The organism is Leucobacter aridicollis, from assembly GCF_024399335.1.
Taxonomy (GTDB): Bacteria; Actinomycetota; Actinomycetes; order Actinomycetales; family Microbacteriaceae; genus Leucobacter; species Leucobacter aridicollis_A.
In genome coordinates, this window is the sequence record NZ_CP075339.1 from 1,199,544 (window position 1) to 1,314,886 (window position 115,343).

The 115,343-nt window shown below is 65.6% G+C and carries 92 protein-coding genes and 1 pseudogene (2 of these 93 cut by a window edge); 42 read left to right on the forward strand and 51 right to left on the reverse strand.

What is annotated here, in order from left to right; translation table 11 throughout:
- The 3 genes from KI794_RS05425 to KI794_RS05435 all read right to left on the reverse strand — a co-directional run.
- Positions 1–663 carry the 5' end (the start) of an aldehyde dehydrogenase (NADP(+)) gene (locus KI794_RS05425; protein ID WP_255809396.1) on the reverse strand. It extends 861 nt beyond the left edge of the window, so the window shows 663 of its 1,524 coding nt (coding positions 1–663); it begins with the start codon at positions 661–663; its stop codon lies off the left edge, out of view.
- A gap of 105 nt (positions 664–768) precedes the next feature.
- Entirely contained in the window at positions 769–1,791 is a 1,023-nt protein-coding gene (locus KI794_RS05430) for an agmatine deiminase family protein (RefSeq protein ID WP_255809397.1), read from the reverse strand.
- Between the two features lie 34 nt (positions 1,792–1,825).
- Positions 1,826–5,467 (reverse strand): multifunctional oxoglutarate decarboxylase/oxoglutarate dehydrogenase thiamine pyrophosphate-binding subunit/dihydrolipoyllysine-residue succinyltransferase subunit, encoded by a 3,642-nt coding sequence (locus KI794_RS05435; RefSeq protein WP_370647877.1) that lies wholly within the window; start codon positions 5,465–5,467, stop codon positions 1,826–1,828.
- Between the two features lie 319 nt (positions 5,468–5,786).
- Between KI794_RS05435 and KI794_RS05440 the strand changes: the two genes are divergently transcribed.
- Genes KI794_RS05440 through KI794_RS05450 form a run of 3 tightly spaced genes read left to right on the forward strand, consistent with a single transcriptional unit; the run spans position 5,787 to position 8,618 of the window.
- Positions 5,787–7,130 (forward strand): hemolysin family protein, encoded by a 1,344-nt coding sequence (locus tag KI794_RS05440; protein ID WP_119281450.1) that lies wholly within the window; start codon positions 5,787–5,789, stop codon positions 7,128–7,130.
- A complete protein-coding gene (locus tag KI794_RS05445; protein WP_119281449.1) occupies positions 7,127–8,176 on the forward strand; it encodes a hemolysin family protein in 1,050 nt (349 codons plus the stop codon). The genes KI794_RS05440 and KI794_RS05445 overlap by 4 nt, the downstream gene beginning before the upstream one ends.
- 37 nt (positions 8,177–8,213) lie before the next feature.
- Positions 8,214–8,618: a hypothetical protein gene (locus KI794_RS05450; RefSeq protein ID WP_255809398.1), complete on the forward strand. Its 405-nt coding sequence runs from the start codon at positions 8,214–8,216 to the stop codon at positions 8,616–8,618.
- Positions 8,619–8,635: 17 nt separating this feature from the next.
- Here the strand turns inward: KI794_RS05450 and KI794_RS05455 are convergent, their stop codons facing one another.
- From KI794_RS05455 to KI794_RS05480, 6 genes are all read right to left on the reverse strand, one after another.
- On the reverse strand, positions 8,636–10,042 hold the full coding sequence (locus KI794_RS05455) for an ABC transporter permease (protein WP_119281447.1): 1,407 nt from the start codon (positions 10,040–10,042) through the stop codon (positions 8,636–8,638).
- Positions 10,039–10,764 (reverse strand): ABC transporter ATP-binding protein, encoded by a 726-nt coding sequence (locus KI794_RS05460; protein ID WP_370647879.1) that lies wholly within the window; start codon positions 10,762–10,764, stop codon positions 10,039–10,041. The genes KI794_RS05455 and KI794_RS05460 overlap by 4 nt, the downstream gene beginning before the upstream one ends.
- Positions 10,765–10,877: 113 nt before the next feature.
- Complete coding sequence (locus KI794_RS05465) at positions 10,878–12,572, reverse strand: hypothetical protein (protein WP_255809399.1); 1,695 nt, start codon at positions 12,570–12,572, stop codon at positions 10,878–10,880.
- A 3-nt stretch (positions 12,573–12,575) separates the two neighbouring features.
- Entirely contained in the window at positions 12,576–13,613 is a 1,038-nt protein-coding gene (locus KI794_RS05470; protein WP_119281446.1) for a hypothetical protein, read from the reverse strand.
- A 169-nt stretch (positions 13,614–13,782) separates the two neighbouring features.
- Positions 13,783–14,988: a homoserine O-acetyltransferase MetX gene (gene metX, locus KI794_RS05475; protein WP_255809400.1), complete on the reverse strand. Its 1,206-nt coding sequence runs from the start codon at positions 14,986–14,988 to the stop codon at positions 13,783–13,785.
- A gap of 132 nt (positions 14,989–15,120) precedes the next feature.
- Entirely contained in the window at positions 15,121–16,443 is a 1,323-nt protein-coding gene (locus tag KI794_RS05480; protein WP_119281444.1) for a bifunctional o-acetylhomoserine/o-acetylserine sulfhydrylase, read from the reverse strand.
- Between the two features lie 166 nt (positions 16,444–16,609).
- Here KI794_RS05480 and KI794_RS05485 point away from each other — a divergent pair, with 166 nt between their 5' ends.
- Together KI794_RS05485 and KI794_RS05490 are read left to right on the forward strand one after the other, a co-directional pair.
- Positions 16,610–17,422, forward strand: coding sequence for an SDR family NAD(P)-dependent oxidoreductase (locus tag KI794_RS05485; RefSeq protein ID WP_255809401.1), 813 nt, complete (start codon positions 16,610–16,612; stop codon positions 17,420–17,422).
- Between the two features lie 8 nt (positions 17,423–17,430).
- Complete coding sequence (locus tag KI794_RS05490) at positions 17,431–18,252, forward strand: uracil-DNA glycosylase (RefSeq protein ID WP_370647880.1); 822 nt, start codon at positions 17,431–17,433, stop codon at positions 18,250–18,252.
- A 72-nt stretch (positions 18,253–18,324) separates the two neighbouring features.
- Here KI794_RS05490 and KI794_RS05495 read toward each other — a convergent pair whose 3' ends face one another.
- Positions 18,325–19,773 carry an amino acid permease gene (locus KI794_RS05495; RefSeq protein ID WP_119281441.1) on the reverse strand — a complete coding sequence of 483 codons (1,449 nt, stop codon included), beginning with the start codon at positions 19,771–19,773 and terminating at the stop codon, positions 18,325–18,327.
- Positions 19,770–20,747, reverse strand: coding sequence for an agmatinase family protein (locus tag KI794_RS05500; RefSeq protein ID WP_255809404.1), 978 nt, complete (start codon positions 20,745–20,747; stop codon positions 19,770–19,772). Before KI794_RS05500 ends, KI794_RS05495 begins: the two co-directional genes overlap by 4 nt.
- A 124-nt stretch (positions 20,748–20,871) precedes the next feature.
- On the opposite strand from KI794_RS05500, the gene hutH reads away from it, so the two are divergent.
- A complete protein-coding gene (hutH, locus tag KI794_RS05505; protein ID WP_370647863.1) occupies positions 20,872–22,455 on the forward strand; it encodes a histidine ammonia-lyase in 1,584 nt (527 codons plus the stop codon).
- A gap of 38 nt (positions 22,456–22,493) precedes the next feature.
- Positions 22,494–23,282: an IclR family transcriptional regulator gene (locus KI794_RS05510; protein ID WP_119281439.1), complete on the forward strand. Its 789-nt coding sequence runs from the start codon at positions 22,494–22,496 to the stop codon at positions 23,280–23,282.
- 236 nt (positions 23,283–23,518) lie between these two features.
- Here KI794_RS05510 and KI794_RS05515 read toward each other — a convergent pair whose 3' ends face one another.
- The 4 genes from KI794_RS05515 to KI794_RS05530 form a co-directional block, all read right to left on the reverse strand.
- The gene (locus KI794_RS05515) at positions 23,519–24,886 is read right to left on the reverse strand and encodes a hypothetical protein (RefSeq protein WP_255809405.1); all 1,368 of its coding nucleotides are present in this window, start codon (positions 24,884–24,886) and stop codon (positions 23,519–23,521) included.
- A gap of 361 nt (positions 24,887–25,247) precedes the next feature.
- Complete coding sequence (hutI, locus tag KI794_RS05520) at positions 25,248–26,477, reverse strand: imidazolonepropionase (RefSeq protein ID WP_255809406.1); 1,230 nt, start codon at positions 26,475–26,477, stop codon at positions 25,248–25,250.
- A 58-nt stretch (positions 26,478–26,535) separates the two neighbouring features.
- Positions 26,536–28,263, reverse strand: a complete 1,728-nt coding sequence (gene hutU, locus KI794_RS05525) for a urocanate hydratase (protein ID WP_255809407.1) — start codon at positions 28,261–28,263, stop codon at positions 26,536–26,538.
- 151 nt (positions 28,264–28,414) lie between these two features.
- The gene (locus tag KI794_RS05530) at positions 28,415–29,953 is read right to left on the reverse strand and encodes an APC family permease (protein ID WP_255809408.1); all 1,539 of its coding nucleotides are present in this window, start codon (positions 29,951–29,953) and stop codon (positions 28,415–28,417) included.
- A gap of 255 nt (positions 29,954–30,208) precedes the next feature.
- On the opposite strand from KI794_RS05530, the gene KI794_RS05535 reads away from it, so the two are divergent.
- Complete coding sequence (locus tag KI794_RS05535; protein WP_119281435.1) at positions 30,209–30,877, forward strand: hypothetical protein; 669 nt, start codon at positions 30,209–30,211, stop codon at positions 30,875–30,877.
- A 191-nt stretch (positions 30,878–31,068) separates the two neighbouring features.
- Here the strand turns inward: KI794_RS05535 and hpaD are convergent, their stop codons facing one another.
- From hpaD to KI794_RS05565, 6 genes are all read right to left on the reverse strand, one after another.
- Entirely contained in the window at positions 31,069–32,211 is a 1,143-nt protein-coding gene (gene hpaD, locus KI794_RS05540; protein ID WP_119281434.1) for a 3,4-dihydroxyphenylacetate 2,3-dioxygenase, read from the reverse strand.
- A gap of 68 nt (positions 32,212–32,279) precedes the next feature.
- Positions 32,280–33,776, reverse strand: coding sequence for a 5-carboxymethyl-2-hydroxymuconate semialdehyde dehydrogenase (gene hpaE / locus KI794_RS05545; protein ID WP_255809410.1), 1,497 nt, complete (start codon positions 33,774–33,776; stop codon positions 32,280–32,282).
- Between the two features lie 50 nt (positions 33,777–33,826).
- Positions 33,827–34,498 (reverse strand): GntR family transcriptional regulator, encoded by a 672-nt coding sequence (locus KI794_RS05550; RefSeq protein ID WP_255809411.1) that lies wholly within the window; start codon positions 34,496–34,498, stop codon positions 33,827–33,829.
- 3 nt (positions 34,499–34,501) lie between these two features.
- Entirely contained in the window at positions 34,502–36,025 is a 1,524-nt protein-coding gene (locus KI794_RS05555; protein WP_255809738.1) for a fumarylacetoacetate hydrolase family protein, read from the reverse strand.
- A gap of 397 nt (positions 36,026–36,422) precedes the next feature.
- On the reverse strand, positions 36,423–37,256 hold the full coding sequence (locus KI794_RS05560; RefSeq protein WP_255809413.1) for an HpcH/HpaI aldolase family protein: 834 nt from the start codon (positions 37,254–37,256) through the stop codon (positions 36,423–36,425).
- The gene (locus tag KI794_RS05565; RefSeq protein WP_255809415.1) at positions 37,241–38,026 is read right to left on the reverse strand and encodes a fumarylacetoacetate hydrolase family protein; all 786 of its coding nucleotides are present in this window, start codon (positions 38,024–38,026) and stop codon (positions 37,241–37,243) included. The genes KI794_RS05560 and KI794_RS05565 overlap by 16 nt, the downstream gene beginning before the upstream one ends.
- A 174-nt stretch (positions 38,027–38,200) precedes the next feature.
- On the opposite strand from KI794_RS05565, the gene KI794_RS05570 reads away from it, so the two are divergent.
- Positions 38,201–40,516, forward strand: coding sequence for a DEAD/DEAH box helicase (locus KI794_RS05570; RefSeq protein WP_370647864.1), 2,316 nt, complete (start codon positions 38,201–38,203; stop codon positions 40,514–40,516).
- Between the two features lie 92 nt (positions 40,517–40,608).
- On the opposite strand, the gene KI794_RS05575 is transcribed toward KI794_RS05570, so the two are convergent.
- From KI794_RS05575 to KI794_RS05595, 5 genes are all read right to left on the reverse strand, one after another.
- The gene (locus tag KI794_RS05575; protein ID WP_255809416.1) at positions 40,609–42,021 is read right to left on the reverse strand and encodes an aldehyde dehydrogenase family protein; all 1,413 of its coding nucleotides are present in this window, start codon (positions 42,019–42,021) and stop codon (positions 40,609–40,611) included.
- A 61-nt stretch (positions 42,022–42,082) separates the two neighbouring features.
- Positions 42,083–44,191 carry a primary-amine oxidase gene (locus tag KI794_RS05580; RefSeq protein WP_119281427.1) on the reverse strand — a complete coding sequence of 703 codons (2,109 nt, stop codon included), beginning with the start codon at positions 44,189–44,191 and terminating at the stop codon, positions 42,083–42,085.
- 121 nt (positions 44,192–44,312) lie between these two features.
- The gene (locus tag KI794_RS05585; RefSeq protein ID WP_119281426.1) at positions 44,313–45,248 is read right to left on the reverse strand and encodes a helix-turn-helix domain-containing protein; all 936 of its coding nucleotides are present in this window, start codon (positions 45,246–45,248) and stop codon (positions 44,313–44,315) included.
- Between the two features lie 79 nt (positions 45,249–45,327).
- Positions 45,328–46,704: an FAD-binding oxidoreductase gene (locus KI794_RS05590; RefSeq protein ID WP_119281425.1), complete on the reverse strand. Its 1,377-nt coding sequence runs from the start codon at positions 46,702–46,704 to the stop codon at positions 45,328–45,330.
- Between the two features lie 100 nt (positions 46,705–46,804).
- A complete protein-coding gene (locus KI794_RS05595) occupies positions 46,805–47,596 on the reverse strand; it encodes an IclR family transcriptional regulator (RefSeq protein WP_255809418.1) in 792 nt (263 codons plus the stop codon).
- A 104-nt stretch (positions 47,597–47,700) separates the two neighbouring features.
- Between KI794_RS05595 and KI794_RS05600 the strand changes: the two genes are divergently transcribed.
- Together KI794_RS05600 and KI794_RS05605 are read left to right on the forward strand one after the other, a co-directional pair.
- Positions 47,701–49,884 carry a malate synthase G gene (locus KI794_RS05600; protein WP_119281423.1) on the forward strand — a complete coding sequence of 728 codons (2,184 nt, stop codon included), beginning with the start codon at positions 47,701–47,703 and terminating at the stop codon, positions 49,882–49,884.
- A 312-nt stretch (positions 49,885–50,196) separates the two neighbouring features.
- Entirely contained in the window at positions 50,197–51,576 is a 1,380-nt protein-coding gene (locus KI794_RS05605; RefSeq protein WP_255809421.1) for an MFS transporter, read from the forward strand.
- Between the two features lie 209 nt (positions 51,577–51,785).
- Here the strand turns inward: KI794_RS05605 and KI794_RS05610 are convergent, their stop codons facing one another.
- The 3 genes from KI794_RS05610 to KI794_RS05620 form a co-directional block, all read right to left on the reverse strand.
- Positions 51,786–52,472, reverse strand: coding sequence for a hypothetical protein (locus KI794_RS05610; RefSeq protein WP_119281421.1), 687 nt, complete (start codon positions 52,470–52,472; stop codon positions 51,786–51,788).
- 991 nt (positions 52,473–53,463) lie between these two features.
- Positions 53,464–55,356 (reverse strand): thiamine pyrophosphate-binding protein, encoded by a 1,893-nt coding sequence (locus KI794_RS05615; RefSeq protein WP_255809422.1) that lies wholly within the window; start codon positions 55,354–55,356, stop codon positions 53,464–53,466.
- A gap of 142 nt (positions 55,357–55,498) precedes the next feature.
- Entirely contained in the window at positions 55,499–56,224 is a 726-nt protein-coding gene (locus KI794_RS05620; protein WP_255809423.1) for an IclR family transcriptional regulator, read from the reverse strand.
- Between the two features lie 136 nt (positions 56,225–56,360).
- Between KI794_RS05620 and KI794_RS05625 the strand changes: the two genes are divergently transcribed.
- The gene (locus tag KI794_RS05625) at positions 56,361–58,268 is read left to right on the forward strand and encodes an FAD-dependent monooxygenase (RefSeq protein ID WP_255809424.1); all 1,908 of its coding nucleotides are present in this window, start codon (positions 56,361–56,363) and stop codon (positions 58,266–58,268) included.
- A gap of 50 nt (positions 58,269–58,318) precedes the next feature.
- On the opposite strand, the gene KI794_RS05630 is transcribed toward KI794_RS05625, so the two are convergent.
- The gene (locus KI794_RS05630) at positions 58,319–58,771 is read right to left on the reverse strand and encodes an Lrp/AsnC family transcriptional regulator (protein WP_119282882.1); all 453 of its coding nucleotides are present in this window, start codon (positions 58,769–58,771) and stop codon (positions 58,319–58,321) included.
- Between the two features lie 103 nt (positions 58,772–58,874).
- On the opposite strand from KI794_RS05630, the gene KI794_RS05635 reads away from it, so the two are divergent.
- Together KI794_RS05635 and KI794_RS05640 are read left to right on the forward strand one after the other, a co-directional pair.
- Complete coding sequence (locus KI794_RS05635; protein WP_255809426.1) at positions 58,875–59,957, forward strand: Glu/Leu/Phe/Val dehydrogenase dimerization domain-containing protein; 1,083 nt, start codon at positions 58,875–58,877, stop codon at positions 59,955–59,957.
- Between the two features lie 140 nt (positions 59,958–60,097).
- Positions 60,098–61,000 carry a serine hydrolase gene (locus KI794_RS05640; protein ID WP_255809427.1) on the forward strand — a complete coding sequence of 301 codons (903 nt, stop codon included), beginning with the start codon at positions 60,098–60,100 and terminating at the stop codon, positions 60,998–61,000.
- A gap of 88 nt (positions 61,001–61,088) precedes the next feature.
- Here KI794_RS05640 and KI794_RS05645 read toward each other — a convergent pair whose 3' ends face one another.
- Positions 61,089–61,931 (reverse strand): M55 family metallopeptidase, encoded by an 843-nt coding sequence (locus KI794_RS05645; RefSeq protein WP_255809428.1) that lies wholly within the window; start codon positions 61,929–61,931, stop codon positions 61,089–61,091.
- A 212-nt stretch (positions 61,932–62,143) separates the two neighbouring features.
- On the opposite strand from KI794_RS05645, the gene KI794_RS05650 reads away from it, so the two are divergent.
- The 10 genes from KI794_RS05650 (at position 62,144) to KI794_RS05695 (ending at position 75,417) form a co-directional block, all read left to right on the forward strand.
- On the forward strand, positions 62,144–63,166 hold the full coding sequence (locus tag KI794_RS05650; RefSeq protein WP_255809429.1) for an ABC transporter permease: 1,023 nt from the start codon (positions 62,144–62,146) through the stop codon (positions 63,164–63,166).
- Complete coding sequence (locus KI794_RS05655) at positions 63,163–65,034, forward strand: dipeptide/oligopeptide/nickel ABC transporter permease/ATP-binding protein (protein WP_255809431.1); 1,872 nt, start codon at positions 63,163–63,165, stop codon at positions 65,032–65,034. Before KI794_RS05650 ends, KI794_RS05655 begins: the two co-directional genes overlap by 4 nt.
- Positions 65,031–65,810 (forward strand): ABC transporter ATP-binding protein, encoded by a 780-nt coding sequence (locus KI794_RS05660; protein ID WP_255809432.1) that lies wholly within the window; start codon positions 65,031–65,033, stop codon positions 65,808–65,810. Before KI794_RS05655 ends, KI794_RS05660 begins: the two co-directional genes overlap by 4 nt.
- 139 nt (positions 65,811–65,949) lie before the next feature.
- The gene (locus KI794_RS05665; RefSeq protein WP_255809433.1) at positions 65,950–67,545 is read left to right on the forward strand and encodes an ABC transporter substrate-binding protein; all 1,596 of its coding nucleotides are present in this window, start codon (positions 65,950–65,952) and stop codon (positions 67,543–67,545) included.
- Between the two features lie 101 nt (positions 67,546–67,646).
- A complete protein-coding gene (locus KI794_RS05670) occupies positions 67,647–69,071 on the forward strand; it encodes a serine hydrolase domain-containing protein (RefSeq protein WP_255809434.1) in 1,425 nt (474 codons plus the stop codon).
- A complete protein-coding gene (locus tag KI794_RS05675) occupies positions 69,071–70,546 on the forward strand; it encodes an amidohydrolase family protein (RefSeq protein WP_255809435.1) in 1,476 nt (491 codons plus the stop codon). Before KI794_RS05670 ends, KI794_RS05675 begins: the two co-directional genes overlap by 1 nt.
- Before the next feature lie 70 nt (positions 70,547–70,616).
- The gene (locus tag KI794_RS05680; RefSeq protein ID WP_255809436.1) at positions 70,617–71,738 is read left to right on the forward strand and encodes a M20 family metallopeptidase; all 1,122 of its coding nucleotides are present in this window, start codon (positions 70,617–70,619) and stop codon (positions 71,736–71,738) included.
- Positions 71,735–72,550: a GNAT family N-acetyltransferase gene (locus KI794_RS05685; RefSeq protein ID WP_255809437.1), complete on the forward strand. Its 816-nt coding sequence runs from the start codon at positions 71,735–71,737 to the stop codon at positions 72,548–72,550. The genes KI794_RS05680 and KI794_RS05685 overlap by 4 nt, the downstream gene beginning before the upstream one ends.
- Complete coding sequence (gene menC, locus KI794_RS05690; protein WP_119282893.1) at positions 72,550–73,650, forward strand: o-succinylbenzoate synthase; 1,101 nt, start codon at positions 72,550–72,552, stop codon at positions 73,648–73,650. The genes KI794_RS05685 and menC overlap by 1 nt, the downstream gene beginning before the upstream one ends.
- Positions 73,651–73,704: 54 nt before the next feature.
- Complete coding sequence (locus KI794_RS05695; RefSeq protein WP_255809438.1) at positions 73,705–75,417, forward strand: PucR family transcriptional regulator; 1,713 nt, start codon at positions 73,705–73,707, stop codon at positions 75,415–75,417.
- A gap of 83 nt (positions 75,418–75,500) precedes the next feature.
- On the opposite strand, the gene KI794_RS05700 is transcribed toward KI794_RS05695, so the two are convergent.
- From KI794_RS05700 to KI794_RS05710, 3 genes are all read right to left on the reverse strand, one after another.
- Positions 75,501–76,856 (reverse strand): NAD-dependent succinate-semialdehyde dehydrogenase, encoded by a 1,356-nt coding sequence (locus KI794_RS05700; protein WP_255809439.1) that lies wholly within the window; start codon positions 76,854–76,856, stop codon positions 75,501–75,503.
- Positions 76,857–76,985: 129 nt separating this feature from the next.
- On the reverse strand, positions 76,986–77,921 hold the full coding sequence (locus tag KI794_RS05705; RefSeq protein WP_255809440.1) for a DUF4349 domain-containing protein: 936 nt from the start codon (positions 77,919–77,921) through the stop codon (positions 76,986–76,988).
- Between the two features lie 54 nt (positions 77,922–77,975).
- Positions 77,976–79,202, reverse strand: coding sequence for an MFS transporter (locus tag KI794_RS05710; protein ID WP_255809441.1), 1,227 nt, complete (start codon positions 79,200–79,202; stop codon positions 77,976–77,978).
- Positions 79,203–79,349: 147 nt separating this feature from the next.
- On the opposite strand from KI794_RS05710, the gene KI794_RS05715 reads away from it, so the two are divergent.
- Positions 79,350–79,811, forward strand: a complete 462-nt coding sequence (locus KI794_RS05715) for a hypothetical protein (protein WP_119282897.1) — start codon at positions 79,350–79,352, stop codon at positions 79,809–79,811.
- Positions 79,812–79,826: 15 nt separating this feature from the next.
- Here KI794_RS05715 and hrpA read toward each other — a convergent pair whose 3' ends face one another.
- Positions 79,827–83,777 (reverse strand): ATP-dependent RNA helicase HrpA, encoded by a 3,951-nt coding sequence (hrpA, locus tag KI794_RS05720; protein WP_255809442.1) that lies wholly within the window; start codon positions 83,775–83,777, stop codon positions 79,827–79,829.
- A 60-nt stretch (positions 83,778–83,837) separates the two neighbouring features.
- Here hrpA and KI794_RS05725 point away from each other — a divergent pair, with 60 nt between their 5' ends.
- The 3 genes from KI794_RS05725 (at position 83,838) to KI794_RS05735 (ending at position 86,724) form a co-directional block, all read left to right on the forward strand.
- Positions 83,838–84,674: an aldo/keto reductase gene (locus tag KI794_RS05725; protein ID WP_119282899.1), complete on the forward strand. Its 837-nt coding sequence runs from the start codon at positions 83,838–83,840 to the stop codon at positions 84,672–84,674.
- Positions 84,675–84,775: 101 nt separating this feature from the next.
- Positions 84,776–85,600, forward strand: coding sequence for a serine hydrolase domain-containing protein (locus tag KI794_RS05730; protein WP_255809443.1), 825 nt, complete (start codon positions 84,776–84,778; stop codon positions 85,598–85,600).
- A gap of 83 nt (positions 85,601–85,683) precedes the next feature.
- On the forward strand, positions 85,684–86,724 hold the full coding sequence (locus tag KI794_RS05735) for a malate dehydrogenase (RefSeq protein ID WP_255809444.1): 1,041 nt from the start codon (positions 85,684–85,686) through the stop codon (positions 86,722–86,724).
- A gap of 24 nt (positions 86,725–86,748) precedes the next feature.
- Here KI794_RS05735 and KI794_RS05740 read toward each other — a convergent pair whose 3' ends face one another.
- Positions 86,749–87,366 carry a TetR family transcriptional regulator gene (locus KI794_RS05740; protein ID WP_162921153.1) on the reverse strand — a complete coding sequence of 206 codons (618 nt, stop codon included), beginning with the start codon at positions 87,364–87,366 and terminating at the stop codon, positions 86,749–86,751.
- A 130-nt stretch (positions 87,367–87,496) separates the two neighbouring features.
- On the opposite strand from KI794_RS05740, the gene KI794_RS05745 reads away from it, so the two are divergent.
- Both KI794_RS05745 and argG read left to right on the forward strand, forming a co-directional pair.
- The gene (locus KI794_RS05745) at positions 87,497–89,338 is read left to right on the forward strand and encodes a hypothetical protein (protein WP_255809445.1); all 1,842 of its coding nucleotides are present in this window, start codon (positions 87,497–87,499) and stop codon (positions 89,336–89,338) included.
- 9 nt (positions 89,339–89,347) lie between these two features.
- On the forward strand, positions 89,348–90,769 hold the full coding sequence (argG, locus tag KI794_RS05750; RefSeq protein WP_255809446.1) for an argininosuccinate synthase: 1,422 nt from the start codon (positions 89,348–89,350) through the stop codon (positions 90,767–90,769).
- A gap of 569 nt (positions 90,770–91,338) precedes the next feature.
- Here the strand turns inward: argG and KI794_RS05755 are convergent.
- Positions 91,339–91,587 (reverse strand): WhiB family transcriptional regulator, encoded by a 249-nt coding sequence (locus tag KI794_RS05755; RefSeq protein WP_042543325.1) that lies wholly within the window; start codon positions 91,585–91,587, stop codon positions 91,339–91,341.
- A gap of 226 nt (positions 91,588–91,813) precedes the next feature.
- Between KI794_RS05755 and KI794_RS05760 the strand changes: the two genes are divergently transcribed.
- Positions 91,814–92,212 carry a hypothetical protein gene (locus KI794_RS05760; protein WP_162921154.1) on the forward strand — a complete coding sequence of 133 codons (399 nt, stop codon included), beginning with the start codon at positions 91,814–91,816 and terminating at the stop codon, positions 92,210–92,212.
- A 204-nt stretch (positions 92,213–92,416) separates the two neighbouring features.
- Here KI794_RS05760 and bcp read toward each other — a convergent pair whose 3' ends face one another.
- The 4 genes from bcp to aroA are packed head-to-tail and all read right to left on the reverse strand — an operon-like array spanning position 92,417 to position 96,332.
- Complete coding sequence (gene bcp, locus KI794_RS05765) at positions 92,417–92,890, reverse strand: thioredoxin-dependent thiol peroxidase (protein ID WP_119282905.1); 474 nt, start codon at positions 92,888–92,890, stop codon at positions 92,417–92,419.
- Positions 92,891–92,929: 39 nt separating this feature from the next.
- Positions 92,930–93,661, reverse strand: a complete 732-nt coding sequence (locus tag KI794_RS05770) for a hypothetical protein (protein WP_255809447.1) — start codon at positions 93,659–93,661, stop codon at positions 92,930–92,932.
- Positions 93,662–93,694: 33 nt separating this feature from the next.
- Complete coding sequence (gene rsgA, locus KI794_RS05775; RefSeq protein WP_255809448.1) at positions 93,695–94,786, reverse strand: ribosome small subunit-dependent GTPase A; 1,092 nt, start codon at positions 94,784–94,786, stop codon at positions 93,695–93,697.
- A gap of 4 nt (positions 94,787–94,790) precedes the next feature.
- Positions 94,791–96,332 carry a 3-phosphoshikimate 1-carboxyvinyltransferase gene (aroA, locus tag KI794_RS05780; RefSeq protein ID WP_255809449.1) on the reverse strand — a complete coding sequence of 514 codons (1,542 nt, stop codon included), beginning with the start codon at positions 96,330–96,332 and terminating at the stop codon, positions 94,791–94,793.
- A gap of 273 nt (positions 96,333–96,605) precedes the next feature.
- Here aroA and KI794_RS05785 point away from each other — a divergent pair, with 273 nt between their 5' ends.
- The 6 genes and pseudogenes from KI794_RS05785 to KI794_RS16280 all read left to right on the forward strand — a co-directional run.
- Positions 96,606–97,934 carry a GntP family permease gene (locus tag KI794_RS05785; RefSeq protein ID WP_119282909.1) on the forward strand — a complete coding sequence of 443 codons (1,329 nt, stop codon included), beginning with the start codon at positions 96,606–96,608 and terminating at the stop codon, positions 97,932–97,934.
- Between the two features lie 46 nt (positions 97,935–97,980).
- A complete protein-coding gene (locus tag KI794_RS05790; RefSeq protein WP_255809450.1) occupies positions 97,981–99,297 on the forward strand; it encodes a four-carbon acid sugar kinase family protein in 1,317 nt (438 codons plus the stop codon).
- A 54-nt stretch (positions 99,298–99,351) separates the two neighbouring features.
- Positions 99,352–100,377, forward strand: coding sequence for a 4-hydroxythreonine-4-phosphate dehydrogenase PdxA (pdxA, locus tag KI794_RS05795; protein ID WP_255809451.1), 1,026 nt, complete (start codon positions 99,352–99,354; stop codon positions 100,375–100,377).
- A gap of 97 nt (positions 100,378–100,474) precedes the next feature.
- On the forward strand, positions 100,475–101,272 hold the full coding sequence (locus KI794_RS05800) for a DeoR/GlpR family DNA-binding transcription regulator (protein WP_119282912.1): 798 nt from the start codon (positions 100,475–100,477) through the stop codon (positions 101,270–101,272).
- Between the two features lie 79 nt (positions 101,273–101,351).
- Positions 101,352–101,984, forward strand: a complete 633-nt coding sequence (locus tag KI794_RS05805; protein WP_255809452.1) for a sigma-70 family RNA polymerase sigma factor — start codon at positions 101,352–101,354, stop codon at positions 101,982–101,984.
- A pseudogene (locus KI794_RS16280) lies at positions 101,981–102,088 on the forward strand (zf-HC2 domain-containing protein); the annotation flags it as partial. The gene KI794_RS05805 and the pseudogene KI794_RS16280, both read left to right, overlap by 4 nt.
- A gap of 173 nt (positions 102,089–102,261) precedes the next feature.
- Here the strand turns inward: KI794_RS16280 and KI794_RS05815 are convergent.
- The 9 genes from KI794_RS05815 to KI794_RS05855 form a co-directional block, all read right to left on the reverse strand.
- A complete protein-coding gene (locus KI794_RS05815; RefSeq protein WP_119282915.1) occupies positions 102,262–102,750 on the reverse strand; it encodes a YbaK/EbsC family protein in 489 nt (162 codons plus the stop codon).
- Positions 102,751–102,780: 30 nt separating this feature from the next.
- Positions 102,781–103,677: an ABC transporter ATP-binding protein gene (locus KI794_RS05820; RefSeq protein ID WP_119282916.1), complete on the reverse strand. Its 897-nt coding sequence runs from the start codon at positions 103,675–103,677 to the stop codon at positions 102,781–102,783.
- Positions 103,674–104,480, reverse strand: a complete 807-nt coding sequence (locus tag KI794_RS05825; protein ID WP_119282917.1) for an ATP-binding cassette domain-containing protein — start codon at positions 104,478–104,480, stop codon at positions 103,674–103,676. The genes KI794_RS05820 and KI794_RS05825 overlap by 4 nt, the downstream gene beginning before the upstream one ends.
- Complete coding sequence (locus KI794_RS05830; protein WP_119282918.1) at positions 104,477–105,325, reverse strand: ABC transporter permease; 849 nt, start codon at positions 105,323–105,325, stop codon at positions 104,477–104,479. The genes KI794_RS05825 and KI794_RS05830 overlap by 4 nt, the downstream gene beginning before the upstream one ends.
- Entirely contained in the window at positions 105,322–106,278 is a 957-nt protein-coding gene (locus tag KI794_RS05835) for an ABC transporter permease (RefSeq protein ID WP_119282919.1), read from the reverse strand. Before KI794_RS05835 ends, KI794_RS05830 begins: the two co-directional genes overlap by 4 nt.
- Positions 106,279–106,386: 108 nt before the next feature.
- Complete coding sequence (locus tag KI794_RS05840) at positions 106,387–107,922, reverse strand: ABC transporter substrate-binding protein (protein ID WP_119282920.1); 1,536 nt, start codon at positions 107,920–107,922, stop codon at positions 106,387–106,389.
- A gap of 231 nt (positions 107,923–108,153) precedes the next feature.
- Positions 108,154–108,525, reverse strand: a complete 372-nt coding sequence (locus KI794_RS05845; RefSeq protein ID WP_255809453.1) for a Fe-S oxidoreductase — start codon at positions 108,523–108,525, stop codon at positions 108,154–108,156.
- Positions 108,526–108,539: 14 nt separating this feature from the next.
- Positions 108,540–109,388 (reverse strand): arginase family protein, encoded by an 849-nt coding sequence (locus KI794_RS05850; RefSeq protein ID WP_119282922.1) that lies wholly within the window; start codon positions 109,386–109,388, stop codon positions 108,540–108,542.
- A gap of 52 nt (positions 109,389–109,440) precedes the next feature.
- Entirely contained in the window at positions 109,441–110,277 is an 837-nt protein-coding gene (locus tag KI794_RS05855) for a DUF3097 family protein (protein WP_255809454.1), read from the reverse strand.
- Positions 110,278–110,341: 64 nt separating this feature from the next.
- Here KI794_RS05855 and KI794_RS05860 point away from each other — a divergent pair, with 64 nt between their 5' ends.
- The 4 genes from KI794_RS05860 (at position 110,342) to KI794_RS05875 (ending at position 114,540) form a co-directional block, all read left to right on the forward strand.
- Positions 110,342–111,412: an enoyl-CoA hydratase/isomerase family protein gene (locus KI794_RS05860; RefSeq protein WP_255809455.1), complete on the forward strand. Its 1,071-nt coding sequence runs from the start codon at positions 110,342–110,344 to the stop codon at positions 111,410–111,412.
- A 57-nt stretch (positions 111,413–111,469) separates the two neighbouring features.
- Positions 111,470–113,008, forward strand: coding sequence for a MocR-like pyridoxine biosynthesis transcription factor PdxR (gene pdxR / locus KI794_RS05865; protein ID WP_119282925.1), 1,539 nt, complete (start codon positions 111,470–111,472; stop codon positions 113,006–113,008).
- 82 nt (positions 113,009–113,090) lie between these two features.
- Positions 113,091–113,768, forward strand: a complete 678-nt coding sequence (locus KI794_RS05870; protein WP_304941402.1) for a metal-dependent transcriptional regulator — start codon at positions 113,091–113,093, stop codon at positions 113,766–113,768.
- A 130-nt stretch (positions 113,769–113,898) separates the two neighbouring features.
- Positions 113,899–114,540: an asparagine synthase gene (locus KI794_RS05875; RefSeq protein WP_119282927.1), complete on the forward strand. Its 642-nt coding sequence runs from the start codon at positions 113,899–113,901 to the stop codon at positions 114,538–114,540.
- Between the two features lie 9 nt (positions 114,541–114,549).
- Here KI794_RS05875 and KI794_RS05880 read toward each other — a convergent pair whose 3' ends face one another.
- A complete protein-coding gene (locus tag KI794_RS05880; RefSeq protein ID WP_255809456.1) occupies positions 114,550–114,879 on the reverse strand; it encodes a GNAT family N-acetyltransferase in 330 nt (109 codons plus the stop codon).
- A gap of 31 nt (positions 114,880–114,910) precedes the next feature.
- Between KI794_RS05880 and KI794_RS05885 the strand changes: the two genes are divergently transcribed.
- A protein-coding gene (locus KI794_RS05885) for a hypothetical protein (protein WP_255809457.1) crosses the window boundary here: on the forward strand, positions 114,911–115,343 show its 5' portion. The gene runs 74 nt beyond the window's last position; 433 of the gene's 507 nt are visible here — the first part of the coding sequence; the start codon lies at positions 114,911–114,913; the stop codon falls past the right edge of the window.

The following is a 115,343-nucleotide window of genomic DNA, read 5'->3' on the forward strand; positions in this document are numbered from 1 at the left end:
GGGCCGCGCGGCTGCGATGTCGGTGAGCAGGCGGCCGATGCCGATCGAGCCTGTAAACGAGCCCGCCTTGATCCGGGGGTCCTTGAGCACTGCAACGCCTGCCTCGCGGCCGTGGATGAGGTTGAACACGCCTTCTGGCGCGCCGACAGACGCGAGGGCCTCGCGCGCAACCTCCGCGGTCGCGTCTGAGAGCTCGGGGTGGCCTGAGTGGGCCTTCACGATGACCGGGCAGCCCGCCGCGAGGATCGATGCGGTGTCACCGCCAAGCACTGAGAAAGCGAAGGGGAAGTTCGACGCCGAGAAGTTGATGATCGGGCCGAGGGGCACGTGCGTGCGGCGAATGTCGGGGCGCGGTCCGAGGACGAACTCGGGGTCTGGGTAGTCGATGCGCGCGTCGAGGTACGACCCGTCCATGACGGTTTCCGAGAAGAGGCGGAGCTGCACTGCGGTGCGCGTTACTTCGCCGTTGAGGCGAGCCTCGGTGAGGCCGGTTTCGCGCATTGCGATCTCAACGAGGCGCGGCTTCGCTGCTTCGAGTGCGTCGCCGAGGGCGACGAGGATGCGTGCGCGGTCGGCGGGCGCGAGGGCCGCGTAGGCGGGCGCGGCGGCTGCGGCGCCGGCGACTACCGCTTCGAGCTCGGGGGTGAGAGTGCTCTCGGTCATCTATCGTTCCTTATGTGGTGAGGGATCGAGGCGCGCGATCGGTGCGCGCCAAGCAATCGTCATGTGACATTGTACAGGCTGGGGTGGGGCATGTCGCCCCTGACGCTACAGCGCCGGTTGTTGCTGGGTGATGCAGTGGATACCGCCACCGCGGGCGAAGAGCGGGCGCGCATCGATCGCCATCACCTCGCGGCCGGGGTACACGTCGCGGAGTACGCCGAGCGCGCGGTCATCCGCGGGGTCGGCGAAGGCGCACGCGAGCACGCCGCCGTTCACAACAAGATGGTTGATGTAGCTGTAGTCGACGAAGCCCTCGTCGTCGCGGAGCGTCTCTGGCGCAGGGAGGTCAACGATCTCGAACTGATCCGAGCGGTCGTCGCGGTAGCGCTCGACAACCTCGCGGTTCGCGCGCGCGATTGCGTGGTCTGGGTGGGACTCGGCGTCCTGGCGGTGCATGAGCAGCACGTCTGGCGTGGTGAAGGCCGCCAGAATGTCGGCGTGTCCGCGGGTGCCAAAGGTGTCATGATCGCGTGTGAGGCCCCGGGGAAGCCAGATCGCGCGGTCAGTGCCAATTGTGCGCGCGAGTTCAGCCTCAACCTGCTCCTTCGTCCAGCCAGGGTTTCGACCCGGATCGAGTTGCACGGTCTCGGTAAGTACGACGCGGCCAGTGCCGTCGACCTGGATCCCGCCACCCTCGTTCGTCATCTCAGAGTCGACGAGAGTTGCCCCCGCCGCCTCTGCGATGATTCGGCCGATGTGCTGATCCTTGTCCCACTCGGCCCAGTCTTGCCCGCCCCAGCCATTGAAACGGTAATTTACGGCCCCGAGCGTGCCGTCGTCGCCGAGAACAAAGCTCGGGCCGATGTCGCGCATCCAGGCATCATTCAGTGGGGCGACGAGGCGATCGATCTGACTCGACAAGTATCGGGAGGCGATCGCCTCGTCACCTGGGTTCACGACCACGGTGACTGCTTCAAACTCGCTCGCAGCATTCGCGACGGCGGCCCACGTCGTGCGAGCCGACTCGGCCTCCGCCTCGGTGTCGCCAAGCGTGTAGCCCGAGGTCGGCCATGCGAGCCAAATGCGCTCCTGCGTGTGGCCCTCGATTGGCATGCGCCATGTGGTCATCGGTGATCCCCCTGAATGAAGTACGAACTCGCGCTTAGTCGAACTTGAGCGCCTGCGTGAGCAGGGCTTCCTGCTCGACAGCGTGCACCTTCGCCGAGCCCGTTGAGGGCGCAGCCGACGCCGCACGCGAGACAACTCGAATGCGGTCGTTCGCCAGGTGCTTCGCGAGCACGAGCGAGATGAAGGGCCACGCACCCTGGTTCTCAGGCTCGTCCTGAACCCAGACGAGCTCGGCGTTCGGGTAGGTCGCGATGATGCGAGTAAGGTCGATGACCGGCATCGGGTAGTACTGCTCGACTCGCACAATTGCGACGCGGGAGTCGGGATTCTTCGCGAGCGCACCCTCGAGGTCGTAGTAGACCTTGCCGGAGGTGAGGATCACGCGCTGAACCGCATCGCGATCCTGCACGTTCGGGTCATCGATCACGGGCTTGAAGCTGCCCGTCGTGAAGTCCTCGACGCTCGAGGTCGCGCCACGCAGTCGCAGCATCGACTTCGGGGTGAAGACGATGAGCGGCTTGCGCGGACGGGCGTACGCCTGGCGGCGAAGCAGGTGGAAGTAGTTCGCGGGCGTCGACGGACGCGCGACGATCATGTTGTCTTCTGCACACAGCTGCAGGAAACGCTCGATGCGGGCCGACGAGTGGTCGGGGCCTTGGCCTTCGTAGCCGTGGGGGAGCAGCATGACGACGGACGACTGCTGGCCCCACTTCTGCTCGGCCGCGGCGACATACTCGTCGATGACTGCCTGCGCGGTGTTCACGAAGTCACCGAACTGCGCCTCCCACAGTACGAGTGCATCCTCACGCTGCAGCGAGTAGCCGTACTCGAATGCGAGCGCCGCGTACTCAGAGAGCAGCGAATCGTAGATCCAGAAGCGGGCCTGATCCTCGGAGAGGTTCAGGAGCGGCAGCCATTCCTGGCCGTTCGCCCGGTCGTGGAAGACTGCGTGGCGCTGCGTGAACGTACCGCGGCGGGCGTCCTGGCCAGCGAAGCGCACGGGGGTGCCCTCCATGAGCAGCGAACCGAGCGCGAGGAGCTCGCCGAAGCCCCAGTCGATTTCACCGGAGCGGCTCATCTCAACGCGCTTGGCAAGGAGCTGCTGCAGCTTGCGGTGCACGGTGAAGCCCTCAGGGGTGTTGCCGTGTGCGTCACCGATGCGGTGGATGACTTCCGTCGATACTGCGGTGTCGAGCACCTCGCCAGTCAGCTGACCGGGCTCTTCGCGCTCGGCGATGCCTGACTGATCGATCACGGGGATCGAGCCGGTCTGCGCGGCGTGTGTCTCCATGAACGCCTGCTCGAGGCGGTCTTGGAAGTCTTGCTTTGCAGTCTCGTATTGCTCCTGCGTGATATCGCCACGGCCGACGAGGCCCTCGGTGTAGAGGCGCCTCGTCGAGCGCTTCGCCTCGATCAGGTCAGTCATGAGCGGCTGGGTCATCGACGGGTCGTCGCCCTCGTTGTGCCCGCGGCGGCGGTAGCAGATGAGGTCGATGATGACGTCTTTATGGAACTTCTGACGGAACTCGTATGCGAGCTGCGCCACGCGCACGACAGACTCGGGGTCGTCGCCGTTCACGTGGAAGATCGGCGACTGGATCACCTTGCCGACATCTGACGAGTAGACACCCGTGCGGGAGTCGAGCGGCAGCGTCGTGAAGCCGACCTGGTTGTTGATGATGATGTGAATCGTGCCGCCGGTGCGGTAGCCGCGCAGCTGCGACATCTGGAGCGTCTCGTAGACGACGCCCTGACCAGCCATCGCTGCGTCGCCGTGAATGAGCAGCGGCAGCGTGGTGAACGAGCCGATCGGCTTGAGATCCTGCTTCGCGCGGACGATGCCCTCGAGCACACCGTTCACAGTCTCAAGGTGCGACGGGTTCGCGGCGAGGTGGATCGGGACCTGCGTGCCGTTCGGTGCCGTGAAGACGCCAGACGTGCCGAGGTGGTACTTCACGTCGCCCGAGCCTGTCTTCTGCGCGGTCCCCTCGAACTCGCGGAAGATCTGGCCGTACGTCTTCCCGGCGATGTTCGAGAGCACGTTCAGGCGGCCACGGTGCGCCATACCGATGTCGACAGAGTCCACGCCATCTTCTGCGGCGTCGATGAGCATCGCGTCGAGCAGCGGAATGACTGACTCGCCGCCCTCCAGGCTAAAGCGCTTCTGCCCGACGTACTTGGTCTGCAGGAATGTCTCGAAGGCTTCCGCCTCGTTGAGCTTCTCGAGGATGCGCATCTGCTCCTCGCTTGTCGGCTTCGCGTAGGTCACCTCGAGCTGGTCGCGCAACCAGATCCGCTCTTCCGGATCCTGGATGTGCATGTACTCGACGCCGATCTTTCGGCAGTAGGTGTCGCGGAGCACGCCGAGAATGTCGCGCAGCTTCATTGTCGGCTTGCCGCCGATGCCGCCGGTGACGAACTCGCGGTCGAGATCCCAGAACGTCAGTCCGTGGCTCTCGATCTCGAGGTCGGGGTGCGTGCGCTGCACGTACTCGAGCGGGTCGACGTCGGCCATGAGGTGGCCGCGCACGCGGAAGGCGTTGATGAGCTCCTGCACGCGCGCTGACTTGCCGATCGCGCCCGAGACGTCAACATGGATGTCTTTCGCCCACTGGATGGGCTTGTAGGGGATGCGGAGCGCCGCGAAGACGTCTTCGTAGAAGTTGTGCCCGCCGGCGAGGAGCTCGTGGACGTACTTCAGGAACTCGCCGGAGCCCGCGCCCTGGATGACGCGGTGGTCGTAGGTGCTCGTCAGGGTGATCGTCTTCGAGATGCCGAGGTTCGAGAGCACCTCTTCAGAAGCGCCCTGGAACTCTGCGGGGTACTCGAGCGCGCCAGCGCCGATGATCGAGCCCTGCCCGTTCATGAGGCGGGGGACCGAGTGCACGGTGCCGATGCCGCCCGGGTTTGTGAGCGAGATCGTGGTGCCCTGGAAGTCGCTCGCGGTGAGCTTGTTCTCGCGCGAGCGCTTCACGAGGTCTTCGTATGCCGCGAGGTACTCGTTAAAGTCGAGCGTCTCCGCGTACTTGATTGCGGGGACCATGAGCGAGCGGCTGCCATCTGCCTTCTGCACGTCGACGGCGATGCCGAGACCCACGTGTGCTGGCACGACGACGCCGGGCTTGCCGTCGACCTCGGTGTAGAAGACGTTCTGCGCCGGATGCGCCTTGAGTGCCTGGATGAGCGCCCAACCGATGAGGTGAGTGAACGACACCTTGCCGCCGCGGCTCCGGCGCAGGTGACTGTTGATCACGATGCGATTGTCGATGAGGAGCTTCGCGGGGACCGTGCGAACGCTCGTCGCTGTGGGAACAGTGAGGCTCGCGTCCATGTTCTTGGACAGAGTGCGCGCCATGCCCTTGAACACGCTGAACTCGTCGGTTGCCGTATCGTCTGCTGCCGCCTGCGGGGTGACGGGCGTCTTGCGCGGCGCGTCAGCAGGGATCGGGGCGGTGCGAGGCGCGACATTCGTGGTGCGGGCGGGCTGCGTTGCAGGCCCGGTGCCCGGCGCTGCGTGTGCCGCGACCGGCGTGGTGGAAGCCGTCGCAGGTGCCGACGGCGGTGCCGCGGGCGCTGACTGAGACTGAACTGCTGACTGAGTGGCCGCAAACTTCTCGAGCGTCGGCCACCAGGCCGGGTCTACCGAGTTCTTGTCGACGACGTACTGTTTGTACATCTCATCGACAAGCCAAGCGTTCGCACCAAAATCTTCTGCGGAACCATCCTGTGAGGTGGTTTCCGAGCGCTCTGCCAAAGCGACTTCCTCTCCCGTGAGTAATGTTGTCTCGTGCGAAAGTGCCGCTGTATCCGGCGGCACGACCCGCGATAACGGTTCGCCATCGCACACTGTATAAGCCTACGCCGTTCCCGCTCCGAAAACGCCAATCTCGCTGATAAAGTAGAGCAATCATGGAAGCGGACCCCCGAAGACCCTCAGACCCTCCGAGTATCAGCCGCGCAGAAGCGCGGACTTCGCCCAGGAATTCGGTTCTCGTATGAACGAGTGGCTGCAACTTTCTCTCGGCATTCTCCTCACGTTTGGAACAGGTGTGTTCGTCGCGGCGGAGTTCTCGCTCGTCGCGCTCGATAGGCAAGATCTCGAGCGGCGCCGGGGGAGCGGAGAACGCGGCCTCGACCGCGTCATTCGCGGGCTTTCCCACACGTCGACTCACCTGTCGAGCGCCCAGCTTGGCATCACGCTTACAACGCTGCTCGCCGGCTACCTGCTTGAACCAGTCATTAGCGGGGCCCTCGGCGGTCCGCTCACAGCGATCGGTCTGCCGCGGGAACTCCTCGGTGTCGTGACGGTTCCGGTGGCAGTTGCAGTCGCGACGATCTTTTCGATGATCGTTGGTGAACTTGTGCCGAAGAACTTCGCGATCTCGATGCCGCTCGCCACAGCGAAGCTCGTAATGCCGCTGCAGGCGGGCTTCACCGCGGTCTTTAAACCCGCGGTGAGGGTGCTGAACGGCAGTGCCAATGGGATTCTTCGCTGGATTGGTATCGAGCCGAAGGAGGAGCTCTCCGGCGCCCGCTCGGCCCAAGAGCTCTCGTCGCTCGTCCGCCACTCGGCGAGCGCTGGCTTGCTCGAAGCTGACACGGCGACGCTGCTCGACAGAACCCTGCACTTCGCAGAGCTCACTGCAGCGGACGTGATGACGCCCAGGCTGCGCATGGAGAGTATTCAGCGTCTGGAGCCTGCGCAGGCGGTGCTCGAACTGTCTGGGCGCACAGGGTTTTCGCGATTCCCGGTCATCGATGAGGATCGCGATGACGTCGTCGGGGTGGTTCACGTGAAGCAGGCCGTCGCGGTTCCGCGTCCGAAGCGCGCTGAGGTGCCTGTCGCGGCGTTGGCGGAGGAGTCACTCCGGGTGCCTGAGACGTTGCGGGTTGACCAGCTGCTTGAACAGCTGCGCGCCTCCGGCTATCAGGTCGCGATCGTCGTGGATGAATACGGTGGCACTGCGGGCCTTGTGACGCTTGAGGATCTCGTTGAGGAGATCATCGGTGAGGTCTCTGATGAGCACGATCGTTCTGCCGCCGGTGTGATTGGCACCGCGAACGAGATGACCTTCCCGGCTGACCTCAGGCCAGACGAGCTGCGCGAGCAGACAGGGATCGAGATTCCAGAATCTGACGACTATGACACTGCCGCAGGGTTCGTGCTGTTCCAACTCGGAGCCATTCCTCTGGTAGGCGACGAGGTCGAGCTGCCAGATGGCGCGACGCTTCGGGTGGAGCGGATGGACGGGAGACGCATTGCCAGGTTGCGGTTCTTCGCTGCGCCAGAGGATGAAGCTCTCGAGGAATCGGGCCACGGCGAAGGGGAACGCGCATGAGTGACTGGCTCGGAATTCTCTGGCTCGTGCTGCTGCTCGCCGCGAACGCCTTCTTTGTCGCCGCGGAGTTCGCGGTGATCTCGGCACGGCGGTCGCAGATCGAACCACGCGCGGAAGCTGGCTCTAAGAGCGCGAAGACAGCCTTGTTCGCGATGGAACATGCGACGCTGATGCTCGCGACGTGCCAGCTTGGTATTACGGTCTGCTCGCTCGTGATCCTGAACGTATCGGAGCCCGCGATCCACCACCTGCTCGCCGGTCCGCTTGAGTGGACAGGGATGAGTGTCGAGGTCGCTGGTATTACCGCGTTTGCACTGACGCTGCTTCTCGTTACCTACCTTCACGTTGTCTTCGGCGAGATGGTTCCGAAGAATGCCGCGTTCACCCTCCCTGATCGCGCCGTGCTGTTGCTTGCACCACCGCTCGTGGCGATCTCACGCGTGCTCCGTCCGATCATCACCGCGCTCAACGCGATCGCAAACGGCGTGCTTCGCATGTTCGGCGTCGAGCCGAAGTCTGAGACGACAAGCACGTTCACGCTTGAAGAGGTCGCGAGTATCGTCGACCACTCGCGTCGGGAGGGAGTGCTTGAGGATCGCTCTGGCGCGCTGACCGCGGCCTTCGAGTTCACCTCGAAGCGTGCAGGCGACGTGCTCGTGCCGATCGATAGGCTTGTTGTGCTCCCTCCGGGGTCGACCCCGGCCGACGTCGAGGCAGCGGTGGCCCGTCACGGGTTCTCGCGCTACCCGATCGTTGACGCCGAGGGCGCGCTCGTCGGCTACGCGCACATCAAGGACCTTGTGCGCATCGGCGAGAGCTGGATCAACGAGCCGATCCCGCCAAAGCGGGTGCGTGAGATTGTCACGATGCGCGTCGATTCGGAGCTTGAGGACGTGCTCTCGCACATGCAGCGTCGCGGCATTCACATGGCGCGTGTTGTCGATGCCCAAGGCGTCGAGCTCGGAGCCGTCTTCCTTGAAGACGTCATCGAGGAGCTCGTCGGCGAGATCCAGGATGCGACGAGGCGCCAACGCTACGAGGAATAGTTGGGTTGGCGTGTCGCCGGGGTGCGATACTTGACGCATGACACGGATGACTGGCCAGACGCTCGGACTCGGAAGTCTGCGGCTTGACGCCGCCTACTGCCTGATCCTTGGCGTGGCAGTCGCGGCGGCGGCAGGCAAGATCGCGGGAGTCATCGCGCTCCCGGAGTCGCTCTTGTTCGCGACCGGTGGCATCGTCGTCGTCTGGGCTGGTCTCGTGTTCTGGATGGCTGGGCGAGTCCCCATGAAGATCGCCTTGCGCGTCGTGATGGGAGTGAACATTGTCGCGACAGCGCTCGTTGCGGCTGCATCAGTCACTGCCGCAAGCTGGTTTGTCGTCGCCGTTGTGCTCGCGATTGCAATTGAGGTTGGGTTGTTTGCCGTCAGTCAGGCCGTGGCGATTCGCCGCCTCGCGGCCACTGACGCCGGGTCACGGCTCGCGTAAGCCTCATCGATAGAGGCTTACGCGTCGCGGAGCGCGTCGACAGGTTCGATCTTCGCTGCCTTCATTGCTGGGTAGCTGCCGGCAGCGAGCCCGACAAGCGCTCCGACGGCCACGCCGAGCGGGGCTGCCCACGGGGCGAGCACTGGCGTCCATTGCTGCACGAGACAGACGCCGATGAGTGCGAACATGCCAACCACAACTCCCATGAGCCCACCGAGGAGTCCTGTGGTCACTGACTCGATCATGAACTGGCCGGCGATGTCTCTTGTGCGCGCGCCGAGCGCTCGACGGAGGCCGATCTCACCGCGGCGTTCGGTCACTGACATCAGCGTGACGCTCGCGATGCCGATGCCACCGCCGATGAGCGCGACGATGCCGATTGCGAGAAAGAGCACGTTGACGTCAGCCTCGACGCCTTCCCTGAGCGCATTCGCACTCGACGGTGCGGATACCTTGAACGCGTCTGGGGCGTTGGGGTCGAGTGCGATCGGTGCCTGCCTCGCGACGACGTCTCCTGCCCCGACGGCGATCCTGATGTCGAGGCTGTTCGCGGCCGTGAGGCCGAGCTCACCGCGAGCCGTGTTGACAGGGACAATCACTGAGTCGAGGAGGGTGTTTCGGGTGCCGACCTTGTCGAGGATCCCGATCACCGTGTAGGCGCGCTCCTCGATAAAGATTGCAGGCTGACCGCTCACCCGGTTCACGCCGAGGCGTTCGGCGGCGTCCTTGCCCAGCACGACAACCCGGTCTCCACGGTCGTCATGGCCAGCGTCAAAGAAGCGGCCAGCGCTGATGTGACCGGCGACAGTGTCGAGCAGTTCTGGCGACGCAGCCACCACCGGGGGTGCTGCCTTCGCCGCCGCCGACGGGTCGTTGACGCGTACGGTCACGACGTCTTTGACGTTGTCGAGCTTGGCATAGAGCGCCGCGTGCTCGACGCCAGCGAGGTCGCGAACCCTGTCTGCCGCGTCCCACGGCAGGCGGGCAGTCGCACGCTCTTTGCCGCCAGCTGCCTTCGCCTTGCCAGGTTCGACAGTCACCCGGGTCGCCGAGAGTGCATCGAACTGCTGAGCGATCTGACCGCCCGCAGTTTGCGCGAACCCGATCGTCGCGACGAGAGAGGCGATGCCGAGCACTGTACCCGCGAGGGTGATGAGTAGGCGAGAGGGGCGAGACCCGACGCCCTCGAGCGCTTCTCGAACGAGGTCGCCGCGCGAGATCGTCGACCTGGGGGCGCGGGCGTCCTGCTGCTTGCGGGCACGACGCGACGCAAACAGGCGCTGCCGCTTCTTCTCCGGCTGCTCGGAATCCGTTGACAGGCCCTGCGTGAGCTCCTCGAGCGTGATCTCCGGTGAAGCCGAAGCGCCTGCCGGTGAAGTCTCACGCCGCTTTCTACCGCGCCAACCGCGCTGATTGGGCTTCATTCGATCACCGTAAGCTCTCCGTCATTGATCCGGACTCGGCGGCCGGCGGCCTCAGCCACAGCCTCGTCGTGCGTGATCATCACGATCGTCAGGCCATCGCGTGAGAGTTCGTCGAAGAGCGCCATGATTGCCCGAGAATTTGCCCGGTCCAGGTTGCCCGTTGGCTCGTCAGCGAGGAGGAGGCGAGGGGACGTGCAGACGGCGCGAGCGATCGCGACACGCTGGCGCTCGCCGCCCGACAACGTGTTCGGCGTCGAATCGATGCGGTGCGAAAGCCGCACCCGATCGAGCGCCCGCCGCGCCAACGGCTCCCGCTCCTCGCGGCTGAGTCCGGCATATGTTCCTGCCAGCATGACGTTCTCGAGCACGGTTCGGGTCGGCATGAGATGGAACGACTGGAAGACGAAGCCGATTGCCCGCGAGCGGAGACCCGCACGCTCGTCCTCGCTGAGCCCAGCGACGTCGATCCCCTCAAACAGGAACGTGCCTGTACTTGGCCGATCGAGGAGGCCGAGGGTATTGAGCATCGTCGACTTTCCCGAGCCCGACGGGCCGATGATTGCGAGATAGTCGCCGCGGTCGACAGTGAGGTCGACTCCGCGCAAGGCGTTCACTGGGGGAGGGCCCGGGAAGAACCGGGTCACTCCGCTCAGTTCGGCGATGGGGCCCTCGAACTCCGGGTCCCCGATGTCCGCGCGCTTCGAGGATGCATGCGCCTGCACACCGGCCCCCGTAGTAGCCGCGTTCGCGAGGGTGGCGTCTGCCGCTTCTGCAGCGCCGGCCGAAGCGTTCGAGGGCCCCGCCGAGTCCTCGCGGAACAACTCATCGACGCCACTCACCGACCAACCACGACCTTCGCGCCCTCGACGATGCGGTCGTCGCTGCTCGTGATCTCGACGTAGCCGTCGGCGGCGAGACCTGCCTCGACGGTGACGGTCTCGGTCTCTGCGTTGTGACCGTCACGAACGTCGATGAGCAGCTCCACTCGATCCTCGCCGCCCGAGCCCGCAGACAACGCTGCGATCGGTACTGCGATGACCTCACCGTCTGTCGAAGCAACTGGAATCCGAAGGCGCACGTTCGTGCCGCGCAACTGATCGAACTGCTCAGTCGTGAGATCGACTGGCTCGAGCTCGACAGTGTAGCGGGCGCCGCTGGTGTCGCCGCCGCCACCACCGCCACCTGAACCGCCGCCGCCCTCTGCGCCTTCGCCACCTTCTGAACCGCCACCAGACTTGGGGGCCTTCACCGCGGTGACCTTTGCAGTGAGGGCTGCGCCGTCGGGGCCCGAGAACTCGGCGACGAGACCCTCCGACAGGAGCTCAGCATCTTGCTTGGAGACGGTGCCGCTGATCGACAGCGTGGCGCCAGAAACGCTCATCGGAGACCCCGAGAGCACGTCGCCGCGCTTCACGCTCACCTCGTCAACCCGGCGGGGAAGCCCCGCAAGGAACAGCGCCTCGCCTGCCGGGAGCGTCGGAAGCACGGCAGCCTGCGCCTCACCGAGCGCCTCCTGCGCGTCGTTCACACCCTCCCAGGCCGAGTTCACTGCGGCCTGCTCGCTGGTGACGTTCGGGGCCTTCGCCGCGCGTGCCTCGTCAAGGGCAGCCTGTGCCTGTGCCGCGGCAACATTCGCGTCGCGGAGGGCACGCTCTGCGCTTCTCAGCTGGTCGCGCGACTCGTCGCCGCCAGTCGCTGCGGTGTACCCAAGCTGCTCGTAGAGCGCCCCAACACCCGCAGCGGTATCCCAGTCGAACGTATCAGTGTTGAGGTCACCACTCGCGTAGCCGAGCGCCGACAGCGCCTGCTTGAGCTGGGTCACGTCGGGGCCGCGCATGCCGATGCTCAGGCTGCGGTAGGCGGGGAGCTCTCCGGGAAGCACGATGACGGGCCTGCCGGCGACCTCAAGAGCCACGTTGCCGGCCTTGAAGATGGCGCCGACGGCGGGCACCTGCCCAGTGATGACTGCCTTCGATTCGCCACCAGCGGCGTCGATCGCGACTGCGACCGAGTCTGCGTAGGCGACCTCGCCGCGCAACACCACCGTGTTCTCGATAATCCGGTTCTCGATCGGCGCAGTGACCGGGCCGGGCTTTGGGGCCTCGGTGCGGGCGGCAAGCGTCGCGGGAGAGACGATGAACTGCATGACGATCACGCCGAGCAGGAGCGACGCCACAGCAACCGCGGCGATCAGGGCGACAAGACGCTTGCCGGTCCAGGGCTTCTTCGCGTTCGAGTCGTCACCCTCGGCATCTTCTGGCTGTGCAGATTTCCCGGCCTTCGCGGCTTTCGCCTTGGAGCGCTTAGCCCGCTTCGGTGAGTCAGCTTGGGCCCCGCCAGTGCTGGCCCCGCCAGTGCTGGCCTCGACCGTGTCAGCGGCAACGTCAGCGGCAGACTCGGCAGCAGCCTCGGCGGAGCCGGCAGCCTCGGGTTCTGGGGTCTCGGCGTCAGTTACTCCAGCTGCGTCGGTTTCAGCTGTGGGCATGGATTCGGAGGCGTCGCCTCCCTGGCGACGCCTCTTGAAAGCCACGGGTTACTTCTCCTCAGACTTTGAGCCAGACTTCGTCTGGTACTTCGCGAGCATCGCGTCGAGCTCGGCCTTGTGCTCATCAACGAACTTCTGCTCTTGCGCATGCATGATCTTCGTCGACTTCTTGTCGAAGTCGATCTTCTCCTTGCAGGTGAAATCAGCGACTGCCGTCTCGACCTCAAGCTTCTTGAGTTCGTCCATTTCCTTCTTCGACGGCTCCTTGGGCTCCTCACCCTCGACGTACTCGCCGTAGAGACCGTTCTGCGCTTCCATGATCGAGTTCTGCGCATCATCTGGGCTCGCGAACTGCGCGTAGCCGCTGTCTGCCATGCACGAAGCCCACTCGGTGTTGAGCGCGGTCATCTCCTCGGAGGGCTCCATGCCCCATACCTCGTTCATCGCTTCGAATAGGTCAGCGAACTCTGGGTCTTCGTAGGCAGCCTGGGCGCCCTGTGCGTCCTGGGAGATCTCGTGGCGGGCCGCTCCCTGGCAGCCCTCCTGAGTCCAGTCTGAGGTGTAGCTGCCGCCGTCTTCCATCTCGGCCATCTGCTCCTCGGTCGGGCCGGGACCGTACAGCACCTCGTAGAACGCCTGCTGCTCAGACTCGCTCAACGACTCTACGTACTTCTGGTTGGGGTCGACGTATTCGTTCTCGGGCTCTTCGACCTGATTGTTCCAGGGGCTGTCAAAGAATCCGTAGCCGTACTGCTCGGCGAACTCCTTCGTGCCCCACTGGGGGCCGTCCATTTCTTCCTCGTCGCCCGAGAAGAAGGTCATGCTTTGGGTGTCGGGCTCGTACTCGAACCCCTCCTTCTGCATGCAGACAGCGACGAGCTCCTCAACCTTGAGTTGCTCCTCCTGCATTGCCTCCTCCGTCATCTCCTCGCCGTCCCAGAGGGCCGACAGGTACTTGCTCAGCGGCCCCTCCTCGAGCTCCGGCGCCTTGTCGCCTGGCTTTGCCGAGCAGCCAGAGAGTGTGAGGGCCACTGCCGCGGCGATAGCGGTGATGGGCAGGAGAGCCTTGCGGGCATTGCGGGGCATGAAAAAGACCTCATTTGATCATGAACGAAGTGTCAGGATGAATTTGAAAGTTAGCACACAAAGCAACACGCCCTGGTGCTTGTGAGCGGTTTGTCAGCTTGTCGTGACCAAGCCGATGCAGAGTCTTCGGCAGGTGTCGGAGAACCGGGCGAAGGTCACCTCAGCGGCGCTACAGGGCGAGCAGCCTGTTGAGTTGCGCGCCGACGAGCTCGAACTCGATGAGGAATGAGTCGTGCCCGTAGGGGGAGTCGATCCGCGTCGCCTGGGTACCGTCGAGGCTGCCGGGCGTGTGCCGTGCGATCTCGTCCTGGCCCTCGATCGTGAAGAGGCGATCGCTCGGAATTCCGAGGACAAGGGTCGGGATCTCGAGCGTCTGCAATGCAGCCCGTACGCCACCCCTGCCTCGGCCGACATCGTGAGAGTTCATTGCCTGTACGAGTGTCACGTAGCTGTTCGCATCGAACCGCCGAGTGAACTTGTTGCCGTGAAAGTCGAGGTATGACTCGACTGCGAAGCGGCCGCCGCCGCCGAGCGGGCTCACCGCCGACTGCCACGACCTACCAAACCTGTCGTCCAGTTCGGTGTTGCTGCGGTAGTTCAACAGCGCGAGCCTGCGTGCCGTCGCGAGTCCATGATGCGGGCCGATCCCGTCGGGAGCATCGTAATAGTCGCCGCCGTGGTACGACGGGTCTGAGCGAATCGCCTCGAGCTGCACGAGGTTCAGCCCAATCTGATCGGCAGTCGTCACTGGCGGTGCGGCGATCACTGCAAGGCGCTCGGTGCGATCCTGATTGATGATTCCCCACTCGAGCGCATGCATTCCGCCCATCGAGCCACCAATGACGGCGGCGAACCGATCAACACCGAGCGCGTCAGCAAACTTGGTCGCTGCAGCCACCTGGTCGCGAACCGTGAGGTACGGGAACCGGGCGCCCCACTCGCGGTGGTCGGCCGCGAGTGAGCCGGGCCCGGTCGAGCCCTGGCAGCCTCCGAGCACATTCGGGGCGATGATGCAGTACCTGTTTGTGTCGAGCGGACGGCCCGGCCCGACGATCTCGCTCCACCAGCCATCAGTCGGGTGACCGGCTGTCGCAGCCCCCACAAGGTGACTGTCCCCAGTGAGCGCATGGAAGACAAGGATGGCGTTGTCGCGAGCCTCATTGAGCTCGCCAAACGTCTCGTAGGCGATGCGCACGTGGGGGAGCTCCTCGCCCGCCTCTGTCGTCAGCGAGCCGATCGACACGAACTGTCGGTTGCCCACAGGATCGCCGTCGCGCCAGCCACCTGAGATTGGCGGTCGACCCATGAGTGCGCGCAACTGCGCGTCGGTGATGAAATCGGTCGGGAACGAGTCCTCGGGGGTCTGCCAGTCCATAACTCCCTATTCTGGCCTGGTTCTTCGCCCGCCGTGCGAATGTTACGCCGCGGCGCGCGAGGCACCATCACGCAGAAGCGCCGCCTGCCCGGAAACCCGGAGCAGGCGGCGCTTCACACCACTGAACCCAAACTAGGCAGCGGCAGCGGCTACGACCTTTCGTGCCGCCGCGAAGCCGACCTCAAGATCAGCCTTGATGTCGTCGATGTGCTCGAGGCCGACTGAGAGGCGCACGAGGCCGGGGGTCACGCCGCCCGACAGCTGCTGCTCAGGAGTGAGCTGAGAGTGCGTCGTCGATGCCGGGTGGATGACGAGCGAACGCACGTCGCCGATGTTCGCGACGTGGCTGAACAGCTCAAGGCTGTTCACAAACGCCTTGCCAGCCTCAACGCCGCCCTTCAGCTCGAACGAGAGCACAGCGCCCACGCCCTTCGGGGCGTAAACGTTCGCCGCAGCGTAGCTGGGGTCAGTCGGCAGGCCAGCGTAGTAGACCGAGGCAACGTCGTCGTGCGAGTCGAGCCATTCCGCCACATTCTGTGCGTTCTGAGTGTGGCGCTCCATGCGCAGCGACAGCGTCTCGACGCCCTGCAGCAGCTGCCAGGCGCTCTGTGGGGCGATTGCCGAACCGAGATCGCGCAGCAGCTGAACACGGGCCTTGATGACATACGCGATGCTGTCGCCAACGGCACCCGTGTAGCTCACGCCGTTGTACGAGGGATCAGGCTCGGTGAGGCCAGGGAACTTGTCGACATTCTCAGACCACGGGAACGAGCCGCCATCGACGATCGCGCCGCCGAGCGTCGTGCCGTGACCGCCAAGGAACTTGGTGACCGAGTGCAGCACAACATCGGCGCCGTGTTCAAGTGGACGGACGAGGAACGGGCTCGCGACAGTGTTGTCGACGATGAGCGGGAGGTGGTTCTCGTGAGCGACGTCAGCAACGGCACGGATGTCGAGAATCTTCGTGCGGGGGTTCGCGATCGATTCCGCGAAGAAGAGCTTCGTGTTCGGGCGAACGGCGCGCTGCCACTCGGCCGGATCGTCCTGATCCTCAACAAACGTGACCTCAATGCCGAGCTTGGCGAGCGAGTACTTGAAGAGGTTGTAGGTGCCGCCGTAAATGGCAGCAGACGAGACGATGTGGTCGCCCGAGTTCGCGATGTTCAGCACCGCGAAGGTCGACGCAGCCTGACCGCTCGACAGCAGCAGCGCCGCAGTGCCGCCCTCAAGCGCGGCGATGCGCTGCTCGGCGACATCCTGAGTCGGATTCGTGATGCGGGTGTAGATCGGACCGAACTCGGCAAGGGCGAAGCGGTTCGCGGCCTGCTCGGTGCTATCGAAGACGAAAGCAGTGGTCTGATGGATTGGCAGTGCGCGCGACCCCGTTGTCGGATCAGGCTCCTGGCCTGCGTGAATCTGCTTGGTTTCAAAACCCCATGCGGTCTTGTCAGTCATTGTGTGCTCCCCAGAGTTCGGTGTGGTGATAAGACGAGAGTAGGGAAGCACAGGCAGTTCGCGCAATCGCGCCCGACACGAACCGTAATGTTGCGCGTTAGGCTCGGACGTAGAGCGCGGGCGAGGAAGCCCGTCGCGTGGACAACAAGAGATGGAGTGGACAGCGATGGCGCAGCGAGTAGTCGTAACGGGAGCGAGCTCAGGAATCGGCGCAGCGACGGTGCGCCGATTCGCAGAACTCGGGTACGAAACTGTCGCCGTGGCGCGCCGTGAGGATCGCCTCCGCGCCCTCGCGGATGAGACCGGTGCGTACGTTATTCAGTGCGACGTGACCGACGAAGCGGCTGTCGCGCGAATGGCCGAGGAGGTCCGGGCGACCGGTGGCGCCTCAGGCCTCGTGAACAATGCGGGCGGTGCGCTCGGCACGGACTCAGTTGAAACCGCGCTCAACGACGACTGGAGGCGCATGTTCGAGGTCAACGTCATCGGGCTGAGAAACGTCACGGCGGCGCTTCTGCCGGTGCTTCGTGAGGCGACCCAGCGGCCGCAGGCTGGGCACCCTGGCGCCGCCTCTGGTGTCGACGCCGGGCACGGCTGGGCATCGATCCTGAACCTCACCTCCACTGCGGGCCTCGCTTCCTACCCTGGCGGCGGCGGATACAACGCGGCGAAGTACGCGGCGCACGCCGTCACGGAGGTGCTGCGGTTGGAGCTCGCGGGCGAGCCGATTCGCGTCATGGAGGTCGCGCCCGGGCTCGTGCACACTGAGGAGTTCACCCTCAACAGACTGCGCGGCGACGCGGCGGCGGCGGCGCTCCCATACGAGAGCGTGACGCCACTCACCGCCGAGGACGTCGCGCGGGTGCTCGTCGGCGCGTTCGAGCAGCCGCCGCACGTGAACCAAGACCTCATCGTGCTGCGTCCGGTCGCACAGTCGAGCGTCTTCCACGTGCACCGCGGCCCACTCGTCGCGAAGTAGTTCGTGTGATTCCAACCTCGCTCACAGAACTCGTCTCGTCGGGCCGCGTCGCCGCCGACTGGGGCGAGGCGCTCGCCGCAGCCGACACCGGAGGCACGCTCGACTCGACGCTTGCTGGGCTCGCCGAGTTCCTTGCCGCCGAGGAGGCCGCCGGGGCAGAAGTGCTGCCCTCCGCTGACCTCGTGTTCCGGGCATTCGCTCGACCGCTCGCTGACGTGCGGGTGCTCATCGTCGGTCAGGATCCGTACCCCACCCCAGGCCACGCCGTCGGACTGTCGTTCTCGACAGCCCGCGACGTGCAGCCGTTGCCGCGGAGCCTGAAGAACATCCTCCGGGAGCTCGACGAAGATCTTGGGGCGGGGGACAGCGGCTCTGGCTGCCTCCCGGAGACCTCGTCTGATACGTGGGCGGAAGACTTCTGGGCCTCCCCAGCCGACAGCAGGTCTGTGGCGGGGCGCTTGGCCGGCGGCGCGCGGAACGCACACGGCGATCTTTCGCCATGGGCTGACGCGGGTGTGCTGCTGCTCAATCGTGTGCTCACCGTGCGCGCCGGAGATGCTGGCTCGCACCGCCGCGCAGGCTGGGAGTATGTGACTGAGCTTGCGATTCGGGCGCTCGTGGCCCGGGGCGGCCCGCTCGTTGCTGTTCTGTGGGGGGCCGACGCCCGAGGGCTTGCGCCCCTGCTCGGGGAGACTCCGATTGTTGAGAGTGCGCACCCATCGCCGCTCTCGGCCTCGCGCGGGTTCTTCGGATCGCGGCCGTTCAGCCGCGTGAATGAGCTGCTTGAAGCTCAGGGTTCGACCCCGATCGACTGGGCCGCTCGGGCGTAGAGGAGGGCCACTGGCTTGGGCCGGGGCGAGTCGGGAAGGGCCTGAAGCGCCGACCCGAACCCGCTCCGGCGGTTACCGCTCCTGGCGTCGCTTCCGGCGAACCGACACCGCCTGCACCTCAATGGCGCCAGTCTCGTCGACAAGCTCGTAGCGTCGTCGGCCCGCATCCTTCACCAGGAACCGGTAGCCGAGCATGAGCAGCAAGACCCACCCGGCCCCAACGAAGATCGCGGGTCGCGAGTCGGGCACGAGGCCGATCATCACGATTACGAACAGGATAAACGCGATCGCCGCGTACGAAGCTCCAGGCCAGAGGGGCACAGGGAACTCGCTTGGCAGCCGTGACTCGCGGGCGATCTCCCGTTTCATGCGTACGTGGGCGACGAGGATCATCAACCACACAAGCACCGTCGCAAACGTTGCGAGTGCTGCGATGAAGAAGAAGATCTGGTCGGGGAATATCGCGTTGAGTACGACGCCGATCAAGAGCGCCCCAACCATGGTGACGACGGTGAGCCACGGCACGCCGCTCTTCGTGAGTTTCATGAACTGTTTGGGTGCCTGGCCCTGCTCGGCGAGGCCGCGGAGCATGCGTCCGGCGCCGAAGATGTCTGCGTTGATCGCCGACAGCGCTGCGGTGATGACGACGACGTTGAGCACGTGCGCAGCACCTGAGAGTCCGAGGGATTCGAAGATTGATACAAACGGGCTCGTCTTGCCGTCAATCGTTGTCCAAGGCTGGAGGCTCATGATGACGCCGAGGGTGAGCACGTAGAAGAGGAGGATGCGCACGGGGACCGAGTTGATCGCCTGCGGGATGACCTTCTTCGGGTTCTGGGCCTCTCCGGCGGTGATACCGATGACCTCGATGCCACCGAACGCGAACATGACGACGGTGAATGAGGCGAGCAACCCCCAGAGGCCGTTCGGCATAAATCCGCCGTGAGAGACAAGGTTCTGGATGCCCGCGGCCCCTTCGCTCTGATTGCCAAGCCCAAAGACGATGATGCCGATGCCACCAGCGATCATGAGGACGATCGCGGTGATCTTGATGAGGGAGAACCAGAACTCGAGTTCGCCGAACACCTTCACGCTGATGAGGTTGATCGCGGCGATGAAGAAGACCACAGCGAGTACCCAGATCCAGCGTTCGACGTCGGGGAACCAGAACCCCATATAGAGCCCGAACGCAGTCACGTCGGCGAGGGCGACAACGAACATTTCGAACGTGTAGGTCCAGCCCGCGAGGAAACCTGCGAACGGACCGATGTAGCGCGAGGCGTACTGCGCGAATGACCCGGAGACGGGGTGACGAACTGCCATTTCGCCGAGTGCGCGCATGACCATGAAGACTGCGGCGCCGCCGATGATGTAGGCGAGCAAGACTGCGGGCCCTGCGGCCTGGATCGCGCCTGCAGATCCCATGAAGAGGCCAGTGCCGATGGCGGAGCCGAGCGCCATCCAACGAATGTGACGGGCCGTGAGCCCACGCTTCAATGCTTCAGGTGCCGCCATGGTCATGCCCTCCCGAGACGCTGCGCGAGGCCCGCGGCGGCTTCGAGTACGCAGAGTGCTGCGAGTCGAACCGTTCGCCCGTCGGGGGCGTCGGCTGTCGCGTCGACCTCAGCGAGGTCGACGCCTCGTACGCGCGGGTCTGCGGCGAACGTCCGGGCGAAGGCCCGCAGCTCGTGCGCCGCGATCCCGCCGGGAATCGATGCCGGGCAGCCCGGAGCGATCGCGCGGTCGCAGACGTCGACGTCGAGGTCGACGTGGATTGGCCCACCGCCAGCCCCGGCGACCTCGAGCGCCTCTGCGGCGATGTCCGCGACCGTGCGCGTGAAGAGTTCGTCGCGATGGATCACGGTGATACCCCACTCCTTGGCGCGTTCACGGTAAGCGCGGGAGTTCGCAAAGTCGGCGATGCCGATCTGCACGATTCGGCTCGGGTCAAGTCCTGCCTCGACGAGCCTGCGAACGGGTGATCCGTTCGAGCGGCCGTCGCGCAGGTCGTGGTGGGCATCGAGGGTGATGAGTCCGGCACTTGCGAGCGCGTCTCCCGAGACACCCAGCGCCGCGGGCACGGTGAGTGCGTTGTCGCCGCCGAGAGCGACGACGAGCTCCGTTCGGGCGGCAAGTTCGCGCACAGTCTGCTCGGCGGCGAGTTCGCCCTCCTCTGTGTCAGGATCGACGACGTCCCCAGCGTCGCGAATCGTGAGTGCCTCCCCAAGCACAGTATCGAGTTCTTTTCCGCGGTCGCCCGGCGAACCCGGGGCTACGACGTGGTCGGAGTATCGGCGGAGTGCCTCTCGCACTGCGGCGGGTGTGAGGTGTGCGTTTGTCGGTGACAGCGACGTTCGCGACGTCGGAATTCCAATCAGCGCAAGATCGATCGGGGTGTCGAGATCGGCCGCGCCGGGCGTGGGCCAGGAGCCGGCTCGCGGCCAGTTTGGATCGTGGGAGAGGGGACGAGCGTCGTTGCTGGTTGGGGTGGTCATAGTTGCACGCTAGCAACGGACGCGAGTTGATCGGTGCGCCCGATCGGCTCGATCGTCCGGGGTACCGGACAGCAGGTGGTGGAGTGGGCAACACGACAGACGGGGGATGCGGTGTGATCGAATCATGACCGATATGACCCACACAGTGCTCCTCGGAGATGCGCCACTCAACCGCGACGACGTCGTCGCGGTCGCTCGCCATGACGCACGAATCTCAATTTCAGTTGCCGCGCTCGAACGCGTCGCGGCCAGCCGCGCAGTGATTGACGAACTCGCCGACGACACCCGCCCCCACTACGGTGTTTCGACTGGGTTCGGGGCGCTCGCGAAGGTGCAAATCCCTGTCGAGAAGCGGCAGCAACTCCAGCGGAGCCTCATCCGCTCGCACGCAGCCGGCACCGGCCCAGAGGTCGAGCGCGAGGTGGTGCGTGCGCTCATGCTGCTCCGTCTGCAGACACTTGCAACGGGGCGAACTGGGGTGCGCCCCGTCGTAGTCGAAACGTACGCTGCGATCGTCAACGCGGGTATCACTCCTGTCGTGCACGAGTACGGCTCGCTCGGCTGCTCGGGCGATCTGAGCCCGCTCGCCCACTGCGCACTCACGCTCATGGGCGAGGGGAACGTGCGAGTAGGGACAGCGGCAGACGAGGATCCGTATGCGCCCACGATTCCCGCGGCCCAAGCGCTCGCGGCTGCCGGTATCGAGCCGCTCGTGCTTGCCGAGAAGGAGGGCCTCGCGCTCATCAACGGCACCGATGGGATGCTCGGCATGCTGTGCCTCGCGCTCCACGATCTCGACGGACTGTTCGCCATCGCTGACGTTGCTGCTGCCGCGAGCATTGAGGGCCTCACCGGAACAGATGCCGTCTTCCAGCCCGAACTGCACGCCCTTCGCCCGCATCCGGGCCAGGCTTCGTCGGCAGCAAACATGGCTGCGGTGCTTGCCGACTCGCACTTGGTGCAGCGCCCGAAGGAGGGTGAGTTTAGCCGGGTGCAGGACGCGTATTCGCTGCGCTGCGCGCCGCAGGTGCACGGTGCCGCGCGCGACACCGCCGCCCACGCGGACCGAGTCGCAGCCGTCGAGCTTGCCTCGGCCGTCGACAACCCGGTTGTGCTGCCAGACGGCCGAGTCGAGTCCAACGGAAACTTCCATGGCGCCCCTGTCGCATACGTGCTTGACTTCTTGGCCATCGCCGTAGCGGACCTCGCGTCGATTTCTGAGCGCCGCACAGATCGGTTCCTCGACGTCGCCAGAAACCACGGGCTCCCGCCGTTCCTGGCAGCAGACGCGGGCCTCGACTCTGGCCTCATGATTGCGCAGTACACGGCTGCTGGCATTGTCTCCGAGCTGAAGCGGCTCGCGACGCCGGCGTCTGTTGACTCGATCCCGTCGTCGGCGATGCAGGAAGATCACGTCTCGATGGGGTGGGCGGCCGCCCGCAAGCTTCGGCGGGCGATTGACGGGCTCGCCCGCGTGCTCTCGATCGAGCTGCTTGCGTCCACGCGCGCGCTCGATTTCCGCGCGGCCGAGGGGGCTGGCGCCCCGGCCCCCGCGACGGCGGCGATCCACGCGCTCTTCCGCACCGAGATCCCCGAGCCAGACACAGACACCTTCCTCTCGCCGACGATCGACGCGGCCCATAGCTTCGTCGTGAGCGGCGCGGCTCTGGGTGCGGCCGAGGAAGCGCTCGGGGCGAAGCTGGCGTAGCGGTGCGGAGGCGGACTCGCGCCCGATAGGCTGCCGTCATGACAGAGCCTAAGGTGCCCGCGGCAGATCAGACGCTGCGCATTCTGACGCTCCTCGCGCGCTCCCGCGGACCGGTGCCAGCGAGCATCATCGCGACGCAGCTTGATCTGCCGCGCTCAACCGCGTATCAGCTGCTCGCCACCCTACAAGAACACGGCTACGTGATGCACCTGCCGGAGGAGCGCAGGTTTGGGCTGGGGCTCGCAGCAGTCGAGCTGAGCTCGGCCTATGAGCGGCAGGAACCGATCGCGCGCCTCGGCAGGCCGCTGCTCGCTGCGCTCGTTGACACTGTGCGCGTGAGTGGGCATCTTGCGGTGCCAAGCGGCAGTGACGTGTTGTACGTGATTGAGGAACGCGCCCAGGGATCGCCATCACTCGTGACAGACGTTGATGTGCGACTGCCGATGCACCTCACTGCGAGCGGGCGTGCGATCCTTGCGAGCCTGCCACGTGCGCAGGTGCGGGCGCTGTACCCGAACGCCCAGTCGTTTGCGCACCGCCTTGCGGGTCCTGACGGCGTGAACCGGTACTCTCGGCTTCGGGCCGTGCTCGACGATACGACGACGAGGGGCTTCGCGCTCGAGCGAGGCTCGGTGACTGAGGGGCTCTCATCGGTCGCAGCACCAGTGCTCGATCACCGGGGTTGGCCGATCGCTGCCGTCGCCGTGACATTCAGCGACGGGGAGTATGGCGAGGGGGATTTTTCAGCCCTCGCCGGGGAAGTACGCGACGCCGCGAACGCCCTGTCCGCACGAATTCATGGCCGCGCGGCGCGCGAGGAGACCTAGGTCGGGCTATCGTTCTGTGTCCCGGAAAGCATCAATCGGCAGCCTCAGCGGGATCGAATGACTCCACAGGAATTGAGCGCGACGGAGATGGCGCCGCGCCTCTGCATTGAACGGACGCTGCGCGAATCGGTAGAAAGTTCGCGACGCAGAACTCGTGGCTTTCTCGGAGCAGCACATCGCACGGTATCGCTAGTGTTCCATAGGAAGTGAGCGAAATCGACTTTTCATGGCGTTGTTTAGCTGTCGGATAACCGGGCAAGTCTTTCGAACCGACGTGGTCTCGTCAGAGCGTATGCGAAGTTGGCGAGACTTGTGAGCTCCCGGCTGAGGCCCGCAAGCTTCCAGACGAGAGCGTGAAGCTCGTCCTCAAGCCACTTTGCACTTGGGTCGAGTCGGCTGTTCACGCGGACATTTCGGCCTGCCTCATTGTCCGCTCTTGCTGGGGATCCCGGCACGAGCTGCCTGTGCTGCCAGGCGATTCTTCTGACGTACCACTCATCGACCGATGGAACGACATGCTGAATGAATTTTTCGGTTTTTGTGGAAAAGCAGGATCGTAATGTCATCAGTCCGCTCCAGGCAGGCAGATTGACGATTCGAGACAGCGTTAACACCTCATCTTTCAACTGGTCTTTCCAAGCTAACTCAATTCCAGCGATAGCAGCTTGTGTTTCCTCGTTATGCAGGTAAGGTCGAGCCCTCGTCAGAGGCAGGTCGAGGCAAGACTGGTTGCATTCAACGTGATCGTCGGATTGAGGGAAGTGGTGGCGGTGTTCTGGGCGATGTTGTTGTGTCCACGCGTACCATTCTTGAGCACGGTACTCCTGGATTGCGTAGGTTCGCACCATCTCATCGAGCTGCGACTGAACTACACCTGCCAACGCAGCGATGGCGGGCGCGGCGGCGTGTAGTTGTTGCAGTGCCGAGGTTTCTCTGCCCTGCCGAAACGTCCTACGGGCAGTGCCGGTCTCGCTCGCCAGCGCCCTTATCGCCATGATGCTTATCGGGGTCATAGCTGCAATGATCGTGGCCATTGCAACTGCCGTAGGTATGGACCACTCCGCTTCCAGCAGAACAGAGCGTGCCCTTTCCGCCCCGGTGAGAATCGTAGACGGAAATGCGGTGAGCACCGCAGACACTACCACGACGAGCCCCAACCAAGAAAAGACAATCTTCGGTATTGAGGCGAGTGCTATCCACAACCAACGCAGAGCTAGCCATAGGTTTCGCAAGAGTTTCCGCGTCAGGTTCCCGCGACCTTGCTTCGGGAGGCGGGGCGGTTGCGCTGATGACTCGTACTGAGTGGTGACAGCACGGGTGGCGAGCCACCTCAATGCCCTCTCAATTCGGGCGCTGCTGCTTTCGAGTCGCACGATGTCATCCAGTGTCGCCCCACCTGCGAGCCACTCGGCACAGCTACGAACCGACAACGCAATTTTGGTGAGAATGAGATGACCAACTACGGCGAGTGTCAGCAGCAAAAAGGCGAAGAGGACTAATGACACGATGAAAGTACCCCAGGGCGCATTGGGCCCCCAGGAGGAGAATGCTTGAGTAGTGGACTCTCTCCATCCGTCTAGCCACTCGGTGAACCATGTGGTCACTTCCGACTTCCTCCTAGAGCTGGTATTTGCCAGTGGTTGCTAAGTCTGCGCGCTACTTGCGAGCGTCAACGAGACTGTGCCGTCTCAGCGACCAAATTGCCTTAGATCAAACGGCAGCTCCAGAACCGGTCTACTTAGCTTGAAGCTGCTTCGAGGCTGCGCGGCCTAGCCAATGCGTACCTCGAGACTAGCCACAAAGAGGCATGACACACACCTTGGATTCGTGTCAGCAGGACACGTCGGAGCTCTGGAGCAGGCGCAAAAGCACAACCAGGTATGACCGCTAACTGACACCTCGGCACAGCCCCGACCTGCTGCCGAGCTCAATAGGCAGCAGCGTCAGCCTCGTTGTGCCTCCGGGCTAGACCGAGCGGACACCAGCCTTCCACACGCCGTGAGTGAGGCGCATCCCAGGGCGGTATGCGAGGTGCGTGACTGACGGGGCGTCGAGCAGCTGCACATCGGCGCGTGCGCCGGGGGAGACAACACCAACTCGCCCCTGGGCCTCGCCACGGGGATTGACCCAGCCGTCCTCGTGCATGCCGAGCGCGATCGCGCCGCCGAGCGTCGCTGCGCTGACAGCCTCCTGAATCGAGAGCCCCATTTGCAGCACCGCGGTCGCGACGCAGAACCCCATCGAGCTCGTGTATGACGTCCCAGGGTTGCAGTTCGAGGCGATCGCGACGACGGCGCCTGCGTCAATGAGGCGCCTCGCCGGGGCGAGCGGCATGCGCGTTGAGAGGTCGCATGCGGGGAGCACTGTCGCGACTGTCCCTCGTTCGCCGTTCGCCCGCGACCACGATCCCGAGAGCGCTTCGACGTCGGCGTCGTCGAGGAAACCGAGGTGGTCGACGCTCAACGCCCCGTGCGCGACGGCAAGCTGCGTGCCTGGGCCGTGCCCGAGCTGATTGCCGTGTACGCGGGTCGCGAGGCCGGCCGCGGCCGCCGCGGTGAGGATCCGCTCGGTTGCCGCCCCGTCGAAGGCGCCGGTCTCGCAGAACACGTCGACGGCGCTGACGAGCGGTGCCACGGCAGCGAGCATCGGGCCGGTCACGAGATCGAGATACTCGGCCGGATCTGCGCCAGCAGGCACCAGATGCGCGCCCAGGAATGTGACTGCGTCAACCTGGGCCGCCGCGACGCGCGCCGAGCGCACCTCGTCGGCCACCGTCAGCCCGTAGCCTGTCTTCGTCTCCATCGTTGTCGTGCCATCGCGAAGCGCCTCGCCTACGAGCCGCGCGAGGTTCGACCCGAGTTCGGCCTCGGAGGCCGCGCGAGTGGCGTCCACCGTGACATTGATGCCGCCAGCGGCATATCCCTCACCAGCCATGCGCGCCTCGAACTCGGCGGTGCGGTCGCCCGCGAACACCATGTGGGTGTGAGAGTCGACCCAGCCGGGAAGCGCCGCGCGGCCCTCGGCGTCGACACGTTCGTCGGCCGCCGGGGCGTTCGCTGCTGGGCCAACCCATGCGATCCTGTCGCCGTCGATCACCACGGCGGCATCCCGCATGCGGCCACCGATCCCGTCCCCGAGTGCGGGGTCGTTCGTTGTGAGCTCGCCGATGTTGTCGATGAGGATCGCGTGGGTCATGTGCTCAGTCTCCCAGGATGTGTCGTGAGTTATCTCTGCAGGTGTGCGCCAGCAGGAATTACCAGGCTGCCTCGGTGTTGCGGATCGTGGGTTCGAGCGGCACGCGCACCCCGCGCTCCTTCGCGACCTCGTCTGCACGCTGGTATCCAGCGTCGACGTGACGGATGACACCCATTCCCGGGTCGTTTGTGAGTAGGCGCTCGAGCTTCTCGGCAGCGAGGTCGGTGCCGTCGGCGACCGAGACCTGGCCGGTGTGGATCGAGCGCCCGATGCCAACGCCGCCGCCGTGATGGATCGACACCCAGGTCGCCCCCGACGATGTCGCAGTGAGGGCGTTGAGGAGCGGCCAGTCTGCGATTGCGTCCGAGCCGTCGGCCATTGCCTCGGTCTCGCGGTAGGGCGACGCGACCGACCCGGAGTCGAGGTGGTCGCGGCCAATCACGATCGGTGCCTTCACCTTGCCCTCGGCGACGAGCCTGTTAAAGAGCAGCCCGGCCTGGTGGCGCTCGCCGTACCCGAGCCAGCAGATGCGCGCGGGAAGGCCCTCGAACTCGACGCGTTCGGCAGCGGCGTCGAGCCATTTGTGCAGGTGCGCGTTCTCCGGGAACAGCTCCTTCAGCGCCTCGTCTGTGACGCGGATGTCTTCGGGGTCGCCTGAGAGGGCCGCCCAGCGGAACGGTCCGAGTCCCTCGCAGAACAGCGGGCGGATGTACGCAGGCACGAAGCCTGGGAACTCGAATGCGCGGTCGTAGCCACCCTTGCGGGCCTCATCGCGGATTGAGTTGCCGTAGTCAAACACCTCGGCGCCAGCATCCTGGAACTCAACCATCGCCTTGACGTGAGCGGCCATCGCCGCCTGCGCGTCACGGGTGAACTGCTCAGGATCCTGCTCGGCACGAGCGAGACGCTCGTCGACCGAGTAGCCGATGGGCAGGTACGACAGGGGGTCGTGCGCGCTCGTCTGATCGGTCACGAGGTCGATTGTGATTTCGCCTGCCTGGTGACGGCGCAGAATCTCGGGGAAGACCTCGGCCGCGTTACCAACGAGGCCGACAGACCAGCCGCGGCGCTCTTGCTTCGCCTGCTGTACCTTCGCGAGCGCCTCGTCGATGTCTTCGACGACCTCGTCAAGGTACCTCTTGCCGACGCGCCTGTCGAGGCGGGTCTTGTCGACGTCAACGATGAGGCATGCGCCGTCGTTCAGGGTCACCGCGAGCGGCTGCGCGCCGCCCATGCCGCCGCAGCCGCCGGTGAGCGTGATTGTGCCAGCGAGCGAGCCCTTGCCCTCGACACGGGTGATGCGCCCTTGCCCCTGGAGCTTGCGGCCAGCCGCCGCGAAGGTTTCGTAGGTGCCCTGCAGGATGCCCTGCGTGCCAATGTAGATCCACGAGCCCGCCGTCATCTGCCCGTACATCATGAGGCCCTCTGCCTCGAGCTTTCGAAACTCGGGCCAGGTCGCCCAATCGCCGACGAGGTTCGAGTTGGCGAGCAGCACGCGGGGCGCCCACTTGTTCGTGCGGAACACGCCAACGGGCTTTCCCGACTGCACGAGCAACGTCTCGTCTTCTTCGAGGTCGCGGAGCGTGTCGACGATCGCGTCGAACGCCTCCCAGCTGCGGGCGGCGCGGCCTGTGCCGCCGTAGACGACGAGGTCGTCAGGGCGCTCGGCAACCTCGGGGTCGAGGTTGTTCATGAGCATGCGAAGCGGGGCCTCGGTCTGCCAGCTCTTCGCTGAAATCTCGGTGCCGCGGGGTGCGCGGACGGGGCGTGCGCCGGGGAGAGCCATCGTTGGTTCCTTTCATACGGTCTGTGATCGAGCCGATGAATCCATCTCACCCTGCCTGAGGGACCCAAACAACGTCGCACCAGGCGACCCTGTCCGGAATACCGGACGTGGGCACCTGGTGCGACATGCTGGCTCGTGGTGACTGCGCAGGCTACCCCTCGGAGGCGCCGACGACGTCGACAGCCTCGGTGCCGTAGGCGCCCGGCTCCGTGCCATGACCGATCCGCGCGTATACAGCTGGTCGCCTCGCCTTCAGCACGAGACCCCAAATGACGCCGGCGGCGCCTGCAAGAGCGACGATGATCGGCAGCACGTAGGTGGCCGCCGACGGAGCCTCCTGCCCGAGCTGCAAGTGGAAGTTCGCGATGATCATGACGAACACCCACGCGAGCAGCAGACCTGAGATCAGCGGCGCGACGAGCGTGGTCCAGAGGCCCAGGCCGCGCCTGTCACGCGCGAAGAAGCCGATGACTGCCGCGGCAATGACTGCCATGAGCATGACGAGGCCCATCGCGCCAGTGTTCGTGAGCCAAGTGAACATCGTCAGCACCGGGTAGAGGAACCCCTGCTCGCCAAGCGCAGCTTCGCCGCCGAGCGCGCCGGCGATTGCGAAGCCAGCCGTCACCACAAGCGCGATCACTGTCTGCGCGACGGATCCCGCCCACGGCGCCCCTGACTTCGCTGTGTGCGCGAACCAGCCTGGCAGCACGCCCTCGCGGCCAAGCGAGAAGAAATATCGGGCGACAGCATTGTGGAACGACTGCAGTGCCGCGAACAAGCTTGTGAGGAACAAGATGTTCATGATGTCCACGAAGATGACGCTGACGTGCTCAGACATGAACACGAACATGAGGTCTGGGCCGAACTCCTGCGAGGCCCCAACAATGTTCGAGGGCCCAACGCCCACCGAGAATGCCCACGCACTGAACGCGTAGAAGACGCCAATGATCGCGACAGCCGCGTAGGTGGCGCGCGGGACTGTCCGCTTCGGATCCTTCGCCTCTTCACCGTAGATCGCCGCTCCCTCAAACCCCATGAAGGCTGCAACGCCGAACACGAGCACGATGCCGAGTGATGGGCCAAACAGCTCTGCCGGGTTGAGGGTAGCCGCAGTCACACCCTCAGGCGCGGCTGCAAGCGCGTAGACGTCGAACACGATGACCACGAGAAACTCGAGCGCGACGAGGACGCCGAGCACCTTTGCCGAGACGTCGATCTTGTTGACGCCGAGGAGCCCGACAGCGATGATGCCGATGATGATCCAGAGCCACCACGGCGAGGAGAACCCGAGCTTTGCCTCCAGAAACATTGAGAGCTGAAACCCGAACAGCCCAAAGATGCCGATCTGCATTGCGTTGTAGGCGACGAGTGCGATGAGCGAGGCCCCGACGCCTGCCGCCCTGCCGAGCCCTCGGGAGATATAGGCGTAGAACGCGCCAGCGTTCGTGATGTGCCTGCCCATCGCGGTGTAGCCGACCGCGAAGACGGTGAGAATAGCTGCGATGAGCAGGAACCCGAGCGGAACCCCGAGAGACCCGGTGACTGCGAAGGAGGTCGTGACTCCGCCCGCTACGACGGTGAGCGGGGCAGATGCAGCGATGATCATGAGGGTGATCGCGGGGACGCCGAGCGTGCGGCGGCTGAGCCCTGGGTCGTGCGCGCTGTGCTGAGTGTGCGGTGCTTCGCTCATATGCGTGAGTCCTCTCGTGGCGTCGTTGCCTGTGCACGCCCTGGGGCCCAGAGACGTGCGTCGATCAGAGTCTAAGAAGGCGCACAGCTTGGAGATAGGGCTGGGCTGTGTCAGCAGCGCACAGCCCATGTCTGCGAGTGCAGACCTCGACGATCAGTCAAAAGTGAGGTCGCAGGCGGCGCACGGTGCATGACTGTGGGCGCACGTCTCGCCGAGGAAGCGCCCCGCCGCCGGAGTGCTTCCTAGGGTGAAAGCATGTACGCAGTGACGGCGGTGCCGATGATGCCCGTGGTGATGGTCTCCACCGCCGCGCTGTGCCTGTGGTGCGCCGCGCGGTCGGGAAATCGGCTGCAGTTGGGCGCCACATGCGTGATGTTCGCGGCGATGCTCGATCACGCGATCGTCGGGCTCGTGGCTCCCGCGCTATGGGCAGCGCTGCTCGTCTGCGCCGGGCTCATTACCGCGGCCTCGCTGCGGCCAGCCGGAGGGCTGGACGTTGGTCGGGCCGGCGGTTGGAGTGCTGGCTTCGGCGCGGACCGTGGTGCGGCTGGCGATGGTGACCCGACGTGCGATGGCGGCGCTGCGGTCGGACTGTGGCGCTCACCCGGACCTGCCGCAGCGCCAGCCACCCTGAGCGGGGCCCGAGTTGCGCGCGGGATCCTGACCGCCCTGTCGTACCCAGCAATGGGGGCGCTGCTGCTCGTGAGTGCCGCCCCTCGATCCCAGCCTGCCGCGTCTCCGCTTGCTGTCACGGCAGCGCACAACCACGGTGGGGCGCCATCGGTCGGGTGGCTGCTTGCGGCAGTAGTGGTGTTGTCCGTCGCGCTCGCGACCGCGGCGCTTGCCGCGGCCAGGGGCGGCCGCCGACTCGCGGCGGTCGACGCCGGTGCCATGACGCTTATGCTTGGGGCGATGCTCGCCTGACTCCCTTCCGTCTCGCCCCAAACGTTCCCCTCGCCCGCAAATGCTATGGGAATTCGGGTGCGATGAGAACGTGTGAGCGCCCGCGGAGCTTGCAGCCACCTGCCGGGTCACGACGGGCCGCCGCCGGCGCAGCTGAAATGGCGGAGGGGCTGGAGCACGTGCGCGCTCCAGCCCCTCCGCCATAGCTCTGGTTACAGGGTGTTGCCGAGCTTGAAGCCCTTCTCGCCCTCGTCGTCACGGGTGTACGAGAAGCCGTCGGCGCCGATGGTCACCGCCATCTCGGAAGCGTCGGTGCGGGCCACGACGGGCTGCGGGTTGCCGTCGAGGTCGAGCACGAGCGACGCCTCGGTGTACCACGACGGCACGACCGGGTTGCCCCACCAGTCGCGGCGCTGGTTGTCGTGCACGTCCCAGGTGACGACCGGGTTGTCTGGGTCGCCGGTGTAGTAGTCCTGGGTGTAGATCTCGACGCGGTGGCCGTCGGGATCGAGGATGTAGAGGTAGAACGCGTTCGAGACGCCGTGGCGGCCGGGGCCGCGCTCGATGCGGTCGGACATGCGCAGCGCGCCGAGCTTGTCGCAGATCGCGAGGATGTTGTGCTTCTCGTGCGTCGAGAATGCGACGTGGTGCATGCGGGGGCCGTCGCCGCCCGTCGCAGCCGTGTCGTGCACGGTCGGCTTGCGGCGCAGCCAAGCTGCGTACACGGTGCCCTCTTCGTCCTGAATGTCCTCGGTGACGCGGAAGCCGAGGTCCTGGTAGTGGCGCACGGCTCGCGGCACGTCGGGGGTGACCTGGTTGAAGTGGTCGAGGCGCACGAGTGCGCCAGGGGTGTAGAGGTCGTAGCGCCAGGCGAGGCGCTCCACGTGCTCGACATCGTAGAAGAACTCGAACGGGAAGCCGAGCGGATCCTCAACGCGCACCGAGTCGCCGATGCCCTTGGTGAAGCCCTCGCTGCGGCGTTCGACCCGGCAGCCGAGCTCGGTGTAGAAGGCGACGGCCTTGTCGAGGTCCTCGGGGGTGCGCACGCGGTACGAGAACGCGGCGACCGCGGCAACCGGGCCCTTGCGCAGCACGAGGTTGTGGTGAATGAACTCTTCGAGCGAGCGCAGGTAGATTGCGTTCTCGTCTTCCTCGGTCACGGTGAGGCCGAGTACGTCGACGTAGAACTCGCGCGACTTCGCGAGGTCGGTGACAACGAGCTCCATGTACGCGCAGCGCAGGATGTCGGGTGCCTCCGACGTCGGCGTGAGGATCGGGTTGTCGGTCTGGATTGGGGCTTCCTTGGTGACGTAGAAGCCAGACGAGGTCTTTTCGCGACCCTTGAGATCAGACATGGGGATGTCCTTCCTGGTGGGGTGGCCAGCGCGCTCGTCGCGGAACGCGCTGGCCGGATTCTTGGTGGTTACTTGCCAGCGCCGAAGCGCGGCGAATGTGCCTCGTTGAGCGTGATGTGCACGGCCTGCTGGTCGGTGTAGAAGTCGATCGAGCGGTAGCCGCCCTCGTGGCCGAGGCCAGAAGCCTTCACGCCGCCGAACGGGGTGCGCAGGTCGCGCACGTTGTTCGAATTCAGCCACACCATGCCGGCCTCGACTGACTGCGAGAAGTTGTGTGCGCGCTTGAGGTCGGAAGTCCAGATGTACGCCGCGAGGCCGTACTTCGTGTTGTTCGCGAGCTCGAGCGCCTCCTCGTCGGTGTCGAACGGGGTGATCGCGACGACGGGGCCGAAGATCTCCTCCTGGAAGATCCGTGCGTCGGGCGCGACGTCAGCGAACACCGTGGGGGAGACGAAATTGCCCGTCGGGAACTCGTCGGGGCGACCTCCGCCTGCGACGAGACGGCCCTCGGTCTTGCCGATCTCGATATACCGTGTGACCTTCTCGAAGTGCTCAGGGTGCACGAGTGCGCCGACCTCGGTCGCCGGGTCTGACGGCAGCCCAACAACAACGTTCTTCGCGCGCTCGGCGTACCGCTCGACGAACTCGTCGTAGATTGAGCGTTCGACGAGGATGCGGCTTCCCGCGGTGCAGCGCTCACCGTTCAGGCTGAACACCCCGAAGACAGTGGCGTCGAGCGCAGACTCAAGGTCGGCGTCGGCGAACACCACAGCCGGGCTCTTGCCGCCGAGCTCCATGGAGAGGCCCTTCAGGTAGGGGGCCGAGTTCGCGAAGATCAGCGAGCCGGTGCTCGACTCGCCAGTGAACGAGATGAGCGGCACGTCGGGGTGCTTGACGAGCGCATCGCCGGCCTCCTCACCGAAACCGTTGACGAGGTTGAAAACACCGTCGGGCACGCCAGCCTCGCGGAAAATCTCTCCCCACAGCGACGCCGACAGGGGCGTAAACTCGGCAGGCTTCAGTACAACGGTGTTGCCTGTTGCGAGCGCGGGGCCGAGCTTCCACGACTCGAGCATGAAGGGCGTGTTCCACGGCGTAATGAGGCCGGCGACGCCGATCGGCTTGCGGTTCACGTAGTTGATCTGCCGGCCCGGCACCTTGAAGGTGTCGTCGTGCTGCGCGACGATGAGATCGGCGAAGAACCTGAAGTTCTCGGCGGCGCGGCGGGCCTGACCCTTGGCCTGGGTGATCGGAAGGCCCGAGTCGAAGCTCTCGAGCTCAGCGAGCTGCGCGTCGCGCGACTCGACGATGTCGGCGACCTTGTGCAAGATTCGCGAGCGCTCGCGCGGCAGCATTTTCGGCCACGGGCCCTCCGTGAACGCGCGGCGTGCGGCTGCAACAGCGAGGTCGATGTCGGCCTGCTGGCCGGCCGCGGCCTGGATATAGGTCTCGTTCGATACGGGATCAAGAACGTCGAACTCCTCGCCGCCGACCGAGTCAACGAACTTGCCGTCGATGAAGTGGCGGATCTTGTCGGGGAGCCCTGCGGGCTTCGTGTGAGTCATGCTGTCGCCTCCGTGTTTGGGTAGTGGAAACTTGAAAATGGGTGGATGGGTTACGCGGCCGAGACCGGATGCTTGAGCTCGTCGGAGTGTGCGAGTACCGCGTCAAGAGTTGCAGTGCGGTGTGCGCGGGCCGCGAGCTCAATCTCGAGCGGGCTGGCACCCTGTTCGATGAGGTCGAGGATGCGTTCGTGCTCCTCGACAGACTCGCTTGCGCGGCCTGGCACGAAGCTGAACGATGAGTTCCGCAGCACCTTCATGCGGTTCCATCCGCGGTGCACGAGGTCGAGGATGTGGGGGTTCGGGCAGGTCTCGAACAACACGGCGTGGAACTCGAGGTTGAGCTCGGTGAACCGTGTCGGGTCGAAGGCTGTGAGCGATTCGCGCATAGTCTCGTTGACTGCGCGTGCGCGGCTGAGCTGATCCTTCGTGATGAACGGCGCTGCCAAGCCCGTCGCCGAGCCCTCGACGAGCGCGAGGGTTTGCATCGTGTGCAGGTACTCGGTCTCCTTCACGAGCGAGACCTGGGCGCCAACGTTCCGCTCGAATGTGACGAGCTGCTCGGCTTCGAGGCGGCGGATCGCCTCGCGCACGGGCACGACCGACATGTCGAGCTCAGCGGCGATCGGGGCGAGCACGAGCCTGTAGCCGGGCATGTACTCGCCGGCGTCGATCCTGCCCCTAATAAGGCGGTACGCGCGCTCGGACTTCGATTCAGCACTCATGGGTTAGCCCCTGCCGGTTTCTGCGACATAGCGCGCGCGCCACTCAGCGTTCATGGGGAACAGCCCGTCGACCGCGTGCCCCTCGGCGACACGATCGGCGACCCAGCCGTCCTCGAGTTCCTGAGCGGCGGCCTCGGCGGCAACCTCTGCGAGCAGGAACGGCGGGATCACGATGACGCCGTCGCGGTCTCCCATGATGATGTCGCCCGGCTGGACGGCAGCCCCACCGCACGCGATCGTCACGTCGGTCTCCCACGGCACGTGGCGGCGTCCCAGCACGCTCGGGTGCGCGCCCTGCGAGAAGACAGGGATGTCGAACTGCTGCACGGCCGCGAAGTCGCGTACGCCGCCGTCGGTGACGACGCCGGCCGCGCCGCGAACCTGCGCGCGGAGGGCAAGCACGTCGCCGACGGTTCCGGTCGAAGGGACACCGCGCGCCTCGACGACGAGCACCTCACCCTCGTTCACGGTGTCGAATGCGCGCTTCTGGGCGTTGAAACCGCCAGCGTGCTCCTTGAACAGGTCGGGGCGGAACGGAATGAAGCGGAGCGTCTTCGCCGTGCCGAGGATCGTGTCGCCCTCGTGGTTCGGGTACACGCCATCGATGAAGATCTCGGTGTAGTCGCGCTTGCGGAGCGCCGCGGAGACCGTTGCGACCGCAACGCCGCTGAGCAGTTCGCGGATCTCCGGGGTGAGCGGGCTCGCGTCGGCCCCGTTTGCTGCGGCGCTGGTGCCTGCGTTTGCGGCGGCGCTGGTTGCTGCGCCGGTTCCGTCGAGGGGGGTCGCGCGGCCCGCGGCGACGGCCGCGGCGTGCTCGTCTTCGCTGCCCCACGCTTCAACCCGCTGGAGATCGTTCACCGCAGGACGGTTGCCGAAGTCGCCGAACTCGGTCTCGCCCTGTGTGACTGTCGTCACGAGACGCCCGGTGGTCGGGGCGCCCGGCGCCGTCGGGGCGTCGACTTCGACCTCAACCACGTCGCCGGGGAGGAGTACCGACGAGCCCGCGGGAGTGCCTGTCAGGATCACGTCGCCGGGCTCGAGCGTCATGTGCTGCGAGAGGTCGGCGACGAGCTGGCCGAACGGGAACTTCAGGGTGTCGCTCGTGTCGTTCTGTACGAGCTCGCCGTTGACCCAGGTGCGCACCCGCCAGTCGCCCTCACCGATGCCATCGGTCGGGATCGTGACCGGGCCGATCGGCGTGAACCCATCGCCGCCCTTGTTGCGCACGTTCGAGCCCTTGTCTGCGGCGCGCAGATCGTAGAGCCCGAGATCGTTGGCAGCGGTCACTTGCGAGACGTACTTCCAGCCGTCTTCGGGGGAGACCCAGCGGGCCTCTTCGCCAATGACGAGCGCGATCTCGCCCTCGAATGCGAGCAGCTCAGTGCCGGCTGGGCGCTCGACGGTGCCGCCCGTTGGCGCGAGCGACGAGGCTGGCTTGAAGAAGTATGAGGGGAACTCGGGGGTGCGGCCGCGCTGTGCGATCCGCGAGGGGTAGTTCAGGTGGACGGCGATGATCTTGCCAGGCATGTCGATTCCGAACTCGTTGTCGAGCACGGCCTCGAACTCTTGGTCGAAGTCAGCCTCAAACTCGGCTTCGTTTTCAAGCGCTGCATCGTTTTCGAGCGTCATGACTACCTCGTCTCCTCTTTGTATTTCATATCGTATACGATCTGGTGGCCGTTGGGAAGGGGTGGGTGTGGGAGGGCACCGGCTCCACCTCGCCGGCTTCACCCCGCCGGCTTCACCCCGCCGGCTTCACCCCGCCGGAGAGTAGCTTCCCTGCAAAACGGGCCCTTAAGCACTGTGGGCAAGGGGGTGTTTTGTCAGATAGTGTCTGTCTGGCGAGCTGAGGGGCCTGGGCAGGCCAGGGCTAGGGCTAGGGCTAGGGCCAGGGCCAGGGCCAGGGCTAGGGCTAGGGCTAGAGCTAGTAGCTGGCGCGTGGTGTGGCAGCGCCACCCGAAGAAGCGCCACCAGGTTCAGTCGGGATGAACTGTTCGACGAGCGCTTCGGTCGCGCGTGCGAGAAGCGCGACATCGGCGCCCACTGCGACGAAGTTCGCCCCGGCCTCGATGTAGCGCTCCGCCTGCTCTGGGACGAACGCGTTCACCCCGACAGGTTTGCCAGCGGCTCGCGCGGCCGAAATGACGTGCAACACCGCGTCAATCACGGCCGGGTGTGACTGCTGGCCGAGAAGGCCCATCGAGGCGGCGAGGTCTGCCGGGCCGACGAACACGGCGTCGACGCCGTCGACGGCCACGATGCGCTGCACGTCACTCACCGCCGAGACCGACTCGATCTGCACGGTCACGCTCACCAGGTCGTGTGCCCGAGTCAGGTAGTTTTCGACGCGATTCCACCGTGCGGAGCGTGCGAGTGCCGAACCGACCCCGCGGGTCCCTTCGGGTGCATAGCGCGTTGCCCGTACGACCTCCTCGGCCTGTTCCGCCGAGTCGACCATCGGGATCAGCAGATTCTGTGCCCCGAGGTCGAGAAACTGCTTGATTGTGACAGTGTCGCCGTAGGGTGGGCGGACCACGACCGTCGCCGGGTATGGCGCCATCGCGTGCAGCTGTGCGAGCAGCGACTCAAGCCCATTGGGGGAGTGCTCGGCGTCGAGGAGCACCCAGTCGCAGCCGCTTCCTGCGACGATCTCGGCGTTCACGGCGCTGCCAGCGGTTGCCCACAGCCCGATCAGTGCACGATCGGACTCGGCGAGGCGATCGCGGAGTGTCGGCGGAAGTTCTAGATGAATCGGCACGTTACTGACCCCAGTCCGTTGTAATCTGCGTGCACGGTGTCGCCGCGCTCGACCCACATGGGCTTGGTGAAGGAGCCCGCAAGGATGATTTCGCCGGCCTCGAGTGACTGCCCGTGCTGGGCAAGCTTGTTCGCGAGCCATGCCACTCCGAGCGCGGGGTGCCCGAGCACGGCGCCAGCGACGCCCGAATCCTCGATCGTCTCGTTGCGGTACAGCAGCGCTGGCACCCAGGTGAGGTCAACATCGTCGACCTTCACTGGCCGGCCGCCCAAGACCATCGCGCCCATCGCGGCGTTGTCCGAGATGGTGTCGACGATCGTGCGGCCCTCGAGTTCCAGGTGCGAGTTCAATACCTCGAGCGCTGGGACGACGTACGCTGTTGCCTCGAGCACGTCGAACAGCGACACGTTTGGGCCGGCGAGCGGCTTCGCAAGCACGAACGCGAGCTCGACCTCGATGCGAACGTTTGAGAAACGGTCGAACTCGAGCGTTGCGCCCGACTCGAAGACCATATCGTCGTGGATCACGCCATAATCTGGTTCGGTGATTCCTGTCGCGACCTGCATCACCTTCGACGTGAGGCCAATCTTGTGGCCAACAAGGCGGGCCCCAGCGGCGATGCGGCGATCAGACCATTCCTTCTGGATCGCGTACGAGTCCTCGATCACCATGTCGGGGTAGCGAGACGTGAGTCGGGGGAGCACCGCGCGGTCGCGGTCCGCTTGGACGAGTTCGTCGGCAATCGATGCGATTTGAGAGGGATCGAGCACAGGGGCCTCCGCTTCTTCGGGGTGTGGTGCGTGGTGTGCGGCCCCGGCTGGGAGATCCAGTCGCGGCCATATCTCAGATCGTATACGATCCGAGTCCTGTGTTCTAGCCCAGACCGCCGGGGTGATGCGCGAGAGTGTTCCTCGGCGTTTGCCATGAGGGTGTAGACTGATACGATGCCCTCTTCCGAGAACACCGCGCCCGAGTCCGCAGACGAGACCATCGCTGCCGAGACCGCAACCGCTGACGCGCAGACCGAGACGCCAGAAGCGACTTCTGAGACTGCACCTGTGACTGCTCCCGAAACTTCATCCGATTCATCGACCGATTCCAGCCCTGCCGCTGAGCCCGCTTCCGAGAAGCCGGCCCCAGCCGCAGAGGCCGACGCTGAACGCGTGACATTCGCAGACCTCGGCCTCGCGCCGAAGGTGCTCGAAGCGATCACCGCGGTCGGCTACGAGACCCCGTCCGCCATTCAGGCTGCGACGATCCCGACCCTCCTGTCAGGGCGCGACGTCGTCGGCCTCGCGCAGACCGGTACTGGCAAGACCGCTGCGTTCGCGCTGCCGATCCTGTCGCGCATCGAGCCCGGCCAGGGCGTGCCGCAGGCCCTCGTGCTCGCGCCGACCCGTGAGCTCGCTCTCCAGGTGTGCGAGGCCTTCGAGAGCTTCGCGTCGAAGCTTCCCGAGGTGCACCTGCTTCCCGTCTACGGCGGTCAGGCGTACGGGCAGCAGCTCTCGGCGCTGCGCCGCGGCGTCGACATCGTCGTGGGTACCCCGGGCCGCATCATGGATCACCTGAAGCGCGGCTCGCTCGACCTCACACAGATCAAGTACCTCGTGCTTGATGAGGCCGACGAGATGCTGAAGATGGGCTTCGCAGAAGACGTTGAGACGATCCTCGCCGATACCCCGCAGGAGAAGCAGGTTGCGCTGTTCTCAGCCACGATGCCGAACCAGATTCGCCGCATCTCGCAGCAGTACCTCAACGATCCGCGCGAGGTGAAGATTGCCGGCAAGACGCAGACCTCCTCAAACATCACGCAGCGGTACATCGTTGTCTCCTACATGCAGAAGGTTGACGCGCTCACCCGCATTCTCGAGGTCGAAGACTTCGATGGCCTCATCGTCTTTACGCGCACCCGAGGCGATTCCGAGCAGGTTGCCGAGAAGCTCCGCGCACGCGGTTACTCGGCTGCCGCGATCAACGGCGACGTGCCGCAGAACGTGCGCGAGCGCACGGTGCAGTCCCTGAAGGATGGCCGCCTCGACATCCTCGTCGCCACCGACGTCGCGGCGCGCGGTCTCGACGTCGAGCGCATCAGCCACGTCGTGAACTTCGACCTGCCAATCGACACCGAGTCGTACGTGCACCGCATTGGCCGTACGGGCCGCGCTGGCCGCTCTGGCGACGCGATCAGCTTCGTCACGCCGCGCGAGCGTCGCATGCTCACGTCGATCGAGAAGGCAACGAAGCAGACGCTCACGCAGATGCAGCTGCCCCGTGTCGAAGAGGTCAACGCGACCCGCCTCACCCGCTTCGACGACGCGATCACCGCGGCGCTCGGGGAGACGGACCGCATCGAGCGCTTTCGCGACATCATCGACCACTATGTGCGTCACCACGATGTTCCCGAGACCGATGTCGCGGCAGCGCTCGCGGTCGTCTCGCAGGGTAAGACGAAGCTGCTGCTTGACGAGGCAGACGACCAGAAGTTCGCGCGTGACCGCCAGCAGGCTGCCCGCTTCCTTGAGGACGGTCAGCGCGACAGGGATCGCGGAGGCCGCGACGATCGTGGCGGCAGGTTCGACCGCGACAAGCGTGAGCCGCGCGCGCAGCGCGATGACTTGCAGATGTACCGCATCGAGGTCGGACGTCGTCAGAAGATTCAGCCGGGCCAGATCATCGGTGCGATCGCGAACGAGGGTGGCCTCACCCGCGACGACTTCGGTCGCATTCAGGTGCGCGACGACTTCTCGCTTGTTGAGCTTCCGAAGAAGCTGTCTGCAGAGACTGTTGCTGCGCTCGCAGACACCCGTATCAGCGGCAAGCTCATTGAGCTTCGCGAAGACTCTGGCCCAAGCCCGCGTGGCAAGGGCTGGGAAGATCGCGGCGATCGCGGTGGGCGCGGCGGCTACGACCGAGGCGGGTACCGCGGACGCGATGACCGCGGCGGCGACCGTGGTGGGTACCGCGGGCGCGACGACCGCGGCGGCGACCGTGGTGGGTACCGCGGCGGCAACGACCGTGGCGGCGACCGTGGTGGGTACCGCGGCGGTAACGACCGTGGCTACGGCGGCGACCGCGGCGATCGCGGTGGCAACGATCGCGGATACGGTGGCGATCGCGGTGGGTACCGCGGACGCGATGACCGTGGGGATCGAGGCGGCGACCGCGGCGGACGCGGGGGCTACGGCGGCGATCGTGGCGGCTACGGCGGAAACGACCGCGGGAATGACCGTGCTGACGGCAAGCGCAAGCCGCGCTGGTAACTAGCGCAGGCGTAGGTAGCGTAGATGAGGAGGGCCTCCCGGGACAATCGTCCCGGGAGGCCCTCCTCAATTGTGTGGGGCGCGCCGACGGGTTAGCCGCTGATGACGTGCGGCTCAGCGACGGCCTTCAAACCGAGCACGCCAAACTCCCTGCCGTAGCCCGACTGCTTTGCCCCGCCGAACGGGATCATCGGGTGCAGGCCGCCGTGCGAGTTGATCCAGGTCGTGCCAGCCTCGAGCCGTGCCGCGACCTCGAGCGCCTTGGCGCGGTCAGACGACCAGACGGAGGAGCCGAGGCCAACCTCGAGTTCGTTCGCGAGCGCGACAGCCTCATCGACATCGGAGTACCGGATGATTGGCAGTGCGGGGCCGAACTGCTCCTCGAGCACGAGTTCTTGGTGGGCATCGATGTCGGCGATGAGCGTCGCCGGGTAGAAGTTGCCGACGGCCTCACGGTCTGGGTTCCCGCCGAGCACAACCCGCGCGCCCGAGGCCTTCGCCGATTCGACGAGCCTGTCGACGATGTCGAACTGCGCACGGTTCTGTAGCGGCCCGAGCACGTTCTGTTCGTCGAGTCCCACACCCATTGGCACAGCCGCGGCCACCGCCGCAAGCTCCTCGACGACAGCGTCGTACACCGAGTCGTGCACGTACAGGCGCTTGAGCGCGGCACATGTCTGGCCAGTGTTGATGAACGCGCCCCAGAATAGATCCTCAGCGATCGCCTTCGGATCTACGTCGGGCAACACGATCCCCGCGTCGTTTCCGCCGAGCTCGAGCGTGAGCCGCGTCACGTTCGGGGCCGAGGCTTCGATGATGCGCTTGCCGACCGGGGTGGACCCAGTGAACATGATCTTGCCAATCTTCGGGCTGCGCGTGAGCGCGTCGCCGACGGTGCGGCCCGGGCCCGGCACGATGTTCAGTACGCCTTTCGGGAGCACTGTGTTCATCACGTGCACGAGCGCGAGCACGGAGAGGGTCGTTGTCTCCGCTGGCTTCAGCACGACAGTGTTGCCCATGCGCAGCGATGGGGCGATCTGCCAGATCGAGATCATCATCGGCCAGTTCCATGGCGAGATCGCGCCGACGACGCCGATCGGGCGGTAGTGCAGTTCGGCGTAGCCCGACTCGTCATCCACGACAACCTCGACGGGGAGCGGGGTGTCGGCTGCGGCCCGCGTCCACGCGACGCAGCCGCCGACCTCGAACCTCGCGTTCGGGCCGTTCAGCGGCTTGCCCTGCTCACGCGAGAGCAACTCGGCGAGCGGCTCAGCGTGGGCTTCGATTGCGTCGGCCGCGCGGTTCAGCATCTCGCTCCGCGCCTCGTGGCCGAGCGTTGCCCATTCTCGTTGGGCCTTCTCTGCCGTGTCAATCGCCGCTTCGAGCGCTGCGACGTCGCTCACCGGCGCCTGCCCGATGACCGCGTCGGTCGCTGGATCGCGAACCTCGCGGCTGTCGCCGCTGTTCGCGGTCACGGCGGCGAGTAGCTCTTCGTAGCTCAACATGTGGGTTCTCCATCTGTGAAGGGGTGAGTAAAAGTCGACGTTGGAGCGTGGTGGTACGCCGCTACGCGCGCGGCCGTCCGCACGCACAGGCCGCGCCGCCGCAACGGCATGACCCGCCTGCGCAGCAGCCGCATCCACCGCCAGCGCAGCACCCGCCTGCGGCCCCGGCGCTGGGCCCGGAGTCGCCCGCGCAGGAGGCGCCGGCGCGAGCGTCTTCCGGGAGGTTCATCGCTGGGTTTTGGTCGAGGAACCCGTGCGGCTTGAACCAGAAGCCCGAGTAGTCAACCGGCATGATCGGCCAGTCTTCGGTGCGGGGAATGTGCGTCGGCCCGAACGAGTGCCAGAGCACGATGTCTTCGCCGTCGAGCGATCTGTCTGCCGCTGTCCACGCGGGAAGCCCGGCGCCCGGCTCGTGCGCGTTGGGGTAGAAGCCTGCAGGGTAAAGCTCTTCGGCGTCGTACTGCGTGCCCCACAGGTGCTTCGTCGCGAACGCCGCGCGCCCGTGCACGGTCGCCTCTGGCTGCGCCGCGAGCAGCATCTTTCCCTCGGGGATCAGCCAGTACGCGGTCGGCTTACCAACGTAGTTTGTGCGGTGAGCGGAGCGCACCTCCCATACCCGCGATGACAGCCCGTTAGCGATCCGCTGCGCCTCAAGCTCGCTCGTGAGCTGCGTGTTCGTCCAGGTGAACGCGTTGCCATATGGATTCTCGGGGCCCGTCGGAATCCCTGCCGCCTCGATCTCGTGCAGCGTGTTGTCCTCGCCGTCGATTGCGACATCGAGTCGCGCGCAGAAAATGTGCTGGTGCACGGGCGTGAAGATGCCTGGCGCGATCTCGGGACCGTGCGGATTCTCGCTGCCAGGGATCCCGGCGCCGGCGAACACGATGCCTGTGGCCTTCGCTTCCATCTGGATCGAGCCGTCGAGGTAGAAGTACCAGAAGAACCCGTAGTCGTAGTTGCCGATTGTGGTGAAGTAACTCACGACGAGCCTGCGGCTGCGCCGTGTTTCGGCGTTGCCCGCGAGGTCTGTGTGCTTCCAGAGGATGCCGTAGTCCTCTTCGTGCATGCAGACGGCCTGCGGTATGACGACTGGGTTGCCGTGGTCGTCTGGGACGAACGCGTCGAAGTAGTGGATGACGCCGAGGCAGTCGCATCCGAGCGCGAGCGAGTTCGCGTTCTTGCCGAGCAGGTATTCACCCGCGTCGAAGTAGCTGATCCAGTGCCGGCTCACCGACGTGTCGCCGTACGGCACGACCATCTCGGGCACGCTTGCGCGGGTCGCGACCGAGCGATCCTCATCGCCGTCTCGCCACGTGAGCTGGTTGAGCACGAGGCCTTCCTGCTGGTTGAAACCGACGCGGAACTTCCAGTTCTCCCACTGCACCAGGCTGCCGTCGACGGAGAACGACGGGCCCTCGGGCTGGGTGATCTCGATCGGCTTGAGAGAGGTGCGCACCGGGCCCTGCACGTCGAGCGTGTAGTTGCCGTGCTGCTCGGGGACGGGCACGTCGCCCTCGTCGTCGAGCCTGAAAACTCGCCGCTCGGTGAGGTCAACGTGCGCGACGAGGCCCTCGATCGGGTGCGCCCACGGGCTGTCGTTCTCGGAGAACCGCAGGTAGGTATGCGAGCGGACGATTCGCTTGCCGACCTCGTCCTCGCGGCCGAAGAAGCCTGGGGCGAGCGGCGAGCAGAACGCGAGCTCAATGTGCTCCTCGAGCCCTCGGCGGCGCATCGCAGCCTGCCATTCGGGGGAGGCTTTCACGATGTCGGCCGCGTCATCGTATTCCTCGAAGAGGTACTGCGGCTGCCCGTAGGGTGCCTCGCCGTTCGGAATCACGGTGAGCGAGTCGACCTCGCCGCGAGTCACCGAAACGATCGCCTCCGACGCGACCCCCGTCGAGCGTTCGAGGAGCGTTACCCTGATCCTGCGATCCATCGGGTCGCCCGTGCGCCACGAGGCGAGTGCGTCTTTCGCGGGATCTACGGGGAGCATCCTGGGCACCCGTGTGTGCTCGGAGAAGTGGCCGGCATCGACGAGGATCGCGCGCGCCGCGGCGATCTCGTCGCCGGTGAGCGGGTCGAGCGGGTGCCGCACCTCGGTGGGCGTCGTGATCCGCTTGCCGTGCGTGTGCGTGACATCGGGGGCATGAATGCCTGGAACGTGCGTCATTGAAACCGTCCTTGTCGCCGTTGAGGGAGTGAACTCACCTCAGTATCGCAACGGGCCGCTTCGTTGGCTTGGACGTGGGCGCAGCCACGTTGACGGGCGGTGATCGAAGTCACGCCCAAGGCTAGACGCCGCGAAACTCCCGCGGCGAGACTCCGTGGGCCGCCTTGAATACCCGGCTGAAGTGCGCGGCGTCGCTGAACCCCCACCTCGTCGCAATGGCTGCGACGGTGCGATCGGACAGTGCCGGATCGCGGAGGTCTGCGCGGGAACGCTCGAGCCTGCGTTCCCTGATCCAGCTCGAAACCGTCGTGTCTGCACTGCGAAACAAGACGTGGAGGTGGCGTTTTGAGATGTAGTGCGCGGCTGCGATCGACCCGGGCGATAGCTCGGGGGAGCCGAGGTTGTCGTCGATGTAGCCGCAGATGCGCTGCAGCAGCAGCTGGTGCGGGTCGCGCTGCTCTGGCGAGGCGGCAAGCACGTCGGCGAAGAGCGTGCCGAGCAAGTCGAGGCTCGTGTGCGCGAGTTTCGCCCTCACGCCCTCGGCGAGCGGGGTGAGCCTGGCGGGGAACTGCGACAGGTACGTCGAGACAATCGGCACGAGCCCAGGGTGCTCTTCGGCGAGCGGCGCCGCAATGAGCTGGTCGGTGAGCGATGCGGGCAGCTCGAGACGGTCTTTCGGGAACATGACGATCAGTGTTTTAAACTCGTCGGCGAACTCGAGCGTGTACGGGCGAGAGGTGTCGTAGATTGCGAGGTCACCCGGCCCGATGACGAGCTCCCGGCCATCCTGCACCAGGTGACCGGAGCCCGACAGCATGAGACTCACCTTGTAGAAACCGGAGCCACCGTCAGCGATACTCGCCGCGGTGCGTTCGACGATGTGCGGGAGCGCAGCGATCTCGGTGAACGCAATGCCGTCGGTGTCGAGCGATTCCATGCTCGCGCTGAATGGCGCGCCGCGGCGCTCTCGCTCCCTCGTGACCTCCAGTGGCACGAACGAACTCGAGACCATGCCCCGGAAAGCGCCGAGGCTTTCCAAGACGGTCAGCCCACTCATGGGGCACAGACTACCCCGAAAATCTCGAAAGACCAGCCTGAGGTGTCGCGGAGTGCTCGACGGCACGCCGTTTCAGCGGTCACCCGTAGACAGCGCCGGGGTTGAGGATGCCCTCGGGGTCGAGCGCGCGCTTGATGCGGCGGTTGAGCTCCATGGCGTCGGGCCCGAGGTAGTCCGCGAGCCAGGGTTGCTTCATTCTCCCGACGCCGTGTTCGCCGGTGATGGTTCCGCCGAGGCTGATTGCGAGCTCCATGATTTCGCCGAATGCGAGATCGGCGCGGGCGCACTGCGCCGGGTCGCTGGGGTCGGTCACGATGAGCGGGTGTGTGTTTCCGTCGCCAGCGTGGGCGACGACGGCGATCGGCACCTCGCGCCGGGTAGCGATCTCGCTGATGCCGGTGACCAGGTCGCCGAGCCTCGGAAGCGGCACCCCAACATCCTCAAGCAAGAGCGTGCCACGGCGCTCTACGGCAGGAATCGCAATTCGGCGTGCGATGGCGAACGCCTCGCCCTCCTCAGCATCGGATGTCGCGAAGCACTCCGACGCCCCGGCTGCGGTGCAAATTTCGTTCACGCGCTCGATGAGCGTTGCCGCGTGCTCGCCTGGCTCGTCGCACTGGACGACGAGCATAGCGGCGGCGTCGCGGTCGAGGCCCATCCTGGTCTCATCCTCGACCGCGTTCACGGTCTCCCGATCCATGAACTCAAGCATTGCTGGTCGCATCTCAGCGGTGATCCCGAGTACTGCCGAGGTCGCAGATGCGAGGGTGGGAAACGCTGCCACGAGCGTGGTGCGGGCCCCCTGCGCGGGGATGAGGCGCAGCGTCACCTCGGTGATAACGCCGAGCGTGCCCTCGCTCCCGACAAACAGCTTGGTGAGCGACAGTCCGGCAACGTCCTTGAGTCTGGGCCCGCCGAGCGTGACTGCTGTGCCGTCGGCGAGTACGACCGTCATTCCGAGCACATAGTCGGTCGTGACTCCGTACTTCACGCAGCACAGCCCTCCGGCGTTCGTCGCAACATTGCCGCCAATCGAGCAAAACTCGAACGACGAGGGATCCGGCGGGTACCAGAGCCCATGCGCCGCTGCCGCGGCCTTCACCTCAGCGTTGAGTGCGCCGGGCTCGGCGGTCGCGGTGCGCGTGGCCGTGTCGATCGTGACTGACCGCATCCGATCGAGTGAGAGCACAATGCCGCCTTCGACGGCGGAGCTTCCGCCAGACAAACCGGAGCCCGCGCCGCGTGGTACGACAGGCACGCCGGCCGCTCCGGCGATCCTGACCGCCTGCTGGACCTCCGTCGTCGTCGTCGCTCGAACGACGGCGAGCGGGACTCCGGCGTTCGGGTCCCGTGCGCGATCCCACCGGTAGGCCTCCATGGACGCTGGGTCGGTGACGAGCGATTCCGGCGGGAGCGCTGTCGCGAGGGCTGCGAGTGTGTCGGCTGCGTGCATCATTGAACTGCCTTCCATCGTCGGACTCCGGTGTCCGTACCGGAGTGGGGCCGGTTGCGACGGGATGCTAGCAGGCCGCGGTGTGTGGCCGACCCCTTTCTGCCTAGCGCGCGCCCCCGCCGAGGCGGGCGGCTGCGCTCTGCAGCGCTGCGACTACCTGCGGCACCATCTCGTCGGTGATTCGTGCGGCGGGGCCCGAGACTGAGAGCGCGGCTGGAGGGGTTGCGCCAGGCACGGCGACGGCAATGCAGCGGACACCGATCTCGCGCTCGCCGTCGTCGAGCGCGTAGCCGCGCCCACGGGTGTCTCGTAGCTCGCGGAGGATCTCGGTGACAGTCGTACGCGTTGTGGCCGTGTATTTCGGAAGTCCGGTGGCCTCGAGGATCGCACGCACCCGCGTCTCGCTCAACGTCGCAAGCATCGCCTTGCCGGCACCCGCCGCGTGTGGCAGAACCCGGCGGCCGACCTCGGTGAACATTCGCATCTGGTGCCGCGAGGGTTGCTGGGCGACGTACACGGCGTTCGTGCCGTCGAGCACGACAAGGTTTGCCGTCTCCTGCGAGAGCTCTTCGAGCTCGCGAAGCATGGGCTGCGCGCGCACCGCGAGCTCGGGCGCAGCCCGGTTGCCGAGCGCAATGAGGCCCGGCCCGAGGCCATACTCTCGCCCGGCAGTCTGGCGGGTGTAACCGAGCTCTTGCATGGTCTTCAAGAGCCGGTGGGCGGTGGGCTGAGCGAGCCCTGTGCGCTCGGCAAGTCGCTGCAGTGACATGGGCTCGGATTGCGCCGCGAGGGCCTCGAGGAGCGCGAAGGCGCGCGCAACTGACTGGACTTGGCCGGGCGGCGCCGTGTCGCGCTGCGCCGCTTCAACTTCGGGTTCTCCGATGCGTTTCTCCACGAATTCCATAATACGGAATCAACATTCCAAAACAACCCCGAAGCCCATATGGTTGGGACGGGGCAGCACTGCCCCTGACGCCGCCTACTGAGGAGAGCACCCCAATGACCCCCACCGAAACCCGCGCAGGGCTCGCTGTCGCGACACCGATCGTCGAGTTCGCAGAGGAAGCGCTCGCCGCAGACCGAGCTTCGGGAGGCGCCATCACCGATAAAGCGTTCTGGGAGGGGGCTGCTGCGATCCTCGCTGACCTCACCCCCGAGAACGAGCGGCTGCTTGCCCGCCGTGACGAGCTTCAGGCCAAACTCGACGAGTATCACACCGCGAACCCGGGCCAGCCGGAGCCTGCGCAGTACCGGGCGTTTCTCACGGAGATTGGGTACGTCGAGCCGGAGCCGGCTGTTGTTACGGTGACCACTGACCGCGTTGACCCCGAGATCGCACGGCTCGCGGGCCCGCAGCTTGTCGTGCCGCTGCTCAATGCCCGGTTCGCGCTGAACGCGGTCAACGCGCGATGGGGGTCACTCTACGACGCCCTCTACGGCACCGACGCCATCTCGCGGGAGGGCGAGCTCGCCCCGGGCAACACCTACAACGCTGCCCGCGGGGCGGCCGTCATCGCTGAGGGGCGGCGGCTCCTCGACGCGCACGTTGCTCTCGCGAACGGCTCCCATGTCGACGCGACGGGGTACTCAGTCGTTGACGGTGCGCTCATCGTCACGCTGAAGGACGGCAGCCAGAGCGGGCTCGCAGATCCCGGGGCGTTCGCCGGATACCGGGGTGACGCGGCCGCGCCCGAGCGGGTACTCCTCACCCACAACGGGCTGCACATTGACATCGTCGTCGACCGAACGGGAACAAACGGTGCGACCGACGCCGCAGGCATCGACGACATCGAGCTCGAATCTGCGCTCACCACCATCATGGACCTCGAAGACTCGGTCGCTGCTGTCGACGGCGACGACAAGGCACTTGGATACCGCAACTGGCGCGGGCTGATGGATGGCACACTCGCCGAACAGGTATCGAAGGGTGGCGAAACGTTCACCCGCACCGCAAACCCCGACCGTGAGTACACCGGCCCAAACGGTGAGGCGCTCGTGCTCCCCGGGCGGTCGCTGCTGTTCGTGCGAAACGTCGGGCACCTCATGCGCACCCCTGCGGCCCACGACGCGGCAGGCGCCGAGGTTTTCGAAGGGATCCTCGATGCGATCATGACAGCTGTCGGATCGCTCGCCGAGCTGCGCGGGTCGGCGAAGGGGCGCAACTCGCGTGCAGGCTCGATGTACATCGTGAAGCCGAAAATGCACGGCTCCGCCGAGGTTGCGTTCGCCGCGAAGCTGTTTGGCAGGGTCGAAGAGCTTCTGGGCCTGCCGGCGAACACCCTGAAAATCGGCATTATGGACGAAGAACGCCGAACCTCGGCAAACCTCGCAGCCTGCATCGCCGCCGCACGTGAGCGGGTCGTGTTCATCAACACGGGCTTCCTTGACCGCACCGGCGACGAGATCCACACGTCCATGCGGGCGGGTGCAATGTTGCCGAAGGGCGCCATCCGCGAGCAGCCCTGGCTGCCGACCTACGAGGCACGAAACGTCGCCATCGGCGTCGACTGCGGCCTCGATGGGCGGGCCCAGATCGGCAAGGGAATGTGGGCGATGCCAGACCTCATGGCGGCAATGCTCGACCAGAAGATCGGGCACGTTCGCGCCGGCGCGTCGACTGCGTGGGTGCCGTCGCCAACGGCGGCTACGCTGCACGCCCTGCACTACCACCAGCAGGACGCCTTCGTTGCGCGCCGCGGGCTACCCGCGCTCGCGGCAGACAGTCTTGAGACGCTGCTGACGATCCCGCTCGCCCCCGCTGGGGGGCTCACGCCAGAGATCGTTGCGACCGAAGTTGAGAACAACGTGCAGTCAATCCTCGGCTACGTTGTGCGCTGGATCGATCAGGGCGTCGGTTGCTCGAAGGTGCCGGACATTCACGATGTCGGGCTGATGGAGGATCGCGCGACGCTGCGAATCTCGAGCCAGCTGCTCGCGAACTGGCTGCTCCACGACGTCATCACTCCGGAGCAAGTAGACGCAGCGCTTGAGAGGTGCGCCGAGATCGTCGACAGGCAGAACGCCGCAGACGGTACGTACGAGCCCCTCGTGGGCGGCACGGGTACTGCCTACGAGGCTGCCCGCCGGCTTATTTTGGAGGGTGCGGCCCAGCCAAACGGGTACACGGAGCCGCTCCTGCACGCGCTGCGGCTGCGCAAGAAAGCTGAGCTCGCAGGCGCGTAGCTTCGAGGATTCTGACAATCTGTTCGCGGTTGCCCCGCACCCCTGGTTTTCGGGGTGCGGGGCAACCGCGTTCTGGTGGCGCTCGCTCGAAAGCGATTTTGAGCAGGCATTTTTGTGCGTGTCTCGTGGCGCGGCCTGAGCTGTGCGTGCTTGGTGGGCGCTGCGGTCGAGGCCGAATCGGGTGACTACGCATGTGGGTTAAGTGTGCTGCAGTGCGGCACACCGGCCGGGAATCATGTAGGGTGAACCTCGAGCTGTGGTGTTCAATTACCGCACACGCTGTTCATTAAACGACAAAGGAGTCTCCTGGGTATGTCCTCCCACACTGCTGCGCCCACATCGCAGCGCGAGCTGCGGCGGGTCGCCGCCGCCACCGTCATCGGCACCACCATCGAGTGGTACGACTTCTTCCTGTACGCGAGCGCAGCAGGCCTCGTGTTCGCTGAGCTGTTCTTCAAACCTGCAGGCCCGCAGTTCGCAACAATCCTGTCGTTCGCGACAGTCGGCGTCAGCTTCCTGTTCAGGCCGCTCGGGGCGTTCCTCGCCGGCCACTTCGGCGACAAGATCGGCCGCAAGGCGATGCTCGTAGTGACGCTGATCCTGATGGGCGTAGCGACGACGCTCATCGGTGTCCTGCCGACCTACGCGCAGGTCGGCATGCTCGCGCCGGTGCTGCTCATGGTGCTCCGCATCCTGCAGGGGCTCTCAACGGGCGGCGAGTGGGGTGGCGCAGTGCTCATGGCTGTCGAGCACGCTCCCGACGGCAAGCGCGGACGCATGGGTGCGTTCCCGCAGATCGGCGTTCCGATCGGCCTGCTCCTCGCCTCGGGCGTGCTCGCGCTCATGACTGGCGTGATCTCGCCGGGCAACGCATTCCTTGAGTGGGGTTGGCGCGTACCGTTCCTGCTGAGCTTCGTGCTCATCATCGTCGGAATTGTGGTTCGCCGCTCGGTCGAGGAGAGCCCGGTGTTCACCGAGATCTCCGAGCGCAAGGAACAGACCAAGGCGCCCGTGCTGCAGCTCTTCAAGCGGCACTGGCTGCTCATCATTCTCGCGGCGCTTACGTTCGCAGGCAACAACGCTGCTGGCTACATGACGACAGGCGGCTACATCCAGAACTACGCGACCACCCCCATCGCTGACGGTGGCCACGTCGGCATGGACCGCACCGATGTGCTGATCGCAGTCGCGGCAGCATCAGTCGTATGGCTCATCATGACATTCGCCGCTGGCGTGATTTCCGACAGGATCGGGCGCAAGAAGACCTACATCGCCGGCTGGATCGCCTTCCTGGCAGTCATCTTCATCCTGTTCCCGCTCGTGAACACGGGCAATGTGTGGCTCCTGTTCCTCGGCCTGTCGCTGTTCGCGATCGGCAACGGACTCACGTATGGTCAGCAGGCCGCGTACTTCACGGAGCTGTTCCCAGCCTCCATCCGATACTCGGGCGTCTCGATCACCTACGCGATCGGTGCAATTATCGGTGGTGCGTTCGCTCCGATGATCTCGACGTGGCTTGTAGCAGCGACTGGCACTGCCACCTCGGTCGCCTTCTACATCGCCGGTGTGATGGTCGTCGCCTTCGTCGCGACGCTGCTGCTCAGGGACCGAAGCGACATTCCGCTCGGCCCCGAGCACGAAGAGGTCCAGCAGCAGGGCCACTTCGTGTGGGAGCCTGCCGCCAGGTACTAGCCCCTTCGGGGCCTGGGCCTGGGCTTGGGCGCCCCGCCCGGCCGCCACTCGATAACTTCCTTGCAAGACCACCCCTATCTGACAGTAGGTTTGGGGTGGTCTTGTAAGGAAGATCCTCTCTGGCCTGGCGCCCTGCGGCTGCCATGGCGACCGGTCTGCGGCCGCCATGGCGACCGGCTTGCGGTTTCCTTGACGCCTGGCCTGCAGGTCTACGGGAGCTGCTTCAAGAACCCCCGCGTCTCCGGCTCCAGGAGGGGACTCGGCAGCCCCGGTACCGCTACTCCGTGGGCTTTGAGATGTGTAGCGAAGCGGTCACGCGTCAACACCTCCCGCACGCCCCATCGGATTCCGCGCAGGTTCGTCGTCCCTGCTATCCAGTCGTGCCTTCGCTTCTCGGCGTATAGGAGTTCCGCGGTGGAATGACCGTCGCCCGCAGCTCCAACGTATTTCGATTTGCCATCGCACTCTCCCCAGAAACCGAGTTCGGGAGCGTAGAAGTCCACGAAGTACCGGTTGCCGTTGGGTGCTGGGACGGAGACTTGCGTTTCGACGGAAATCCCGAGCTGGAGAAATCGCAGCCGGCTGATGGTTTCGAGTGGCGATTCGGCCCGGGGGTCCGCGTGCTGTGCGAGTATCCGGACTGCCCGCACACCAGGTCGTCCAGCATGGGCGCGCGATCGGGCCTGCATTCGCGCGCGCCAGCCAGCCACCTGTAGGGCATCGACCTTTCGGCCAGTGGAAGCTGTCTCGTGTAGATGCGCGTCGGCCGCGACCAGGGCGACGCTGAAGGGTTCGGCTCTGGCGAGATCAAAGAGTGTTCGTTCTGGTGAGGTGTGGTGGAACTTGTCCAAGCTGGGAACAGGAGAAGCAGACACAACATCGTCGTCGTTCAGCATTGCCAGGTGGCGATGCCTCGTTGAGGTTGTCTTCCCCGTGCCGGGCACCGTGCTCATCGTGTGAACTTGACGCGGGTCACTCGGGGTCCTGGTCAACCACGCCGACCAGACAGGCCACCCATGGATCATGCTTGCGCTGCGGTGGGAGAACACTGGGGCAGAGCGCGATGAACGTTGCGCGGCGACGATTGCGATGGCGTGCTGCAACTCGGGCAATGCGTCGCGCCAGGTCGTCTGGCGCACGTAGTAGCCACGCCGCACTCGAAAGACCTCACCGACTCGTAGCATCGACGCAATGTCGCGCTCCCGTAGCCCACTCCGAAGGAGTTCGTGGGTGCGGATGAGGGCCGTTCCGGCGGTTTCGAAAAGTTGATTGGGAGACATCGAGCGAGCTTGACACGACTCAGGCGGTCGAGGGAGTGTCTGAGCAACGCGTGAACAACCTGCTGGCTGCGCCCCTCTGTGCCGGGTTGTGGGCGAAGCAGCGAGAGTTTGGCGTCGGTGCTTGTAGAGCTGGGCCAAGCACCAGGACGGGGCATGGACCTGCCCGGGTTCTGCCTGGGCTCTGCATGGGCTCCGCCTGGACTTCGCCCGGACTTCCCCCGGACTTCCCCCGGACTTCCCCCGGACTTCGCCCGGACTCCGCCTGGACTTCGCCCGGACTCTGCCCGCACTCTGCCCAGGCTCCGCCTATTCCTGCCGACCTTCCGCGGCCCGACCCCCGCCGACGTCCCCGCCGCGGAGCCCCATTCCCGCGCCAGAGCATCATTCCGAGGGTCTGTAAGGGGTCCTCCTGCGGGAGTAAGGCTGTTTGGCGGGCCGGCGAGTAGGCTTGGCGGGCCGGCGAGGGGGCTTGGCGGGCCGGCGAGTGGGCTTGGCGGGCCGGCGAGTGGGCTTGGCGGGCCGACGGGCGTGGCGCGCCGGCGCGGGCGTGGCCGACGGGCGAGCGGGCGCGGCGGCCAGGCGGACGGGCCCTTCAGCCGCCCTCGGCCTACTCGGCTGGGACGTCGAGCCCGTTCACTCGCTGCACCTCGCGCTGGTAGTCGGCGACAACCGAGCCGGACACCCGGCAATCCAGCACAATGGTGCCCTCCGCGCCCGCCGCTGTCCACGCACTGAGTGCCTCGAGGTCAGCAAGCGATTCGACGACAACTCCGGTCGCTCCGAGCGCCGACGCGACGCCCGCAAAGTTCACAGTCGGAATGAGCATCGGCGCCTTGTCGAGCCCCATCTCTCCGTACAGGTGTACTTCAGCGCTATACGCGCTGTCATTCCACACGACGATGACCTGGCTTCGTGCCGTTCGAATTGCGGTCTCGAGGTCGGCCAGTGCCATCAGCCCGCCACCATCACCCGTGGTGAGAACCACTGTCGAGTCTGGCGCGGCTGCGGCCACCCCGGGTACCGTGCAGAACCCGAGCCCGATTGTCTGGTAGGCGGTGCCGACCATGATCATGCGCTCAGGGGACGCGACGTGCCAGTACATGTTTGCCCAGCCGATGAAGTGACCGCCGTCGCTCGTGACGTGGCGGTCTTCGGGGAGTAGCTCGCCGATTCTGGCGGCGACGCCCCGCGGATCGAGGAGGCCGTCGGCGCAGAACTCGCTCTCGCCAGTGGGCCTCGACCGCAGCGTACCGCCGGGTTCAAGACCAGAGACCGTGTCGCGCCAGCCTGTCATTCGAGGTGTGTCGGCGAGCGCGGCCTGGATCGCGCGCAGCGTCTCGACGGCGCCGCCCTGCAGTAAGTGGTGCGTGATGGGGTGGACCGTCTTTGGGCCGCTCACCTGTTCAGTGTCGATCCGGAGCACCGTGGTGCCCTCCCCGAACAGCTCGCCAAACCGCATGGTGAACTGGTTGAGGCCAGCTCCGACGACAAGTGCGACATCGGCCTGCTGCAGAACGGCCATCGCCTCGGGCTGCCCGAACCCGCCCGCGACGCCGAGGTCGAACGTGGTCTCGGGGAAGATCCCTCGCGCGAGGGCTGTTGTTGCGGTGAGTGCGCCGAGCTTGGCTGCGAGCGATCCGAGTTCGGCGGCGGCGCCTGCGAGGTGCGCGCCATGGCCAGCAATGATGAGCGGTCGTTTCGCGCCGAGCAGCGCCTCGGCGGCGGCCTCGATGCGGTGGGGTGCCGGGACCGTTGAGGTTGAGACAATTGCGCCCGGCATCATCGCGGTCGGTGCAGGTGCGGTGGGCGCCGCGGGTTGAGGATCGGTGGCGGCAACCGAGACCGAGAGTTCCGCGAGCACCGCTGGGTCGCTCAGATCGATTTCCGTAGGAAGGGTGGAATGGGCGGCGGGCGCGCCGAAGGCGCCAGCGGTGTCGCTTGAGGCGATTGCGCCCGATCCCGCGCCCGGGCCGGGGTCCGGCTGAACGACCGAGGCGCCCACGAGGTCGTAGGGGAGTCCGAGCACTACGGGGCGTCGCATGCGAAGCGCGTAGCGGGTGGCCCTGTCGACCGTCTCGTCGACCCCGGCGACTCCGAGTGTGAACAGGCGCACGCCGACGGCGGCGCTCAGCATCTCCTCGTCAACGTCCCACGGGCGCGGCCCGCTTGACGGCGCATCGCCGACGACGACCAGCATGGGCGTGCGCGCCTGTGCTGCCTCGGCGAGGGCCGTCAACGTGTTGGTGAAACCTGCGCCATACGTGGTGGTCGCGATCGCAAGCTTGCCGCTCACGCGCGTGTATGCGTCGGCGGCGGCAACGGTTGCCGCTTCGTGTCTGACCGCTGTATAGCTCACGCCAGCCTGGGTGAGATTGTCAATGAGGTGGGCGTTGCCGTTGCCCATGAGGCCAAAACTCTGACCGGCGTGCCGAGCGAGTGCCTGAGCGGTGGCTGCGGCGAGCGAAACAGGGGTCGACGAACGGGTGTGAATGTGAGACATCTACGAATCCTTCATTGGATCGAGCGGTGAATGGTGACCGTGTATGTCTCGCGAGTGCTCGCAGCAGCGCCCCTTTTTCGGGTGCCTTACCCGGCGAAGCGGGTGGACACTGTGTAGTGTAGCGGATCGCAGCCGCGCCGGCTCAGCGGTAGCTTGCAAGCACCTCGCGTGCGGCGCGGTGCAGGCGTTGGGCGACAGCGTCGACCGATTCTGGCAGTCGGAAATGGACAATCGCGATTGCGGCGGGTGGCTCGCCGGGTATGCGCAGCGGAACGGCGATCGAGGTGACCCCGTCGATGACCTCGCTCTCGCTGAGTGCGTACCCGAGCGCCCGTGCCTCGAGCGCGGCCGGGCTGGTCTCGGCACCGCCGAGAGCCGCCTCGCGTTCGGCAGGGGAGAGTGTCGATTCGATTGCGTGGCCTGGGGCGCCGCGGTCCCATGGGTGGCGGACGCCAGGGTTTCGTGCGATGCTCGCGTCGACGTTTCCGGGTTCGACCGATGCGAGGGTGACGATGTCGCCGGCGTCGAGCACGGTGAGGAAAGCGGTCATGCCGAGGTCGTGTGCGAGCTCAGTAAGGACTGGGGCTGCTGCGGTGTTCAGGTGCGGCGCGACGCCGTGTGCAAGCGCAGCAATACGTGGGCCGAGACGGATAAGCCCAGCGTCGTCGCGAATCGCGAATCTGTGGTCTTCCAACGTGCGGAGGAGCCTGTAGGTGTTCGAGCGGTGCACGCCGAGTTCTTCGGAGAGGCGAGCGATTGAGATTGGGGATCCCGCCTCTGCCAGTATCTCCAGTGCCCGCAGACCGCGCGCGAGTGTCTGTGACCCCGCGGTCTGGGCCTGCGAACCTGCGGGAGTATTGGGGGCCAATGGCGCTCCTCTGTCTGTATCGGTCGGTTGATGTTGTGCGATGCGTCGCGCGCACATACACTGGTGTGCAGTATTCGAATTTAGTGTTCAAATAGCGAACACGGGGCTCTCGGGCACAATGAAGTGAGGTTCACGCATGCAGTTCCACCATCATGGCTATGTTTCCACGGATCCGCGCGTGCTGCCAGCCGCAGGCGTCGGGCTCGACCGCCCGGATGAGCTCCCAGATGAGGTAGACGTGCTCATTGTGGGCTCCGGCCCGGCTGGGATCGTCGCAGCCGCGCAGCTTGCGCAGTTCCCAAACGTCGTGACTCGCATCGTTGAGCGCCGTGACTCGCGTCTCGTGCTCGGTCAGGCCGACGGCATTCAGGCCCGGAGTGTCGAGACCTTTCAGGCCTTTGGTTTCGCTAGAAGGATCATCGATGAGGCCTACCAGATCACTGAGACGAACTTCTGGACGCCGGATCCTGAGAACCCCAAGCACATCGTCCGCAGTTCGGTCACTGATGACGACCCTGCGGGCATCAGCGAGTTTCCGCACCTCATTGTGAACCAGGCCCGAGTGATCGACTACTTCGCCGAGTATGCGCGCCGGGCCCCTGCGCGCGGCGAGGTCGACTATGGCTATGAGTTCGAAGGACTCGAAGTCGGGGCGGGGGAGTATCCGGTCGCAGTCACGCTTCGGGAGGTCACTGGCCAGAGCGGCGCGGGCATCAACGCCGAGGAGTCGGCCGACGCCGTTCGCGGCAAGACCCGCATCGTGCGCGCGAAGTATGTGATCGGTGCCGACGGGGCGAGCTCGCGCGTGCGGCGCTCGATCGGGGGATCGCTTTCAGGATCGACATCGATGCACGCCTGGGGCGTCATGGACGTGCTGGCGGTGACTGACTTCCCTGACATTCGCAAGAAGTGCATCATTCACTCCGAGGCGGGAAGCATTCTGCACATTCCGCGCGAGGGAAACCACCTGTGCCGGATCTACGTTGACCTCGGAGAGGTCGCGGAGGGGGATGATCGCAAGGTTCGCGATACGCCGCTCGAGGAGATCATTGCACGAGCGAATGCGATCCTCAGTCCGTACACGATTGACGTGCGTGACGTTCCCTGGCACAGCGTGTACGAAGTGGGCCACCGTCTTACTGACCGCTTTGACGACGCGGAAACCTCGCCCGATGGCAAGGGGCGCGTGTTTCTTATGGGAGACGCCTGCCACACGCACAGCGCGAAGGCTGGCCAGGGGATGAACGTCTCGATGCAGGACGGCTGGAACCTGGGGTGGAAGCTCGGCTACGTTCTTGACGGGCGCAGCCCAGAGTCACTGCTTGCGACCTACTCCGAGGAACGTCGCGTCACCGCCAAGAACCTCATCGACTTTGACCGCGAATGGTCGACGCTGATGGCGAAGAAGCCCGAGGAGTTCGACTCACCCTCGCAGCTTGAGGAATTCTACGTGCAGACGGCCGAGTTCCCGGCGGGCTTCATGACCGAGTACACCGAGTCGATGCTCACTGGCGGTGCGTCTCACCAGGCGCTCGCCTCCGGCTTCCCGATCGGCAAGCGGTTCAAGTCGGTGATGACGACGCGGGTTGCTGACGCGGTGCCGGTGCACCTTGGTCACCATCACCGGGCCGACGGCCGCTACCGTGTGTATGCGTTCGCCGATCGCTCGGGTGAACAGCTCGAGCGCTGGGCTGAATGGCAGCTCGAGAACGATGCCTCGCCGATCAAGCGATTTACCCCCGCGGGCGCAGACCTCGACGCTGTCTTCGATGTGAAGGCGGTGATGCAGCAGCCGCATCGCGAGGTGCGGATCGAGGAGCTCTCGAAGCTCTTCCTTCCGGCGTCGGGCCCGCTCGGCATGACTGACTACGAGAAGATCTACGCGGCGAACCCGGGTGAGGACATCTTTGATCTGCGCGGCGTGAGCCGTGATGGCGCGGTAGTCGTTGTGCGCCCGGATCAGTACGTCGCAGCGGTGCTTCCGCTTGACGCGCCTGAGGCGCTCGCGGAGTTCCTGTCGACGGCCTTCCTCGACCGCCGCTGAGGGGTGCAACGGGTGTGCGGGGCAGCGGCGACGCGCACCCGCGCGCGCCGCTAGAGCAGCTGGTGCTGCCTGCGTGCGATGAGCCCACGGAGCATGATCGCTGTTGACGTGCGGATCACGCCGCGGCACTTCATGATCTCCTGCGTCACGCGGTAGACGTCGTCGGCGTCGCGCGCGACGATCTCAATTGCGAGATCGCTCGGCCCCGAGACGGCGAAGCACTCGGTGATCTCGGGAATGAGCTCGAGGTCTGCGATCATGCCCTCGAGCTCTTCCTGATTCGCCTCAGCCGTAATGCGCGCTCGAAGTGGCCAACCGAGCGCCGGCGGGTCGAGCCTGAGCGAGTTCGCTCGGAGGGCGCCGGAGGTCTGGAGCTTGTCGAGGCGGGTGTGCACCGTGCCGCGCGCGAGCCCGAGCCGGTACGCGATGGCCTGCACTGTGGCCCGCGGGTCGGCGTCGAGGACCGTGAGGATCCGGCGGTCGGTGGCGTCAAGGACATGCATACTGTTCAAGGTAGTCCCACCTGGGCGGGAATTCATCGATCAAAACGATCAATAACTTGGATGCCACTTGTCGGATTCGCTAGCTGTCGATTGAATTCTCGGCATGACTAGTGCTTCTACCCTGACCGTGCCGCCCCTCACCGACGAGAGTGCGGCAACGGTGTTCCCGTTCCTTGACCACGAGAAGGTCAACATCTCGACAGGTGCCCGGTCGGGGCTCACGATTATCGTCGCCGTGCACAGCACGAAGCTCGGCCCTGCGCTCGGCGGCTGCCGCGTGTGGAGCTACAGCGGCTGGGGCGAGGCCCTCGCGGACGCGCTGCGGCTGTCACGCGGCATGACCTCGAAGAACGCGCTCGCTGGGCTCAAGCTCGGTGGCGGCAAGTCTGTGATCGTGCTCGAGCCAGGCCAGCAGCTCACCGGCGAACTGCGCCGCAACGCGTTCCTTGACCTCGGTGACGCCGTCGAGGCGCTCGGGGGTGCCTATCTGACGGCCGAGGACGTTGGCACGACTGCGGCCGACATGGCCGTCGTGTCTGAGCTCACCGAGCACGCGGTCGGGCTCCCTGCTGACAAGGGCGGCCTGGGCGATCCCGGCGCCTACACGGCCCGCGGCGTGTACTCCGCGCTCCGCGAGACGCTTCGCCGCACGCACGGCAGCACTGACCCGAAGGGGCGCAAGATCACCATCGTGGGCCTCGGCCACGTCGGGTCGGCGCTCGCCGAGCGCCTCGCCGCCGAGGGCGCGGTGCTCACACTTTCAGACATCAACGAGGCAAAGAGGGAGCTCGCCTCGGGGCTCGGAGCCGACTGGGTCGCGCCAGCGGACGCCCACCGCGTTCCCGCTGACGTGTTCATGCCCGCCGGTGTCGGCGGGATGCTCTCGCCGCAGGTGATTGATGAGCTCGAGGTTGCCGCGGCCGTCGGCCCCGCGAACAACCAGCTCGCTCAGTCTGACGGTGCCGAGCAGCTCGCTGCACGCGGCATCCTCTACGCCCCTGACTACCTCGTGAACGCTGGCGGCGTCCTGTACCTCGGCGCCGAGGGCGACACGATCGACGAGCGCATTGCGCGCATCGACGCGATCGGTGACACGCTCTCGCGAGTGTTCGACGAGGCAGAAGCTCGCGGCATCACCACAGTGGTTGCCGCAGATAACCTCGTGAACGAGCTGCTCGGCAAGTAGCGCTCTTCCACGGGACGTAGGCAACGCACTCGTTCGGCCACAAGCCGAACGGGTGCGTTGTTCTGTGCGACGAAGCACCTCAGGTGCTCTCGTAAGTGCTCACAACTTCCGAGGCCTGGTCGACCACTAGTCTGCTCAGTATGAGCACGCACAATATCGATGAAGATACACTCACCGCACGCATCAATGAGGTCGCCGAAGAGGCAGGGGTGTTCGCTTTCGCGCACGCTCGCGACATCGACACCGGCGTCGAAGTTGGGTTCAACTCAGACGCGCCGACAGTGACTGCGTCCGTGTTTAAGGTTCCGGTGCTTGTCGAGTATGTGCGTCAGGTTGCTGCGGGGGAGCTCGATCCTGCGACGCGCATCCGCGTCTCGCCAGCAGAGGCGACACTCGGACCGACAGGGCTGAGCGTATTCTCGGACGACGCCGACTGGTCGCTGCGCGACATCGCAACTTCGATGATCACCGTCAGTGACAACGCGGCAACAGATATCGTCACGGGACTGGTGACAGTGGATCGCGTCAACGCGACGATGCGCGAGCTCGGGCTGCCGGGTACACAGCTAACCGGCGATTGCGCTTTGATCTTTGAAGAGATCGCGAGAGATCTCGCAGCGGCGGGTATTGGCACGATCGACGGCATGGCAAGCGTCGACTACGAGACCGCTGCGACGTTTACCGCTGCGACGCCCGAAAAGACGAACCGCACAACGCCCCGCGAGGCTGCGTCGCTGCTGCAGCAGATCTGGACTGACGCAGCTGCGCCCGCGGAGGCGTGTGCTGAGGCGCGTCGAATCCTCGGTTTGCAGGTGTGGCCGCACCGGTTGAGCTCCGGGTTCCCGCGCGACGACGTCAAGATCTCGGGCAAGACAGGCACCATCGGCATGGTGCGCAATGAGATCGGCGTCGTCGAGTTCCCGGGCGGCAAGCGTCACGCGATCGCAGTTTTCCTCCGCGGAAAGACCCTGCAGTCACGAAACCCCGCGGCTGACCGAGCGATCGGCGATATCGCGCGCCTGCTCTCCGACGCGCTGGGGTAGCGGCTCGGGCGGCGGCTTGCAGCCCCGGAGCGCGAACACGAAATGGCCCGGGCCCCGTGAGGGGCCCGGGCCATTTCGTGTGGGGTGGCTAGCGGTTGATGAGCGGCAACATGCCGCGCAGTGACGCCGCAGCGAACTGGTAGCACGCGGTGATGAAGTTCACTGCCTCGCGCGGCGACTGCGCGCTCAGCTTGATCGTGCGGATTGCAGTCCGCTCAGCAGTTGGGATCATCTGCGCGAGCTCGGCGGAGGGGATGTTCGGCATGTCGATCTCAACCTCGATGACCTCGGGCACCGGCGCGAGCTTCAGCGAGCTCGCACCCTCGACCGCCCGCTTGGCCGCGTCGTGGATGAGGCGGCGCGATTCGGTGGGGGAGACGGAATCCGCCGCGTTGTAGCCGTGCGCCTCCTTCACGGTCACCGTCTCGATACCGGGCAGCGAGGTCGAGATGTCGGCGCAGATCACGTCGTCGCCGGTGAGCAGCGCGACGGGCACGCCCACCGCAGCGGCCTGCAGCGCGTTCACGTCTGCTTCTGAGACCGGCTTTCCGTTCACGCGGACCTCGTTGAAGAGCGAAGAATAGGTGTGTGCGATGACTCCTGGCCCGCCTGCGGCCGCGTGATAGCCGATGAACAGCGCAACGTCGTGATCCTTGTCGATGCCCTCGGCCATGCAGTCGACCTTTGGGCTTCCGAATACGACGCGGGCGCGCTGATCGAGATCCTCATGAATGAGGTTATCCATGGTGCCGTGGCTGTCGTTGATTGTGACCTCCGTCGCACCGCCCGCGAACGCCCCCTCGATTGCTGCGTTCGCCTCACCAGTCATGAGCTGCTGCGCGCGTGGGTAGCCGTGACCGCCTCGGACCACCTGGTCCATTGTGGCGATGCCTGCGACACCCTCCATATCGATTGAAATGTATACGCGCATGACAAACCTTTCAGTGGGAATGGGAACCGGCGGCGTCGCACCGTCGCGGAGCTCGTGGCCTCCAATCTCGAAGCATATGAGGTATCGCAATCGGCGTGTTGGTATGCCGGACAGTTTTTGAGCTCGTTGCTTGGCGCGTCCGACAATGCGACGCGATTCACTTCTCCGCAATACTGAATCCAGCAGCTACGACCCAACGGCGAGGAGAGCGCATGCCAGCAATTTCTGCGAGTCCAATAGCGGACACTGATACACCACAACCGCAGAAGCGAGAATCGTTCCTGGCCCGCAAACCCTGGGCCGCGTATCTCCTGCGCCGCGGCGGCTACTTCGTCGTATCGATGTTCGTGCTTGTCACTGTCGCATTCTTGCTGATGCAGCTCATCCCGGGGGATCCCGCTCGTGTGTCCGCCGGTGAAAACGCCTCGCCTGAGGCTGTTGAAGCGCGTCGGGTTGAGCTCGGTCTCGACAAGCCGGTGTTCGTCCAGTACCTCTCGTTCTGGAAGGGCCTCTTCACGGGCGACCTCGGCGAGTCGATCAGCTCGCGCATGCCTGTGATCGACGTCATTATGCAGCGGGCGCCAGCTACCCTCGAGATCGCGTGGTCGGCAGTCGCGATTGCGCTTGTCGTCGCGATTTGCCTGGGGCTCACGTTTGGCGCGCTCACGCACGGAGATCGCCGACCCGGTGTCGACATCGGCTTCAATTCGGTCACCGCAGTGATTGCACTCATCCCCGAGTTTCTCGCGGGCATCCTGCTCGTCTACTTTTTCGCGGTAACGCTCGATTTGCTGCCTGTCGCGGGACGCGGCGATTTCGCCTCGTATATCTTGCCGGTGACTGCTCTCGCCTTTGGGCCGGCTGCCGCGCTCACCCGGATCGTCCGCGCTGAGACGCTGACAGTGCTGCAGCAGGATTACGTTCGTACGGCTCGCGCCCGCAGGATGTCACCAGTTCGCCTGTACGGAAAACACGTGCTCCCGAACCTGTTGACCTCGACACTCACAATCTCGGGTATGGCGCTCGGAGGCATGATCGCCGGAACCGTGATCGTTGAGAGCATCTTCGCTTGGCCGGGTCTCGGCAGCGTCATCGTGCAGTCCATTCAGGAAAAGGACTACCCGCTTGTGCAGGCGATCATCATCTTCTACGGAGCGGTTGTGCTGCTCATCAACCTTGCTATTGACATGGCGCTGATCCTGCTCGATCCGCGTACCGCATTGGACAAATCATGACGACATCCCAACGATTCCTGCATACGCTGCGGACACCCGTCGGCGTAGCCGCAAGCATCGCGTTTCTCGCGCTCGCCTTTCTCGCGATCTTCGCGCCGATCATCTGGGGTCAACAGGCCTCTGTGACGAACACGAGCCTGATCTCGCAGCCTCCGAGCCCGGAGCACGTCTTCGGAACTGACGGGAGCGGCCGCGACATCTTGCTTCGCACGCTCGTCGCAACTCGGCTGTCGGTCGTAATGGCGCTCACCGCCACAGCAATTGGCATCGTCTGCGGCGTCGTCCTCGGACTGCTGCCGCTCATACTCGGCGGAACGCCAGGTCGGTGGATTGTGGCTGGCATCAATATTGGTGTCGCGTTTCCCGGCCTGCTGCTCGCAATCGCGTTCTCTGTCATCCTGGGTCAGAGCGCCGCGGCCGCGAGCCTCGCGATCGCGATCGCGATGATGCCGAACTATGGCCGCTTTGTGCACAACCTTGCGGCGTCTGTGTGGGGCCGCGACTACGTGTCCGCTGCGCTCGTGCTCGGCGTGCCCAAGCGTCAGATCGTCTTCAGGCACGTGCTCCCAAACATCCGCGATCCGCTGCTCGTGAACGCGACGCTCACTGCAGGCGGAACGCTGCTCGCGTTCGCCGGCCTGTCGTTCCTTGGGCTCGGCGTGCAGGTGCCGCAGTTCGACTGGGGTCGGATGCTGAACGAGGGCATTAGCCGGATCTTCGTCACGCCGGCGGCCGCACTTGTTCCTGGCGTCGCGATCATCCTCGCCGGTCTCACATTTGTGCTCCTCGGCGAAGTGCTGAGCCGCACGCTCAACACGGGTGCGAGGCGTACGCTGTCTGCTCGGGTGCTTCGGAAGCTGAAGCGTGTCAGGCTGCGCGCGGCGGAAGACGCGAAACAGGATCACGCCACCATCGACACTGGCGAGGCAAGCGAGAACGTCCTTTCGGTTCGCGGGCTCAAGGTGTTTGCGCCCGGAAGTGACGCCGAACTGCGCCCGCTCGTCGACGGAGTCTCGTTTGATATCGGCCGCGGCGAGATCGTCGGTGTCGTCGGTGAGTCGGGCTCGGGAAAGAGCCTCACGCTCATGTCGATTGCTGGCCTCTTGGAAGCGCCACTGCATGTCACGGCGCGCTCTGCAAGCTTCGACGGTGAAGATTTGGTGTTGAGCGAAGACGGCCATCCGCGCTCGCTCGACCACCACTTCGGCACCAAGCTCGCGATGGTCTTCCAAGACCCGATGTCGTCCCTGAATCCCGCTCTGCACGTGGGAACGCAGGTTGCCGAGAGCGGCCAGCTGCACCTCGACATGACGCGCGCCGAGGCGAAGGCTACGGCTGTCGCGAGGCTTGAGGACGTCAGGATCCCTGATGCGGAGCGCCGTTACTCGCAGTACCCACACGAGTACTCGGGCGGTATGAGACAGCGCGCGATGATCGCAGCGGGTCTCATGGGTAAGCCGTCGCTGATCCTCGCCGATGAGCCAACAACCGCACTGGATGTGACGGTGCAGGCTGGCATCCTCAAACTGCTGGGGCAGATCAATGAGGAGGACGGCACGGCGATCATGTTTGTCTCGCACGACATCGCTGTGGTGACGTCGCTCTGCACGCGCGTACTCGTCATGTACCGGGGCCGGCTCGTTGAAGACATTAGTGCAGACGAGCTACGGGCCGGGAACGCGGCGCACCCGTACACGCAGGCCCTGATGGCGACGGTACCGACAATGAGTAGCCCGCGTGGCGAAGCGATGGCGTCGATTCCTGATGATGCTGACTTCACGGGGACGTCCCCGATTGGGGTTATCGAGGCGGTTCTCCCGCCGACCGAGGCCATTCGTCTGATCGACTTCGAAGGAGCAGCAAAGTGACGAGTCAGCTCGTATTCGAATCAACTAGCATCACTTATGGTCACGGCTCGTCGCTCTTCACTGCGGTTGACGAGGTCAGTCTTGATCTTCGGGCTGGCGAGGTGTTGGGACTCGTCGGCGAGTCTGGCTCTGGTAAATCGACGATTGCGCGAGCGGCTGTTGGGCTCTCCGAGCCCTCATCGGGGCGGATTCTTCTCGAGGGCACAGAGATCTCGCACGCCCGTGGTGACAGAGTGCGCGAACGCCGCCGGGTGCAGATGATTTTTCAGGATCCGCAGTCGTGCTTCAACCCGAGGCGCACGATCGGGCAGTCGCTTGACGAGGCGCTCGTCGCAGCTCACAAGCGTGATGGTTCTGCTATCCCCGGGATCAAGGCGCGAAAAGACGAAATAGCGAATCTGCTGCGTGCGGTCGCGTTGCCGACAGACACTGCCCAGCGAATGCCGACACAGCTCTCTGGCGGACAGCGCCAGCGTGTCGCCGTGGCTCGCGCAATCGCTGCGAAGCCGGCGGTGATTCTTGCTGACGAGATCACGTCTGCGCTCGATGTCTCGGTGCAGGGGTCCGTGCTCAATCTGCTGAAGAAGCTGCAGCGCGAACTCGGTTTCTCCATGCTGTTCATCAGCCACAATCTCGCTGTTGTGCGCCTTGTGTGTGACCGAGTCGCGGTTATGCGTCAGGGCAGTCTCGTCGAGGTCGGAGAGACGCTCGAAGTGATGCACAACCCGCAGCACGAGTACACCCGTGAGTTGATCGCAGCGGTGCCGACGCTGTAGGCCGTCACACTTTCACACTTGCATCACCAAACTGTTCAGGTCAACAGATTGGGAGCGCAGATTTGTCGAGCACGCCGAAGTGCGCGACGTGCACTCCCGAGATGATTGTCACCTGGGCCTCAACACGAAGGAACACACTATGAAGGCGTATAAGATCCTTGGACTTGCTGCTGTCGGGGCGCTGGCCCTGTCAGCATGCACGGGAGGTGGCGGCGGCGCTACCCCAGAGGCTGGTGGCGGAGGGGAGCCCGTCGTTGACGGCACGCTCAACTTCGCGCTGACTCGCGACCCGGGAATGCTGTTCACCCCGCTGAACCCGAGCGCAGTGCTCAGTTCGGTCACGCCGTGGGCGTACGAGTCCCTCGTCTACTTCGACACCGACGGTTCGACCAAGGGCTGGCTTGCGACTGAGTGGGAGGAGACTCCGACCTCGCTGCACTTCAAGGTCCGCGACGACGCGGTCTGTGCAGACGGGACCAAGCTCACCGCTGAGACGATCGCGAACAACTTCCGGTGGATTGCAGACCCGGCCAACAGTTCAACGGCGATTAACCTCGTCGTGCCTGCCGACGCGAAGATCGAGAATGACGACACGAGCGTCACGATCACGACGACGGAGCCAGACCCCTTCCGCATCACTGCGATTGGTACTATGCCGATCTTCTGCCAGGCCGCGCTCGATGACCCTAAGAGCGTTGCGACCGCGACGAATGGTACCGGCCTGTACGCGATGACCGAGGCTGTCACCGGCGATCACTACACCTTTGAGCGGCGTGACGACTACGCATGGGGCCCTGAGGGGGCTCCGACGGGGGCGACACCGGGCGTTCCCAAGACAGTCGTCATCAGCATCGTCGAGAACGAGAGCACCCGCGCAAACCTGCTGCTCTCGAAGGAACTGAACCTCGCGACAGTGACAGGTCCTGACGCAGACAGGCTCGAAGGCAAGGTTGACGTCTACGCGCAGGGCAAGCTGCTCACAGGCGGCATCCTCTACAGCCAGGCAGCCGATCAGCCCACCTCGGACCGCGACGTGCGCATTGCGCTCACGAAGGCGCTCAACCTCGATGAGCTCATGCAGGTGAGCTCGGCAGGTAAGGGCGAGCGGGCGCAGCGCCTCGCCGTAGCGAACCCGCAGGTTTGTCAGTATGACGCGGCGGGCCCCAACCTTCCGACAACGGACGTCGCTGAGGCTGAGAAGATGCTCGACAAGGCGGGCTGGGTCAAGGGTTCCGACGGCAAGCGCGCGAAGGACGGCCAGAAGCTCGACCTCGAGTTCGCCTGGCAGTCAAAGGGTGCCGAGACAGCATCGACTGCCGAGATGATGGCGGAGCAGTGGGCGAAGATCGGCGTTGGAGTGAACCATCACGGCGCAGACTACGGCGCGTTCATCGAAGAGATCAGCAAGCCCGGCGCGGCGTCGACGCTCGACACGATCATGCTCTCCGCGAACTTCCCCGTGCCGAGCGCCCTGATGACGTATTTCACCGGTGAGACCCCGCCGAATGGCAACAACTTCATGGCGCTCAACAACCCGAAGTTCGACGAACTCGTCGCAGAGGCGAACACGCACACTGGCACCGAGGCCTGCGCGGCCTGGGAGACTGCCGAGGCTGAGATGTACAAGTCGGCCGACTACGTTCCATTCGCGATGACTGCCACCTCGAGCTTCTCGCAAGGCATTGAAGCGTACGGCATCGACGAGTTCTACACGGCGATCATCCTCGTCAAGTAGCACTCGAAACGTGGGCGCCGCATGCCGACTGGCGGCGGCGCCCACGTGCACCACCCAACACTAACTTTCAGGCACACCACACCAGATCACAGGAGTCAACGATGACGAACCCGCTGAGCCCCCTCGCTTTCGACACCGCGCGGTGGGAAGAGTTTCTCGGTGAGACTGCGAGAAGGCACCACGTGCCAGGAATCGTCGCAGGCGTGCTGCGAATCGACGAGGCGACGGGCCGCCAGCAGCGGTTTGTCGCAAGCACGGGGCTTGCGAACAATCGCACGGGTGTCGAGTCCACACGAGACACTCTCTGCCAGATCGGCTCGGTCACGAAGATCATCACCGCGACGATGATCATGCAGCTGCGCGAGGAGGGCAAGCTCGAGCTTGAGACACTCGTCTCCGAGCTGCTCCCAGACACCCCGCTATCGACGACGGACGACGGGTCGAAGATCACGATCCGTCACCTCCTCTCGCACACGTCGGGCATCAACGGCGATGTTTTCACCGACACCGGCCGTGGAGACGACTGCATTGAGAAGTACGTTGCCCTGCTGAAGGACGCCGAGCCGCTGTTCAGCCCCGGCGCCGGCTGGTCGTACTGCAACTCGGGATGGGTTGTGCTCGGCCGGATCATCGAACTCATCGACGGCCGCACCTGGGACGCCTCGGTCCAGGCGCGTATCAGCCAGCGTCTCGACCTGCACCAGTTCTTGACGCTGCCCGAGCAGATCATGAGCCACCGCTACCAGCATGGTCACACCCGCGAAACGGGTGCGAAAGATTGGGTGCCCGCACCGACGACTGCGCTGCCTCGCTCGGTCGGGCCTGCAGGCATCATCAACAGCAGCGTCGACGACCTGCTCAACTTCGGTCGATCCTTCCTGCGCGGCGGCCTCGGCGTGGCTGGCACAAACGTGCTGAGCCCGGAGTCGGTGGAGCTGATGGCGCAGGTCCAGGCGGATCTCGGCGACGCAGACGCGCTGTCTCCGCAGTGGGGCCTCGGCTGGATCCTCGACGAGTGGGAGGGCCACCGCCTCTTCTGGCACGGCGGTACCACTGTCGGGAATAAGGCCTGGTTCCAAGTGCTCCCCGATGATGGCGTTGTCATCGTCGTGTTCTGCAACGGCGGTATCGCGAACCGCGCGGGCGGCGAGATTGTGGAGGCCTTCGCGCGCGAGTTCGTCGGCGTCTCCACCGGCGCGGGAGTGAGCCCGTCGGGCCCTGCGAGCCAGGCGGTCGTCAAGGACGAGTGGCTCGGCACGTACGGCGACTTCATCACCTCGGTCGAGGTGTTCAAGACCGAAGACGGCCAGGTCAAGGCGAAGCTCACCCAGGGCCTCGACCCCAGCTCAGTCACCTCCACGCTCTTCGACATGCTGCCAACCGCGAAGCCAAACCGCTTCGTCTCCCGCCCAGACTCGCTGTCGACATGGTCGCAGCTCACGTTCACAATTGTCGACGGTCACCCATGCTTGTACGCTGACATTCGGTGCCTGCGCAAGCGTGACGAAGCTGAAGCTGCAGCCTAATGCAACGCGTCATCTTGCGCGGAGGCCGGGTGGTGGATCCCGGAAACGGGACCGACCGCGTCGCCGACGTGCTCATTGAGAACGGCAAGGTCGCTGCAGTCGGGTTGGAACTCCGTGTCGAAGACGCCGAGGAGATCGACGTCGCAGGCAAGATCGTCGGGCCTGGCTTCGTTGACCTCCACAGCCATGTGAACTCGATTGCGGGTCAACGGTTGCAGGCCCGTGACGGTGTCACGACGGCGCTCGAACTCGAGGCAGGTCTGCTGCCCGTCGAGCTCGCGTACACGAAGGCGATGCAAGAGGGGCGTCCGATTAACTTCGGGTTTTCAGCCTCCTGGGGGATGGCGCGAGCCGAAGTGCTTTCGGGGAGATCAGCAAATGCCGACTTCGCCGAGGGGCTTTCGATCCTTGGAGATCCTGCGTGGCAGGCTGACTCAACACCGGCGCAGCTGCGCGCATGGCTCGGACGCCTCGAGAGCGAGATCGCCGATGGGGCGCTCGGGATCGGAATCCTGCAGGGCTACGCGCCGCGTACTGACCCAGCCGAGTACCTCGCAGTGAACGAGCTCGCGGCGCGCGCTGGTGTGCCGACGTTCACTCACGTACGCGAGATCACTGAGGCCGATCCGACGACGCCGATGGACGGTACCGAGGAAGCCGCACGCGCCGCGATGGAGTTCGGCGGACAGGTGCATCACTGTCACGTGAACAGCACCTCGCGCAGGCACATTGACCGCACGCTCGGGGTCATCGAGCGGGCTCGCGAGGGCGGCGCCGCCATCACCGTCGAAACGTACCCCTACGGCGCGGGCAGCACGGGCATCGGCGCAGCCTTTCTTGCGCCCGAACGGCTTGGCGTCTGGGGGATCTCGCCATCGAGTATCGTCATCGTCGCCACCGGAGAACGGATCCGTGACGCCGAGCACCTTCGGCACATGCGCAAGACTGACCCCGGCGCCGCGTGCATCGTCGCGTTCATCGACGACGAGGATCCTGCGGACCGCGCCCTGCTTGAGCGCGCGCTCGCGTTCCCCGACGGAATCGTTGCGTCGGACGCGATGCAGGTCAACTGGCCAGACGGCACAGTTGACACGCGCGAGTGGCCGTTGCCAGCGGGTGGCACCACCCATCCGCGCACAGCGGGAACCTTCGCGCGCTCTCTCCGCATGATGGTACGTGAGCAGCAGGCTTGGACTTGGCTCGAGGCCTTTCGCCGCTGCAGCTTTCTGCCTGCGCGCGTCATGGACGCGACGACACCGGCTTTTGCGCAGAAGGGGCACCTTGGCCTGGGAGCCGACGCCGACATCATCGTGATTGACCCGGATCGCGTGACGGACCAGGCGACGTACCTCGATAGCACCCGGCCCTCGATCGGGATCGAGTGCGTCTTGGTCGCCGGCGAGTTCGTCGTGCGCGACGAAGACATCGTGACTGACGCCTACCCTGGGCGCGGACTCCGCGGTCACCTCAGGTGACACCCCTCATCCTTGCCCCGAGCGGCCACAAGCCGCTCGGAAGACAGAGAAGACAGAAAGGTCTATCGACATGACACCGCACACGGTGCGACTCGATGACATCGTCGAGACGATTCACACCCTCGTCGAATGCGAGTCCCCCTCAGACAATCACGACGCGGTTGCGACGTCGGCCACGCTTGTTGCCGAGCTCGGCGAAAAGCTGCTCGGAGTTTCACCGGAGCGGATCGTTCTCGACGGGGTGAGCCACCTAAAGTGGAGTTTCGGGGAGACGACTCGGGTGCTGCTCGTCGCGCACCACGACACTGTATGGCCGCTCGGAACGCTCTCGCGGCTGCCGTTCACACACGCTGACGGCGTGCTGACCGGCCCAGGCTGCTTTGACATGAAGACTGGCCTCGCAATGGCGATGCACGCGACAGCCGCGCTCGCTGAGCGCGACGGCGTGACGCTACTCGTGACCGGCGACGAGGAACTCGGCTCGCCGAGTTCGCGATCCCTCATCGAGGAGACTGCGCGCGGCGCGCGCGCCGCACTCGTGCTTGAAGCCGCCGCCGACGGTGGTGCGCTGAAGATTGAGCGCAAGGGTGTCTCGCTGTACGAGGTCGTTGTGTACGGCGTCGCCGCGCATGCGGGGCTCGAACCAGAAAAGGGTGTTAACGCGTCGCTAGAACTCGCGCACCAGCTCATCGCCGTCGCGGGGCTCGGCGATGCTGAGCTGGGAACCACTGTGACCCCTACTGTCGCGACAGCAGGCACGACGAGCAACACTGTGCCCGCGCGAGCGTCGTTCAAGGTCGACGTGCGGGCGCGCACGTTCGCCGAGCAGGATCGGGTACACGAGGCTATGCTCGCCCTTCGCCCGGTGCTCGCCGGCGCGCAGCTCGAGGTCGTTGGCGGCCCGAATCGGCCTCCGCTCGAGTCTGCGTCGTCAGCCGCACTCTTCGATAGGGCGCAGGCCGCGGCGGCGACGCTCGGCCTCGAGCCTCTCGAGGGTGTCGCTGTCGGCGGCGCGAGCGACGGCAACTTCACTGCCGGAATCGGGGTTCCGACACTCGACGGACTCGGCGCTGTCGGCGGCGGGGCGCACGCCGAGAGCGAGCACGTGCTCGTCGCCGCGATCGAGCCGCGCACCCTGCTGCTCACTGAACTCATGACGAGCCTGCTCGACGAACCGAAAGCTGGTGCATGATGGCCGGAGACCGCATCACCGACGAGATGAAGCGCCAGGCTCACCTCGATGCCGAGCGGGCCGCAGCCCTCACCGGAGTGACGGTGCGCGAGATGCGCGGCACTGAGGAGGAGGCGCAGGTCATCGACCTGCTCGCGCTCATCTGGGGACGCACGGCCGACAACCCTGTCGTGCCGAAGGAAATCATGCGTGTGCTCGGCAAGACGGGAAACTACATCGCTGGCGCATTTCTCGACGGCGAGCTCGTCGGCGCCGCGCTCGGACTGCACTCAAGCCCTGAGCGCTCGACGTTGCACAGCCACATCACCGGCGTGGTTCCGGGCCTCGTTGGCAAGGCAGTCGGCTACGGCATCAAGCTGCACCAGCGAGCCTGGGCGCTCGATCGCGGTATCGAAGCGATCGAGTGGACGTATGATCCGCTCGTTTCCCGCAACGCGAGCTTCAATTTCAACAAGCTTGGCGCTGTGCCTGTGGAGTACCTCGAGAACTTCTACGGACTCATGTCAGACACGATCAACGCGGGCGACTTGAGCGACAGACTGCTCGTCCGATGGCACCTGCTTGACGAGAATGTCTCGCGGCTTGCGGGCGGCGATCGATCTGGCAGTACTGTCCCGAAGGGATTCGCTGTCGCGATCCCTGACGACATCGAGGGGCTCCGCGTCACCGATCCGGACCAGGCGCGGAAGTGGCGCGGCACGATCCGCGAGCAGCTTACCTCGCACCTGAACAACGGCGCCCGCATCGTCGGATTTGAGCGCGGCACCGGCTACATCTTGCAACACGCATCAACTGAAGGAGAACAAGACTGATGAAGATCGAGGGCTTTGAGCTGCGCCGAGTGGGGCTGCCGCTGGTTTCACCGTTCCGCACGTCGTTCAGCACGCAGACCGCGCGCGACATTCTGCTCGTAAAGGCTGTCACCGACGAGGCCGAAGGGTGGGGCGAGTGCGTCACACTCGGCGATCCGCTGTACTCACCCGAGTACACCGACGGCGCCGCTGACATCATGAAGCGCTACTTCATCGAGGCAATTGCGAACGTCACCGACGCGACGGGCGTTGGCCAGGCACTGCACAAGTTCAAAGGCCACCCGATGGCGAAGGCGGCGCTCGAGACCGCAGTGCTCGACGCGGAGCTGCGTGCGGAGGGTCGCTCATTCGGTCGCGAACTCGGCTCGGTCCGAGACGTCGTTCCGTGCGGCGTGTCGGTGGGCATCATGGATTCGATCCCTGAGCTGCTCGACGCCGTCGGAGGCTACATCGACGAGGGGTACGTTCGCATCAAGCTGAAGATCGAGCCCGGCTGGGACGTCGAGGCGGTCCGTGCGGTGCGCGAGCGCTTCGGCGACGATGTGCAGCTGCAGGTTGACGCGAACACGGCGTACACGCTGCGTGACGCGCGCCACCTCGCGAAGCTCGACGACTTCGACCTGCTGCTCATCGAGCAGCCGCTCGAGGAGGAAGACATCGTCGGTCACGCCGACCTCGCGAAGATGCTGAAGACGCCGATCTGCCTCGACGAGTCAGTGACGTCTGCCCAGACCGCTGCAGCGGCGATCCGCCTCGGCGCGACGAGCGTCATCAACATCAAGCCCGGTCGCGTCGGTGGCTATCTTGAGGCCCGACGCATCCATGACCTCGCCGTCGCGGCAGGGGTTCCCGTCTGGTGCGGCGGCATGCTCGAGTCTGGCATTGGACGCGCGGCGAACATCGCGCTCGCCTCGCTTCCTGGCTTCACGCTTCCAGGCGACGTCTCGTCGAGCAGCCGCTTCTACAAGACAGACATCACGGAGCCGTGGGTCATGGAGAACGGCCATCTCACCGTTCCTACGGGACCGGGCCTCGGCGTTGCTCCGATTCCCGAACTGCTCGAGGAGTTCACCACTAGCGTCGAGTGGATCGCGGTCTAACTGTGTGGGCCTCGCTGACGTCAGCGCACGGGAGCTAGCGATATGCTTCCCTTCATGAGTGACAGGCACGAACCACGATTCACCAGGTTCAGTCTGGGACGCGTGCTTGACGACCTCGGGCTCACACTGCTCGAGGTCGTCCACGGGCGCATCGACGATCAGCAAGACATCGGCGGGGTCGTCATCTACGACCCCGTCGATGAGCCGTTGTATCCAGCGCATGCAGTCGTGCTCGGCGTGGGGGTGCACGGCAGCGAAGGGCTCGGTGAACTCATCGCGGGTCTCTCCGGCCACGCGATCGCCGCGGTCGTGGTGCGGTCGCCAGTTGAGATCACCGCTGAGACTCGTGCCCTGGCAGACGAGCACGGTATCGTCGTGCTCGGCCTCGCGCGAGGTGCGACATGGACGCAGCTTGCAGCGCTGTTGAGGTCGCTCCTTGCCGAAGACGACGTGGGGGACACCCACGTCGATTCCCTCGGCGGCATCCCGTCGGGCGACCTATTCGCTGTCGCGAACGCCATCTCCTCGCTGCTCGACGCGCCAGTGACGATTGAGGATCGCTCCTCGCGCGTGCTCGCGTTCTCGGGTCGGCAGGAAGAAGCCGACCCGGCTCGCGCCGAGACGATCATCGGCAGGCGGGTGCCGGAGCGATACCGCCACCATCTGACGCAGCAGGGCGTCTTCCGGGACCTCTACCGAAGCGAAGATCCGGTGGTGATCACGCGCATCGAGGCAGAGGTCGACATGTCGACCCCGCGCGTGGCAATCGGCGTTCGCGCGGGCGATGAGGTACTCGGGTCGATCTGGGCGGCGATGGACGGGCCGCTCACCGACGAGCGCAGGACCACGTTGCGCGACGCCGCGAAGCTCGTCGCGCTGCACCTGCTTCGGGTGCGCGCGGGAGCTGACGTGCAGCGCCGGCTTCGCGCTGAGTTGTTGAGCACCGCGCTTGAAGGCGGTTCGGGTGCGAGCGAGGCGCTCTCGCGGTTGAACCTCGCCGGGCAGCCCGTGTGCGTTGTTGCGGCGGTGTTGACTGAAACCGAGCACGGGGGAGCCGCAAGCGCAGACCAGGCGCTGATGGCCGAGCGGGAGCGCTTCGCTGACGCACTTGCCGTGCACCTGTCTGCAATGCGGCCAGGCTCAGCAGTGGCGCTGCTCGGCGACACTGTGTACGGGATCCTCCCAGAGCCGAACGACCCGACGGGCGACCACGCAGTGCGCACGATGGAGGACTTTCTCGACCGTGTCGGGAGTCGGATGTCTGCAGTTATCGCTGTGGGCCCCCCAGCAGACGACATCGGTGGCATCTCGCGATCGCGGGCGTCTGCTCGACGCGTGCTCAGGGCGCTCCTCGAGCCGGCGGCTGGCCAGGCGATAACACCGCACGAACCCAGTGCTGCGGGGAGCACCGGCGGGCGCTCCCGAAGCGGCGACGTGCGGGCGCGCGTCGCGCGACTGAGCGACGTGCACGCGTCGGTGCTCATGCTCGAGCTGCGCGATCTCATGGTGTCTCGTGGCGACGAGTTCACTGGCCCCGTGTCCAGGCTCATGGAGCACGATGCCAAACAAAAGGGGCACCTCGTTGACACCCTGCGTGCCTGGTTCGACCACTTCGGCGACGTCGCGAAGGCCGCAGACATGCTCTTTGTGCATCCGAACACGTTCAGGTACCGCCTGCGTCGAGCAGTCGAGATCAGCGGGATCGACCTCGACAACGCTGACGACAGGTTCGAGGCGATGCTTCAGCTTCGCCTGCTCGAACGCTAGCGAACCGGGCCCCGCACAGCACACAGCACTGAGGGGGTGCGGATCCAATCGGATCCGCACCCCCTCAGTGCTGTGCGAAACGCTTAGCCCGCGTAGCGGAAGAGCTTCTTGTTGGCGAACTCAAGCATGCCAACCTTGCCGAGCTCGCGGCCGTAGCCCGACTTCTTCACGCCGCCGAAGGGCACGTCAGCGCCCTCGAGGCCCGCGCCGCCGATGAAGACCATGCCAACGTCAAGCTGGTTTCCGACCTGCTCCGCGCGCTCGAGGTCGTCACAGATGATGACGGAGCCGAGGCCGTAGGGCGAGGAGTTCGCGAGCTGGATCGCCTCTTCGTCGCTCGATACCTTGTAGAGCTGCGCGACGGGGCCGAAGAGCTCTTGGCTGTAGACGTCCATCGCCGGGGTGATGTTCGTGATGATCGACGGGGTGTAGAGGTTGCCCTCGGGCTCGTTGTTGCCAACGACAACCTCGGCGCCCTGGTCGATCGCACCCTGCACCTGAGCGGTGAGGGTCTTCGTCGCAGCTTCAGACGACATCGGGCCGAAGTCACCGTCGCTGTACGACTGGCCGGCGATAGCGGCCTGGAACTTCTTCGAGAACTCGTCGAAGTACTTGTCCATGACAACGATACGCTTCGAGCCGTTGCACGCCTGGCCGGTGTTCTCCATGCGGCCGCCAACAGCGTGCTCAACAGCGTGGTCGAGGTCTGCCGAGTCGAGCACGAGGAAAACGTCCGAGCCGCCGAGCTCGAGCACGCACTTCTTCAGCGCGCGGCCTGCCTGCTCGGCAACAATCGCGCCTGCGCGCTCCGAACCGGTGAGCGAGACGCCCTGCACGCGGTCGTCGGCGATGATGTCGCTGACCTGCTCGTGAGTTGCGAAGACGTTGACGTAGGCGCCCTTCGGGAAGCCTGCGTCAAGGAACAGCTGCTCGAGCGCGAGCGCCGACTCGGGGCACTGCGCTGCGTGCTTCAGCACGATCGTGTTGCCGAGGATGAGGTTCGGCACGGCGAAGCGCGCGACCTGGTAGTACGGGTAGTTCCACGGCATGATGCCAAGGATCACGCCTGTGCCCTGGAAGCGGAAGAAAGTCTTCAGGCCATCTTCAACCTCGAGGTGCTCGTCGGCGAGCCACTTCTCGGCGTTGTCTGCGAACGCAGCAGTAATCGCGCCCGAGAACTCGGCCTCGCCGATCGACTGATCGAGGGGCTTGCCCATCTCGCGGTTGATGATTGCGCCGAGTTCTTCCTTGCGCTCATCGAAGAGTTCTGCCGCGCGCTTTGCGAGTGCTGCACGCTCGGCAACGGTGGTCTTGCGTGACCACTCCTGGTAAGTCTGCTGCGTCGAAGCGAGTGCTGCTTCGATGTCAGCAGCGGTCGCGTCCGGGTACTCTGCGAGCTTCTCGCCCGTAGCCGGATTAATGACGGCGAAGGTGCCCATATTTGACTCACTCCTTAGTGACTTCGTCGGTGACTGGTTGAGGCTAGTCTTTCACACCTCGATGAGTATCACTAGCGTCCCACGCGCTGCTCTTTTGGCGGGCCTGCAGGGGCGACAGCGATCGAATCGCTAGGAGGTGGGGTCTTCTGCGACTGATTCCGCAGGATCGGCGCTCAGCGGTTTCTCAGGCGTATCGGCGATCCGGGCGCGTCGCCTTCGCCTGCGCAGCGGGATCAAAACGGCCACGGCCACGATCGCGAGCAGCGCGAGCCAAGGAAGCGCGAATCCGAGACCGACGAACGCGCCAACAAAGAACGACCCGATCGACGCGACGCCTGCCTTGAGAGCGTCCCAGAAGGAGCTCGGGCCGCCCCCGGGAAGCGGGCTCTGTTCGCTCAGCGAGACCCAGATGCTTGCCTGGGAGACCTGGCCCTCGAGCGATTCGAGCTGGGCTTTGAGCCCGTCGAGCTCCTGCTGGCGTGCAGAGAGCGCGCTCTCTGCTTCAATAAGCTCGCTCGTCGTTGCGGCGCCGGCCATGAGATCTGTGAGCCGCTTCACCGAGGACTCGAGCGCGGCGACGCGGGCCGCGAGATCGACGTGCGTTTCGGTGACGTCATCGGCGGAGCGGGAATCTGAGGTGACGTCGCCGAGCTTGGAGAGCTCAAGGACTGCCTCGTCGAGTCGCTCAGCCGGGACTCGCAGTGAGACCTCTCCTGTCGCGGCGGCGCCACCATCGCCACTGATCGACTGGGAGGAGACTGAGCCGTCGAGGCGTTTCGCGACCTCGGCAACGTCGTCAGCTGCGGCGCGCACAGACTTCACGGTGAGCGCGAGCGAGGCTGAGCGGATGATTGACCGGCTCTCGCTCTGCACTGCCTCGCGATTGCCGTCGAGCAGACCCGATCCTTGCTCGACGGAAGCGTCCGCGGCAGACGCGAACTCACCGCCGGCCATCGAATCGACTGCGGGGACCCCAGCGACGTCAGATGACGACGCTGAGCATCCCGCGAGCCCGACAGCCACGAGGGTGGCGGCAAGCCCCGCCAGGAATCGCTTGGTATTCATGCCCTAACGATAGCCAGGCGGTGGCAGGCTGCGGAAGTGTCGAACCCGTGAATGTTACGGGAGTGGAAGCGTGATCGTGCCGGTCTCGGGAGGCTGCTCGATATCGCGGTCCTTCAGATCGGGCACCCACTTTGTCGTTGCGAGTGCGACGACACCGGCGACGAGGATCAGCCCTGTCGACACGATGATGGCTCCCTGGGCGCCCATTGCGTCGATCGCGACGCCGGCGATTGCGGAACCCGTCGCGACACCGACGAGCTGGCCCGTACCGATCCACCCGAACGCCTCGGCGGTTTCCGAGAACTTGACCGTTGAACCGATCATGCTCGAGATCCCAGCGAATGTCGGCGCGGTGCCGAGGCCGCCGATGAACAGCACGATCGACAACCACCAGATGTTGAGGCTGACGAGGCATGCCGCGGTGCCGATGAGCACGACACCGATCCTGATCGCGAGCGACCACGGACGCAACGGGCGGTGGCCGATGATGAGGCCGCCGACGAGCGAGCCGCCAGCGAACACCGCGAGCACGATGCCCGACTCAATGCTCGAGTGGCCACCTTCGGCGGCTGGCGCGAACGCGCGCACGACGCCCGCCTCGATCGCGGCAAACGACGCCACGAAGAAGAAGCCGATCACTGTCGCGATGATCACGGTGGGGCGCTTCAGCACCGCTCCGAGGCTAGCCTTCGACGGCGGAATCTTGACGACCCCGACAGGGCGGCTCATGATGAACCAGGCGCCTCCGAACAGCATGAATGCTGCGGCAACTGACAGACCGACGGCCGTGCCGAACTGCGCGGCGACAAAGACAGCGATGACGGGCCCGAGTACCCAGATGAGTTCCTGTGCAGCCGCGTCGAGCGAGAACAGCGCCGAGATCTGCTTGCCTGGCACCAGCCGCGGGTACAGGGTGCGCACCGCTGGCGTGATGGGCGGTGTCGTCAGGCCGATCGAAAACGAGATCAGCGCCGTGACAGCCAGCGGCAGGTGCACGAACGCGATCAGCACAATGAACCCGCTGCACAGTACCGACGTGACCCAGAGCACTCGTCGCATGCCGAAACGACCCATGAGGCGGCTCGAGAGCGGGCCTGAGATCGCCTGGCCGATGCTCTGGGTTGCGAGCACTATGCCTGCGGCGGTGTACTCACCGAACTGCTCCTGCATGTGCAGCAGCACGATAATGGACAGCATCCCGAAAGGAAACCTCGCGGTGAGCTGCGAGAAAAGAATACGAAAAACGCCCTCATTGCGCGCGAGCTCGCGGTAAATGCCCATCAGGCGATTCTAGTCCTCGCTGGCACCCCAATTCGACTCGCTTCGCCGTTTTGGCACGGTGAATATTTGGGGGCATCGAGAGCCCATGTTGAGGACACCTGCTAGGGTCGGGGCACCAGCTGAGGATTCGTGAAGGAGCGAAGTATCATGCCAGGCATTTCTCGCCCGAACCAGACCTGGGGCCTCGTCACGGTCGCCCTGGCGACGACTCTCACGCTCGCAGCCTGTGCCCCGGCGGCTACCCCCGAGTCGCAGGACGGTACTGAGCCCGCGGAAACGCAGGCAGGTCCCACGGACGCTGCGTTCGTGTGCGGTCAGCTCAACGCGTTGGAGGCCGCCCTTTGGCGTGCGACGATCGACGAGCAAAAGGGTGTGCTGGCGGGTGACGCGGTCGACGCCGTCCAGAACTCGGTGTTCGACGGCTACGCCACGATCATGGAGCGGGCACCCAGCGATCTCGGCAAAGAGGTTGCAGCACTCCGAGAGAGTGCCGAGGCCGACCCTCGCGATCCCGGGGCGATTGAAGATGCAAGCCGGGCGCTGGGAAGCGCGTGCGAGGAGGCCGGTATAGCGATCGCGATACTCGCGCGTCCGGGCGACGGCGGCTAGCACGCCGCACCGCCGTTAGCCCGCGAGGGCCTTCTGGATTCGCTGCAGCGAGACGGCTTCGGCAGCCCGCAGCTGCTGCGCGAACAGGCTGACCCTGAACTCCTCGATGAGCCAGCGCGCCCGCTCAATGTGCGGGGGAGCGTCGATTGGCAGCGGGATCTGCCCGCCGGCTTCGTCGAAGAGCACCAGCGCGCGATCCACATCGTTCTGCCAGGCGCGGTCGCGGCCAGGGTTCGCCTGCAGCGCCTGCATGCGCAGCCTCAGCGCCTCGAGGTAGACGGGAACCCGCTCAAGTTGCGTCGCGCCGGTGCGAGAGACGAAGCCGTCGAACACGAGCCCGTCGAGCTGCTTCGCGGCGTCCGCGACCTGGCCGAGCACCTGGAGCGACTTCGCCTGATCGATAGCCTTCTTCGCCAGGCGAGCCCCGTCGAGCACCTTCGCGGTGAGCGCGATCGTGCCGTAGATCTCGTCGATGAGGCTGCGCGCGTAGTCGTTCGCGATTGCCTCGAAGTCGGCGGCACGCCACACGAGCCCGTCAGGCGCGTGACGCTGAATCACGCGATCCGCGACCGCGAGTGAGACGTCGGCGATGGCGGTGTCAAGGGAACGGTATGGCCCGGCCCCGAGCAGCAACTTCTCCTGGTTTGAGAGGTGATCGCGCACGTAGCTCGCGGGCGACGGGCTCGAGAGCACTACCAGGCGCCTGATGCCGCGCCGTGACGCGCGCCGCTGCTCGGCCTCGTCTGCAACGAGTCCAAGGTCGACGCTCGTGCGCCGATCCACGATCGCGGGATACGCGCGCACGACGCCCGCGCTGCCCGACCTGCCCTTCGCGTAGCTCGAATCCACGTGTTTCGGGAGATCTCCGAAGTCCCATGTCGTTGCCCCAGTGCGTTCGAGCTCGCTCTTGGGGAGCGCCGCTTGGGCGACCCGCGCGACGCCCTTCGTCGCCTGCTCCTTGTGCTTCGACTGGAGCTCGGCGAGGTCCTTGCCTGCGCCCACGGTGCGGCCGCGCGCATCGATGACGCGGAACGTCGGCGTGAGGTGTGCGGGCAGTCGCGTCGGATCAAAGTCGCTCGGCTGTACCTGCTGGCTCGTGCGGCGCCTGATCTCGTCGGCGAGCAGCTGGGTGAGCGACGCGTCGGATCCGGCCCCGGCGGCACCGTCAAGCTTGGGGCCTACCGCGCCAAGGAGCGTCCGCGCCCAGTCCGCGGCGGGGACGACGTGCTTCCTGATCGACTTTGGCAGCGTTTTGATGAGCGCTGTGACGAGCTCTTCGCGCATGCCTGGCACGAGTTTCTCGAAGTCGCCCTGCGCGAGGCGGGGCAACAGCGGGAGCGGCACGTTCACAGTCACGCCGTCGTCGTCGCTCGTGGGATCGAACCGGTACTTGAGTTTCAGGGACTGGTCGCCGTGCTGCCACTGGCGCGGGTACTCGGTCTCGTCGACATCGACAGACTCCTCCTCGAGCAGATCCTCGCGCTTGAGATGCAGGTACTGCGGATCCGAAGAACGCTTGGTCTTCCACCAGCCCTCGAAGTCGCGTGTGCTCGCGACGTCTTTGGGAATGCGGGCGTCATAGAACTCGAACACAGCCTCGTCGCCGTCGAGGATGTCGCGGCGGCGGGTGCGCTCCTCGAGCTGAACGAGCTCGCGCCTGAGTTGGTGGTTCGCGCGGTCGAATGCCTGCGGGGAATCCCAATCACCGTCGACGAGCGCGTGCCTGATGAACAGCTCACGCGCCTCGACGGGGTCGAAGCGTGAGAGCTGCACGCGGCGGCCAGTGACGATGGGCACGCCGTAGAGGGTGACGCGCTCGGTCGCGACCGCGGCGCCCTGCTTGCGCTCCCACCGGGGCTCGGAGAGCTGCCGCTTCGCGAGTGCACCGGCGAGCTCCTCGGCCCACTCGGGCTCGACCTGGGCGTTCGAGCGGGCGAACAGGCGGCTCGTCTCGACGAGCTCGACACTCATCACGACCTCCGGCGGCTTCTTCGCAAGCACCGACCCCGGGTAGAGCACGAAACGCGTGCCGCGCGAGCCGAGATACTCCTGTGCGGGCTTGCGCTTCACGGCGCCGGGTACCTCGCGGCCGCGGCCGGGGGTGCTCCGATCTTGCCTATCGTCGCGCACGCCGAGCTGCGAGAGTAGGCCGGCAAGTACCGATCGGTGAATGAGCTCAGCGGATCCGCCTGTCGCCTCACGTACCTGGCCCTTGACGCCCGCGGCTTTCGAGAGCTGCCTCACGAGGTCCATCCACTCGCGCACCCTGAGGAAGTTCAAGAACTCCTTCTTGCACAGCCTGCGGAAGGCGCTCGAGGAAAGCTCCGCCTGCTGCTTCTGCAGGTAGTTCCAGAGGTTGAGCAGGGTCATCAGGTCGCCGAGTGGGTCGTTGAAACGCGCGTGGAACTGGTCAGCCTGCGCGCGCTCTGCGACTGGCCGCTCGCGCACGTCCTGAATGGTGAGCCCGGCTACGATCGCGAGCACCTCAGGGACGACCTCGTGCCTGCGCGCCTCGATGACCATGCGCGCAAACCTCGGCTCGATCGGCAAGCGGGCGAGTTCACGGCCCGTCTTGGTGATCGCGTGGGTCGCGCCGTCAGACGCCGAAGCCCCCTCTCCGCGTTTCGCGGCCCGCCCCCGGCCGGCGGGCCGCACGGCCCCGAGCTCTTCGAGGAGGCCAAGGCCGTCGCGAATACCGCGCTGATCCGGGGGCGTAAGAAACGGGAAGCCAGCGATATCGCCAAGGCCGAGCGAAAGCATCTGCAGGATGACACTCGCGAGGCCGGTGCGCCGGATCTCAGGCTCCGTGAACGCGGGGCGCGACTCAAAGTCCTCCTCGCTGTACAACCGGATCGCGATGCCGTTGCTCGTGCGACCAGACCGGCCCGAGCGCTGATTCGCGCTGGCCTGCGAGATCGCCTCGATCGGCAACCGCTGCACCTTCGACCGCGACGAGTATCGCGAGATGCGTGCAGTGCCGGCGTCGATGACATACCTGATGCCGGGAACAGTGAGCGAGGTCTCAGCGACGTTCGTTGCAAGCACGATCCGCCGCGCGCCCGAATCCTGGCGGCGCTCGAATACGCGATGCTGCTCAGCCGCCGAAAGCCTGCCGTAGAGGGGGAGGATCTCGGTGCGGTTCGCCGGTCCGCCGCGACCGGCCCGGCCCTGGAGCGCGTCGGCGGCGTCACGGATCTCAGCTTCGCCAGACAGGAACACGAGCACGTCGCCGCGCGACTCGCGCCCGAGCTCGTCGACTGCCTCGCCGATCGCCTCGAACACATCGCGCTCGATCTTCCGAGTCTTCGCCTGCTTGGTCTTCGGGTCGACGACCTCGCGCTCCTCGATGAGCGGCCTGTAGCGAATCTCGACGGGGTACGTGCGACCCGACACTTCGATGATCGGAGCCGGTGTGCCGGTGCGGTGATCGGCGAAGTGCTTCGCGAATGACTCAGGGTCGATCGTTGCCGACGTAATGATCACCTTGAGATCTGGTCGGCGCGGCAGCAGGGTGCGCAGATACCCGAGCAGGAAGTCGATGTTCAGTGAACGCTCGTGCGCCTCATCGATGATGATCGTGTCGTAGGCCTTGAGGTCCCGATCCCGATGGATCGCATTCAGCAGAATCCCGTCGGTCATCAGCCTGATCTTCGTATCTTTCGAGGCCTGATCAGTGAACCTCACCTGATATCCGACGAGCCCGCCGAGCTCAGTGCCTGTCTCCTCGGCGATGCGTTCGGCGATGGTGCGGGCCGCGATCCTACGCGGCTGCGTGTGCGCAATTCTCTCGCGGCCAAGTGCGAGCGCGATCTTCGGAAGCTGAGTGGTCTTGCCTGAGCCCGTCTCACCCGCGACGATGACGACCTGGTTGTCGGAGATCGCCTGCTGGATCTCGTCTCGCATCTGCGAAACCGGGAGCTCCTCGGGGAACTCGATGCGTGGTGTAGGGCCTTCGGGGTTCGACATAACAGGATCCATTATCGCGCGAGTCATAGACTGGCACCCATTCGACTTCAAGGAGAGACTGTGGCTGCACTCGAAATCCCGAACATCACCCTGCACGACGGCACCGAGATTCCCCAGCTTGGGCTCGGCGTATTCAAGGTCGACCCAGGCGAAGCGGAGCGGGTCGTCGCCGACGCGCTCGCCGCAGGCTATCGCCACATCGACACCGCCGCGATCTACCGAAACGAAGCAGAGGTGGGGGCCGCGATCGCCGCGAGTGGTGTGCCTCGCGAAGACCTCTTCGTCACTACGAAGCTCTGGAATAGCGACCAGCTGCGAGGCGAGGAGGCATTCCAGGAGAGCCTCGACAAGCTCGGCCTCGATCGTGTCGACCTGTACCTCGTGCACTGGCCGCAGCCCATGTTTGGCGAGGCGCTCACCGCGTGGCGCTCGCTCGTGAAGATCCACGAGTCGGGGCGGGCGACCTCGATCGGAGTTTCGAACTTCGAGATCTCGGACCTCGAGGAGATCATCTCCGAGACTGGCGTCGTGCCGACGGTGAACCAGATCGAGCTGCACCCCCTGCACCAGCGCCGCGAGCTCGTCGAGTACTGCGAGTCCAAGGGCATCCGTGTTGAGGCCTGGGGGCCGCTGGCGCAGGGCAAGTCCGACCTGTTTGAGCGCCCGGCGATCGCTGACGCCGCTGCAGCCCACTCGAAGACCCCCGCACAGGCGGTGCTGCGGTGGCATGTGCAGCAGGGTCGCATCGTGTTTCCGAAGACAGTGCGGGCCGAGCGCATGATCGAGAATGCTCAGATCTTCGACTTCGAGCTCTCAGCCGCCGAGATTGCCGCGATTGACGCGCTCGACGAACAGAAGAACTTCGGCTCGAACCCGCACGAGATGGACGTGCGCTAGCAGCGTGCGGGGTGGGGCCCGCCCCGACCCGGGCGTGCCCACCCACCCCATCGGCCCATAGATTTTCGAACGCGGAGACAGGAACCAGGTAGCGTGGAACCATGGATAGCCTGAGCCTCATCGATACCTGGCCCGTCGACAACGCTGCGGTCGCAGTCGTCTCGAAAGACGGATCTGTGCTCGGTACACGGGGCGATCAAGACCGTCAGTTTGCCCTCGCATCGGTCACGAAGCTGTTGACCGCGAGCGCGATTCTGCTTGCTGTCGAAGAGGGTGCCCTCGAACTCGACGACGAAGCCGGGCCCGAGGGGTCGACAATCAGGCACCTGCTCGCGCACGCCTCCGGCCTCGACTTCTCGGAAGACGTCGTGCGCGGCCGCCCCGGCCAGCGCCGGATCTATTCAAACCTTGGCATCGAGGTGCTCGCCCAGACGTTTGCGGAGCGCGCCGACATGCCATTCGAGGAGTACCTCCGCGAGGGGCTACTCGAGCCCCTCGGCATGCACTCCACGAGGCTTGACGGCAGCCCGGCCGCGGGCGGTGTCTCGACTGCGGCTGACCTGTCGCGCTTCGCCGCCGAGCTCCAGAACCCGAAGGTGCTGCACCCAGAGACGATCGCGCAGGCCACCCAAGTCGTGTTCCCTGGAATTGATGGCGTGCTGCCCGGCTACGGCCGTCAGCGCCCGAACGACTGGGGCCTGGGCTTTGAGATCAGGGACTCAAAGACGCCGCACTGGACAGGCAACGCGAACAGCCCACAGACGTTTGGGCACTTCGGCCAGGCGGGTACATTTTTGTGGGTTGACCCAGTGGCTGGCCTCGCGTGCGTAGGGCTGGCCGACCGCAACTTTGGCGAGTGGTCGGCGGAGGTGTGGCCGCCGCTCTCTGACGCTGTGCTTGCCGAGTACTCGCGCACGAACAGCTAGATCCAGGCCCACGAGGCCGACGGCGCGGCTGCCGCACAGGCACACGACGTCGCGTACCTCACCGCAACGCAATGAACGGAGTCATGATGAACACATCAGCAGCGAGCGGCGCGGCACGGCCTGCGCCCATCACCGTCACTATCACTGGGGCCGGCGGCCAGATCGGTTACGCGGCAATGTTCAGGATCGCGTCGGGTGCTCTGTTCGGTCCTGACCAGCCCGTCGCGCTCAGGCTGCTCGAGATTCCGCAGGGCGTGAAAGGTGCGGAGGGTGCGGCGCTCGAGCTCACCGACTGCGCCTTCCCGCTGCTTGCGAGCGTCGATATTGCGACCGATCCGGATCAGGGATTTGACGGCTCGAATGTCGCCCTCCTCGTTGGCTCGCGTCCGCGCACGGCAGGCATGGAACGGGCGGACCTGCTCGCGGCGAATGGCGCGATCTTCGGCCCGCAGGGGCGCGCGATCAATGATCACGCGGCGGACGACGTCAGGGTGCTTGTCGTCGGCAACCCTGCGAACACCAACGCCCTCATCGCTCAGCGCAATGCGCCTGACGTGCCAGCGGAGCGGTTCACGGCCCTCACTCGGCTCGACCACAACCGCGCGGTCGGCCTGCTCGCAGAGCACACGGGGGCCGCTGTCGCCGATGTTCACGGCGTGACAATCTGGGGCAACCACTCGACCACCCAGTACCCAGACCTGAGCCACGCGACGATTGCGGGGCGCGCTGCGCTCGACGTTGTCGGCACGGACTGGGGTCGCGGCGCCTACATTGACAGAGTTGCGAACCGTGGCGCGGAGATCATTGAGGTGCGTGGCGGATCCTCGGTCGCGTCGGCAGCGAATGCGGCGATCGATCACGTTCACGATTGGGTGCTCGGCACCGCGAACGAGGCTACTGGTGCCGATGGCGTGGCGCCCTGGACGTCGGTGTCGATCCCGTCAACGGGAGCGTACGGCATCCCTGAGGGACTTATCGCCTCGGTCCCGGCCCGTTCGGTCGACGGAGAGTGGCGGGTTGTCGAAGGGCTGGAGATCGACGAGTTCTCGCGCGCGAGGATCGATGCCTCTGTTGCCGAGTTGGCCGCCGAGCGGGAGCAGGTGGCGGCGCTCGGGCTCATCTGATCCTGGCAGCGCGAGCGACTGCGTCTAGGCTCGTGGGGTCACGAGCGTTGTGAGCTGTCGGCGGATGCGAGTGAACGTTTCGAGGTCGATGACGAGTTCGCCATCTACCTCGCGCACGTGGCGCTGAGCCTCGTCTCCGAGCGCGATTGAGAGGTTCACTGCGAGGCGTGCCTCGGTTTCGTGCGCGACCCCCTCGAGCCTGGCGTCGTCTGGGTGACTGTCGAGCCACGCCGCGAGTATCGCGATGAGCCTCTCGGTGCTCGTGCCGCTGGACCACGAGACTCGGCTCGTGAGCTCGGGCTCTCGCGAGAAAAGCGCCAGGCGCTTCTTCGTGACTGGGTTATCTGCTTGTCCGCGCACGGATTCCATGACGATGAGCGAGGACGCGACGACGAGGTCGCCGGAGCGCTCGGTCAGGATCCGCGTGGTGAGTTCGGGGTCAAACTCGAGCGGCGAGCCGAAGATTGCCTGTTCGAGCGATGGGAAGTAGTTGAAGAAGGTGCTTCTCGACACCATTGCGGCGGCGCACACGCGATCAACGGTGACGGCCGCCACTCCTTCCGCATACGCAATCTCAACGGCGGCGGCCTCCAGTTGCTCGCGCGTGAGTCGCATCTTGCGTTCGCGCAGGCCCTCCGTCATGACTCCTCCTGATTGGGCATGCTCGCCCCGATAGCGGTTGGTCATCCACCCTACTTGACAAAAATATTGGACAGTGTCCATTCTTGTAGTGTGTGCAAAAGGGTTGCACTCGATCGAAGGGGAACGACACATGCGACGCCAATCATCGCGCCATCAAGTAGTGGGGGCGGCGCTCCTTGCGGCAGCCCTTCTCGTGACGGGGGCTCCCGGCGCGGCTCACGCGGTCCAGGGCCAATCTGAAGAGAACATCACGCGAGAGGTCGCGATCCAGGTTTCGATCGACGACGGTTCGACGTCGAGGCCGTTGGCGGGAAGTCGAGTCTCGGTCAGCGGAATTGACGACGGCACGGGCGACCTAGTCGAAGTGGCCTCAGGCGTCGCAGATCGAGATGGCCTTGCGACGGTGTCGGTGACTGGCCCCGACACGAGCTACATCGTTGACGCCGTGTGGCCGGGCGCGCTTGGCGACCTTGAGAGCGCGTCGTCACGGGCCGAGTTTCGGCTGGGCTCAGAGGAGCCCGTCACTGTGCGCCTCTGGGGCCCGATCAGCACTGTCGCCGGCAAGATTGCGGCGACCGCGAAGGGGACTGCTGTGGCAGACCTCGAAGGCGCGAACCTCGTGCTCGTGAGTGGCGGTGTTGACGTGCAAACGTTGGAGGTTGCGGCCGATGGCACGTTCGCATCGGCGGCCGTGCCGACGAGCTCGGATGCCGACTACAGCGTGCGCTTCGTTCCCCCGACCGGCTACAGGCTCGCTGACGTGCAGCCCGCCAACGACGCATTTGCCCTGCCACGAGTGAGTGACGGCGTCTCCGTCCATTCAATCGAGCGCGCGTTCGAGCTCGTTTCGACGGCAACGACGCCTGACCCGGAGCCAGGCGGGGAGGATCCGGATCTCCTGCTCGCGCCCGGCGCGCTCGGCGGCGACCTGTTCCAGGGTGCTGGCACACCCGCCGCGCTCGGCGCGATGCTCGGCGGCATGTCTGAAGAAGCGCTCGCGGCCCTGCAGGCGGCCACACAGAACCCCGCGGGGGACGGCGTCGTGATTGCGAACGCGAACAGCCAGGTGCTTGGTCTCGCTTTCGGTGTGACTGGCGAGCAGCAGCAGACTGCAAACGGGGTAGTCGGCCCAACGATCGCTGCATTCCAGCGCCCGCCAACGCCGAACGTTGACACGCTGAGTCTCGATCTTGAGACAGCACTCCTCGCGGTGCAGTCGCAGCGCGCGAGCCAGCTCAACGCGCAGCTCGCCGACCAGATCGCCGCCGTGCAGCAGCTCAACGCGAAGCTCGGGAGTCTCGCGGCCGCTACCGCCGCCGTGCAGGCATTTGTCTCGGCGCCCGGTGAGGAGGCGTTCGCTGCGGCTTCGAAGGCAACGCGTGACGCTGGAGTTTCGCACGCATTCCTCGATGCTCCGGTAGCGGAGCGGCCCGCGCAGGCCGCGGCACTACTCACACACCTCAAGGCCGTTTCTGATGCCTCGGCAAACTCGCAACAGATGGACATGCTGCGTCTTCAGTCGCTGAGTGGTAAGCGCAACGAAACCTTCGACCTCATGAGCGACTTCGTGAAGAAGATGCAGGAGTCGCGGTCGAGCATCATTGGCAACATGCGATCGACGCCGGTGGCGATCGGCTCGGTCGAGTGGGATCGAGGAACGGTCTCGGGCACCTTCGACGTCTCGGGCGTCGAGCCGGGCGACCACCATCTCATCATGCATTTTGCGGATCTCGGCTACACCACAATCTCGAGCCTCACGCTTGCCGGTGACCCTTCCGGCGAGGGCGCGGGGGAGTCCGAGGTGCCGAGCACGGTGACCCCACCTGCTCCAAGGCAGACGATCGCGGAGACGGGCGGGTCGTCACACGCCGCAGGCTGGGCCTCGGGCGGCGCGCTCCTGCTGCTCGGTGCGGCCGCCGTCGCGCTGGGGCTGCGCCCCGGGGCGTTCACCCGGCGCGTCAAGCACCCGTAGGATAGAAGCATGTCCAAAGTTCTTTCTTCTCTTCCTGTAGGCGAGCGCGTCGGCATCGCTTTCTCCGGTGGTCTCGACACCTCATGCGCCGTTGCATGGATGCGCGAAAACGGTGCGGTTCCCTGCACCTACACCGCAGACATCGGCCAGTACGATGAGCCCGACCTCGACGGTGTCGCGGCTCGCGCCAAGGAGTACGGCGCAGAGATCGCCCGCCATGTCGACGCGAAGCGTGCACTCGTTGAGGAGGGCTTCGTGGCGCTGCAGACCGGCGCGTTCAACGTGCGCTCGGGCGGCAAGACCTACTTCAACACGACTCCCGTCGGCCGCGCCGTGACTGGCACGCTGCTTGTTCGCGCGATGAAGGAAGACGGCGTCGACATTTGGGGCGACGGCTCGACCTACAAGGGCAACGACATCGAGCGGTTTTACCGCTACGGTCTCATGGCGAACCCGTCGCTTCGAATCTACAAGCCGTGGCTCGACAGCCAGTTCGTTGAAGAGCTCGGCGGCCGACACGAGATGAGCGAGTGGCTCGTCGCGCACGGCTACCCGTACCGTGACTCGGCTGAGAAGGCATACTCGACTGACGCGAACATCTGGGGCGCAAGCCACGAGGCGAAGCACCTCGAGTTCCTCGACAATGGGCTCGACATCGTCACGCCGATCATGGGTGTCGCAGCCTGGCGTGAAGATGTCGAGGTCGTCACCGAGGAGGTCTCGGTGCGCTTCGAGGCAGGCCGCCCTGTCGCGATCAACGGCGTCGAATACGACGACCCGGTAGCGCTCGTGTACGAGGCCAACGCAATCGGTGGCCGTCACGGCCTCGGTATCTCCGACCAGATCGAGAACCGCATCATCGAGGCGAAGTCGCGTGGCATCTACGAGGCTCCTGGCATGGCGCTCCTGCACATCACCTACGAGCGCCTGGTGAACGCGATCCACAACGAGAACACGCTCGCCTCGTACCACAACGACGGCCGCAAGCTCGGACGCCTGATGTACGAGGGGCGCTGGCTCGACCCCGAGTCGCTCATGCTTCGTGAGGCGCTGCAGCGCTGGGTTGGCTCGGCTGTCACCGGCGAGGTCACACTTCGCCTGCGCCGTGGCGACGACTACACGATCTTGAACACCGAGGGCCCTAACCTCAGCTACCACCCCGAGAAGCTCTCGATGGAGCGCACCGTTGGCGCCGCATTCGGTCCTGAGGATCGTATCGGCCAGCTCACCATGCGCAACCTTGACATCGCTGACTCGCGTCAGCGCCTCGAGCAGTACGCGGCCATGGGGCTTGTGGGCGGCGCGACTGCTGAGCTCGTCGGCAAGCTTGAGCAGGGCGGCGCTGAAGAGATCGCAACAGCCGTCGGCGGCATCGACGAGAACGGCGACGAGCTGGGCCTCGCCGCAGCGTTCGACTCAGGCACGGACTAACGACCTGCTGCCCGCTACGGGCAGCGAACGACGGACACGCAGCTGTGGGCTGCGCGCGGCTGAGGCCGGGCGCAGCCCACAGTCGTATTCTGCGGCGTGCGCGGCGCTCGGGCTATGTCGTGAAACCTGTGGATGAGAACACCGACACCCCTCGGCGGCGTCCCCGTTTCACGGAACCCGACCCGGGGCCTGTGTTGTACGACACGGGTCTCGACGCTATTGAGGGGCTCTGGCTCTGTACCGGGTGGGCGGGAAGGCCTGAGCACGCCCGGGCCTATCCACACGTTGTGCAACATTGCCCCGATGTACACGCTTCTCGCGAGTGCACACGAATCCAACCCGTAGAAATCGTGTACACGTGCAGGGGTCGTGTGCACTCGGAGGGCACCAACACCTACTGTCAGCGGGCACGGCCGCGTGGGCTGAGCGGGGTGGGGCGGACGAGCACGACGAGCCCGGGCCTATCCACACGTTGTGCAACATAGCCACGTTGACCCCACAACGCAACGAGTCCCGGCACCTTATCGGGTGCCGGGACTCGTTGCGGCCGCGTCAGCGGCTCTGGCGCGTTAGGAGGCGCGACGTGCGCGTGCTGCGCGACGCTTGAGGGCGCGACGCTCGTCTTCGCTGAGGCCACCCCAAACGCCTGAATCCTGGCCGGTGTCCATTGCGTACTGGAGGCACATTTCCGTCACTGGGCAGCGGGCGCAGACGGCCTTCGCTCGCTCAATCTGATCCACTGCCGGGCCGGTGTTGCCAACCGGAAAGAACAGCTCGGGATCTACGGTCAGACACGCAGCCTGTTCACGCCAATCCATACTTACCTCCTCTGCGTCGCACGTGCGATGCTCAATCTGTACACGCGCTAATCAGCAAAGGCCAGGTAGCCTAAGAGAGATCGCGCGTTGCCTTTTGTCAACGTGACTGAGAATGCTCACACCGGCGTGCGCGAAACTCTGATGAATATATGGTTCCACGGAATTGAACGAAAGACAATAGGCTTTTTGCCGTAGTTTCAGGAAACGAATAGGTATGGTGACGAATATGCGCTCACGCTCCGCTTGGCTCGCGCTTACTGCGGTGCTTGCCATCGAATTGGTGCTGGGGCTCGTTCTCGTCATCACGATGGTTCCGACGTTTCCGGCAGCGGGGCCAGATCAGGCTGCGCTGATGCCGCTGTGGATCAGCCTGCTAGTGAGCATGATCCTTGCGTGCGTGTGGGTCGCAGCGACTCTCGTCGGGGCTATGCGGCGACAGGGAAGTTGGGTGCGCGGGTCGGCGGTGACGATTCACGTGCTCATGTTCGCCGCAGCGCTCGGTGTGTTTCAGGGCATTCTCGGTACCCCAGCGATTGGCGCGCTGCTGTTGGGCCTCGCCGTCATCGGATTCGCCTCGGCGATCGTGATCGGGAAGCCCTCGGAGCCGGCGCCGCAGGCGGGCTGATCGCTCCGGCGAACGGGGGCCGCGCCTCGAGCCCACCGACGGGCAGAGTGCCGACCCGTAGCGGCCGCTGAAGGCGGCATTGACGCCGCGCCGCGTGAACGAGAGATGTCTGACTGGTGCCGCGGCGCCCAGCTGGACGACGAACGCCGCAGCGGCCGGTAGAATCCGGCGTACGCTGCGGCGTGTAACGTGCGGGGCGGCTGGCTAGGCGTCGACCATTTTGAGGATTCGGGCGACGTGTCCGGTTGCCTTGATGTTGTAGAGCGCGCGCTCGATGACGCCCTGCTCGTCGAGAATGAACGTCGAGCGGATGACTCCCTCGACGATGCGACCGTAACTGTTCTTCTCGCCAAACGTGCCGTACGCGCGATGCACTGCGGTATCGGGATCGCTGAGGAGGGGATAGTCGAGCCCGTCGCGGTCGGCGAAGCGCCTGAGTTTGTCGACCGCGTCGCGCGAGATCCCGATGACACGGTAACCGGCTGCCTCGAGGGCAGCGGTCGACTCCTGGAACTCGCACGCCTCGGTCGTGCAAGCGGGCGTCATCGCCTGCGGGTAGAAGAAGATGACGAGCTTCGAGCCGCGGAAGTCGCTGAGGGCCCGTTCAGTGCCGTCTTGGTCGAGCAGCGCGAAGTCGGGGGCGGGCATACCTGGCTCAAGAATCACACGTTCAGTCATACGCTCAAGCCTAGCGGCGGCAGGTGTCGCGAGTGCTGGCTACTGACCGGGACCCTGCCCGGGAGGCGGCCCCTGCGGCGCGTGGAAGCCCGGTGCGGCACCCTGTGCAGTGGGGAATCCCTGCGCTGGCGGCGCGTACTGACGCGGCACCGCGAACCCTGCGAGGTACCTGTGTTCTTCCGCGAGCTGTCCCTGTTGCAGCGCCCAGAGCGCCGTCACGCCCTGCTTCCCGTAGCCAAGCTCGAGTCGGCGCACACTCAGCGCCTGACCGAGGCCTGCAGCAGGAACGAGCAGCACTCCGACAATGAAGAGGCCGAGCATGGGCAGCCCGTTCGTGAGGCCGCCCGTCGCCGTAAACGGGGCGACGACCGGTGCGACAAGGATGAGCAGGAACCCGATGCTTGGGAGTACAAGCCCGAACCAGAGCAGGGCGCCGACGGAGCTCCCCGCCCCCGGGAAGTGCCGTACCATCCCACGCACTGTGACCCCGCTCGTGACGACGCTCGCGATCATGCAGAGCCAGCCGATGACGGCGAGCATGAGTGAGGGGCCCGCGACGCCTGTGAGGGCGGCGACGCCGATCCCGTATGCGCCGATCAGGATCAGTGCGACACACGGAAACACGACGGTGAATAATGGGCGGGTCAGCGAGACGAGCGAGAGGTAGCCGCGCGCGAGGTCGGGGAGCGGCTTCGGCACGACGACAGGAGGCGCGGGCGCGCCCTGCTGAGGTGGTTCGAACCGAGGGGACTGCTGCGGCTGGCCTGACATGTCCCCAGTGTAGGGTCGCGCGGTGCTGGGCTCCTACTTCAGGAGGCGGCGGAGCGATTCGACGCGGCGCGCGCCGAGCGCGTCTAACCGGCCGTCGGCGATAGCCAGGTCGAGCTCGCAGTCGGGCGCCCCCTCAGTATGGGAGCAACCCCGCGGGCACGCGTCGAGGAGGGGCACGAGGTCGGTGAAGCCTCGCAGTATCCCGTCGCTCGTGACGTGTCCGAGCCCGAACGAGCGGACCCCGGGGGTGTCGATCACCCAGCCCGATTCGCCGGCTGCTGCTCCGGGGGTTGCCGCACGCAGCGCGACCGATGACGACGAGGTGTGGCGGCCGCGGCCGGTGACCTCGTTGACGTGCCCGGTCGCGCGCTCAGCCTCGGGCACGAGCGCGTTGATGAGCGTCGACTTGCCGACACCCGAGTGGCCGACGAACACGGTGGTCTTACCCGCAAGCGTCTCCCGGATCTGCGACAGCACGCCAGCGGGAGAGTCGTCCTCCCATGCGCCGGGGGCTGAGCGGAAGATCGGCACTTCGAGGGCCGCGAAGTTCTCGAGGAAGGGCTCGGGGTCTGCGAGGTCGATCTTGGTGAGACAGATGAGTGGCTGAATGCCTGCATCGTATGCGGCAACAAGGTATCTGTCGACGAGCCTGACTCTCGGCTCTGGGTTTGCGGCGGCGACGACAATGAGCATCTGCTCGGCATTCGCGACCATGATGCGCTCGACACGGTCGCTGTCGTCAGCGCTTCGCCTCAGCATCGTTGTGCGATCCTCGACGGCGACGATGCGCGAGAGGCTGCCCTCGGCTCCCGAAACGTCGCCGACGAGCTGCACGCGGTCGCCGATCACGATCGCTGTCTTGCGGAGCTCGCGGGCACGCGCGGCGACGACGACACGTTCCGGCGCGGCCTTGGGCCCGCCCTTCACGGAGGGAGTTGCGGGCACGAGCGCGGTGTAGCGGCCGCGGTCGACAGCGGTGATCATGCCGATGACCGCGTCGGCGTGTTCAGGGCGGCGCTTGGTGCGCGGACGGTTCGCCTTTGGGTTCGGCCTCGTCCGCACCTCATGGTCGGCGTACTCGCCGTACGGGGCGTCGTCCTCGTCGTCAACGGTGAACCAGCTCACGTGCTCAGATCCCTTCGAGGAATCCGCGGGCGAAGCGGCTGAGCGAGCCAGCGATCTCGGCGCCGTGAGCGGCGCCCTCCGAAGCGGTGTCGAGCCCGAGGCCCAGCCCGTCGTGCTCGGCGGCCTCGGCGCCGGGCACGATACCGCGCCAGAGCTCAGGGAACTGGGGGAGCGTTTTCGAGGTGCTCGCGATGTCGTCGATTTCGACCCCAGAGACCAGCAGCCCGATGAGCGCACCCGTCGTCGCAATCCGGTGATCGGCGTAGGCCCGCCAGAGCCCCCCGTGCATCTTGGCCGGGTGGATTGCGATTCCGTCTGGAAGCTCCTCAGCATTGCCGCCGAGGCGATTGATCTCGGCTACCAGGGCCGCGATGCGGTCAGTTTCGTGATGCCGGGTATGGCCGATGCCGGTGATCGTGCTCGGCTCGCCGGGCGTTCCGTCTGGCCTCGGAAGCGCGGCAAGCGCGGCGAGACCGACGAGCGTGGGCGAGAGCTCACCTGCGTCAGGCATATGAATGTTCACGCCGCGCAGCTTCCCGGTCCCTGTCACCGTGAGCATCCCGTGTTCGAGGGTGACGGTGCCACCAAACTCGGGGAGGAGTTCGCGCAACTGGTCGCCGACCTGGGTAGTCTCTGCGGGCCAGTGGGGGATCGAAACCGTTCCCCCGACAGCGAGCGCCGCGGCAAGGAAGGGCGCAGCGTTCGAGAGGTCGGGCTCGATAGTGATCTCGCGCGCCTGGATGGGGCCGGGAGCAACCCGCCATTCGCCTGTCGCGGGGGAGTCTGCCTCCACGCCGCGAGCTCGGAGCGCTTCGAGCGTCATCTCGATATGCGGCACGCTCGGAAGCCTGTCGCCAGTGTGGATGACATGTACGCCCTGCTCAAAGCGGGGCGCTGAGAGGAGTAGGGCGGAGACGAACTGGCTCGACAGCGACGCGTCGACCTCAACCCGGCCGCCCCGCAGGCTGCCCATGCCGTGCACGGTGAATGGCAGCGCACCGCGGCCGTCATCGGAAATGTCGGCTCCGAGCGTGCGCAGTGCGTCGAGCACCGGACGCATCGGCCGCTTCCGCGCGTAAGGGTCGCCGTCGAACGCGACGGGCCCGAGCGAGAGCGCGGCGACTGCTGGCACGAACCGCATGACTGTTCCGGCGAGGCCGCAGTCGATACTCGTCGAGCCGGTGAGTTGCTCTGCTGGGGTGACGCGGAGGTCGGGGCCGTATGGGTTCTTGCCTGGGAGTGGCGTGATCTCGGTGCCGAGAAGGCGCAGCGCCTCCACCATGAGATCAGTGTCTCGCGAGTGCAGCGGCACCCGGAGCGTGCCGGGGCCGTCGGCGAGGGCGGCGAGGATGAGTTCGCGGCCCGTCAGCGACTTCGACCCGGGCAGCGGCACATAGGCGTTGAGTGGTTCGCGCGCGGCGTCCAATTCGGTGCCGGGGTCACCCTCCGGGGTGACGAGCGGCACCGTCGGGGCAGCCCAATGTTCGGCAACCTCGTCGGGCACATCGCCGGAACGGTCGCCGTTGTCATCGTTTCCACGGTTCATCTTTGCAGCCAACATCAGTTCAGAGCTTACCTGGCTTCGCTGCGCCGGGCGGGAGTGTTCGGCGCAGCACACACGCGTGAGAGGCTGGAGGCATCGTGAACGGGGAGGCGCGGATGGCCGCCGCGCCTGAGCGAATGTGGGCCAACCTGCGCGAGGCGAGACAAAACTGCGCGGGACGCGCAATTGACCTCGAGTGAAGTTCCCCTTAAGGTGGTCGAAGCGCGCATTTCCTGCGCCATATCTGCGTGTTTCAATTACTTTAAGGAGGTCGATGTGGACCTGCAACTGCTTGCCGCGCTCATCGTTGGCGTGGCTGCGATCATTCTCATCATTCTGAAGACCCGCCTCGACGCGTTCCCCGCGCTGCTCATCGGCGCGATCGTCACCGGCCTGGTCGCAGGCGTCGCGCCCGTCGAGCTCGTCGGATTGATGACTGCAGGCTTTGGAAACACGCTCGCAAGCATCGGCATTGTCATCGGTCTCGGCGTCGCGCTCGGCAAGCTGATGGAGGTGACGGGCGCGGCCGACGCGCTCGCACGCGCTTTCGTCAAGCTCTTCGGCAAGGGGCGCGAAGCCCTCGCCATGACGATGACGGGTTCGGTCGTCTCGATCCCCGTGTTCTGCGACAGCGGCTACGTGATGCTGCACCCGCTCGCGCGTTCGCTCGCTCGCCGAACACAGCAGGGCGTCGTGGTGCTGTCGCTGGCGCTCGCGGGCGGTCTCGTGCTGAGCCACACCCTGGTCCCGCCAACGCCCGGCCCGCTCGCGGTCGCTGGTCTGCTCGGCGTCGACCTCGGCGTGATGTTCCTCGTCGGCATTCCGTTCATCATTGTGCTCATCCCGGTCGTGCTGCTGTTCGCCCGGATCATGGGCAACAAGCTCGAGCCCTTCCGCGACCCGAGCATGTTCGCACTTGAGGACGAAGAGGCAAACACGCGCCCAGTTATTGGCGCGTTCCGGGCGGCGCTGCCAATCGTCGTGCCGATCCTCCTCATCGTGTCGAACACGGCCTCAAAAGCGCTCTTCCCCGGGACCTCGCTCGAGGCCGTGACGAGCTTCATCGGTGCCCCCGCGATTGCCCTGCTCATCGGCCTCGTGCTCGGCGCATACACGCTGCCGCAGCGCGGCACCGAGCGCAAGGAAGTCGTCGGCTGGCTGAGCGAGGCAGCGGCCTCCGGCGGTCTCATCATCTTCATCACCGGTGCGGGCGGCGCGTTCGCGAATGTGCTCACCGAGTCTGGCGTCGGCAGCAACCTCGCCGACGGCGTCGGTATGCTCCCGCTTCCGCTGTTTCTCATCCCGTTCCTCGTTGCCAGTGTGCTCCGCGTTGCGCAAGGCTCTGGCACCGTGGCGATGATTACCGCTGCGACGCTCGCAGTTCCCCTCGTCGAGGCAGGTACCCTCAACCCCGTGCTTGCAGCAATGGCAGCGGCTTGCGGCGCGTTCCTGTTCTCGCACTTCAACGACTCGTTCTTCTGGGTCGTGACGAAGTTCGCGGGTCTTTCAGGCACGAAGGCGATGAAGGCCTGGAGCGGGATGACCACCACCATCTGGGTCGCAACCATCCCGCTGCTGTTCATCCTGTGGGCTATCGTCGGCTAGCCCCGGCCTCGCACTGATTTTCACCGGCTTCGCAGAAGGGCACCCTTTGACTGCTTCGAATCCCGTTCTCGTGATCGCGGACGACCTCACCGGCGCGAACGCGTCTGGAGCGCGCTTCGCCCGCGCCGGCCTCCGGTCGGCAACGGTGACGTCGAAGGCGCTCGACGGGCCTATCCCCGGGTTCGACGCGCTCATCGTGACTACCGACAGCCGGCATGCGTCCGCTGCCGACGCGGCAGCCAGGGTGCGCGCCGCCGTCGAGGCGATCCCGGGCGCGGAGCTCGTGGTCAAGCGCACCGACACGACCCTGCGCGGGAACGTCTCGGCGGAAGTCGCCGCGGTGCTCGACGCAGTGCGTGCAGCGCATCCGGGGGAGCGTGTGCGTGCGCTCGTCGTGCCCGCTTATCCGACATCCGGGCGGACGACGGTTGACGGCGTGCAACTGCTCGACGGGCGTCCGCTCGAGCAGACCGAACTGCGGTACGACGTGCACAATCCGATGACGACCTCGATCGTCGCGGACATCCTTTCCGCGCAGCGACCGCTGAGCTCGCGGCACGTGTCCCTGCGCACCGTCCTTGGGGCGGCGCTCACGGAGTCGCTTGTCGCGGGCGACGAGGATCTCGTTATCTGCGACGCGCTCGACGACGGGCACATCCAACTCATCGCCGCAGCCGCTGCGCAGGCGACTCGGGAACACGGGGTCCGCTGGGTGACCGTTGACCCCGGCCCCGCAGGCGCATTTCTCGCACGAGCGCTCGAACTCGGTACGCCCGAGCGGGCGGACGAGCCGCCACTGCTCGCCGTCATCGGAAGTGTCACCGACCTCTCGATCACGCAGGCGGAGTACCTCGCACAGAGCGAACTCGTTCGCGTGCTCGAGGTCGACTCACTGCGGCTCGCGGGAGAACGCGAGGGCCAGTCGGGCGCGGTCGATCCCGTCGACCAGCTCGCCGGCGAGCTGCGGCAGCTCATTGAGGCGAGCGCGTTTCCCGAGCAGATTCTCATGCGCGTGCAGCCTCCCGCGATCGGCGGTCACCTGTCGCCAGCTGGACGGGAGCGGTTGCCCGGGCTGCTCGCGGCTGTGGTGCTTCGCGCCCTTGAAACGGCGCCCGTCGCCGGCGTCTACAGCAGTGGCGGCGACATTACCGCGGCGATCCTCGATGCCGCGGGGATTCGCGCGTTCGAGGTCATCGGCGAGGTCATCCCGCTCGCTGTCTACGGCACCGCGATCGGCGGCACGCTCGACGGGGTCGCCGTCGTCACCAAGGGCGGCCTCATCGGTACCGAGGTCACGGCCGAGGCCTGTATGAACCAGCTCCGCACCCTCGCGGAACGCACCTTTGCGCGGGCGGATCGCTAGCGCCACGCGCGCAGCACGCCCTACACACTTCACCAACATCCATCTGGAGGAATCATGACCCGTCACACACTCGCACTCACCCTCGGTGACCCTGCAGGTATCGGCCCCGAGATCGCCGTCCAGGCGGTGCTCAACGCCGCCGGCCCCGCGGGCCCGGCGCGCGCTGTCATCGTCGGCGACCCTGTCTCGGTGACCGCAGCCCTCACCGTGCTCGGGCTCGACGCGACGGTGCGCACAGTTGCGTCGTGGGACGATCTCCCAGCCGAGGAAGCCGGGGTGATCGACGTGTTCGACATTGGCGTGCTCGGCGACGAGCCAGTTGTCTGGGGCGAGATCTCGGCCCGCGCCGGCGCCTCCGCGGTGCGCGCCATCGAGGTGGCAACCCAGGCTGCCCTCGACGGCAAGGTCGCGGGCATCGTCACCGCGCCCATCAACAAGGAAGCCATCTGGGCCGCCGGAAGCGAGCACCTCGGCCACACCGAGATGCTCGCCGAGCTCACCGGTTCCTCGCGCTCGAACACGATGTTCGTCGCGCGCGGTAAGAAGATCTTCTTCGCCACTCGCCACGTGTCGCTGCGCGGCGCGCTTGAGCGGATCAGCACGGAACTTGAGGTCGACGCGATCGACGAGGCGCTGCGCGCGCTCAAGGTCTACGGCACCGACGAGCCCCGCCTCGCGGTCGCAGCCATCAACCCGCACGGCGGCGAGAACGGCAAGTTCGGCACGGAGGAGATCGACTTCATTCGCCCGGCCGTCGCCGAGATGCAGGAGCGCGGGCACAACGTCGTCGGGCCGATCCCAGCGGACTCGGTCTTCCACCAGCTGTTCACGGACCGCTACGACGCGGTGCTCTCCCAGTACCACGACCAGGGTCACATCCCTGCGAAGACGATCGACTTCAATGGGACGATCTCGGTGACGGTGGGCCTCCCGATCCTCCGCACGTCCGTCGACCACGGCACCGCATTCGACATCGCAGGCAAGGCAATCGCTGACCCCGGCACGATGATCTCCGCCTACCTTTCGGGCGCGGAGTTTGCTCCGTTCGCTGGCCGCATCCGCGAGGACTTCAACCGATAGTTGCCAGGCGCGGAGCGCGGCGGCACCCTGCACGAGCAGATAGGCTGGCGGCGATTGCAACCATGCAGCGCCGCACGCGAGAGAGAGGCCATCGAACATGGGGGAGACGCCCGCGCTCCGCGGAGAGTACCAGCACACGAAACGGCGGCGCGAGCGCCTCGTTGAGCTCGTTGAAGCTGGCTCGGGCAGCGAGAACGTGCACGCCCTCGCCGATGAGCTCGACGTCTCGGTATCAACGGTGCGGCGCGATCTCGCTCACCTTGAAGCCGACGGGAAGCTCGCGCGCACCTACGGCGGGGCCATGGGAGCCGGGCGGCTCGACCGGTCCTGGCAGGTGAAATCGACCGAGCACCAGGACCGGAAGCAGGAGATCGCGCGATACGCCGCGACGAAGGTCTCGCGCGGCATGACCGTGCTCCTCGACTCGGGAACGACTGTCGCAGAGGCAGCCGCCATCCTGGGCACCCGGCCAGACACCCACCTGGTGACGAACGGGCTAAGCTCGCTGCTCGCGCTCGCCGATTCAGATGCAGACGTCACTGTGCTCGGCGGTAGGCTGCGCCGCCCGAGCGAGTCAATCATCGGAGCGGCGACGCTGCAGATGCTCCAGCACCTCACCGTGGACGTCGGTTTCCTTGGGGCCGAAGCCCTGCACCCGACGCGTGGGCTCAACTGCCCTGAGATGGACCAAGCTCTCGTGAAGCAGCTCATGTCTGACAACTCGAAGCGCACGTGGGTGCTCGTCGACTCAAGCAAGCTTGAACGGGAGGCACCGTTCTCGTACTGGGCCCCGGTTGCCGCAGGCTGTGGCGTCATCACCGACTCGCGCGCAACCGATGCTCAGCTCGCGCCCTTCGTTGACGGCGGGTGGACCGTCGAGATCGCACCGGAATAGCCCGGGCCGGGCGCCGATGACCTCCCCGACCCCGGCACGTCCCCAGGCCGGCGGCGCCACTCCCCGGTAGGCTGGGTGTGTGAATAGCAATGAGCAGGCGGCGAGCGGCGACCTTCAGGCCCGCTTCGCCGAAGAGGCGTTGCCGCTCCTTGACCAACTCTTTGGCGCCGCGATGAAGATGACGCGGAACCAGCAGGACGCGCAGGACCTCGTGCAGGAGACCTTCTTGAAGGCATTCCAAGCGTTCTCCTCGTTCGAGCAGGGTACGAACCTCAAGGCGTGGTTGTACCGCATCATGACGAACAGCTACATCAACACGTACCGCAAGAAGCAGCGCCAGCCGTTCCTCGGCGCCGTCGAGGAGCTGGAGGACTGGCAGCTCGGTGGAGCCGAATCAACAACGGCCATGGCCTCGCAGTCTGCTGAGGCGGAGGCAATCGACCGCACCCCGGATTCGGTCGTCACGACCGCCCTCAATGATCTCGCCGAAGACTTTCGGATGGCCGTCTACCTCGCAGACGTTGAGGGGTTCAGCTATCAAGAGATCGCCGACATTCAGGGCGTGCCGATCGGCACGGTCATGAGCCGACTGCACCGTGGGCGGGCAAAGCTCAGGCAGGTCCTCGGGGAATACGCCAGGGAACAGGGCGTTGGACTTGATAGAGCCGACACGGCAACACAGACATCAACCAAGAAGGGAGCCGCGCGATGAGTGACTGCGGGTGCGACAAAGCCAAAGCCAATATTTATGAGTTGCTGCGCGGTGAGCTGTGCGCAGAGGAATCAGCCCCAATTCGTGAGCACCTCGAGCACTGTACCGACTGCCAGAATGAAGAGAGCGTCTGCGCGCGCTTGACCACCGCGGTTCGCCGCGCATGCGAGGAAGAGCGCGACGGCGCCGCGCCGGCCGACCTGCGCGACGCGATTCTCCGCGGCCTCTCGGTCTAGCCGGGGCTCGCGGCCCTGCCCGTTCGGGCGAGGGACTCAGCCTATGCTTCGTCGCGCCAGCCTGTGCAGACATCGACCCACCCGAGGGCGTCGCTCAACTCCTCGAGCTCCGCGATCGTGAGCTCGACGGCTGAGTTTGCACTGCCAGCTGCCGGAAACACCGTGGCGAAACGTCTGAGTGACTCGTCGAGGTAGACGCGCGCGTCGTCGGGGTTCGCAAACGGGCACACGCCGCCAACCGGGTGGCCCGTGAGCTGTTCGACGTCGTCGAACTTCAGCATGCTCGGCTTTGCCCGAAACTCACGCTTGAACATGCCGCCGTTGACCTTCGCGTCGCCCGCGGCGACGACGAGGATTGCGCCAGGCACATCGGTCGTGCTCGCAAACGCGAGCGTCTTCGCGATGCGGGCGGGCTCCGTCCCTGCCTGCTTGGCGGCGAGCTCAACTGTGGCGCTCGACTCGGCAAACTCGAGGATGGTGCCTGTCCAGCCCTGCGCGAGTAGGTCAGCGCGTACGGTGTCGATGCTCATATCTGATCCTCCGATTCCTGCGGTGTTGGCTTAGCCGCGCCAGGTCGTGTCGGGAAGCTGCAGCCGCGATGCGACGAGCTCCCTGGTGTACGGGTGCGTCGGGGCTGCAAGAAGCTCCGCGGTAGGGCCGTCCTCGACGATCCTGCCACCCTGCATCACGATCGTGCGCTCCGCGAGCTGCGGGACGATGCCGAGGTCGTGTGTGATCGTGACGAGGGTGAGCCCGAACTCGGCCCGAAGCTCGGCAAGAAGCCCCAAGACGCGTGCCCGCACGAGCACGTCGAGCGCGCTCACCGGCTCGTCGCCGACGAGTAGCTCCGGGCCGTGCACGATCGCACGGGCGACCGCGATACGCTGACGCTGCCCTCCTGAGAAGGCGTCGGGGTAGCGGGTTGCGGCGCTCGCTGGCAGCCCGACGCGTTCGAGTACCGCGCGAACCATTGCGCCGTGCTCCCCCTGGAATCCTGCGCCCTCGAGGGACTCCGCCACCGACTGTTCGATTGTGCGGCGCGGGTTGAACGACGAGTACGGGTCTTGGAAGACGAGCCCTGTGCGGCGTCGCAGCCAGCCGAGGTCGCCCGATGTCGGGTCGACCTCCCTGCCCGCAAACTTCACGGTTCCCGCGGTCGGCTTGCTCAGTCCGAGGAGCTGCCTGATGAGGGTTGTCTTCCCCGACCCCGATTCGCCGACGATCGCGACGCTCTCGCCGCGCTCGATTGTGAGCGAGGCGCTGTCGAGCGCGCGCACGACTTGACCGCGCTCGAACAGCTTCCGCGCGGGCGTGCGAAACTCCTTCGACACGTTCGCGAGCTCGACGAGCGGGTGCCCGGCCTCGCGCGCGCGTTCAGCCGCGTCGGGAAGGTTCAGCTGCCCCGTCCAGGGGGTGCTGCCCGTCCACTGTGCCGCGGGCGGTGTCTGCTCATTCATGCAGCTTCCCCTCCCGCTGCCGCGATGAGCGCCCGCGTGACCGCGTGGGTCGGGCGCTCGAGAATCTCGCGCACGCTGCCCTGTTCGACGATCTCGCCGTCGGCGAAGACGAGCACGCGCTCTGCAACCTGGTTCACGACGGCGATGTCGTGGGTGATACAGACGAGTGAGCACTCGTCACGGTCGGTGATCTCGGTGAACAGCTCGAGGATTCCCCGCTGCACTGTCACGTCAAGCGCGGTCGTCGGCTCGTCGGCCAGCAGTAGACCCGGAGACGCCGAGATCGCAGCCGCGATCGCAGCGCGCTGTCGTTGACCTCCCGACACCTCGTGTGGGTAGGCCCGCACGATGCGTTCAGGATCGCGGAGCCCGACCTGGTGTGCGAGCCTGAGCGCCGCCTCCCGCCGCTCCCCGCGATCGAGATGGTAGTGGAGAGCGAGTGCCTCGGTCATCTGGACGCCGAGCCGACGAAACGGGCTGAGAGCGGTCTTCGGTTCCTGGAACACCATTCCGATGCGGTCACCTCGGATCGCAGCGAGCTCGCGGTCCGACAACCCCAGCAGCTCTCGGCCGTTCGCCCGCACCGAGCCGCTCACTGTCGCCTCGCGGGGGAGTAGGCCAGCGATCGCGAGCGCCGTCATCGTCTTGCCCGAACCGGACCCACCTATGATTCCGAGGCGTTCACCAGCCTCGAGGCTGAAGCTGATCCCGTGCAGGATCTCAGTGCCGCCAATGGCTACTCGGAGATCTTCGACAACGAGTTCCGTCGCGCCAGTCTCAAGCTGATCGTGCTGTTCGCTCACCTGGGCACCTCCGCTGTCTCGTCGGCTGGGTCACGCATGTCGAGAGCGTCGCGGAGCTGGTCGCCGAACAGGAAGAACGCGAGCACTGTCACGGTGATCGCGAGGCCTGGCCAGACCACCGTCTCCGGGTAGATCGACACGAAGCGCTGAGTTGAGGCGAGCATGCCGCCCCATGATGGAACGTCTTTTGGAGCACCGAAGCCGAGGTAGCTCAGGCTCGCCTCGGCGAGCACGGCGGTCCCCATCGTCCAGGTGACCTGCACAATATAGATGGGAAGCACGCTCGGAATGAGGTGGCGAAACAGGATCCGAGTGCGAGAGAGCCCTGCAACTTGAGCCGCGACAACGAAGTCAGCGCCCTGCACCTGTCGAAACTCGGCGCGCAGCACGCGGCCCATGGAGACGCCAAACGCGATCCCGAGCGCGGCGACGACGATCGGGATGCCGCTGCCGAAGACAGCAGTGAGCATGATCGCGAGCAGCGTCGTTGGGAAAGCGACGAGCACGTCGATACCCACGGCCACGACTTCCCTTACTGGGCGCTTGCCGAGGCCGCCGAGGAGCGCGAGCAGAAAGCCGATGACGCTCGCAAGCACGCCGGTTCCGAGCGCAACCCCGAACGAGACGCGGCTGCCAGCGAGGAGGCGCGACGCGATGTCGCGGCCGCTGCCGTCTGTGCCGAGCCAGTGCTCGGCCGAGGGCGGCAGCCAGACATTTCCTGTCGCGTAGTTTGGATCCTGTGGGAGCCAAAAATAGGAAGCGATCGACACGCACGCGACGAGGGCGAGTACGACAACCGCGAAGACACCGACGGGCCTTCGCAAGACTTTTCGGAGGGTCTTCATTCCTCACCCTCCGCTCGGAGCCGGGGGTCGATAATGCGGTGCACCACGTCGACGAGAGCCCCCATGACGAGAATCACGGAGGTGAGTACCAGGAGTGTTGACTGGACCTTCGGGAGATCACGCTCGCCAACATCCGAGACAAGCATTGTGCCAAGTCCCGGCAGGCTAAACAATTGCTCGACAACGACGGCGCCGACGAGCAGCGCCGCGGCCTGGAGTCCAAGCATCGAGATGATCGACAACCCGACCCCGGGAAGGCCCTGCGTGAGGAGAGCGCGAAGGCGCGAGTTTCCCTGCGACATCGCGGTGCGCACGTGGTCAGCGTCAAGCGCGCGCAGCGTTGCGCTGCGCACAAGTCTGAAGAGGATCGCACCCTCAATGAGCCCAATTGTGAGCGCAGGCAGCACGAGCGATCTGAACGCATGGAGCGGTCTCTCCCAGCCGTCGAGCGGGAACCCCTGAGAAGGAAGCCAGCCGAGCCAGGAGGAGAGGACAAGCGTGCCGAGGAGTCCCGCCCACACGACGGGGATCGCCGACGCAAGCACGCTCGATGCAGACACGAGCTGGCCGAGGGGCGTCGAGTTGCGGTACGCCGCAAAGACACCGAGGGGGAGCGCGACGAGAAGCACGACCGCGAGAGACATGATCGTCAGCGGAATGGTGACCTCAGCTTTCTCAGCGAGCTCCGCCGAGATCTCAGTCCCTGTGACAACCGAATGCCCGAGGTCGAAGCGCAGCACGCCGCCGATCCAGTCGACGTACTGAGTGAACAGCGGGCGGTTCAGACCGAGCTGCTCGCGCAAGTTCTCAACCTGGGCTGGGGACGCCTGGGTGCCGCCGATGACCTGGGCGACGTCGCCTGGAAGAATTCGCAACGTTGCGAAGATGAGCACGCTCGCGACGAGCCAGGCGAGAGCCAGGAGTCCTGTGCGGCCAATGATGAATCGCGTCACGTTCCGAGACTACTCATTCTGGGGCCTCCTGTGTGCGTTGGGACGAGACGTGTTCGGGCCCAGAGAGCGCGCAATAGGCGGCCTCCAGGCCCGAACGGTCGAGACTCGCTACTCGTCGATCGAGACTCCGGCGAGGCTGACTCGGGCGTTGGTGTTCACGCTCGGGAAACCAGTGACCTTCGTACTGATGACATTTGTTGGGGTGTAGTTGAAGAGCCACTTCGCGGGAGCGTCGTCCGCGATAACGCGAGCTGCGTCCTCGAGAAGCTTCGCTTCTGCGTCCTCGTCGGTACTTGCGAGCGACTCGGCGTACAGGCGCTGCACCTCTGGGCTGTCATAGCCGAAGTAGTAGTCAGGGTTCGCGTAGTTGCCGAGGTCGCGCGCCTCTGCGTGATCAACATAGCTGAGGTCAAAGTCGTGGTTCGAGTAGACGTCGTTCAACCACGTCGGGAACTCAACAGGCTTTACCTTTGCCGAAACGCCGACCTCGGCGAGCTGGCTTGTCACCATGTCGAGCGCTGCGGTGTCGTAGAAGTTCGGCGACGTGATTGTGAGGCTGAGGTTGGACTGGCCGGCCTCTGCGAGGAGCGCACGCGCAGCCTCGGGGTCGTAGGCGTTCACATCGGTGAGATCGACATATCCGGGCTCAAGCTTTGTGATGGGGCTGCCGAGCTGCACAGCGTCGCCGTTTTGCGACGCGACAAGGGCTTCGCCGTTGATTGCCATGCTGAGCGCCTTGCGCACTCGAGGGTCGTCGAAGGGGGCACGGGCGCTGTTGTACGCGAGCGTGAAGACATCGGCGCTATCTGCACGAACCATCTCGAAGTTCGCGTTGCCCTCGAACTCGGCGCGCAGTGGCGAGAGCAGGGCCGTGTGCACGTCAATGTCGCCGTCCTTCAACGCGTTCACTGCGGCGCGGCCCTCGGGGAAGAACCTGAAAGTTGCGCGGTCTACGAGTGCTGGCTCGCCCCAGTAGTCAGCGTACTTGTCAAGCGTGATGCTGTCGCCCTGCTTCCACCTGGTGAACGTGAACGGGCCGGTGCCGTTGGCAGAGTTTTGGAGGCCGTCGGTCGAACCGCCTTCGAGAATGACGCCGGCCGAGCCTGCGAGCTCCCAAAGCAGCCGCGAGTTTGGCTGTTCGAGCACGATGCTCACGGTGTTGGCGTCGACCTTCTCGACGTTCGCGGCGAACCCGACCGAGTCGGTCGTGAGTGCCGTCGAAAGCGAGGAGACAACGTCGTCGGCAGTGAGTTCGGCACCCGAGTGGAAGGTGACGCCCGAGCGCAGCGTGAACGTGTATTCGAGCCCATCAGAGCTGACCTCGGGCATCTCTGTCGCGAGAACAGGAACGATGTCGGCGATGCTGCCTGCCTCGATGCCAACGAGGCCCTGGTAGACGTTGTCGATGAGGACCTGGCCGGTTGCGACGCCTGCGTCGTTTCTCACATCGAGGCTCGTCGGCTCGAGAACCAGCCCGACAGCGAGCTCTTTTCGCGAATCGCCGTCGGCAGTCGGGCGGGTGAGTGCGAAGTACGCGGCGACGGCGGCGATGAGGCCGACAAGGATGATGACGCCGATGACGATGGGCGTCTTTGAGCGCGTGCGCTTCGTGTACGTCGGCGACTGCGGGTTCGACTCACTCACGGTGACTCCTCGGGTCGATCTGCTCGGCAGATAGGGCTGTATGGGAGCCTGCGTTAGCTCATGGCGAACGCAGACGGGATCAGCGCGGGCGTGGTGCGCACTGAACGCCTGCGCTTCGCTGCGCGGGTGTCGAGGATCGAGACTACGCTGGGCGCACTCGAAGTTGCGTAGCGACGACGACCTTGTTGCAGTGTTGTTACGAACCGCGCGGTCGGTTCCTGCCCGCGGAGGCTAGCGGATGTAACCGCCGTCGCGAAGCCCCGCCTCGACCTCGAACCTGTTGACGAGCGGGTCGCGGCCGGCGAGGAAGTACAGCAGTGGCATCGCGAGGCCATAGCGGCGCCACTGACGGCGGTGGACCTGCTCGTGCCTGAGGATTGCTGGGCTGACATTCGCGTCGGTGAGATAGCAAGCCCCGACGCAGCTGCCGCCTCTGCCAAACGTCCAGCGCGGCATGCCACGAAACACCCACAGCCCGTCGATGCGCTCGACGGCTCCCGTCGACCAGATGCTGCCCCAAATGAAGCCGACGGCAGTGGCGTAGGCGTACCCGAACCATGCGAACGGGAGATTGCGCCGCGCGCTCGGGCGCGAAACCGCCACTTGGGCGTCACCTGTCACTTGCTGCCGCCTGACACGAGGGCGGCGAGCAAGCGCAAGACCGTCGGAGAGTCGTCTGAGGCGATGTCTGAAGTGGCTGGCGCGAACTCGCAGATCGCGGCACCCGCGAGTGACGCCTCGGCGACGGCAGCGCGCACGGCAGCGGCGAGATCGGCGACTGCGAGGCCGAACGGCACGGGGGAGTGCACGGCCGAGAACTCGGCAGGGTCAAGCACATCGAGGTCGATGTGTACGTAGACGCTCGTCGCCCCAACCTCGGCGAGCCAGCCGCTCACTGCCTCGGCGGGGCCCTCGGACGAAGCTGCGAGGCGGCGGATGCCGAGCTCGTCGATCGCATGCATTTCTTCAGGATCGACCTCGCGCGCGCCAACAAGAAGCACGCGGCTCGGCGCGACAGGATGCGTGGCGTTCAGGTCCGCTATGCCGAGGCCGAGCGCGTGCCTCAGCGCCATCCCTGAGGCGGCGCCAGAGGGCGACGTGCTCGGATGCTGCAGATCCGGGTGCGCATCGAACCAGATCACGGCGACGTCAGGGTCGCGCTCGACTGCGCGGTCGAGGCCGGCGAGCGTTGAGGCGCAATCGCCGCCGAGCGTGATTGCTGGCTCCTCTGCCGTGCGCAAGATCTCGCGGGCCGCGTCGCGGGCAGCGACAACCGAGCTCAATCGTGCGACTGGCGTCCCGAGCGCATCGCCCGCCTGCTGCGGCACGGCAACGTCGAAGCGCGCCGCTGGCGGCAGGTCCTCCCTGAGGTGTGCCGCACCGTCAGTGATCAGCATCGCGCGCGAGGACGAGGAGCCCTGCCATTCGGGCATCAACAAAAAGATCGATTTGGTCGGCTCAGCCATCGCACCCACCCTTAGCTATGTGATTCCCTCAGCCTACGCCGGTGTAGCTGAGTCAGTGCCCGACAGATACAAAATCGATGAGTTCCTCGACGCGGCCGACGAGCTGGGGCTCGAGGTCGCGGAAGTTTCGCACTCTGCCCCTGATTCGCTGCCACGCCTCGGCCGTGTCGGCGAGGTCTTCAGACGGCCACCCGAGCGCGCGGCAGATGCCCGTCTTCCAGTCAATGCCGCGCGGAATCTTCGGCCACACGGTGAGCCCAAGCCGTTCGGGCTTCACCGCCTCCCAGATATCGATGTAGGGGTGACCAACGATTCTGACGTGTTCTCCGTGCGGCTCTCGCGCGATGGCCTCTGCGATCCTCGTCTCTTTCGAGCCCGTGACAAGGTGGTCAAGCAGCACGCCCGCTCGGCGCCCCGGGCCCGGCTTGAACTCGGCGAGCACCTGCTCGAGATGATCTGCGCCGTCGAGTAGCTCGACAACGATTCCCTCAATACGCAGGTCGTCGCCCCAGACCTGCTCAACGAGCTCGGCGTCATGCTTGCCCTCGACAAAAATTCGGCTCGGCATTGCGACACGGGCCCGCTCGAGCGGCGCCGCGAACGATCCAGACGCGGTGCGCCGGCGCGCTTGGGACTTCTTCGGCGGAACAAACTTCACGGGCTTGCCATCGACGAGGAACGCGTCTGACAGCGGAAACCCGCGCACCGCGCCATCGAAGTCTTCAAGCTTCAGCACGCCGTCGCGAGCGTCAACGACTGCGCCGCAGAACTCGGTCAGGCTGTGCTCGACGACGAGACCCTTCGTAAGCTCCACCTCGGCGCGCTCTACTGGCCCGCGGCGTGGCTTCATCCGGGCGATGGGGTCGTTGTCGTAACGGTTGTCGAACACGACACTGAGCCTAGCGAACGCGGGCCGCCGTGCGCCGCAGATACTGGGCTGCTACCGTGGCGATATGAACGCTGAAGTTTCTGAACCGCTCATCCTTGTTGCCCGCGAAGGCGCGGTCACGCGAGTGACGCTCAACCGTCCGAGGGTGATCAACGCACTCAACACCGAGATGTTTGCAGGGCTTGACGCCGCGCTTGACGCAGCCGCAGGCTCTGCCGCCATCGTGCTTGACGGCGCGGGGGAGCGTGGCTTCTGCGGGGGTGGGGACATCAAACAGATCGCATTTGGCGGCGACCCGAGGGCGCTGTTCGGCGCCGAGTACCGGGTGGACAACCGCATCAGCGCGTCCCCTGTCCCTGTTGTCGCGCTCATGGACGGCATCGCAATGGGCGGCGGCATCGGGCTTGGCGGCCACGCCGCGTTCCGCGTGGTCACCGAACGCTCGAAGCTTGCGATGCCCGAAGCGCGCATTGGGATCATGCCCGACGTCGGCGGACACTTCCTGCTTGCGCGGGCGCCGGGAAGGCTCGGCGAGTACCTCGCGATCACCGCGAACGAGATGGGTCCTGCCGATGCGATCGCGCTTGGATTTGCAGACACCCTCGTTCGCAGCGACAGGCTTGACGACCTGCGGGCTGCGCTTGCCGCAAGCGGCGATCCGGCGGCGACGCTCGCCGAGTTTGCCGAGCCGGTACCCGACGCGCCGCTCCTGGCCGTGCGCGAATGGTTTGATCCCATCGCCGACGCGGCGCTCACGAGCGTCGACGCGGTGACGGACCCTGTCGGAGCGAGCGTGGCACTGATTCAGGCGCTTGAGGCGAGCCCGCTGCCCGTCGCGGCCGAGACCGCGGCACTCGTTCGCGGCATGTGTCCGGTCTCGCTCGTCGTGAGCGTCGCGCAGATTGCGCGGACGAGGGCCGAGGGCCTCACCGTCGCCGAGGTGCTGGAAGACGATTACCGCATCGTGCCCAGGCTCGCTGTGTTGCCAAACTTCGCTGAGGGCGTGCGTGCGCAGCTCGTCGACAAAGACCGCAACCCGAAGTGGGTGCCCGCGCGAGTCGAGGACGTCAACCCTGACGAGATCGCCGCGATCCTTGCGCCCCACGACGCTGGGCAGTCTGGCCTCGGCCTGTAGCGGGCGGGAGCTGGCTGCGACGCGATCTGGGCCGCGCGGCCGAGCTACCCTAGTGGAATGACAGTGGAGCACGATCGGTCAGCTCGACCGGGCGGCCGTGGGCGGCCCCCGCGAGGGGCCCCCAGGGAGTTCCCCGTTGAGCTCGACCGCGAACTCGAGACGCCACTGCCTGTGCAGCTCGCGGCCGCGCTTCGCGAGGCAATCGACGCTGGGACGCTGCGGCCTGCAGAGGCAGTTCCGGCGACCCGTGAGCTCGCCCGCCGAATTGGCGTGGCGCGCGGCGTCGTCGTCGCGTCCTACGAGCAGCTCATCGCAGAGGGCTACCTCGTCGCGACTCACGGGCGCGGCACCGCCGTGAACCCGCAGCTTGAACGCATGTCTGCGCCCGCTGGCGGGCGAAGCGACGCGCAAGGCGCGAGATCCGGATCGGCGCCCGGGGTTTCAAGCAATCGGAATGCCACCGGCACCCCTGGCGCGGACGACGGAGTGCTCGGCCGCGCCCCGCTCGCCCCAGGCGAGCCGATCCCGAGCGCGATCAACAGCCCGGCGTGGCGTGCTGCCTGGCGGGAGGCGGCGGCTCGGGCCCACGTCGTCGCCCCGGCGCTCGGAGACGACAGGCTGCGCGCTGAAATCGCAGACCACCTGCGCAGAATGCGCGCCACGGCGCGGTCCGCGGGAGACGTCATTGTGACCGCGGGTACACGCGAGGGGCTAGGCCTGCTGCTCACCGCACTCGGCACGACGCGCGGGCGCGGCCTTGTTGTGGGCGTCGAAGATCCCGGTCTGCCCTCGCTGCGCGGCGTCGCTGCCCGCCACGGCGCCCGCATCGTCGCACTCCCTACAGATAGCGCGGGGCTCGACACCGCGCGCCTCCCCGAGGGTGTGCTCGACCTCGTCATCGTCACGCCGAGCCACCAGTACCCGCTCGGCGGCTCCCTTCCACTGGTCCGCAGGCGAGAGCTGCTCGACTGGGCGGGGCGGGGCGGCGTTGTGGTCGTTGAAGACGACTTCGACTCAGAGCTTCGCTTTACAGGCAGCCCGCTCCCGACGCTCGCCGCTCTTGACGACGACGTGGCCGGCTCAGTCGTGCTGCTTGGTACGTTCTCCCGCACCGTCGCGCCATCGTTGTCTGCTGGCTACATGCTTGCCCCCGCAGGGATCCGCGCGCTTGTTGAACCGGTGCGCAGAGAACTCGGCGGCCCCGTGTCGTCGGTCGTGCAGGTCGCCCTCGCGCACTACCTCGCAACGGGGGAGCTGCGCAGGCACACCGCTCGCTTGCTTCGCCGCTACGCCGAGCGCCGCGACCTTGTTTCGGAGCGGCTCGCCGGGACACACGGGGTGCGCGTCAGGCCGATGGACGGCGGTCTGCACGCAGTCATCGAGTTCGTCGGGCAAGACCCCGCGGACCTGCGGGACAGGGAGGAGGCGGTTGTACGCCTCACCCGCAGAGCCGGACTCGGCGCTGAACCACTCGGCGGATATTGGCAGCGCAACGGCGCGGGAATGGCTGGGCTCGTGATCGGGCTCGGCGGGCCAGACGATGTCGCATTTGACGAGGCGCTGCGCTCGCTCGCCGCGGTGTTGAGGGAAGCCTAGCCGCCAGGCGGTACCGAAAGGGGGCGGCGCCTATCGCACATCAGCCTGTGGGTGGTCGAACGTGACGCGGTACGCTTGTCGGGTGAGCGTTGACAACATCACTGCGAGTATGCAGAACTACCTCAAAGTGATCTGGAGCCTGGCCGAATGGTCAGATACCCCGATTACGAATTCGGCGATCGCAGAGTCGGCTGGGGTGCGTCTCTCCACAGTGTCTGATGCGCTTCGTAAGCTCGCCGACTCCGGTCTCATCGACCACCAGCGCTACGGCACCGTCACCCTCACCGACGAGGGGCGTGAGCTCGCCGTCGTCATGACCCGCAGGCACCGGCTCCTCGAGACCTTCCTCGTTCGCGTGCTCGACTACTCGTGGGACGAGGTGCACGACGAGGCCGACAGGCTCGAGCACGCAGTCTCCGACGAGATGGTGAATCGGATCGACCGCGTACTCGACTACCCGACCCGAGACCCGCATGGCGACCCGATCCCGAGCGCGGACGGCCTCGTACACAGGCCAGCGGCCCAGTTGCTTACCGACATCGCCGCACCGTGCCGTGTGCGCGTCGAGCGGATCTCTGACGCCGACCCAGAGATGCTCCAGTACTTCGCGTCCCGCGGCATCATCGTCGACGCCGAGCTTTCGTTGCTCGAGGGCGAGCCGTACTCCGAGACGACAGCTGTCGAGGTGAACGGATCGGGCACGCATGTGCTGCTCGGCAAGGCCGCCTCAGATTCCGTCTGGGCCTCACCCCTCGTGTGAGGCATGCCGCCACAGGCGTGCTTTGGCTGTGCCAATTGGGGCACCCCTCACTGATACCTTTCGTAAAGGAATGCTTCCCCGCGCACGGCGATACGAGATAATAGGAAAAGTGTCTTGAGAGGAGGCGGAGTTGGGCTGGTTTTCCAAGCGTAAGCGGCAGGCGCAGCCGCCGCGCCGCCTCCCGAAGCGCGTGCTCGCACCCGTTGAAGAAATTGTTGAGCAGGGCCTGCTCGTTGCCGACGTCGCCGTGCGCATGACCGTGAAGAACGCGATCATTATGAACGCGCTCAAAGAACACGCGGACTACGACGAGGCCCAGATCTTTGAGATGGTACGTGACTCGCTGAACGAGCTCGCCGCCGAGCGGGAGCGCGACGCGAGACATATCTCGCGGGTCAGGGGTGAGATCAAAGACACAGGCCGCAGCTCGTGGAGCGAGACCGAGTACGGCAATAGCGACAGCCGCACGCTGCGGCACCGGCAAGAGGTGTACGAGCAGGTCGCGGCCGAGCTTCGGGCTCGAACCGAAAACGATGAGTACCTGCGGGCGACCGTCGAGCGGGCGCGCGGGCTCGCGTGGTCTGAGATTGGCGACTCGCTCAAAGAGCGCGCGAGCCATCCGTACTACAGCGGTGGGCACGACGATGACTACAAGGACCATCGCGACGAGCGCATTCAGCAGCTCATCGAGAAGGATCTCACGTCGCTCATCAAGCAGCAGAGCCCGAAAGCGAGCCTCAAGGACCGGATCAGGCTCAAGAGCTCGAAGTAGCCGGCTCCGTTACTTAGACGTGTTGAGCAGTTCCGGGTGCTTCGCGAGGTAGCCCTCGATGAACCAGCACGACGCCTCGACGGTGTGTGCCTGCGCGACTTCCGAGCTGAGGGCGCGCCTGGCAAGAAGGCCAGAGAGCCCGGTGCCTCGCAGCGAGTCATCAACAAGCGTGTGGTCGAAATCGACGACGCCATCGCGCGGGAATGAATAGTGAGCCTCGCCAACGAGTTTCGGGCCAGACTCGTCCGCGCGATAGATCGCGAACCGCTGCGCCTCGGGCTCATGGGTGATCGTAATGCCGGCCTCAGCCGCGTCTGCCTCAGTCAGGTATCTCGCCATGCTCGTAGCTTAACCCCGTTATCCTGAAAGGGTGCGAGCAAGATTTCTTCTAGGGGCGGCGGTCGTCGCTGTGCTCGCGCTCACAGGATGTTCGGCCCCGGAACCCGAGCCCGAGGAGCTGACAGTGTCGGCCGCAGGGGCCCGCTATCTCGATGCGGTGTGCCCAGTGAACCAGGTCTGGGACAACGTTGACGCAGCGCTCGACCGGCTCCGCCTGGCCGTCGCCCGCGGTGATTCGGCTGACACCGGCCCCATTATTGTCGAACTTGAGGCGCTGCAGAAGAGCTCGGCTGCCGCTGCGGAACGCCTCACTGATCCGGCTGTCGTATGGCCCGACAAAGCCGAGGCGGCGGTTGCCGCAGTCGCCGAGACACTTGAGGCTGACGCGCAGCAGGCAGCGGAGGTCGCTGGGCTCGACGCCGACGCAATCGCCGGGTACTCATGGGAGGGCGGCGGAACGATCG

What these genes read in the sequence shown, in the direction of transcription:
- KI794_RS05575 (WP_255809416.1), bottom strand. Translation starts at nt 42,021, where the DNA reads ATGTTGAGCTACGAAGAGCTACTCGCCGCCGTGACCGCGAACAGCGGC.
- KI794_RS05480 (WP_119281444.1), bottom strand. Translation starts at nt 16,443, where the DNA reads ATGACTGACAAGACCGCATGGGGTTTTGAAACCAAGCAGATTCACGCA.
- KI794_RS05615 (WP_255809422.1), bottom strand. Translation starts at nt 55,356, where the DNA reads ATGTCTCACATTCACACCCGTTCGTCGACCCCTGTTTCGCTCGCCGCA.
- aroA (WP_255809449.1), bottom strand. Translation starts at nt 96,332, where the DNA reads ATGAACCGTGGAAACGATGACAACGGCGACCGTTCCGGCGATGTGCCC.
- KI794_RS05435 (WP_370647877.1), bottom strand. Translation starts at nt 5,467, where the DNA reads ATGTACAAACAGTACGTCGTCGACAAGAACTCGGTAGACCCGGCCTGG.
- KI794_RS05635 (WP_255809426.1), top strand. Translation starts at nt 58,875, where the DNA reads ATGACTAGTGCTTCTACCCTGACCGTGCCGCCCCTCACCGACGAGAGT.
- KI794_RS05830 (WP_119282918.1), bottom strand. Translation starts at nt 105,325, where the DNA reads ATGAAGACCCTCCGAAAAGTCTTGCGAAGGCCCGTCGGTGTCTTCGCG.
- KI794_RS05580 (WP_119281427.1), bottom strand. Translation starts at nt 44,191, where the DNA reads ATGACGCACGTTCCAGGCATTCATGCCCCCGATGTCACGCACACGCAC.
- KI794_RS05695 (WP_255809438.1), top strand. Translation starts at nt 73,705, where the DNA reads ATGAGTGACAGGCACGAACCACGATTCACCAGGTTCAGTCTGGGACGC.
- KI794_RS05755 (WP_042543325.1), bottom strand. Translation starts at nt 91,587, where the DNA reads ATGGATTGGCGTGAACAGGCTGCGTGTCTGACCGTAGATCCCGAGCTG.
- bcp (WP_119282905.1), bottom strand. Translation starts at nt 92,890, where the DNA reads ATGACTGAACGTGTGATTCTTGAGCCAGGTATGCCCGCCCCCGACTTC.
- argG (WP_255809446.1), top strand. Translation starts at nt 89,348, where the DNA reads ATGTCCAAAGTTCTTTCTTCTCTTCCTGTAGGCGAGCGCGTCGGCATC.
- KI794_RS05445 (WP_119281449.1), top strand. Translation starts at nt 7,127, where the DNA reads ATGAGTGACTGGCTCGGAATTCTCTGGCTCGTGCTGCTGCTCGCCGCG.
- KI794_RS05510 (WP_119281439.1), top strand. Translation starts at nt 22,494, where the DNA reads ATGACAGAGCCTAAGGTGCCCGCGGCAGATCAGACGCTGCGCATTCTG.
- KI794_RS05655 (WP_255809431.1), top strand. Translation starts at nt 63,163, where the DNA reads ATGACGACATCCCAACGATTCCTGCATACGCTGCGGACACCCGTCGGC.
- hutI (WP_255809406.1), bottom strand. Translation starts at nt 26,477, where the DNA reads ATGACCCACGCGATCCTCATCGACAACATCGGCGAGCTCACAACGAAC.
- KI794_RS05605 (WP_255809421.1), top strand. Translation starts at nt 50,197, where the DNA reads ATGTCCTCCCACACTGCTGCGCCCACATCGCAGCGCGAGCTGCGGCGG.
- KI794_RS05800 (WP_119282912.1), top strand. Translation starts at nt 100,475, where the DNA reads ATGGGGGAGACGCCCGCGCTCCGCGGAGAGTACCAGCACACGAAACGG.
- pdxA (WP_255809451.1), top strand. Translation starts at nt 99,352, where the DNA reads ATGACCCGTCACACACTCGCACTCACCCTCGGTGACCCTGCAGGTATC.
- KI794_RS05455 (WP_119281447.1), bottom strand. Translation starts at nt 10,042, where the DNA reads ATGAAGCCCAATCAGCGCGGTTGGCGCGGTAGAAAGCGGCGTGAGACT.
- KI794_RS05555 (WP_255809738.1), bottom strand. Translation starts at nt 36,025, where the DNA reads ATGCCTGGCAAGATCATCGCCGTCCACCTGAACTACCCCTCGCGGATC.
- KI794_RS05590 (WP_119281425.1), bottom strand. Translation starts at nt 46,704, where the DNA reads ATGATGCACGCAGCCGACACACTCGCAGCCCTCGCGACAGCGCTCCCG.
- pdxR (WP_119282925.1), top strand. Translation starts at nt 111,470, where the DNA reads ATGACAGTGGAGCACGATCGGTCAGCTCGACCGGGCGGCCGTGGGCGG.
- KI794_RS05495 (WP_119281441.1), bottom strand. Translation starts at nt 19,773, where the DNA reads ATGACCATGGCGGCACCTGAAGCATTGAAGCGTGGGCTCACGGCCCGT.
- KI794_RS05850 (WP_119282922.1), bottom strand. Translation starts at nt 109,388, where the DNA reads ATGGCTGAGCCGACCAAATCGATCTTTTTGTTGATGCCCGAATGGCAG.
- KI794_RS05430 (WP_255809397.1), bottom strand. Translation starts at nt 1,791, where the DNA reads ATGACCACATGGCGCATGCCAATCGAGGGCCACACGCAGGAGCGCATT.
- KI794_RS05440 (WP_119281450.1), top strand. Translation starts at nt 5,787, where the DNA reads ATGAACGAGTGGCTGCAACTTTCTCTCGGCATTCTCCTCACGTTTGGA.
- KI794_RS05705 (WP_255809440.1), bottom strand. Translation starts at nt 77,921, where the DNA reads ATGAATACCAAGCGATTCCTGGCGGGGCTTGCCGCCACCCTCGTGGCT.
- menC (WP_119282893.1), top strand. Translation starts at nt 72,550, where the DNA reads ATGAAGATCGAGGGCTTTGAGCTGCGCCGAGTGGGGCTGCCGCTGGTT.
- KI794_RS05680 (WP_255809436.1), top strand. Translation starts at nt 70,617, where the DNA reads ATGACACCGCACACGGTGCGACTCGATGACATCGTCGAGACGATTCAC.
- KI794_RS05675 (WP_255809435.1), top strand. Translation starts at nt 69,071, where the DNA reads ATGCAACGCGTCATCTTGCGCGGAGGCCGGGTGGTGGATCCCGGAAAC.
- hpaE (WP_255809410.1), bottom strand. Translation starts at nt 33,776, where the DNA reads ATGACTCACACGAAGCCCGCAGGGCTCCCCGACAAGATCCGCCACTTC.
- KI794_RS05650 (WP_255809429.1), top strand. Translation starts at nt 62,144, where the DNA reads ATGCCAGCAATTTCTGCGAGTCCAATAGCGGACACTGATACACCACAA.
- hpaD (WP_119281434.1), bottom strand. Translation starts at nt 32,211, where the DNA reads ATGTCTGATCTCAAGGGTCGCGAAAAGACCTCGTCTGGCTTCTACGTC.
- KI794_RS05710 (WP_255809441.1), bottom strand. Translation starts at nt 79,202, where the DNA reads ATGGGCATTTACCGCGAGCTCGCGCGCAATGAGGGCGTTTTTCGTATT.
- KI794_RS05740 (WP_162921153.1), bottom strand. Translation starts at nt 87,366, where the DNA reads ATGACGGAGGGCCTGCGCGAACGCAAGATGCGACTCACGCGCGAGCAA.
- KI794_RS05760 (WP_162921154.1), top strand. Translation starts at nt 91,814, where the DNA reads ATGCGCTCACGCTCCGCTTGGCTCGCGCTTACTGCGGTGCTTGCCATC.
- KI794_RS05570 (WP_370647864.1), top strand. Translation starts at nt 38,201, where the DNA reads ATGCCCTCTTCCGAGAACACCGCGCCCGAGTCCGCAGACGAGACCATC.
- KI794_RS05815 (WP_119282915.1), bottom strand. Translation starts at nt 102,750, where the DNA reads ATGAGCATCGACACCGTACGCGCTGACCTACTCGCGCAGGGCTGGACA.
- KI794_RS05600 (WP_119281423.1), top strand. Translation starts at nt 47,701, where the DNA reads ATGACCCCCACCGAAACCCGCGCAGGGCTCGCTGTCGCGACACCGATC.
- KI794_RS05450 (WP_255809398.1), top strand. Translation starts at nt 8,214, where the DNA reads ATGACACGGATGACTGGCCAGACGCTCGGACTCGGAAGTCTGCGGCTT.
- KI794_RS05530 (WP_255809408.1), bottom strand. Translation starts at nt 29,953, where the DNA reads ATGAGCGAAGCACCGCACACTCAGCACAGCGCGCACGACCCAGGGCTC.
- KI794_RS05685 (WP_255809437.1), top strand. Translation starts at nt 71,735, where the DNA reads ATGATGGCCGGAGACCGCATCACCGACGAGATGAAGCGCCAGGCTCAC.
- KI794_RS05715 (WP_119282897.1), top strand. Translation starts at nt 79,350, where the DNA reads ATGCCAGGCATTTCTCGCCCGAACCAGACCTGGGGCCTCGTCACGGTC.
- KI794_RS05630 (WP_119282882.1), bottom strand. Translation starts at nt 58,771, where the DNA reads ATGCATGTCCTTGACGCCACCGACCGCCGGATCCTCACGGTCCTCGAC.
- KI794_RS05535 (WP_119281435.1), top strand. Translation starts at nt 30,209, where the DNA reads ATGTACGCAGTGACGGCGGTGCCGATGATGCCCGTGGTGATGGTCTCC.
- KI794_RS05770 (WP_255809447.1), bottom strand. Translation starts at nt 93,661, where the DNA reads ATGTCAGGCCAGCCGCAGCAGTCCCCTCGGTTCGAACCACCTCAGCAG.
- KI794_RS05550 (WP_255809411.1), bottom strand. Translation starts at nt 34,498, where the DNA reads ATGAGTGCTGAATCGAAGTCCGAGCGCGCGTACCGCCTTATTAGGGGC.
- KI794_RS05485 (WP_255809401.1), top strand. Translation starts at nt 16,610, where the DNA reads ATGGCGCAGCGAGTAGTCGTAACGGGAGCGAGCTCAGGAATCGGCGCA.
- KI794_RS05730 (WP_255809443.1), top strand. Translation starts at nt 84,776, where the DNA reads ATGGATAGCCTGAGCCTCATCGATACCTGGCCCGTCGACAACGCTGCG.
- KI794_RS05665 (WP_255809433.1), top strand. Translation starts at nt 65,950, where the DNA reads ATGAAGGCGTATAAGATCCTTGGACTTGCTGCTGTCGGGGCGCTGGCC.
- KI794_RS05585 (WP_119281426.1), bottom strand. Translation starts at nt 45,248, where the DNA reads ATGAGTGGGCTGACCGTCTTGGAAAGCCTCGGCGCTTTCCGGGGCATG.
- hutH (WP_370647863.1), top strand. Translation starts at nt 20,872, where the DNA reads ATGACCGATATGACCCACACAGTGCTCCTCGGAGATGCGCCACTCAAC.
- KI794_RS05880 (WP_255809456.1), bottom strand. Translation starts at nt 114,879, where the DNA reads ATGGCGAGATACCTGACTGAGGCAGACGCGGCTGAGGCCGGCATTACG.
- hrpA (WP_255809442.1), bottom strand. Translation starts at nt 83,777, where the DNA reads ATGTCGAACCCCGAAGGCCCTACACCACGCATCGAGTTCCCCGAGGAG.
- KI794_RS05735 (WP_255809444.1), top strand. Translation starts at nt 85,684, where the DNA reads ATGATGAACACATCAGCAGCGAGCGGCGCGGCACGGCCTGCGCCCATC.
- KI794_RS05470 (WP_119281446.1), bottom strand. Translation starts at nt 13,613, where the DNA reads ATGCCCCGCAATGCCCGCAAGGCTCTCCTGCCCATCACCGCTATCGCC.
- KI794_RS05820 (WP_119282916.1), bottom strand. Translation starts at nt 103,677, where the DNA reads ATGAATGAGCAGACACCGCCCGCGGCACAGTGGACGGGCAGCACCCCC.
- KI794_RS05860 (WP_255809455.1), top strand. Translation starts at nt 110,342, where the DNA reads ATGAACGCTGAAGTTTCTGAACCGCTCATCCTTGTTGCCCGCGAAGGC.
- KI794_RS05700 (WP_255809439.1), bottom strand. Translation starts at nt 76,856, where the DNA reads ATGGGCACCTTCGCCGTCATTAATCCGGCTACGGGCGAGAAGCTCGCA.
- KI794_RS05625 (WP_255809424.1), top strand. Translation starts at nt 56,361, where the DNA reads ATGCAGTTCCACCATCATGGCTATGTTTCCACGGATCCGCGCGTGCTG.
- hutU (WP_255809407.1), bottom strand. Translation starts at nt 28,263, where the DNA reads ATGGCTCTCCCCGGCGCACGCCCCGTCCGCGCACCCCGCGGCACCGAG.
- KI794_RS05670 (WP_255809434.1), top strand. Translation starts at nt 67,647, where the DNA reads ATGACGAACCCGCTGAGCCCCCTCGCTTTCGACACCGCGCGGTGGGAA.
- KI794_RS05645 (WP_255809428.1), bottom strand. Translation starts at nt 61,931, where the DNA reads ATGCGCGTATACATTTCAATCGATATGGAGGGTGTCGCAGGCATCGCC.
- KI794_RS05745 (WP_255809445.1), top strand. Translation starts at nt 87,497, where the DNA reads ATGCGACGCCAATCATCGCGCCATCAAGTAGTGGGGGCGGCGCTCCTT.
- KI794_RS05610 (WP_119281421.1), bottom strand. Translation starts at nt 52,472, where the DNA reads ATGCTGAACGACGACGATGTTGTGTCTGCTTCTCCTGTTCCCAGCTTG.
- KI794_RS05640 (WP_255809427.1), top strand. Translation starts at nt 60,098, where the DNA reads ATGAGCACGCACAATATCGATGAAGATACACTCACCGCACGCATCAAT.
- KI794_RS05500 (WP_255809404.1), bottom strand. Translation starts at nt 20,747, where the DNA reads ATGACCACCCCAACCAGCAACGACGCTCGTCCCCTCTCCCACGATCCA.
- metX (WP_255809400.1), bottom strand. Translation starts at nt 14,988, where the DNA reads ATGGACTGGCAGACCCCCGAGGACTCGTTCCCGACCGATTTCATCACC.